This window comes from Streptomyces fulvoviolaceus, assembly GCF_000718165.1.
Lineage (GTDB): Bacteria > Actinomycetota > Actinomycetes > Streptomycetales > Streptomycetaceae > Streptomyces > Streptomyces fulvoviolaceus.
In genome coordinates this window covers 1-113,217 of sequence record NZ_JOEY01000011.1, presented here as the reverse complement: position 1 = coordinate 113,217, position 113,217 = coordinate 1, and the positions used below count along the sequence as shown (strand labels likewise).

105 protein-coding genes, 1 pseudogene and 1 riboswitch (1 of these 107 only partly in view) are annotated in these 113,217 nt (G+C 70.7%); of the genes and pseudogenes, 33 read left to right on the top strand and 73 right to left on the bottom strand.

Features of this window, described 5'->3' with window-relative positions; genetic code table 11:
* The 9 genes from IG08_RS0113685 to IG08_RS0113645 form a co-directional block, all read right to left on the bottom strand.
* Positions 1–34: the beginning of an MmcQ/YjbR family DNA-binding protein gene (locus IG08_RS0113685; RefSeq protein ID WP_030600583.1), read on the bottom strand. 326 nt of this gene lie to the left of the window's left edge; the window shows 34 of its 360 coding nt (coding positions 1–34); it begins with the start codon at positions 32–34; its stop codon lies off the left edge, out of view.
* 53 nt (positions 35–87) lie between these two features.
* Positions 88–570: a GNAT family N-acetyltransferase gene (locus tag IG08_RS0113680; protein WP_234342870.1), complete on the bottom strand. Its 483-nt coding sequence runs from the start codon at positions 568–570 to the stop codon at positions 88–90.
* Positions 571–617: 47 nt separating this feature from the next.
* A complete protein-coding gene (locus IG08_RS0113675) occupies positions 618–1,202 on the bottom strand; it encodes a helix-turn-helix domain-containing protein (RefSeq protein WP_030600580.1) in 585 nt (194 codons plus the stop codon).
* A 48-nt stretch (positions 1,203–1,250) separates the two neighbouring features.
* A complete protein-coding gene (locus IG08_RS0113670) occupies positions 1,251–2,624 on the bottom strand; it encodes a B12-binding domain-containing radical SAM protein (protein ID WP_030600578.1) in 1,374 nt (457 codons plus the stop codon).
* A gap of 59 nt (positions 2,625–2,683) precedes the next feature.
* Complete coding sequence (locus IG08_RS0113665) at positions 2,684–3,586, bottom strand: LysR family transcriptional regulator (protein WP_030600576.1); 903 nt, start codon at positions 3,584–3,586, stop codon at positions 2,684–2,686.
* Positions 3,587–3,623: 37 nt separating this feature from the next.
* Positions 3,624–4,817, bottom strand: coding sequence for a glycine C-acetyltransferase (locus IG08_RS0113660; protein ID WP_030600574.1), 1,194 nt, complete (start codon positions 4,815–4,817; stop codon positions 3,624–3,626).
* A gap of 28 nt (positions 4,818–4,845) precedes the next feature.
* Positions 4,846–5,874: an L-threonine 3-dehydrogenase gene (tdh, locus tag IG08_RS0113655; RefSeq protein WP_030600572.1), complete on the bottom strand. Its 1,029-nt coding sequence runs from the start codon at positions 5,872–5,874 to the stop codon at positions 4,846–4,848.
* A 179-nt stretch (positions 5,875–6,053) separates the two neighbouring features.
* Positions 6,054–7,235, bottom strand: coding sequence for a Gfo/Idh/MocA family protein (locus tag IG08_RS0113650; RefSeq protein ID WP_030600569.1), 1,182 nt, complete (start codon positions 7,233–7,235; stop codon positions 6,054–6,056).
* A 97-nt stretch (positions 7,236–7,332) separates the two neighbouring features.
* On the bottom strand, positions 7,333–8,262 hold the full coding sequence (locus IG08_RS0113645; RefSeq protein WP_106980927.1) for a LysR family transcriptional regulator: 930 nt from the start codon (positions 8,260–8,262) through the stop codon (positions 7,333–7,335).
* A 116-nt stretch (positions 8,263–8,378) separates the two neighbouring features.
* On the opposite strand from IG08_RS0113645, the gene IG08_RS0113640 reads away from it, so the two are divergent.
* The 3 genes from IG08_RS0113640 to IG08_RS0113630 are packed head-to-tail and all read left to right on the top strand — an operon-like array spanning position 8,379 to position 10,424.
* A complete protein-coding gene (locus IG08_RS0113640) occupies positions 8,379–8,579 on the top strand; it encodes a hypothetical protein (RefSeq protein ID WP_030600565.1) in 201 nt (66 codons plus the stop codon).
* A complete protein-coding gene (locus IG08_RS0113635) occupies positions 8,576–9,805 on the top strand; it encodes a YbfB/YjiJ family MFS transporter (RefSeq protein WP_030600563.1) in 1,230 nt (409 codons plus the stop codon). The genes IG08_RS0113640 and IG08_RS0113635 overlap by 4 nt, the downstream gene beginning before the upstream one ends.
* A 13-nt stretch (positions 9,806–9,818) precedes the next feature.
* On the top strand, positions 9,819–10,424 hold the full coding sequence (locus IG08_RS0113630) for a GOLPH3/VPS74 family protein (RefSeq protein ID WP_030600561.1): 606 nt from the start codon (positions 9,819–9,821) through the stop codon (positions 10,422–10,424).
* Between the two features lie 278 nt (positions 10,425–10,702).
* Here the strand turns inward: IG08_RS0113630 and IG08_RS0113625 are convergent, their stop codons facing one another.
* From IG08_RS0113625 to IG08_RS0113600, 6 genes are all read right to left on the bottom strand, one after another.
* Entirely contained in the window at positions 10,703–11,281 is a 579-nt protein-coding gene (locus tag IG08_RS0113625; protein ID WP_030600559.1) for a GAF domain-containing protein, read from the bottom strand.
* Positions 11,282–11,342: 61 nt separating this feature from the next.
* Positions 11,343–11,936 (bottom strand): GTP-binding protein, encoded by a 594-nt coding sequence (locus tag IG08_RS0113620; protein ID WP_030600557.1) that lies wholly within the window; start codon positions 11,934–11,936, stop codon positions 11,343–11,345.
* On the bottom strand, positions 11,914–12,285 hold the full coding sequence (locus IG08_RS0113615) for a DUF742 domain-containing protein (RefSeq protein ID WP_030600555.1): 372 nt from the start codon (positions 12,283–12,285) through the stop codon (positions 11,914–11,916). The genes IG08_RS0113620 and IG08_RS0113615 overlap by 23 nt, the downstream gene beginning before the upstream one ends.
* 2 nt (positions 12,286–12,287) lie before the next feature.
* Positions 12,288–12,722 (bottom strand): roadblock/LC7 domain-containing protein, encoded by a 435-nt coding sequence (locus IG08_RS0113610; RefSeq protein ID WP_030600553.1) that lies wholly within the window; start codon positions 12,720–12,722, stop codon positions 12,288–12,290.
* Positions 12,723–12,790: 68 nt separating this feature from the next.
* Positions 12,791–14,857 (bottom strand): sensor histidine kinase, encoded by a 2,067-nt coding sequence (locus IG08_RS0113605; protein WP_030600551.1) that lies wholly within the window; start codon positions 14,855–14,857, stop codon positions 12,791–12,793.
* A gap of 430 nt (positions 14,858–15,287) precedes the next feature.
* On the bottom strand, positions 15,288–16,460 hold the full coding sequence (locus IG08_RS0113600) for an MBL fold metallo-hydrolase (RefSeq protein ID WP_030600549.1): 1,173 nt from the start codon (positions 16,458–16,460) through the stop codon (positions 15,288–15,290).
* 125 nt (positions 16,461–16,585) lie between these two features.
* On the opposite strand from IG08_RS0113600, the gene IG08_RS0113595 reads away from it, so the two are divergent.
* Together IG08_RS0113595 and IG08_RS0113590 are read left to right on the top strand one after the other, a co-directional pair.
* Positions 16,586–17,764 (top strand): glutamate dehydrogenase, encoded by a 1,179-nt coding sequence (locus IG08_RS0113595; RefSeq protein ID WP_030600547.1) that lies wholly within the window; start codon positions 16,586–16,588, stop codon positions 17,762–17,764.
* Between the two features lie 56 nt (positions 17,765–17,820).
* Positions 17,821–18,435: a TetR/AcrR family transcriptional regulator gene (locus IG08_RS0113590; RefSeq protein ID WP_043454191.1), complete on the top strand. Its 615-nt coding sequence runs from the start codon at positions 17,821–17,823 to the stop codon at positions 18,433–18,435.
* A 135-nt stretch (positions 18,436–18,570) separates the two neighbouring features.
* Here the strand turns inward: IG08_RS0113590 and IG08_RS0113585 are convergent, their stop codons facing one another.
* The 8 genes from IG08_RS0113585 to IG08_RS0113550 all read right to left on the bottom strand — a co-directional run bounded on the left by IG08_RS0113585 (position 18,571) and on the right by IG08_RS0113550 (position 30,560).
* A complete protein-coding gene (locus IG08_RS0113585; RefSeq protein WP_030600544.1) occupies positions 18,571–19,338 on the bottom strand; it encodes an SIMPL domain-containing protein in 768 nt (255 codons plus the stop codon).
* 165 nt (positions 19,339–19,503) lie between these two features.
* Positions 19,504–20,289: an SGNH/GDSL hydrolase family protein gene (locus IG08_RS0113580; protein ID WP_030600541.1), complete on the bottom strand. Its 786-nt coding sequence runs from the start codon at positions 20,287–20,289 to the stop codon at positions 19,504–19,506.
* Between the two features lie 145 nt (positions 20,290–20,434).
* Complete coding sequence (locus tag IG08_RS0113575) at positions 20,435–21,151, bottom strand: DUF6250 domain-containing protein (RefSeq protein WP_030600539.1); 717 nt, start codon at positions 21,149–21,151, stop codon at positions 20,435–20,437.
* Complete coding sequence (locus IG08_RS0113570) at positions 21,135–23,066, bottom strand: rhamnogalacturonan lyase family protein (protein WP_234342869.1); 1,932 nt, start codon at positions 23,064–23,066, stop codon at positions 21,135–21,137. The genes IG08_RS0113575 and IG08_RS0113570 overlap by 17 nt, the downstream gene beginning before the upstream one ends.
* On the bottom strand, positions 23,066–23,599 hold the full coding sequence (locus tag IG08_RS63015; protein WP_158812231.1) for a GDSL-type esterase/lipase family protein: 534 nt from the start codon (positions 23,597–23,599) through the stop codon (positions 23,066–23,068). Before IG08_RS63015 ends, IG08_RS0113570 begins: the two co-directional genes overlap by 1 nt.
* Positions 23,600–24,107: 508 nt before the next feature.
* Complete coding sequence (locus tag IG08_RS0113560) at positions 24,108–26,828, bottom strand: exo-rhamnogalacturonan lyase family protein (protein ID WP_030600533.1); 2,721 nt, start codon at positions 26,826–26,828, stop codon at positions 24,108–24,110.
* Between the two features lie 223 nt (positions 26,829–27,051).
* On the bottom strand, positions 27,052–28,014 hold the full coding sequence (locus IG08_RS0113555) for a M23 family metallopeptidase (RefSeq protein ID WP_030600531.1): 963 nt from the start codon (positions 28,012–28,014) through the stop codon (positions 27,052–27,054).
* Between the two features lie 4 nt (positions 28,015–28,018).
* A riboswitch (cyclic di-AMP (ydaO/yuaA leader) is annotated at positions 28,019–28,185 on the bottom strand.
* Positions 28,186–28,481: 296 nt separating this feature from the next.
* Positions 28,482–30,560, bottom strand: a complete 2,079-nt coding sequence (locus IG08_RS0113550; RefSeq protein WP_030600529.1) for an alpha-galactosidase — start codon at positions 30,558–30,560, stop codon at positions 28,482–28,484.
* A 194-nt stretch (positions 30,561–30,754) separates the two neighbouring features.
* Between IG08_RS0113550 and IG08_RS0113545 the strand changes: the two genes are divergently transcribed.
* On the top strand, positions 30,755–31,552 hold the full coding sequence (locus IG08_RS0113545) for a tyrosine-protein phosphatase (protein ID WP_030600527.1): 798 nt from the start codon (positions 30,755–30,757) through the stop codon (positions 31,550–31,552).
* A 16-nt stretch (positions 31,553–31,568) separates the two neighbouring features.
* On the opposite strand, the gene IG08_RS54150 is transcribed toward IG08_RS0113545, so the two are convergent.
* The 20 genes from IG08_RS54150 to IG08_RS0113450 all read right to left on the bottom strand — a co-directional run bounded on the left by IG08_RS54150 (position 31,569) and on the right by IG08_RS0113450 (position 52,636).
* Positions 31,569–31,688, bottom strand: coding sequence for a DUF6126 family protein (locus IG08_RS54150; protein WP_043454186.1), 120 nt, complete (start codon positions 31,686–31,688; stop codon positions 31,569–31,571).
* Positions 31,685–32,296 (bottom strand): helix-turn-helix domain-containing protein, encoded by a 612-nt coding sequence (locus tag IG08_RS0113535; RefSeq protein WP_030600522.1) that lies wholly within the window; start codon positions 32,294–32,296, stop codon positions 31,685–31,687. Before IG08_RS0113535 ends, IG08_RS54150 begins: the two co-directional genes overlap by 4 nt.
* A 68-nt stretch (positions 32,297–32,364) precedes the next feature.
* On the bottom strand, positions 32,365–33,750 hold the full coding sequence (locus tag IG08_RS0113530) for an aspartate aminotransferase family protein (RefSeq protein WP_030600520.1): 1,386 nt from the start codon (positions 33,748–33,750) through the stop codon (positions 32,365–32,367).
* Entirely contained in the window at positions 33,747–35,699 is a 1,953-nt protein-coding gene (gene dxs / locus IG08_RS0113525) for a 1-deoxy-D-xylulose-5-phosphate synthase (protein ID WP_030600518.1), read from the bottom strand. The genes IG08_RS0113530 and dxs overlap by 4 nt, the downstream gene beginning before the upstream one ends.
* 27 nt (positions 35,700–35,726) lie before the next feature.
* Positions 35,727–36,884 (bottom strand): flavodoxin-dependent (E)-4-hydroxy-3-methylbut-2-enyl-diphosphate synthase, encoded by a 1,158-nt coding sequence (gene ispG / locus IG08_RS0113520; protein WP_030600516.1) that lies wholly within the window; start codon positions 36,882–36,884, stop codon positions 35,727–35,729.
* Between the two features lie 4 nt (positions 36,885–36,888).
* Positions 36,889–37,911, bottom strand: a complete 1,023-nt coding sequence (gene hpnH / locus IG08_RS0113515; protein ID WP_030600514.1) for an adenosyl-hopene transferase HpnH — start codon at positions 37,909–37,911, stop codon at positions 36,889–36,891.
* Positions 37,912–37,916: 5 nt separating this feature from the next.
* Positions 37,917–38,558 carry a phosphorylase family protein gene (locus IG08_RS0113510; protein ID WP_030600513.1) on the bottom strand — a complete coding sequence of 214 codons (642 nt, stop codon included), beginning with the start codon at positions 38,556–38,558 and terminating at the stop codon, positions 37,917–37,919.
* A complete protein-coding gene (gene shc / locus IG08_RS0113505; RefSeq protein ID WP_030600511.1) occupies positions 38,558–40,558 on the bottom strand; it encodes a squalene--hopene cyclase in 2,001 nt (666 codons plus the stop codon). Before shc ends, IG08_RS0113510 begins: the two co-directional genes overlap by 1 nt.
* A 119-nt stretch (positions 40,559–40,677) precedes the next feature.
* Positions 40,678–41,745 (bottom strand): polyprenyl synthetase family protein, encoded by a 1,068-nt coding sequence (locus tag IG08_RS0113500; RefSeq protein ID WP_043454183.1) that lies wholly within the window; start codon positions 41,743–41,745, stop codon positions 40,678–40,680.
* 62 nt (positions 41,746–41,807) lie between these two features.
* The gene (hpnE, locus tag IG08_RS0113495; protein WP_030600507.1) at positions 41,808–43,235 is read right to left on the bottom strand and encodes a hydroxysqualene dehydroxylase HpnE; all 1,428 of its coding nucleotides are present in this window, start codon (positions 43,233–43,235) and stop codon (positions 41,808–41,810) included.
* Positions 43,232–43,372: a DUF6380 family protein gene (locus IG08_RS61280; RefSeq protein ID WP_234342867.1), complete on the bottom strand. Its 141-nt coding sequence runs from the start codon at positions 43,370–43,372 to the stop codon at positions 43,232–43,234. Before IG08_RS61280 ends, hpnE begins: the two co-directional genes overlap by 4 nt.
* Positions 43,372–44,322, bottom strand: coding sequence for a presqualene diphosphate synthase HpnD (gene hpnD / locus IG08_RS0113490; protein WP_030600505.1), 951 nt, complete (start codon positions 44,320–44,322; stop codon positions 43,372–43,374). The genes IG08_RS61280 and hpnD overlap by 1 nt, the downstream gene beginning before the upstream one ends.
* On the bottom strand, positions 44,319–45,221 hold the full coding sequence (gene hpnC, locus IG08_RS0113485; protein WP_030600502.1) for a squalene synthase HpnC: 903 nt from the start codon (positions 45,219–45,221) through the stop codon (positions 44,319–44,321). Before hpnC ends, hpnD begins: the two co-directional genes overlap by 4 nt.
* A gap of 399 nt (positions 45,222–45,620) precedes the next feature.
* Positions 45,621–46,388, bottom strand: a complete 768-nt coding sequence (locus IG08_RS0113480; protein ID WP_106980932.1) for an ABC transporter ATP-binding protein — start codon at positions 46,386–46,388, stop codon at positions 45,621–45,623.
* A gap of 4 nt (positions 46,389–46,392) precedes the next feature.
* Complete coding sequence (locus IG08_RS0113475; protein WP_030600499.1) at positions 46,393–47,322, bottom strand: ABC transporter permease; 930 nt, start codon at positions 47,320–47,322, stop codon at positions 46,393–46,395.
* A gap of 96 nt (positions 47,323–47,418) precedes the next feature.
* On the bottom strand, positions 47,419–48,291 hold the full coding sequence (locus tag IG08_RS0113470; protein ID WP_030600497.1) for a glycosyltransferase family 2 protein: 873 nt from the start codon (positions 48,289–48,291) through the stop codon (positions 47,419–47,421).
* A gap of 5 nt (positions 48,292–48,296) precedes the next feature.
* The gene (locus tag IG08_RS0113465) at positions 48,297–49,076 is read right to left on the bottom strand and encodes a CDP-alcohol phosphatidyltransferase family protein (protein ID WP_063757773.1); all 780 of its coding nucleotides are present in this window, start codon (positions 49,074–49,076) and stop codon (positions 48,297–48,299) included.
* Entirely contained in the window at positions 49,054–50,115 is a 1,062-nt protein-coding gene (locus IG08_RS0113460) for an iron-containing alcohol dehydrogenase family protein (RefSeq protein WP_030600492.1), read from the bottom strand. The genes IG08_RS0113465 and IG08_RS0113460 overlap by 23 nt, the downstream gene beginning before the upstream one ends.
* Complete coding sequence (locus IG08_RS0113455; RefSeq protein WP_030600488.1) at positions 50,103–50,855, bottom strand: phosphocholine cytidylyltransferase family protein; 753 nt, start codon at positions 50,853–50,855, stop codon at positions 50,103–50,105. The genes IG08_RS0113460 and IG08_RS0113455 overlap by 13 nt, the downstream gene beginning before the upstream one ends.
* Entirely contained in the window at positions 50,852–52,636 is a 1,785-nt protein-coding gene (locus IG08_RS0113450) for a DUF5941 domain-containing protein (protein ID WP_030600486.1), read from the bottom strand. Before IG08_RS0113450 ends, IG08_RS0113455 begins: the two co-directional genes overlap by 4 nt.
* A gap of 288 nt (positions 52,637–52,924) precedes the next feature.
* Here IG08_RS0113450 and galE point away from each other — a divergent pair, with 288 nt between their 5' ends.
* From galE to idi, 3 genes are all read left to right on the top strand, one after another.
* A complete protein-coding gene (galE, locus tag IG08_RS0113445; protein WP_030600484.1) occupies positions 52,925–53,896 on the top strand; it encodes a UDP-glucose 4-epimerase GalE in 972 nt (323 codons plus the stop codon).
* Positions 53,897–54,044: 148 nt separating this feature from the next.
* Positions 54,045–54,980: a cation diffusion facilitator family transporter gene (locus tag IG08_RS0113440; RefSeq protein WP_030600481.1), complete on the top strand. Its 936-nt coding sequence runs from the start codon at positions 54,045–54,047 to the stop codon at positions 54,978–54,980.
* 186 nt (positions 54,981–55,166) lie between these two features.
* Positions 55,167–55,760 carry an isopentenyl-diphosphate Delta-isomerase gene (gene idi / locus IG08_RS0113435; RefSeq protein WP_030600479.1) on the top strand — a complete coding sequence of 198 codons (594 nt, stop codon included), beginning with the start codon at positions 55,167–55,169 and terminating at the stop codon, positions 55,758–55,760.
* A 6-nt stretch (positions 55,761–55,766) separates the two neighbouring features.
* On the opposite strand, the gene IG08_RS0113430 is transcribed toward idi, so the two are convergent.
* Positions 55,767–56,276, bottom strand: a complete 510-nt coding sequence (locus IG08_RS0113430) for an ATP-binding protein (protein ID WP_030600477.1) — start codon at positions 56,274–56,276, stop codon at positions 55,767–55,769.
* A gap of 393 nt (positions 56,277–56,669) precedes the next feature.
* On the opposite strand from IG08_RS0113430, the gene IG08_RS0113420 reads away from it, so the two are divergent.
* Complete coding sequence (locus IG08_RS0113420; RefSeq protein ID WP_030600475.1) at positions 56,670–57,419, top strand: enoyl-CoA hydratase/isomerase family protein; 750 nt, start codon at positions 56,670–56,672, stop codon at positions 57,417–57,419.
* Here IG08_RS0113420 and IG08_RS0113415 read toward each other — a convergent pair.
* A complete protein-coding gene (locus IG08_RS0113415) occupies positions 57,406–58,041 on the bottom strand; it encodes a DJ-1/PfpI family protein (protein WP_030600473.1) in 636 nt (211 codons plus the stop codon). The genes IG08_RS0113420 and IG08_RS0113415 overlap by 14 nt on opposite strands.
* Before the next feature lie 50 nt (positions 58,042–58,091).
* Positions 58,092–59,051: a GlxA family transcriptional regulator gene (locus IG08_RS0113410; protein ID WP_030600472.1), complete on the bottom strand. Its 960-nt coding sequence runs from the start codon at positions 59,049–59,051 to the stop codon at positions 58,092–58,094.
* Between the two features lie 115 nt (positions 59,052–59,166).
* Between IG08_RS0113410 and IG08_RS0113405 the strand changes: the two genes are divergently transcribed.
* From IG08_RS0113405 to IG08_RS0113395, 3 genes are all read left to right on the top strand, one after another.
* Complete coding sequence (locus IG08_RS0113405; protein WP_030600470.1) at positions 59,167–60,036, top strand: SCO6745 family protein; 870 nt, start codon at positions 59,167–59,169, stop codon at positions 60,034–60,036.
* A 96-nt stretch (positions 60,037–60,132) separates the two neighbouring features.
* On the top strand, positions 60,133–60,264 hold the full coding sequence (locus tag IG08_RS62450) for an LPFR motif small protein (RefSeq protein ID WP_261724130.1): 132 nt from the start codon (positions 60,133–60,135) through the stop codon (positions 60,262–60,264).
* An 80-nt stretch (positions 60,265–60,344) separates the two neighbouring features.
* A complete protein-coding gene (locus IG08_RS0113395; RefSeq protein WP_030600468.1) occupies positions 60,345–62,714 on the top strand; it encodes a Tex family protein in 2,370 nt (789 codons plus the stop codon).
* A gap of 83 nt (positions 62,715–62,797) precedes the next feature.
* Here the strand turns inward: IG08_RS0113395 and IG08_RS0113390 are convergent, their stop codons facing one another.
* Entirely contained in the window at positions 62,798–64,438 is a 1,641-nt protein-coding gene (locus IG08_RS0113390) for an ABC-F family ATP-binding cassette domain-containing protein (RefSeq protein ID WP_030600467.1), read from the bottom strand.
* A gap of 73 nt (positions 64,439–64,511) precedes the next feature.
* Positions 64,512–65,534, bottom strand: coding sequence for a hypothetical protein (locus IG08_RS0113385; protein ID WP_030600464.1), 1,023 nt, complete (start codon positions 65,532–65,534; stop codon positions 64,512–64,514).
* Between the two features lie 66 nt (positions 65,535–65,600).
* On the opposite strand from IG08_RS0113385, the gene IG08_RS0113380 reads away from it, so the two are divergent.
* Entirely contained in the window at positions 65,601–66,551 is a 951-nt protein-coding gene (locus tag IG08_RS0113380) for an FAD-dependent oxidoreductase (RefSeq protein ID WP_030600462.1), read from the top strand.
* A gap of 10 nt (positions 66,552–66,561) precedes the next feature.
* Here the strand turns inward: IG08_RS0113380 and IG08_RS0113375 are convergent, their stop codons facing one another.
* The 3 genes from IG08_RS0113375 to IG08_RS0113365 all read right to left on the bottom strand — a co-directional run bounded on the left by IG08_RS0113375 (position 66,562) and on the right by IG08_RS0113365 (position 71,547).
* Positions 66,562–68,262: a BCCT family transporter gene (locus tag IG08_RS0113375; protein WP_030600460.1), complete on the bottom strand. Its 1,701-nt coding sequence runs from the start codon at positions 68,260–68,262 to the stop codon at positions 66,562–66,564.
* Positions 68,263–68,350: 88 nt separating this feature from the next.
* Positions 68,351–69,595 (bottom strand): M14 family metallopeptidase, encoded by a 1,245-nt coding sequence (locus tag IG08_RS0113370; RefSeq protein ID WP_030600458.1) that lies wholly within the window; start codon positions 69,593–69,595, stop codon positions 68,351–68,353.
* Positions 69,592–71,547, bottom strand: a complete 1,956-nt coding sequence (locus tag IG08_RS0113365; protein ID WP_030600456.1) for a Xaa-Pro dipeptidyl-peptidase — start codon at positions 71,545–71,547, stop codon at positions 69,592–69,594. The genes IG08_RS0113370 and IG08_RS0113365 overlap by 4 nt, the downstream gene beginning before the upstream one ends.
* Positions 71,548–71,752: 205 nt before the next feature.
* On the opposite strand from IG08_RS0113365, the gene IG08_RS0113360 reads away from it, so the two are divergent.
* Positions 71,753–73,249, top strand: a complete 1,497-nt coding sequence (locus tag IG08_RS0113360) for a M1 family metallopeptidase (protein WP_030600454.1) — start codon at positions 71,753–71,755, stop codon at positions 73,247–73,249.
* 80 nt (positions 73,250–73,329) lie between these two features.
* Here the strand turns inward: IG08_RS0113360 and IG08_RS0113355 are convergent, their stop codons facing one another.
* Positions 73,330–74,232: an adenosine kinase gene (locus IG08_RS0113355; protein ID WP_030600452.1), complete on the bottom strand. Its 903-nt coding sequence runs from the start codon at positions 74,230–74,232 to the stop codon at positions 73,330–73,332.
* On the bottom strand, positions 74,229–74,717 hold the full coding sequence (locus tag IG08_RS0113350; RefSeq protein ID WP_030600450.1) for a macro domain-containing protein: 489 nt from the start codon (positions 74,715–74,717) through the stop codon (positions 74,229–74,231). Before IG08_RS0113350 ends, IG08_RS0113355 begins: the two co-directional genes overlap by 4 nt.
* Positions 74,718–74,792: 75 nt before the next feature.
* Between IG08_RS0113350 and IG08_RS0113345 the strand changes: the two genes are divergently transcribed.
* Entirely contained in the window at positions 74,793–75,503 is a 711-nt protein-coding gene (locus IG08_RS0113345; protein ID WP_030600447.1) for a MerR family transcriptional regulator, read from the top strand.
* Here IG08_RS0113345 and IG08_RS0113340 read toward each other — a convergent pair.
* Positions 75,494–76,219 (bottom strand): SDR family NAD(P)-dependent oxidoreductase, encoded by a 726-nt coding sequence (locus tag IG08_RS0113340; RefSeq protein ID WP_030600445.1) that lies wholly within the window; start codon positions 76,217–76,219, stop codon positions 75,494–75,496. The genes IG08_RS0113345 and IG08_RS0113340 overlap by 10 nt on opposite strands.
* Before the next feature lie 146 nt (positions 76,220–76,365).
* Between IG08_RS0113340 and IG08_RS0113335 the strand changes: the two genes are divergently transcribed.
* From IG08_RS0113335 to IG08_RS0113325, 3 genes are all read left to right on the top strand, one after another.
* Positions 76,366–77,397: an ABC transporter permease gene (locus IG08_RS0113335; RefSeq protein ID WP_030600443.1), complete on the top strand. Its 1,032-nt coding sequence runs from the start codon at positions 76,366–76,368 to the stop codon at positions 77,395–77,397.
* Between the two features lie 91 nt (positions 77,398–77,488).
* Positions 77,489–78,547 (top strand): sugar ABC transporter substrate-binding protein, encoded by a 1,059-nt coding sequence (locus IG08_RS0113330; RefSeq protein ID WP_030600441.1) that lies wholly within the window; start codon positions 77,489–77,491, stop codon positions 78,545–78,547.
* Between the two features lies 1 nt (position 78,548).
* Positions 78,549–80,018: a sugar ABC transporter ATP-binding protein gene (locus IG08_RS0113325; RefSeq protein WP_030600439.1), complete on the top strand. Its 1,470-nt coding sequence runs from the start codon at positions 78,549–78,551 to the stop codon at positions 80,016–80,018.
* Here the strand turns inward: IG08_RS0113325 and IG08_RS0113320 are convergent.
* From IG08_RS0113320 to IG08_RS0113290, 7 genes are all read right to left on the bottom strand, one after another.
* Positions 80,015–80,755, bottom strand: coding sequence for an IclR family transcriptional regulator (locus tag IG08_RS0113320; protein WP_030600437.1), 741 nt, complete (start codon positions 80,753–80,755; stop codon positions 80,015–80,017). The genes IG08_RS0113325 and IG08_RS0113320 overlap by 4 nt on opposite strands.
* An 80-nt stretch (positions 80,756–80,835) precedes the next feature.
* The gene (locus IG08_RS0113315; RefSeq protein WP_043454171.1) at positions 80,836–82,464 is read right to left on the bottom strand and encodes a thiamine pyrophosphate-binding protein; all 1,629 of its coding nucleotides are present in this window, start codon (positions 82,462–82,464) and stop codon (positions 80,836–80,838) included.
* 319 nt (positions 82,465–82,783) lie between these two features.
* Positions 82,784–84,958, bottom strand: coding sequence for a 3-hydroxyacyl-CoA dehydrogenase NAD-binding domain-containing protein (locus IG08_RS0113310; protein WP_030600433.1), 2,175 nt, complete (start codon positions 84,956–84,958; stop codon positions 82,784–82,786).
* A gap of 41 nt (positions 84,959–84,999) precedes the next feature.
* A complete protein-coding gene (locus IG08_RS0113305) occupies positions 85,000–86,214 on the bottom strand; it encodes an acetyl-CoA C-acetyltransferase (RefSeq protein ID WP_030600431.1) in 1,215 nt (404 codons plus the stop codon).
* A 23-nt stretch (positions 86,215–86,237) separates the two neighbouring features.
* Positions 86,238–87,380, bottom strand: coding sequence for an acyl-CoA dehydrogenase family protein (locus tag IG08_RS0113300; protein ID WP_030600429.1), 1,143 nt, complete (start codon positions 87,378–87,380; stop codon positions 86,238–86,240).
* A complete protein-coding gene (locus IG08_RS0113295; RefSeq protein WP_030600428.1) occupies positions 87,377–88,528 on the bottom strand; it encodes a CaiB/BaiF CoA transferase family protein in 1,152 nt (383 codons plus the stop codon). Before IG08_RS0113295 ends, IG08_RS0113300 begins: the two co-directional genes overlap by 4 nt.
* Positions 88,529–88,644: 116 nt before the next feature.
* Entirely contained in the window at positions 88,645–89,025 is a 381-nt protein-coding gene (locus tag IG08_RS0113290) for an MmcQ/YjbR family DNA-binding protein (RefSeq protein WP_030600426.1), read from the bottom strand.
* A 92-nt stretch (positions 89,026–89,117) separates the two neighbouring features.
* On the opposite strand from IG08_RS0113290, the gene IG08_RS0113285 reads away from it, so the two are divergent.
* Positions 89,118–90,296: a saccharopine dehydrogenase family protein gene (locus IG08_RS0113285; RefSeq protein ID WP_030600424.1), complete on the top strand. Its 1,179-nt coding sequence runs from the start codon at positions 89,118–89,120 to the stop codon at positions 90,294–90,296.
* A gap of 28 nt (positions 90,297–90,324) precedes the next feature.
* On the opposite strand, the gene mmpA is transcribed toward IG08_RS0113285, so the two are convergent.
* Together mmpA and IG08_RS0113275 are read right to left on the bottom strand one after the other, a co-directional pair.
* A complete protein-coding gene (gene mmpA, locus IG08_RS54145) occupies positions 90,325–90,483 on the bottom strand; it encodes a morphogenic membrane protein MmpA (protein WP_199820862.1) in 159 nt (52 codons plus the stop codon).
* Between the two features lie 71 nt (positions 90,484–90,554).
* Positions 90,555–91,244, bottom strand: coding sequence for an endonuclease V (locus IG08_RS0113275; protein ID WP_030600423.1), 690 nt, complete (start codon positions 91,242–91,244; stop codon positions 90,555–90,557).
* A 38-nt stretch (positions 91,245–91,282) separates the two neighbouring features.
* Here IG08_RS0113275 and IG08_RS0113270 point away from each other — a divergent pair, with 38 nt between their 5' ends.
* The gene (locus tag IG08_RS0113270) at positions 91,283–91,579 is read left to right on the top strand and encodes a YciI family protein (protein WP_030600422.1); all 297 of its coding nucleotides are present in this window, start codon (positions 91,283–91,285) and stop codon (positions 91,577–91,579) included.
* A 4-nt stretch (positions 91,580–91,583) separates the two neighbouring features.
* On the opposite strand, the gene IG08_RS0113265 is transcribed toward IG08_RS0113270, so the two are convergent.
* Together IG08_RS0113265 and IG08_RS0113260 are read right to left on the bottom strand one after the other, a co-directional pair.
* Entirely contained in the window at positions 91,584–91,910 is a 327-nt protein-coding gene (locus IG08_RS0113265; RefSeq protein WP_030600421.1) for a hypothetical protein, read from the bottom strand.
* A gap of 50 nt (positions 91,911–91,960) precedes the next feature.
* On the bottom strand, positions 91,961–93,037 hold the full coding sequence (locus IG08_RS0113260; protein WP_030600420.1) for a WD40/YVTN/BNR-like repeat-containing protein: 1,077 nt from the start codon (positions 93,035–93,037) through the stop codon (positions 91,961–91,963).
* 271 nt (positions 93,038–93,308) lie between these two features.
* On the opposite strand from IG08_RS0113260, the gene ssgD reads away from it, so the two are divergent.
* Positions 93,309–93,725, top strand: coding sequence for a spore wall synthesis regulator SsgD (gene ssgD, locus IG08_RS0113255; protein WP_030600419.1), 417 nt, complete (start codon positions 93,309–93,311; stop codon positions 93,723–93,725).
* Here ssgD and IG08_RS54140 read toward each other — a convergent pair.
* Both IG08_RS54140 and IG08_RS0113245 read right to left on the bottom strand, forming a co-directional pair.
* Positions 93,722–94,595 (bottom strand): annotated as a pseudogene (locus IG08_RS54140) (isocitrate lyase/PEP mutase family protein). The gene ssgD and the pseudogene IG08_RS54140 overlap by 4 nt on opposite strands.
* A gap of 63 nt (positions 94,596–94,658) precedes the next feature.
* Positions 94,659–95,330 (bottom strand): GOLPH3/VPS74 family protein, encoded by a 672-nt coding sequence (locus IG08_RS0113245; RefSeq protein WP_030600417.1) that lies wholly within the window; start codon positions 95,328–95,330, stop codon positions 94,659–94,661.
* 298 nt (positions 95,331–95,628) lie between these two features.
* On the opposite strand from IG08_RS0113245, the gene IG08_RS0113240 reads away from it, so the two are divergent.
* The 4 genes from IG08_RS0113240 (at position 95,629) to IG08_RS58980 (ending at position 99,698) form a co-directional block, all read left to right on the top strand.
* Positions 95,629–97,242: an ABC-F family ATP-binding cassette domain-containing protein gene (locus tag IG08_RS0113240; RefSeq protein WP_030600415.1), complete on the top strand. Its 1,614-nt coding sequence runs from the start codon at positions 95,629–95,631 to the stop codon at positions 97,240–97,242.
* 132 nt (positions 97,243–97,374) lie between these two features.
* Positions 97,375–98,151 (top strand): dimethylargininase, encoded by a 777-nt coding sequence (gene ddaH / locus IG08_RS0113235; RefSeq protein WP_030600413.1) that lies wholly within the window; start codon positions 97,375–97,377, stop codon positions 98,149–98,151.
* Positions 98,152–98,362: 211 nt separating this feature from the next.
* Positions 98,363–99,337 carry an acyl-ACP desaturase gene (locus IG08_RS0113230; RefSeq protein ID WP_030600411.1) on the top strand — a complete coding sequence of 325 codons (975 nt, stop codon included), beginning with the start codon at positions 98,363–98,365 and terminating at the stop codon, positions 99,335–99,337.
* 181 nt (positions 99,338–99,518) lie between these two features.
* A complete protein-coding gene (locus IG08_RS58980) occupies positions 99,519–99,698 on the top strand; it encodes a hypothetical protein (RefSeq protein WP_030600409.1) in 180 nt (59 codons plus the stop codon).
* Positions 99,699–99,720: 22 nt separating this feature from the next.
* On the opposite strand, the gene IG08_RS0113220 is transcribed toward IG08_RS58980, so the two are convergent.
* Complete coding sequence (locus IG08_RS0113220) at positions 99,721–99,966, bottom strand: WhiB family transcriptional regulator (RefSeq protein WP_199820861.1); 246 nt, start codon at positions 99,964–99,966, stop codon at positions 99,721–99,723.
* A 203-nt stretch (positions 99,967–100,169) separates the two neighbouring features.
* On the opposite strand from IG08_RS0113220, the gene IG08_RS0113215 reads away from it, so the two are divergent.
* Entirely contained in the window at positions 100,170–100,961 is a 792-nt protein-coding gene (locus IG08_RS0113215; protein ID WP_030600405.1) for a VOC family protein, read from the top strand.
* A 28-nt stretch (positions 100,962–100,989) separates the two neighbouring features.
* Here the strand turns inward: IG08_RS0113215 and IG08_RS0113210 are convergent, their stop codons facing one another.
* Positions 100,990–102,033, bottom strand: coding sequence for a LacI family DNA-binding transcriptional regulator (locus IG08_RS0113210; protein WP_030600403.1), 1,044 nt, complete (start codon positions 102,031–102,033; stop codon positions 100,990–100,992).
* Positions 102,034–102,220: 187 nt separating this feature from the next.
* Between IG08_RS0113210 and IG08_RS55800 the strand changes: the two genes are divergently transcribed.
* A complete protein-coding gene (locus IG08_RS55800; RefSeq protein WP_158812230.1) occupies positions 102,221–102,730 on the top strand; it encodes a hypothetical protein in 510 nt (169 codons plus the stop codon).
* A gap of 20 nt (positions 102,731–102,750) precedes the next feature.
* Here IG08_RS55800 and IG08_RS0113200 read toward each other — a convergent pair whose 3' ends face one another.
* Positions 102,751–103,722 carry a multicopper oxidase domain-containing protein gene (locus IG08_RS0113200; RefSeq protein ID WP_030600398.1) on the bottom strand — a complete coding sequence of 324 codons (972 nt, stop codon included), beginning with the start codon at positions 103,720–103,722 and terminating at the stop codon, positions 102,751–102,753.
* Positions 103,723–103,911: 189 nt separating this feature from the next.
* Here IG08_RS0113200 and IG08_RS0113195 point away from each other — a divergent pair, with 189 nt between their 5' ends.
* Both IG08_RS0113195 and IG08_RS0113190 read left to right on the top strand, forming a co-directional pair.
* Complete coding sequence (locus IG08_RS0113195) at positions 103,912–106,407, top strand: ThuA domain-containing protein (protein ID WP_199820860.1); 2,496 nt, start codon at positions 103,912–103,914, stop codon at positions 106,405–106,407.
* Between the two features lie 49 nt (positions 106,408–106,456).
* A complete protein-coding gene (locus IG08_RS0113190; protein WP_052424677.1) occupies positions 106,457–108,607 on the top strand; it encodes an OmpL47-type beta-barrel domain-containing protein in 2,151 nt (716 codons plus the stop codon).
* 15 nt (positions 108,608–108,622) lie between these two features.
* Here IG08_RS0113190 and ligD read toward each other — a convergent pair whose 3' ends face one another.
* Together ligD and IG08_RS0113180 are read right to left on the bottom strand one after the other, a co-directional pair.
* The gene (ligD, locus tag IG08_RS0113185) at positions 108,623–109,639 is read right to left on the bottom strand and encodes a non-homologous end-joining DNA ligase (RefSeq protein WP_030600392.1); all 1,017 of its coding nucleotides are present in this window, start codon (positions 109,637–109,639) and stop codon (positions 108,623–108,625) included.
* Between the two features lie 62 nt (positions 109,640–109,701).
* On the bottom strand, positions 109,702–110,070 hold the full coding sequence (locus IG08_RS0113180) for a VOC family protein (RefSeq protein ID WP_030600391.1): 369 nt from the start codon (positions 110,068–110,070) through the stop codon (positions 109,702–109,704).
* A 165-nt stretch (positions 110,071–110,235) separates the two neighbouring features.
* Between IG08_RS0113180 and IG08_RS0113175 the strand changes: the two genes are divergently transcribed.
* Together IG08_RS0113175 and IG08_RS0113170 are read left to right on the top strand one after the other, a co-directional pair.
* On the top strand, positions 110,236–111,303 hold the full coding sequence (locus tag IG08_RS0113175) for an ATP-dependent DNA ligase (RefSeq protein ID WP_030600389.1): 1,068 nt from the start codon (positions 110,236–110,238) through the stop codon (positions 111,301–111,303).
* A gap of 105 nt (positions 111,304–111,408) precedes the next feature.
* The gene (locus IG08_RS0113170) at positions 111,409–112,398 is read left to right on the top strand and encodes a DUF3048 domain-containing protein (RefSeq protein ID WP_030600387.1); all 990 of its coding nucleotides are present in this window, start codon (positions 111,409–111,411) and stop codon (positions 112,396–112,398) included.
* 7 nt (positions 112,399–112,405) lie between these two features.
* On the opposite strand, the gene IG08_RS0113165 is transcribed toward IG08_RS0113170, so the two are convergent.
* The gene (locus IG08_RS0113165) at positions 112,406–112,870 is read right to left on the bottom strand and encodes a MarR family winged helix-turn-helix transcriptional regulator (protein WP_030600385.1); all 465 of its coding nucleotides are present in this window, start codon (positions 112,868–112,870) and stop codon (positions 112,406–112,408) included.
* A 224-nt stretch (positions 112,871–113,094) separates the two neighbouring features.
* On the opposite strand from IG08_RS0113165, the gene IG08_RS58975 reads away from it, so the two are divergent.
* Positions 113,095–113,217: CoA-transferase (locus IG08_RS58975; protein ID WP_275937270.1), on the top strand; the 123-nt coding region annotated here is incomplete at its 3' end.

Sequence of the window (113,217 nt, the reverse complement as noted above, 5' to 3'; positions counted from 1 at the left end):
GGGCGACACGGCGTACGTCTTCGGCGTCCGGCATGACAGGCACCGTAGCGGCTCGCACTGACAATCAGCTGGTGAGAGCGCCTGCCCTCATGCCTGCCCCACGTCTGCCCCCACTTGCTTGTAGTACAGCGTCGTCGGCCGCAGCACCCCGGCCGGATCCTCCGCGTAGTCGGGGATCACCCCCGCCCGGGTCCACCCGGCGGTGCTGTAGAGGTGCTCGGCGGGGCTGTCGGTCTCGGTGTCGAGGTGCAGGAGCGTGATGCCCGTCGCGGCGGCCGCCTCCTCCGCAGTGGCCAGGAGTCGGCGGCCGAGGCCGCGTCCACGGGCGTCGCGGTGCACCATCAGTTTGACCAGCTCGGCGCGGTGCCGACTGTTGGGCTTGTCGGGGAAGGCCAGGCTGACGGTGCCGACGATCCGTCCCCCGTCGTACGCCGCCCACACGGCGAGCCGCCTGGCGGCCGCACGCTCCTTCCACCAGGCGACGGCCGCCGCCCGGTCGAGCGGCGCGAGGAAACCGATGGAGGCGCCGCTGTCGACGGTGTCGACCAGCAGATCCGCCAACTCCTCCACACATGACGAGAGTTGAGACTCATCCAGGCGGGACAGGCGCGACACGATCACGGCAGCACCACCGCCAGCACGTACCGCACCGCGTCGGAACCCACGCACCGGAACCGCGTCGGCCCCCACACACGCAGCCGCAGACAGTCCCCGGCATCGAGCTGGTGCCCGACCTCCTGCGCCGTCACCTCAAGCACCCCCTCCAGCACCCAGATGTGCTGCTCCAGGCCGGGCACGGGCGGCCGGTCGTACGCGATGTCGGCGCCGGCCGCGAGCCGTCCCTCGACGAGTTCGCCGCGCAGCCCGGCGTGCGGCGGGGACACGGACCGCCGTACGAACCCGGAGGCCCGGTCCTCCCACACCGGTTGCTCGGCGGCCCGCACCAGCAGCGCAGGCTCGGCCTCGACCTCGCTGAGCAGCTGGGACATGGTCCGGCCGTACACACCGCACAGCCGGTTCAAGAGTGAGGCGGTGGGGCTGATCTCCGCCCGCTCGGCCCGGGACAGGGTGGAGCGGCTCACCCCGCTGCGCTCCGCCAACTCCCCCAGCGACCAACCGCGTTCGGCCCGCAGCTCGGCCAGGCGGGCACCGAGCCGGGTGTCGACCGGATCCGGTCCGGCCTCGACAACGCCCTGTTTCATATTCGGGATGTTATCCCGGATCAGAGACAGTCAGGACTGTGGCTCGCGTCACTCCCGCCCGCCGAACGCCGCCAGCGTCCGCTCCAGAGCCGGCAACGCCCGCACGACCCGCTTCGACCGGATCAGCAGGTCCCACGCGGGCTCGAACTTCTTCCAGCCGCCCGCGTAGGCGAGGTGCCGCAGCCGCTCGGGCCGGCCCGGCTGGGCCGCCGAGCCCCGCCAGATGTTCGACCAACGGTAGAAGTCTCGGTACGCCCGCCAGTACCCCTCCTCCAGCTGACGCGGCGTCATACCCTTGGGCCGGTAGACGACATGGCGGGTGTCGTAGAGATCCCAGTCGCGGTGGACGATCCGGTCCTCGGACTCCAGTTGCTTCCACAGCCCCGTCGACGGATACGGCGTCATGATGTGGAAGGTCGCCGTCTCGATGCCCTGCTCGACCGCCCAGGCGACGGTGCGGTCGAAGACGTCGGGACCGTCCTGGTCCAGCCCGAAGACGAAACTGGCGTTGACCATGACCCCGGTGTCGTGGAGCCGCCGTACCGCGGCCCCGTAGTCGGTGCCGATGTTCTGGTTCTTGCGGCGCTCGGCGAGGTTCGCGTCGTTGACGGTCTCGAAACCGACGAACAGGCTGCGCAGCCCCGCCTCCACCGCTCGCTCCAACAGGTCCGGTTTCAGTACGGAGTTGACGGTGCCCGCCGCCTGCCACAGACGGCCCATTCCCTTCATGCCGTCGAACAGGGCTTCCGCGAAACGCCGGTTGCCCAGCAGATGGTCGTCCAGGAAGTAGAGGTGACGGCCGGGCAGCCGGTCGATCTCCGCCAGAGCGTCGTCCACGGCCTGCGTGTAGAAGGACTTGCCGCCCTCGAAGAAGGCGTCCTTGTAGCAGAAGTCGCAGTGGTGCGGGCAACCCCGGGACACCACGATCGAGTTGGGGACGAGATACAGGTGACGCTTGATCAGGTCCCGTCGTATCGGCGGCAGTCCGGCCAGTGTGCGCCGGTCCGAGTCGTAGCGGCGGGCGGGGACGCCGTCGCGGAAGTCCTTCAGGAACAGTGGCCAGGTGTCCTCGCCGGGGCCGGTGAAGACCGTGTCGGCGTGGGCCGCCGCCTCGTCGGGGAGCGAGGTGACGTGCAGGCCGCCCATGGCGACGTGGACACCGCGGGCGCGGAAGTGGTCGGCGATCTCGTAGCTGCGCCGGGCGGAGGTGATGTACGGCTGGACGACCAGCAGGTCCGGGGTGTCCAGCGATTCCAGGTCGATCCGCTCGACGTGCTCGTCGTACAGGGTGACCTCGTCGTCGGGGTCGAGGTAGCCCGCGAGGGTCGCGAGGCCGAGGGGCGGGAACAGCGAGTACTTGATGGGCCGGAACAGCGGGCTCGTCGCCTCGGTCAGGGCCGGGAGGATCATCGTCACACGCATGACAGCCCAGACAGCTTTCGGCCGGTGGCCGGTTCCCGACCGCCGAGCCAGGAGCCGGGCTACGGCTGGGACGCCTCCCCCAGCGCGTCCAGCACCGGGCGGATCAACGGGTGCTCCTCGGCGCCCCGCCGTACGGCCGCGAACACCCGCCGCGTGGGCGCGACCCCGTCCACGGGCCGTACGACCACACCGGTGAGGTCCATGCCGATCAGCGCCGAGCGCGGTACGAGCGCGACGCCCGCGTCGGCCGAGGCCAGGGCGACGACCGCGCGGAAGTCGTCCGAGGAGTGTTCGAGGCGGGGCTGGAAGCCGGCGTTCTCGCAGGCGAGGACCACCACGTCGTGGCAGGGGTTGCCCGGGTAGGGACCGATCCACGGATCCTTGGCCAGGTCCGCCAACGGCACCTCGCTCGCGCCGGCCAGCCGATGGCTCACCGGGACGACCGCGTCGAAGGGCTCGGCATACAGCGGGACATGGGTCAGCCGGGGGTCGTCGGCGGGCGGAGCCCCGCGGTACTCGACGGCGACCGCGACGTCGACCAGCCGGTCCAGCACCATCGGCAGACTGGCGTCGCCCTCGGCGTCCTGGACGCGGATCCTGATCCCCGGGGCGGTGCCGGCGAGCCGGGCCACCGCGGGCGCCACGACCAGCGCGATGCCGGTCGCGAAGGAGGCGACGGTGACCGTCCCCGCCGCGCCCGAGCTGTACGCCGCCAGCTCGGCCTCCGCCCGCTCCAGCTGGGCGAGGACGGCGTTGGTGTGGCCGAGCAGGATCTCGCCGGCCGGAGTCAGTCGTACGCCCTTCGCACTGCGCTCGACCAGCCGGTGCCCCGTCTCCTGCTCCAGCGCCGTGAGCTGCTGGGAGACCGCGGAGGGCGTGAGATACAGCGCGGCGGCAGCCGCCGTCACCGTGCGGTGGTCGGCCACCGCACGGAGGATGTGGAGCCGCCGCGCTTCGATCATGAGATCGATTGTCTCAAATGCCCCCGTGTGCTCCGGCTCATGCCTCCAGTTCCGCCCGCGCCGCCACGAAAGCGTCCACCGCGCGGTTCACGTCCTCCGTGGAGTGCGCGGCCGAGAGCTGGACGCGGATGCGGGCCTGGCCCTGCGGCACCACCGGGTAGGAGAAGCCGATCACGTACACGCCCCGCTCCAGCAGCAGCTCCGCGAGGCGGCCCGCCTTGGATGCGTCGCCGATCATCACGGGCGCGATGGCATGGTCGCCGGGGAGGACGTCGAAGCCCTGCTCGGTCATGCGGCGGCGGAAGAGCGCGGTGTTCTCGCGGAGCCGGACGCGCAGGTCGTCCGCCGACTCCAGGAGGTCGAGCACCTTCAGGGAGGCCGCGGCGATCACCGGGGCGAGCGTGTTCGAGAAGAGGTACGGCCGGGAGCGCTGGCGCAGCAGGGCGACGATCTCGGCGCGAGCGGCCACGTAGCCACCGGACGCACCGCCCAGCGCCTTGCCCAGCGTGCCGGTGACGATGTCGACGCGGTCCATGACGCCGTGCAGCTCGGGGGTGCCGCGGCCGCCGGGGCCGACGAAGCCGACGGCGTGCGAGTCGTCGACCATGACCATGGCGTCGTAGCGGTCGGCGAGGTCGCAGATCTCGCGGAGCGGGGCCACATAGCCGTCCATGGAGAAGACGCCGTCGGTGACGATCAGCTTCCGTCGCGCACCCTCAGCTTCCTTCAACTGCCGTTCCAGATCGGCCAGATCACGGTTGGCGTACCGGAACCGGCGGGCCTTGGACAGCCGGATGCCGTCGATGATCGACGCGTGGTTCAGGGCGTCGGAGATCACCGCGTCCTCCGGGCCCAGCAGCGTCTCGAAGACACCGCCGTTGGCGTCGAAGCAGGAGGAGTACAGGATCGTGTCCTCCTGGCCGAGGAAGGCCGACAGCCGCGCCTCCAGCTCCTTGTGCACCTCCTGGGTGCCGCAGATGAAGCGGACCGACGCCATGCCGTAGCCCCAGCGGTCGAGGGCCTCGTGGGCGGCGGCGACGACCTCGGGGTGGTCGGCGAGGCCGAGGTAGTTGTTGGCGCAGAAGTTGAGGACCTCGCCGGGGCGGCCGCCCGCCGTGACGGCGACGGTCGCGGACTGCGGGGTGCCGATGACGCGCTCCGGCTTGTGCAGACCGGCGGCGCGGATCTCGTCGAGGGTGGCGCGCAGGTCATCGCGCACGGAGTCGAACATGACAGAAGCTCCTGAAGCTGTAAGGGAGTTAAGCAGTCCAGTCGAGGATGACCTTGCCGCCGCGGCCGCTCGCCGCGTCGGCGAACGCGGCCTCGAAGTCGCGGTAGCCGTACCGGCCGGTGATCACGGGGGCGAGGTCGAGGCCACCCTCCAGGAGGACCGACATCGCGTACCAGGTCTCGAACATCTCCCGGCCGTAGATGCCCTTGATGGTGATCATCGAGGTGACGATCCGGGCCCAGTCGACCGGGAACTCCTGGGACGGCAGGCCGAGCATCGCGATCCGGCCGCCGTGCGTCATGTTGGCGATCATGTCGCGCATGGCCTCGGGGCGGCCGGACATCTCCAGGCCGATGTCGAAGCCCTCACGCAGCCCCAACTCCCGCTGCCCGTCGGCTATCTGATGCTCCGACACATTCAGTGCCAGGCTCACGCCGATCTTGCGCGCCAGCTCCAGCCGTTCCTCGCTGACGTCGGTGACGACGACGTTCCGGGCGCCCGCGTGCCGGGCCACAGCGGCGGCCATCAGGCCGATCGGGCCGGCGCCGGTGATCAGCACGTCCTCGCCGACCAGAGGGAAGGAGAGGGCAGTGTGCACGGCGTTGCCGAACGGGTCGAAGATCGCGGCGATGTCGAGGTCGACCGGGACGCGGTGCACCCACACATTGGCGGCGGGCAGGGCGACGTATTCCGCGAAGGCCCCGTCCCGTCCGACGCCCAGCCCGACCGTGGCCCGGCACAGGTGCCGCCGCCCGGCCAGGCAGTTGCGGCACCTGCCGCACACCAGGTGGCCCTCGCCGCTGACCCGGTCGCCGACCGCGATGTCGGTGACGTCCCGGCCGGTCCCGACGACCTCGCCGACGAACTCGTGCCCGAGCACGAGCGGGGTGCGGATGGCCTGCTGCGCCCAGCCGTCCCAGGACCGGATGTGCAGGTCGGTGCCGCAGATGCCGGTGCGCAGCACCTTGATCAGTGCGTCGCCGGGGCCGACGGCCGGCTCCGGGACGTCCGCGAGCCACAGCCCCGGCTCCGCCTTCTCCTTGACCAGCGCCTTCAACGCAACGGCTCCTGTGGGTGAGATCCCGGACGCGAGCATGCCGAAGGAGCCCGCGGCCGGGGAGAGGGGTGGAAACGCGTAGCAATCTGCCGTACGGCACCGCCCCCGGTCCATCGAGGTTTTCTTAAGCCGCGCCGCAGCTGCGCTTCACACCTGCCTGCTTCGCACCTGCCCGCGCTTCACACCTGCCCGCGCTCGAAGTACGCGGCCAGCTCCGGATCCAGCGGCGGCACCTCGCATACGACGCCCCCGTCCCGCAGCGACCGCGTCGCCCCGTACCCCGCCGCGACCGCCATCCGCGCGGCCACCGGCGAGGTGTCGGTGCGCCCTCCCTCCCGTACGAACCGCAGGAACTCGTCGACGATCAGCGGATCCGCACCCCCGTGCTCGGTGTCCTCCGCCACCTCCGGCACCGGGTACTCCGCGTCGGCCCGCTCCCGGTGGGCCGAGCGCCGCGAGTTCCACACCCGCACCACTCCCCCGGGCCCGTCCCCGAAGTTCTCCAGGCGGCCCGCGTCACCGATGACGGTGTAGTTGCGCCAGTAGTCGGGGGTGAAATGGCACTGCTGGTAGGCGGCCAACACCCCGTTGTCCAGGCGCAGATTGACCAACGACACGTCCTCGACGTCGATCACCGGGTTGAGCGCCCGCTGGGTGTGCGGCGGCCAATGGCCGTCCTCCGAGTACCAGTCGGCGGCCTTCGGCTCGCCGGGTGCCCGGCGGTGCGGGTTGTCGCCGTAGACCATGAGGTCGCCGAACGCCTGCACCTGCCGCGCGTATCCGCCGGCCAGCCAGTGCAGTACGTCGATGTCGTGGGCGCCCTTCTGCAGCAACAGGCCCGTGGTGTACCGGCGTTCGGCGTGCCAGTCCTTGAAGTACCAGTCGCCGCCGTAGCCGACGAAGTGGCGGATCCAGACCGTTTTCACCGTGCCGATGTCGCCGCGCTCGATGATGTCGCGCATCAGCCGGATCACCGGCATGTGGCGCATGTTGTGGCCGACGTAGAGGCGGGTGCCGGTCTCGCGCGCGGTGCGCAGGATGCGGTCGCAGCGCTCGACGGTGATGTCGAGGGGCTTCTCGACGAAGACGGGCTTGCCCGCCCGGAGGGCCTCGCAGGCGAGGTCGGCATGGGTGTGGTCGGGGGTGAGGACGAGGACGGCGTCGACGTCCGGAGCCTCGGTCACCTCGCGGTGGTCGTCGACCGTGCGCACGCCGGGGATGCCGGTGGCGGCGCGGTCCCGGCGTACCGGATCCGGGTCGGCGACGACGGTCACGCGCGCGCCCCGCCCTGGACGGTGGGCCGTGACGGCGAGCGAGCCGCGCAGTCCGAAACCGAGGGCACCGAGACGCAGGTCGGCCATGGTGTGTGCCTTTCCGTTGGAGTCGTCTGGAGTCGCCTGGAGTCGTCGACGGGAGGGTGCTCGTGCGCGAGGCGGCGACGACGGCGCGCCCGACCGGTCAGCCCGGGAGTGCGTACGGATCGTCGGCCGGCAGCCAGGCGTCCGGGGCGTGGATGCCGAGGTCGCAGACGCCGCCGCAGAGGGCGTCGACGATGGCGTGGACTCCGGCGCGCTCCTCGTTCCCGCGCCATACCAGGGACCAGGTCCAGTGGACCTTCGGCGCGACGACCTGGCGGCGCACCAGGTCGGACGGCAGTGGGGTGGTCTGCCCCTTGGGGCAGTTGACGATGGGACGGCGACTGCGGCGGACGTGGTCGAAGAAGGCGGGGCCGGTGACGCCGCCGTCGGCGATCTGCACGGCGCGGGCCCCGGTGGTACTCGCCAGCTCCTCGGCGTACACGTTCCAGGACGCCCAGGAGATGACGTCGTCGTCGATGAGGACGTCGGTGTCCCGGGCCGCCACGTCACTGGTGTCAGCACCCTTGGCGACGGCGTAGAGCCGATCGGCGCCGATGAGCCGGGCCTTCAGCCCGAGCCGCTTCAGGTCCTCGGTCCGCACCCAGCACACGGCGAGGGCCAGACTGCCGTCGGCGACCCGGGCGGCCTGCGTGTGGGAGGGCGCGACCCAGGCGTCGATGTGCACCTGCGCCACCGCGGCCGTACGCGAACTCAGGTCCGGGGGAAGCCAGTTGACGTGGCCGAGCCGCAGCGACTCCGAGCCCGAGAGCCGGCCGGCACGGCGCCGGAGGTCGTCGGCCCGGTTCAGCAGGGCGCGGGTGTGCGGGAGCAGCGCGGCGCCGGCCGGAGTGAGGGAGACCGAGCGGCGGTCACGGTCGAAGAGCCGTACGCCCAGGTCGCGTTCGAGCGCCTTGATCTGCTGGGAGAGCGAGGGACCCGCGATCAGGAGTCGCTCGGCGGCCCGGCCGAAGTTCAGCTCCTCGGCGACCGCGACGAAGTACCGCAACTGGCGCAGCTCCACCTCGGTGATGTTACGCGCGCTGGGAGGCTGCGCCTATCAACAGCGAGGAAGCCGGTCGTGGCAGCCGAGCCGGTGACGGGCCCACGATGAGAACACCGCAGCAGGCGCCCGAACGGAGAAGAGCCATGCGAGAGTTCCTGGTCGAGATCACCACCACGGTCCCCGGGGGCACGAGCCAGGACGAGGTCGACCGGCGGCGCGTCGCCGAGGAGGAACTCCACAAGAGGGCGCTCGGCACGCTCCCGCTGCACCCGTGTCCGCCCCTCGCCGACACCCCTCTCGCGTCCCACCCCGACCACCCGGCCCGGGTCGACGCCACCCGATGACCACTCCGTCCCCCTGGACCCATGTCACCCAGGCCGCCGCGGCGCTCGCGGCGGGCATGGGAGTCGGCCGCTTCGTCTACACCCCGATCCTGCCCCTGATGCACACCCAGGCGGGACTGTCCGCCGGCGCCGGGGCGAACCTGGCGACCGCCAACTACGTCGGCTATCTCGTCGGCGCGCTCGCGGGCATCCTCGCCCCCGCGCTGGTCCGTTCGCGGGCCGTCCTGCGCGGCTCCCTGATCGTGCTGGCCGGGACACTCGCCGCGATGCCCGCCACCCACAGCACGGCGGTGTGGGCCGTACTGCGGCTGACGGCCGGGACGGCGAGCGCGCTGATCTTCGTCGTCGCGGCCGGCTCCCTCCTGCACCATCTGCGGGAACACCCGCCGCATCTGTCCGGCTGGGCCTTCGGCGGGGTGGGGGCCGGCATCGCGCTGTCCGGCCTGCTGGTTCTCGTCCTGCGGTCCGTCTCCGACTGGCGGACCGCCTGGTGGGCCTCGGCGGCCCTCGCCACGGTTCTGACCGCCGCCGCGTGGAACCTACGGCCGGAGGATCCGGCGTCCACCCTGATGCCCGGCAGCACGGCCAAGGCCCGCACGCACCGCTGGTTCAGCGCCCTGTTCATCGCCTACACCCTGGAAGGCGTCGGCTACATCGTCGCCGGAACCTTCCTGGTCGCGGCCATCGGACAGGGCTCTCCCGGCTGGGTCGGCAGCGGCGCCTGGGTGCTCGTGGGGCTGGCCGCCGTACCGTCCGCGGCGCTGTGGGCCCGGCTCGGGCGCCGCCGGCCCCGCACCGACCTGCTGCTCGCCGCGCTGCTGGTCCAGGCGGTCGGCATCGCCCTGCCCGCGCTGGTCGGCGGGGTGGCGACGGCGCTCGTCTCCGCGGTGCTGTTCGGCGCCACCTTCCTCGGTATCAGCACCCTCGCGCTGGCCACCGGAGCCCAGCTGCGATTCCCCCGCTCGGTCGCCCTGCTGACCGCCGGGTACTCGGTCGGCCAGATCATCGGCCCGCTGGTCGTCGCCCCGCTGCTGCGCCACGGCTACCAGCAGGCGCTGCTCCTGGCCGCCCTCGTGGTGCTCGCGGCGGCCGTGGCCGCGGGGGTCCTGCGGATCGGATTCCCGCACCACATGGTCGTAGTGCGACCCACGGCTCCCGGAAGGCGGCGAGAATCGACCGAGGACGCAGGGGCCCGGGATCCGCTCGCCCCGCACTCGGCCGACTGATGTGGAGCCGCTCATGACCACCGCACGGGACCTCTCGATCGTCGCCCTGGACGTGGCGTCCGACCGCCCGGTGGAGCAGGGCGATCTGTCGCTCGCGCTCGCGGGCGCCGAGGTGCTCGACCTCATCGCGGCCGGGGCGCTCACTCTCGACGGCGACCGCATCACCCCCGGCACGCAGTCGTCCACGGGCGACCGCCTGCTGGACGAGGCCGCCGCCTCGCTCGTACGGCAGGAGCCGTTCGAGTCGGTCGAGGACTGGGTGTGGCGCCGGGGCCGCGGACTGTCCTCGGCCTACGTCGCCGACCTGGAGCGGGACGGTCTGACGGCTCGCGCGCGGGGCCGCGTCATTCCGCTTTGGACCGGGCAGACGGTCCTCGTCGACTCACCGGACCGGCACCGCGCCGGGGAACGCCGGGCATCGGGCGAGCCGGTCCTCGCCGCCCTGGCGGCCGCCGCCGGGATCGACGACGCGGCGGCCGAGGACCGCCAGGAACTCACCGATGACGCGGTCACGACCGTGCTGGCCGCCGTCGGCGACGCGGTGATGGAACTGGAGGCCGTACGACAGCGCAAGTCGATCGAGGACGCCGCGTTCGACAACGTCTGGCGGGGCTTCTAGGCGGCGGCCAAGGTCAGCGGTCGCCGGGCAGGGCAAGGCAGTTGTCCCACGGGGGGCTCATCCGCTGTGTGCAGCCCGACACGCTGCCGCATCCCTCCCGGACGGCGCGGTGACCGGCCTTTCCTCGAACACTGACCGACCTTTCCTCGAACATCGGCACCCCGACCGCCCTGCAGATCTCGGCCACGCCCAGCGCAGACTAGCCGCCCCCCTCGATCAGGGACCGCGCCGCTCCGCCCTCAGAGCGGAAGCTCGGATCGGAAGCTCGGATCGGAAGCTCAGATCGGGAGCCCGTCGGCCTCCCGTCGCTCCAGGCGGACGACCAGTTCCGCCGCCGACGACTTGATGGTCTCCAGGCCGGCCCTCCCCCAGGGCCGCGGCTCCACGTCGACGACGCACACCGTGCCGAGCACCATCCCCGTCCCGTCGATGAGCGGTGCGCCGAGATAGGAACGGATGCCGAACTCGTCGACGACCGGGTTGCCCGCGAACCGTGGGTAGTCGCACACGTCCTCCAGGACCAGCGCCTTGCGGCGGACGACCACATGGGGGCAGAACCCATGGTCGCGTGCCAGGTGCCGGCCCAGTTCCGGCTTGGTGCCGTCCGCCTTCACGACGGGCGGCCCCGTCTCCGGGACATGCAGGCCCGCGAAGAACTGCCGGTTCTCGTCGATGAAGTTGACCATGGCGTACGGCGCCCCGGTGCACTCGGCGAGGCGGTCCGCGTAGGCGTCGAGGACGGGGTCCGGGTGTTCGCCCAGGCCGAGTTGGCTCAGGCGCCGGGTCCGGGCCGGGGCCTCCTTGTCCTCGGGCGTGAGCAGCAGACGACCGGCCGGGCGCGGCGGGTCGTAGCTCATGGGCGGGTCCCGTCGCTGTGGACGTGGGTCATATGCGGCTCCGTGGCGGTGTGTGCGGGGGTCACATGTGGGCGCTGGGCGCGGTGGCCGGCGTGTGGGCGATGAGGTGCCGTACGAGGGTGAGCAGGGTCTGGACGCCGGAACTGGAGATCCTGGCGTCGCAGCGCACGACGGGGACCTCCGGGGCCAGGTCGATGGCGGCACGGACCTCCTCGGGGTCATAGCGGAACCCGCCGTCGAACTCGTTGATCGCGACGATGAAACCGAGGCCGCGTTGTTCGAAGAAGTCGACGGCCGCGAAGCAGTCCTCCAGGCGCCGGGTGTCGGCGAGGATCACCGCCCCGAGCGCTCCCTCCGAGAGCTCGTCCCACATGAACCAGAACCGTTCCTGTCCGGGCGTACCGAACAGGTACAGGACATGTTCCGGATCGAGGGTGATGCGGCCGAAGTCCATGGCCACCGTCGTCTCGACCTTGTTCTCGATCCCTTCGAGGCTGTCGGTCGCGGCGCTGACCGTGGTGAGCAGTTCCTCCGTGCTGAGCGGGGCGATCTCGCTGACCGCGCCCACGAAGGTCGTCTTGCCTACTCCGAACCCGCCCGCCACAAGGATCTTGAGTGCGGTGGGGAAGGGGTCAGAGCTGTCGTCGTAGTCCATCGAGCACTGCCTCCAGAAGGGCCCGGTCAGTCGGGTTGTGGGTGAACTCGGGGGGCTTGGTGGTCAGCGCCCCGCAGTCGACGAGGTCGGCCAGCAACACCTTGCTGACCACCGCCGGCAGCTTCAGATGGGCGGCGACCTCGGCGACCGAGACGGGCGCGCGGCACAGGTCGAGCGCCTGCGCGTGCTCGGGGCCGAGATAGCCGAGGGGGGTGGCTCCGGTGGCCATCACGTGCGACAGGAGGTCGAGCGCGATGGTCGGGCGGGTACGGCCGTTACTGACCGTGAAAGGGCGCACCAGCCGTCCCGCCGCGTCGTCGAGCCAGGGCCCGTCGCCGGCCGCCGCCACGCTCAAGGCCTCATCGCCGAGGGTTCGACGGCGTGCTGCCGGGGTGCGGTCACCAGGTAGGGGCGGACGCTCTTGACGAGCATCGCCATCTCGTAGCCGAGCACCGCCGCGTCGGCCTCGCGGCCGGCGAGCACGGCGAGACAGGTGCCCGAGCCCGCGGTGGTCACGAACAGCAGGGTCGAGTCGAGTTCGACGACGACCTGGCGGACGTCTCCGCCGTCGCCGAAGCGGACGCCGGCGCTGCGACCGAGGGAGTAGAGGCCGGAGGCCAGGGCGGCCATGTGGTCGGCGCTGTCCGCGTCGAGCCCGTGGACCGACTTCACGAGGCCGTCGCAGGACAGGAGGACCGCGCTGCTGGTGTGCGGCACGCGCTGCACGAGGCCGCTCATCAGCCAGTCGAGATCGGATACATGGCCGGTCGGCGCTTCGCTCGCCATGGTGGATCGACTCCTTGAGGTACGAAGGTCTACGGGAGCGCTGGGGGTGGGGGTGGACGCGGGGGTGGTCATCCGGCCGGTGCGCTCCCGTCGTGCCGAGTGGTGCGGTCGAGGTCCAGTTCGAGGTCGAGACCGGGGGCGTGCGCGGGGTGCGGCTCGGTTATGCGGGACCGGTTCATGGGGGTGACGTCCACCGATGTGACGTCTATGGGTGTTGCGTCCATGGGTGTTACGTCCATGGCGGCGGGTGTGGTGGTGGTTGCCGCACCTGTGGGTGCCGACCCCATGTCCGCGGAGTCCAGGTCTGCGGAGTCCAGGTACGCCGACGCGGTGGGCGTGGTCGGTTCGCCGTGCGTCGACTCCAGGTGCTGCTGGGCCTCGGCGAGGCCGACGCCCCGCTGGAAGGCCGCCATCAGGCCGGGGTCGTGACCGGCCGGGTGTTCGCCGTCCGCGCGCGGCGCGGGACCGTCGCGCAGCTGGGGCGCGATGTGCTCCTGGGCGCGGCGCCGGGGCAGTTGGGGTTTGCCCATGGTGCCGCGCACGGTGCCGGCGCGGGGGGTGGTCGGGGCGGCCACGTTCTCCGCGACCAGCGGACGGTGGTCGGGCCTGATACCGGGGACGGCTTCGGCGGGGTTGGGCCGCTCCTCACGGGTGCCGCGTACCGGCAACGGGGTCGGCCCGCTGCCGTTCGGCGCGCTGCCGTTCGACACCGGTGCCGCGCTCCGCACGGTCTCGCCGTGCGGCACCCGCGCGGTGTCCCGCTGGTGGCTCGACTGCCCCGATTCCTGTGGGTACGGCGCGGGCGCGGCCCGGTGCCGCGGCTCGTGCCCCGGCCGCATCGGCGCCGGCATCGGAACCTGTACCGGTGCCTGCGGCGGCGCGGACAGCCCCGCCGTCCCCGTGCCGTCGTGCGCCCCGGGAACACCCGGAACCGCCCCCAGCAGCGCCTGCGGCACGACGAGCACCGCCTGCACTCCGCCGTAGATGTTGGTCTGCAGCCGGACGTGGATGCCGTGCCGTTTGGCGAGCTGCGAGACCACGAACAGGCCGATGCGGCCGTCCGCCAGCAGGCTGGCCACGTTGACCTGGTCGGGGTCGGCCAGCAGGGCGTTCATCCGTTGCTGTTCGGCGACGGGCATGCCGAGTCCGCGGTCCTCGACCTCGACCGCGAGCCCGGAGGTGACGAGGTTGGCGCGCATCAGGACCTGGGTGTGCGGGGCGGAGAACACCGTGGCGTTCTCGACGAGTTCGGCCAGCAGGTGGATGACGTCGGCGACGGCGTGGCCGCGCAGGGTGCCGTCGATGGGCGGGACGAGCTTGACCCGCGAGTACTGCTCGACCTCGGCGATGGCGGAGCGCAGCACCTCGGTCATGTCGACCGGGTTGCTCCACTGCCGGCGGGAGACGGCGCCGCCGAGCACGGCGAGGTTCTCGGCGTGGCGGCGGATGCGGGTGGCGAGGTGGTCGACGTGGAAGAGGCCCTTGAGCAGGTCGGGGTCCTCGATCTCGTTCTCCAGCTCGTCGAGGATGGAGATCTCGCGGTGCACCAGCGACTGCAGGCGCCGGGCGAGGTTGACGAAGACCTCCAGCTTCTGTTCGCTGCCCGCCTGGCTGGAGAGCTGCGCGGCCTGGACGACGGCGGTGACGGCCCGGTCATGGGCCCGGGACAGGTCGGCGGCGAGCAGTTCGAAGTCGTCGGCGTCGCCGGGGGGACTGCTGCGCGGCTTGCGCGGGGGCGGGCCCTCGCCGCGCCGGAGCGACTCGACGAGGGCCCGCAGATCGGCTTCGCCGCGCGCGCTGCTGCGCCGCAGGGTGCCGATGCGGTCGCTCACGGACTTGGCGGCGCGGTCGGCGGCCACGGCGGCGACCGCGATGCCCACGAGCGCGACCGAGACCGCCCCGGCCAGCACACCCCACAGCGTGAGACTCGGCCGTGCCCCGGTGGCGCGGACGGTGAACAGGACGGCGGCGCAGCCGCTGAGGGCGACCGCGATCGGCGGGAGCACGGCCAGGCGCAGGAGCTGCGGCCGTATGTGCGTCTCCGGCAGCGAGGGAACGGGGCGGGCGACCGGCCGCCCGTGCCGCCCGCCCTCACGGCGGTCTGCGCGTGCGGCCGGTGCACGGAGGTGAGACATCGGTGTCCTTGTACTGGTCCGTCGGGCCTGGTGGCTCGCGCGTGGTGCGCGACTCGGGCATGCGCCATCGCGGTGTCGGTCGAGAGAGCCGAAAAAATCGGCTCTACGTCGCCCGGCGGACACTCACAGTAGTCGGCAACGCATCATGTGCGGTGGGCAGTTGACAAAGTCCCACGGCGAGCGTCCCGCTCTGGTATGAGCGCTCGTACGACAGACCGATAACCCTTCGCCGCACTCCATATCGAAGCGCAAGGAAGCGATCAGGCCTGGTCGGAAGCGGTCATGAACAGACGGCGCGGGCCGGAGAGTCGTATGACTCCCCGGCCCGCGCCGGTTCCCTCGGACTGATCGAGAAGGTGGCCCGGGACGACGGCGGAAGCCCGCGCCCGCACCAGCGGGACGGTTACCCACCGTCCCGCTCCGCAGCTCGCTACTCGGCCACCAGCACCTGCTCCGGCCCCGACGCCACCGGCGGCCACGCGTCCCACTGCCCGCCCGGCGGCCGGCTCACCTCGCGCCACCACGGCACCACTTGCGGCGTACGGGCCGGTTCGAAGGGCTCACCCGGACGGGGTGCCGCCATGGTCGCCCCAGCCTTGTGGGTCGCCCACATGGTCCGCTCCCCCGGTTCCGCCCACGGGTGCGGTGCCAGGTTGAACGTGGCCCAGTGGATGGGCAGCAGCACGCCCTCGGTGGCGTCACCGCCCTGCAGGTCCAGGTGCGCCTGCACGGCCTCGTCCGGCGTCATGTGGATGTCCGGCCAGAAGTCGGAGTAGGCGCCGAGCTGGATCATCGTGGCGTCGAAGGGGCCGTGCTCGGCGCCGATGTCCTTGAAGCCCTCGAAGTACCCGGTGTCGCCGCTGTGGTAGATCCGGTGCTCGTCGCCGGCGACGGCCCAGGAGGCCCAGAGCGTGTGCTGGGTGTTGCGCAGGCCGCGGCCGCAGAAGTGGCGGGCCGGGGTGGCGGTCAGGGTGAGCCCGGCGACCTTCGTCGACTCGTGCCAGTCCAGCTCGCGCAGCCGGTCGGCGGACACGCCCCAGTGCTCGAGGTGGGCGCCGACGCCGAGCGGGACGGCGAACACGGTGTCCGTGCCGGCCAGCGCCTTGATCGTGGGCATGTCCAGGTGGTCGTAATGGTCGTGCGAGATGACGATCACGTCGACCGGGCCGAGCGCTGCCAGCGGCAGGGGCACCGGGTGCAGCCGCTTGGGCCCGGCGAAGGCGAAGGGGGAGCAGCGCTCGCCCCAGACGGGGTCGAAGAGCACCCGGTGCCCGTCGATCTCCGCGAGCACGCTGGAGTGCCCCATCCAGGTCAGCCGCAGCCCGGTGGCGGGCGGCTTGGCGATGTCGGCGAGGGTGGTGGCGTGCACCGGGATCGTGCCGTTCGGGGCCCGGCGGGTCCGCTCGTCCTTGTCGAAGTACGACTTCGCGAAGTGGAGCGCGGCCCCGGAGGGGCGGGGGGTTCCGGGGGGATTCTGGAAGACCCCGTCCCTGAAGTGGGGCGATCTGCGGATGCGCGCCATGCGCTCACCGCTCGGGTCCGCGCCGAAGGCCGCGGGCTGCAGCGCGCGGAGCCCGGAGCTCAGGGGACGGAAGCCGGTCACGGTACCTCCAGGTGGAGTCGGTGAGACATTCCATTATGGTCGGCCCCCCGGATTGCGTTGACACGGCACTGACAAAGTTCCGATACTGACCCACCGTTCAGTAAAGCTCGTACCGAGGAGTCCCCGTGCCCCCGCCCCTGCTGTCGCTCACCTGGACCGACCACGTCACCGGCCGCCTGGGCTTCCTGGTCGTCGACCGCCTGGTGCGCGGTGTCGCCAGCGGCGGCCTGCGGATGCGGGCGGGCTGCACGCCGGACGAGGTCGCCGGGCTGGCCCGCGGCATGACCATGAAGGAGGCCCTGCACTACAACCCGGAGGGCCGCTACATCCCCCTGGGCGGCGCGAAGGGCGGCATCGACTGCGACCCCCGGGACCCCGAGGCGTACGCACTGCTCGTGCGCTACCTGCGCGCCATGCGGCCGTACATCGAGAGCTTCTGGACCACGGGCGAGGACCTCGGCCTCACCCAGGACCTGGTGGACCGCGCGGCCACGGAGGCCGGGCTCGTCTCGTCCATCCAGGCGGTCTATCCGCTGCTCGACGACGAGGCCACGGCCCGGCGGCGGCTCGCGGACGCCTTCCGGGTCGAGGTGGACGGCATCGGGCTCGACGAACTGGTCGGCGGCTGCGGGGTCGCCGAGGCGACGCTCGCCGCGCTGGACCGGGCCGGTGTGCCGCACGCGGGCACGCGTGTCGCCGTGCAGGGTCTGGGCACCATGGGCGGGGCCACCGCACGCTTCCTCACGCGCGCGGGGCTCTCGGTCGTGGCCGTCGCCGACATCAAGGGCACGATCAGCAACCCGGCGGGGCTCGACGTGGAGGCACTGCTCGCCGCGCGGGACGCCTACGGCACCGTGGACCGTGCCGCACTGCGCCCCGGCGACCGTGAACTGCCCGGTGACGCCTGGCTGTCCGCCGAAGCGGAGGTGCTGGTGCCCGCCGCGGTCTCCTACACGATCGACACCGCGAACCAGGAGCGCATCACCGCCCGCTGGATCGTCGAGGCGGCCAACATGCCGGTCCTGCCGGAGGCGGAGTCGCCGCTGGCCGCGCGCGGGATCACCGTCCTGCCGGATGTCGTCGTCAACTCCGGGACGAACGCCTGGTGGTGGTGGACGCTGTTCGGCGACATCGAGGCCGACGCGGACGAGGCCTTCGCGTATCTACGGCGGTCCATGCGTGCGCTCGTCGAGCAGATGCTGGCCCGCGCGGATGCCGACGGGATCACGCCGCGGGCCGCCGCGCACGCCCTCGTCGCCGACCGGCTGCCGGTGATCGCCGAGCGGTTCGGCTGGTACCGGTGACCTCGGACGACGGCCTCCCTACGGCACCTCACAGGGGCACGGATTAGGGTGACCGCGTGGCGAGAGTACGGTTGAGCGTGGCCGAGCGGCGCGAGGAGCTGCTGCGGGCCGCCATCGAGCAGATCGAGGCGCGGGGCGTGGCGGCCGTCAGGATCGCCGACGTGGCCGCCGCGCTCGGGGTGAGCAACGCTCTGGTGCTCTATCACTTCTCCACGAAGGAGAAGCTGGTCGCCGCCGCGTTCACCTACGCCTCGGAGGGCGACCTCGCCCAGCTGCGCAAGGTGCTCGCCCGCCGTACGACCGCGTTGCGCCGGCTGCGGGCGGCCGTGCGCTGGTACGCCCCCACCGGTCAGGCCAAGGGCTGGCGGCTGTGGATCGAGGGATGGGCGGTGTCGCTGCGCGAGCCCGCGCTCCAGCAGGTCACCCGGGATCTCGACCGGCAGTGGAAGGCGGCGCTCGCCGAGCTGATCGCCGAGGGCGTGGCCGCGGGCGAGTTCCGCTGCCCGGACCCGGCCGGGACGGCCCTGCGCCTCACGGCCCTCCTCGACGGACTCGCCGTACAGCTGACGTCCTACGCGGGTGCCGTGTCACGGGCGCGGGCGCAGGAGTGGGTGGACGAGGCGCTGGCCCGGGAACTCGGGCTGGAGCGCGAGGCGTTGACGACGCAGTAGGCGGGTCCGGCGAAGCGCCCTGAAGGGGCGCGGGGAACTGCGCGACCAGCCACGACGGCGCAGCAGACGAACGACCGCACAGCGCGGCACCTCCAGCGGAGCGCTCACGCGGCGGACGCCGCCCCACCCCACGTCTCAGACCAGTTCGTGGACCGCCGTGACGGTGACCGTCGTCCGGACCTCCCCCGGGGCGAGCGGCACGCCCGCTCCCGCACCGGGGGGTGCGTCCGCGGACCACGGCGGGGAGACGGGCCCGCTGGTCGTGACGTCGGTGAGCGAGACCAGCCGGCCGAGTCGGTGTCCGCTCAGGCGCGCGTACTGCAGGGCCTTGGTGTGCGCGTCGTCGTGCGCGGCCTTGCGGGCCCGGGCGCGCACGGGGGCCGGGTCGGCGACGTCGAAGGTGACCGAGTTGATGCGGCCGGCGGTGCCGGTGGCGTCCGTGATCGCCTGCAGCACCATCCCCGTACGGCCGACCTCGCGGACCTTGACGGAGAAGGACTGCGCGGCCTGGTAGCCCGTCAGCTGGGAGGTGCCGTCGTCGTAGTCGTACACGGGACTGAGCGACAGGTTCTCGGTGCTGATGTCCCGCTCGGCGACACCCTGCCCGCGTACGGCCTTCAACAGCGCGCTCGCCGCCTTGTTCTGCGCGTTCAGCGCCGCCTGCGGAGTCTTGGCCTGCGCCTCGACTCCGGCGCCGATCACGGCGAGGTCCGGGGTGGCCGTGGCGCTGCCCTCGCCGGTCACGGTGACGGTGGCGGGGCTCGGGGCGCTGGGGGCGGCGGTGCGGAGAGCCGGCCCCGGCAGGGCGGCCGCCGTGGGGGCGGCGAGGCCGAGGGTGAGGAGGGCGACGGCGAGCGTGGTGGTGGCGCGGGGCAGCGCCGCGGGCGTGCGCGGGAAGGGCATGCGGGAGGTCCTCACGGCGTCGGGGGCGGTTCGCCGTCATCCCAGCACCGTGGTCGGCCCACGCGGACACACCACTCCCGTGTGATCACCTCACTGGTCGAGCCGGTCGGGCCCGTCCCTGAACCCGAGGCGCCCGGCCATGGCGGCCGGGCACCCCGAGCGGGCTCAGGCCACCGAAGCGATCCGGGACTTGATGTCGTCCGGCGACAGCGCGCCCTTGGCCGTCACGTGGTCGCCCGAGGACTCCCCGCGCAGCCGGCGGCCGATCCACGGCACCAGGTACTCGCGCGCCCAGTGGACGTCGTCCCGCCGGACCTCGAGGGTGCCGCGCGGCGGGAGCAGCGGCCAGGGCTGGTCCGGGTCGGCCGGGACCTCCAGGCCGAGGACCTGGCCCGCGCGCAGCGCCACACGCGTGTGCCCCTCGGGCGAGAGGTGGAGCCGGTCGCCGTCCCAGGCCCGGCGGTCCTGGATGGTCTTGAGGGACCACAGGTCGAGCACGGGACAGCCGTAACGGTCGGCGATGGCCCGCACATGTCCGTTGTAGGTCGCGATCTTGCCGCGCAGGTGCTTGAGGACGGGTACGCCACGGGTGTCGAAGCCGGTCGTCACCATCACCGTGCCCGCGACGGCGGTGAGTTGCGCCACCCCTCGCTCGAAGCGCTCGGCGACCTCGTCGGGGTCGGTGCCGGGCCGCAGGATGTCGTTGCCGCCGGCACAGAAGGACACCAGGTCCGGCGCCAGCTCGACGGCCTGCCGAAGCTGGTCGTCCACCACCTGGTCGAGAAGTTTCCCGCGCACGGCGAGGTTCGTGTACTCGAAGTCGCCCTCGGGCCGCCGGTCCGCGAGAAGTACCGCGAACCGGTCGGCCCAACCGACGAGCGCCCCGTCGGGGCCGGGGTCGCCGACGCCCTCGGTGAAGCTGTCCCCCACCGCCACGTACGACCCGATCACTGATCTTTCGTCACTCTTCGAATCGTCTGCCACATCGGCCCATGATTCCCCTGCGGATGTGACCTACGCGACCGTAGGAAGGGCTTGACGAGCGGTGAGATAAGCCACTCTTCAAGGATTGGTCAAACTCGGAATAGGTGTCTCATCAGCGGTGTTGACGCTGCGACTGCCGCACCCGGAAGTTGCCGATACGGAAGTGGCTCCAGGTGGTCCGGAACGCGAAGTGCCCACCCGTGTACGGCTCCGGGTCGGTGTAGTCGAAGACGAGCCGCCCGTTGTTCCACCACTGCACGGTCGAGCCGTCGGAGACAATCCGCACCCGGTTGGGCTCGTTCGCCACGAGCAGCGGCTCGGTGTAGTCGAAGACGAGCGGGCGGACGCCTGCCTCGCCGACGTAGCGGCGCAGCCGGGTCGTCGTGTTCGTGTTGGCGCCGTAGCCGACGTAGTACGTCTTGAGGTAGTCGTACTCCGCCAGCGCCCCGCCCCGCGCGGTGGCGAAGAGGTCGTCCGGGGAGCGGACGTCGACGGCGTTCCAGAAGTTGTTGAGGTCGGAGACCCGGTCGTTGACCCCGCCCTCCGACACGGGTGTGGCGGTGTACTCGATGACGTACGGCCCTTCGAGCCGCTTCCTGAACCAGACCGTCGCGCCGGCCGGTACGTCGACCTCCAGGGTCCCGCGGGAGGCGGTGACGGTGCCGCCCTTCTCTAGTTCCACAGCCCACTGGCCGAGGCCGTGACGGAAGTCGTCGTGGGCGATCAGCCGGCGGTGTCGGGGTGAGGCACTCGCGCCGGTCGCGGGGGCCAGGGCCGCAAGGGCGGCACCGGCGGCCAGGGCTCCGAAGGCTCTACGCGTGGTCGTCACGGGAGACGGCTCCTTCCGGGAGGGTGATCGAGGGCTTCGGCACACGACGGGTCTCGGTGCCGAGGTAGTAGTCCGTGTACGTCGACTGCAGATAGCCACGCACGGTCCAGCCGAGGCGGTACTCGGGGTTCTGGGCGAGCGTGTAGAGGCGCGTCCGCGTCGGCTCGGTGGTGGTGCAGAGGCGCAGGGCGGTGTGGTCGGCGGTCTCGGCGAGGATCTCCTCGCGCCAGTCGCCGAGGAGATCGCCGTAGAACGGGGTGGCGTTGCGGGCGCCGGAGACGATCCCGGACGGCTCGAAGATCTTCGCGCTGGTCTCGGTCGCCGGGTCCCACTTCTCGACGTGGGTGGAGTCGAGGAGCTCGGACGCCTTGTCGCCGTCCCACCAGATACGGAAGTTGACGCTGGGCGTGGTCGTGGAGACCTTGCCGTCCTGGACGTTGAAGACGCCCGCGCCGGGCCGGGTGACATCGGCGGTGGAGGTCCAGTACTCGTAGCCGGGGTGGTCCGGGTCGATGTCGGCGGCGTTGCCGCGGCCGACGTCGAGGTCGGCGTCGCTCACCGGGGTCGCGGGGTGTGCGCCGGTCGTCAGGCGTTCGCCGGTGTCGGCGTCGTAGTAGTACCAGGGGAAGTTCGACACGACGCCCAGCTCGGACTGCTGGATCGCGAAGCCCTCCAGGCCGGGCCGGTCGGGGTCGAGGTCGGCGATGTCGAAGCGGTCGCCGTGGATGGCCTGGTCGACGACGTAGCGCAGGGTGCCGTCGCTGTTCACGACGTAGTTGCCGTCGGCGATCTCGTCCTTGCCGTCCTGGTCGACGTCGACGGTGCGGATCTGGTGGAAGCTGGTCGCTCCGGTGGCCGGGTCCACGACGTGCTTCCAACGGCGGTTCAGGTCCGTGCCGTTGAAGTCCCACGTCTGGAACAGGACCCGGAAGGAGCCGCGCTTGGCGCCGACCCGCGTGACCAACTTGGTGACCAGGCTGGGGTGTTCGCCGTCCAGGTAGGCGATGCCGAAGTGGCCGCCGGAGGGGCCATCGGCGACGAAGTCGTCGGGCACGGGCTGCCGGGTGCGTTCGGTCCCGGTCGCGCCGTCGATCACCGAGACGAACTGGTTCGCCGGCGAGTCGGCGGTGACCTGGGAGCCGTCCGCGAAGGTCGTCCCGGCGGCCGTGTGCACCAGCACCTCGGCCCTGCCGTCGCTGTCGAGGTCGTAGACGGTGACGTTGTCGTCGTTGCGGTAGCCGCCGATCGCCGTGGAGCCGCTGATCGCGGCGGGCGCCGGGTCGTTGGCGCCGTTGCCGCCGACCTGCGTGTACGAGCCGGGGCCGAGGTCGACGCGCCAGAGCCGCTCGCCGGTGAGCGTGTACGCCTCCAGCAGGTCGGGCCTGTCGCGGGTCTGGGAGAGGCGGCTGACGACCAGCTCGTACTGCCCGTCGCCGTCGAGGTCACCGGGCCAGGCGTGCTGCACGGTGTAGCCGTCGGCGGCGGCGAGGGGAATCTCGGCGTAGCCCTTCGAGAAGTCGAGGGCGCCTGAACTCCCCTTCCGCTCACGCCCGTTGATGACGGCACGCACGGTGTACGTGCCCGTGCCCGGGGTGTTGTCCTGGTACGTCGTGGACTTGGCGACCGGCTGGCGATTCAGTCGCCGCCCATCCTTGTACACGTTGAAGGAGAGGGCGTTGCCGTGGCCGGCGTACTCGGTGCCGAGCAGGCGCCAGCTGAGGAAGGTGCCTTCGCCGGAGGGTACGGCGACCAGGCCGCGGTCGAGGTTCTCCACGATCCGGCGGGGTTCCGGGGCGGCGGCGTGGCCGGTCGGTGCGGAGAACAGCCCGGCCAACAGGGCGGCGGCGGTGACGGCGACGGTTCTTCGGCGCCGGTTGGCGTGCAGTCGATTGGCGTGCAGTCGGTGGGCGTGCACTAGCGCTCCTTCGATTCCTTCGAGATGAGGCTGATCAGTCGGTCGGCCGCCTTGCGGTGGCCCTGGGCACTCGGGTGGACGGTGCCGTGGAAGTCGCCCTCCGCCGCGTCGAGCCAGCCGGTCGTGTCGACGAACTCGGTGCGTGGGTCGGCGAGTTCACCGACCACGGCCGCGATGTCGGCGGCATGGGTGCCGTCGAACGGGCGCAGGGCGAGGATGCGGGCGTGCGGTGCGGCGGCCCGGAGCTTTTCGAGGTAGGCGCGGTAGGCGGTGCGGAACTCCGCCGAGCCGAACGCGGCATCGTTGGTGCCTGGTTCACCACGATCACGTCGGCACGGCGGTCCGAATCCGCCCTGGAACCGGCGCAGTTCCAGCCGTAGGCGTCCGAGGCGGCCGGCACTCCCCCATTGCCGGTCTGGATCACGCCCTGCCGCCCGAACCCGACCTGGGTGAGGGAGACATGCAGGGCGTCGGCGACCAGCGTGGGGTAGGCGGCCGTACCGTCGGCGCAGTCGGAGGTGTTGACGTCGCACAGGGCCATCACGCCCTGGGTGACGGAGTCCCCGTAGAACGCCAACTCCGGTGCGTGCCGGACTCGTTGGTCCAGGACATGACCGCGGATCCCGGTCAGCACGACCCCGGTCTCCAGCGGTGGCGTCCACCGGTTGACCCGCGAGAAGACGTCCTTGACGGAGATCTCGACCGTGTGAGGACCGCGGCCGCCGGCTGTGATCTCCAGATCGTCCTGGTCGACGGTGTGCAGCTGCTTCGGGCCGCCGTCGACCGACACGTAGATCTGCGCGGGCACGGTGATCGACGAGACGTCGAACAGGGCGTGGACGCTGCCGCCCACGAACCGGAACCGCAGCCGGGAGCCGGAGTTGACGGTGACGGCGGCTTCGGCGGTGCGGCCCCAGTGGCCCTCGTAGGTGAGACGCCTGTCATCAGGGCGCACAACGTACGGGTCACCGGACGCGGCAGCAGGCTGCACCGCACCCACGACCATCCCCGCGGCCATCGCCGCACTCACAAGGCCACGCCTCATGACGGGATCCGATCCCCGATGAGGGCCAGGTTCTGGATCGCCGCGAGCGCCCACTGCGCCGAGGAGTTGGTGGAGATCCAGGGAATCTCCTCGGTGGTGCGCAGGACCGCCGGGGCCTTGATCGTGACGGGAGACCAGTCGTTGGAGGGGAAGTAGGTGTCGCTGCCGGTGAAGAACTCGTTCCACGCGCGCGTGGCGAGCGTCGGGTCGTCCTTGCGGTGGGCCGCGTAGGCCGTGACGCGGGAGTGCGCGGCGGGCAGCGCCGACTTCCAGGTGGAGCCGGTGAGTTGCTTCTTCTGGGCGTCGGTGGCGTTGTAGTACTGCGCGTAGTTCAGCCAGGCCGTGCGGAACTCCGGCTCCTCGTCGCCGAACAGGGAGACGAGCTCACTGTTGGTCTCGACGAGACCGAAGACGGCACTCAGGTGGGACACGCTGACGGCCGTGTCCGTCGTGACCGCGAACTTGCCCGTGTCCGCGTCCAGCAAGCCCGTGCCGGTGAAGAAGCCGTTGGGCTGGGCGGCGATCGTCCGCAGCGAGTTGACCAGCTTGGCCTTCGCCTTCTCCGCGTTCGGCCCGCGTCGCTCCCACTCGGTGAGCCAGGCCGCCGAGATCCCACCCCAGTCGGTGCCGAAGCCGACCGACAGGGCATGCCGGTCGCCGGGCGTGTAGCCGTCCGTGCGGACCTTGCGCTGCGGGTCGACCTCCAGGAACGTCAGCTCCACGTCGACGAGTTCGCGCAGCAGGTCACCGGTGCGCTCGTCGCCGGTGAGGAAGTAGTAGAAGCGCCGGTTGGCCGCCGTCGAGATACGGACCTGCTTGGCGCTGTCCGCGTAGTGCTGCACGCCGTGCCGAGTGCCGAGGCCCGCCCACTTGCCGAGATGGTAGACGTCGACCTCGCCGGTGTGCCGGGTCATCGCCTCCGCGAACCGGAAGACCTCGGCGGAGCCGGTGCGCAGGAAGTGGTACCAGAGCCAGAGGTCGGTGCCGAGTTCGGAGTTGTCCCAGGCGTAGCCGCCGACGTCGTAGCGCCAGACGTGCCGGTCGTTGTCGTAGGTGTGCTGGACGTCGCCATAGTCGAGGAAGCCGTACCAGCGGTGCTGCTCCCGCTGGTCGCGGTAGTAGGCGAAGAGGTCGTCGAGGCGGTCCTCGATCGTGGTCCGCGCCTTGTTCGAGCGGTCTACGGGCGCCCAGTCCCCGAACACCCCTGCCGCGTCCAGCCGTTGGGGCGTGGCAGTGAGCAGCGGCGGGGTCGCGGTGGCGGCTGCCTGCGCGGCGAGAACCGCGGCCGACGGGGTCTTCTCCAGTGCCCAGAAGGTCAGTTCACTGGTGCGGGCGATGCCGTACGGCGTCCCGAACCCCGGCTCGTAGTCCTCGTACGTGATCTCCAGGCCCTCGACCTGCTTCTCGTACGTGTCCTGACCCAGGCCGTCATGGTAGAAGCGCAGGTCCAGCGGGGGCGCCTCGGGCGAGTAGAGCCATACGGTGGCCTCGGCGGCATCGGTCTGGGCGTCCCGGACGTCGAGTTGGGTCGGGTGCCGCTGCCAGAAGTCCCGGAGCCCGAAGGAGAGTCCGCCGCTCACGCCGCCGACGTATCCGAAGCCCCCGGCGCGCTGCCCGGCACCGGCCTGGACCCAGCCGTGCCCCGCCTTGGTGCGCTTGCGCACGAGGTAGCCGTCGGCCGTCGGCTGGGTGAGGGTGAAGTCTCCCCACTGCGGGATGTAGCCGAGGCGACTGGACACCCGGGTGTCCCAGGTCGAGGTGTCGGGCAGCTTCTCGCCGGCGATCTGGGCGTCGCGCACCGCCGCCCCGGGGTCGCGGCGCAGTCCGGTGATGCCCTGGACGGCCTCGCCGAACAGGCCTCCGCCCGAGTCGGCGAACCGCACATGGCGGTCGTACGGCTGGTCGCTCAGCGGCACGGTGAAGCGGACGCCGAGCCCGCGCAGGAAGTCGCCGTCGTCGGAGCCGGGCTCCTGCTTGCCGTCCCAGACGAAGGTGTGGGTCAGACGGAAGGAGTCGCCGCCCGCGGAGAAGGCGAAGCGGAGCACGAAGGGGAGCAGGCCGTGGCTGCCGTGGCGGTGGCGGCCCTCGACGCGGATCACGGCCCGGACGGGGCCGTCCTGCTCGACGGCGATCTTCTCGATCCGGCCGGTGAAGGTCTCGGCTGCCGTCCCCTCGCGCACGGACTTCTGTCGCAGGAGCACGAGTTGACCGTCGCGGGCGATCTCGGCGCTCCCGCGCCGGATGCTGCGGACGACGGTGTCGGTGCCCTTGGCGCCGAAGACGGCCGTGATGGCACCGGTCGACACCTCGATGCGGCCGGCCTTGCGGGTGACGGTGACCCGCTCGGCCGGGGCGGCGGGCGTCCCCGTGGTGAGCCGGTAGGCCGAGGCCTTCGGCGCGTCCGGCGCGATCGCGTGAGCGGTCCACTTCACCGAGCCGTCGGGCCAGTGGCCCGTGACCCAGGTCTGGACGGGGACGTCGTCGCCGGCGGCGGTCGTCAGCCGGAAGCTCTGGTCCGGCCGGTATGTGCCGCGCTTCCACGGCAGGCCCCAGGTGGCACCGGCGTGGACGTCGGGCGCCGGGCCCTCCAGCCAGTGGAGCTCGGTGTCGTCGCCGTCCGCCGCGGCGGCGGTGCGGGACAGGGCCCAGGAGAACTGGGCGGCGGCCGCCGCGGCTGCGGCGCCCTTGATGACGGTGCGTCGGTCGACGCGGGGCACGGTGACCTCCGAAGGCCGAAGAGGCGCAGAAAGCGCTTACATCGCTACGGAGTTCACTGTGTCCCCACCGTCCTCTCACTGTCGACGCTCTGAACACCCCTGCCACAAGACCGCAATACAGTGATCATGAACGAGCAGCGGCGGGACCCAGAGAGCCGCAGACACACCGAAGGCCGGACCCGGGGATCGGGATCCGGCCTTCGGTGTGTCTGGGGGGCAGGCGTCAGCCGACGGCGACGCCCTTCGAGCGGAGGTAGGCGACCGGGTCCACGTCCGAGCCGTAGTCCGGCGTGGTACGGATCTCGAAGTGCAGGTGCGGACCGGTCACATTGCCGGTCGCACCCGAGAGGCCGACCTGCTGGCCCTCGGTCACGGTCTGACCGCTCGACACGGAGAGCGAGGACAGGTGGGCGTACTGGGCGTAGTAGCCGTCGGCGAGCTTGATGACGACCTGGTTGCCGTACGCGCCGCCCCAGCCGGCGGAGACGACCGTGCCCGCGCCGACGGCCTTGAGCGCGGTGCCGGTCGGGACCACGAAGTCGACGCCGGTGTGGTAGCCGCTGGACCACATGCTGCCCGCCACGCGGTAGCCGGTGCCGACGCCGGCGCCGCTCACCGGGAGGGTGAAGCCGCTGGAGCTGGAGCTGCTGGTGTCGGCGCTCTGGGTGGTGGCCGTCGAGTTCGACGAGGAGGATTCCGTCTTCGACGAGGAGGATTCCGGCTTGGACGAGGAGGAAGAGGACGACGACTCGCTCTTCTTCGTACCCGTCGTGCTCGTCGTGGCCTTCTTGCCGATCGAGAGCTTCAGGCCCGGGTGAATCAACGACGGGTCGTCGCCCACGGCCTGGCGGTTGTCGGAGTAGAGCTTCTTCCAGCCACCGCTGACGTTCTGCTCGTCCGCGATCTTCGAGAGATAGTCGCCGGTCCTCACGGAATAGGTCCGCACACCCGAGGTCTTCGCGGCATCCTTCTTCGCGGCCGTCTTTTCGGCGGCCTTCTCGGCAGTCTTCTGCGTGATCGGAAGGGACTGAACGGCCTTTTCCGAAACGGACTGCGAGGTGGCCGCGTGGGCGCCGGTGGCCCCCATGAGCGGGAGGGCGAGTGCGGCGCCGCCGGTTCCGGCGACGGCGATCGAGCGGGTGAAGCGCTGGGGCTTCGGGCGGCGGTGCTTACCCTTCGCGGGCATGGCGAATTCCTCTCCGGCGCCTACGAGGTGAGCTGTCGGGTGCGGACTGGAGATGCCCGGCCGCGCCGAAACGCGGCTTTACCCCTAGCCGTTCCGGAGACCGGAACAGGCGGTTGTACCTGTGGGTCCCCCGCTCCTGCCGTTCACGGGTGAGTTGAGCGGTCTCCGGGCGGCGGCAGGATTGGGCGTCCGTCCGGATTGGTGGCGAACGTAAGCGAGCAAGACGCAAAGGGACAAGTGAGAGGTTCCCTGTGAATGCATTTCTGTTGATCCCGTATGTGAATTCCCAGTCACCCTGCGTGAATCGCGGGCTGCCCCTCAGCTCAAATCCCCTTGAAAAGCATGTGAATTACGTGAACATGACGGGCGACACACGGTCACGAATATGACGCTCCTCACGTGCCACTCACCCAGGACCCCTCATTCCAGCCGGAGTTGGAATGAAGGTGCTAATTCGGACAGAAGCCCTAGATGCGGCGCAGGCGGAGAACTGCCGCATCAAGGTCGCCACGCAAGCCGGTGCGCAGTCCGTGATGCAGCAATACGGCACCTCGGTGAATTTCGCCCGTTTCACGGCATTCATACGACGCTGTCGGGTCGAGTCCGCGCAGCCGCAGCGCCGGCACGGGCTCTCCGTAGTGCTGCGCCTGAAGCCAGGCGAGGACGACCGTCTCGCCATCGAGCACGTACTGCACCGCACTCAGTCCGCCCCGCGGAGGCCGCAGCCGGTGGAGGTCGCCACGCTGCACGAGGGGCCGGATCTCCTTGTAGAGGTCCACCCAGTCGCGGGCCTCGGCGAGCTCCTCCTCGGTCCAGTCGGCGAGGTCGCCGCCGACCCCGAGGACGCCGGCCATCGCGCTCACGAACCGGAAGCGCAGCGAGCTGAACCGGCCGTTGAGCTGGGCGTTGGGGCTGTCGGTGACCCAGGAGGCCATGACGCGCGCAGGGTGGATCTGGCTGAAGCCGTGCTGGATGTCGAGCCGGTCGAGGGGGTCGGTGTTGTCCGAGGTCCACACCTGGTCGGTCCGGCCCATCACGCCGAGGTCGATCCGGCCGCCGCCGCCCGAGCAGGACTCGAAGGCGACACCCGGGTGAGCTGCCCGCAGCCGGTCCAACAGGCTGTAGAAGGCGTGCACATGGTCGACCCAGAGACGCTGCGGGTAGGCCTCTCCCGGCCAGCCCGCGTCGGTGAAGCAGCGGTTGAAGTCCCACTTCACATAGTCGACCGGGGCGCTGGAGAGGAGTCCGTGGAGCTGCCCCCAGAGGTACTCCTGGACGTCCTCGCGCGCGAGGTTCAATACGAGTTGATTGCGGAGCTCCGTCCGCTTTCGTCCCGTCTGGTACTGCACCCAGTCCGGGTGGGCCCGGTACAGGTCGCTGTCCGGGTTGACCATCTCCGGCTCAACCCAGATGCCGAACTGCATGCCGAGCGCGTGCACGTAGTCGCCGAGCGGCTTGAGGCCGCCGGGGAAGCGGTCGGGGTTGGGTGCCCAGTCACCGAGCCCGGCCCGGTCGCTGGTGCGGGCCCCGAACCAACCGTCGTCGACCACGAACAGCTCGACCCCGATAGCCGCGGCCCGCCGGGCGAGCGCGCTCTGCTGCTCCTCGGAGATGTCGAACTGCGTGGCCTCCCAGGAGTTGAAGAGCACGGGCCGGTCCTGGTCCGCGTCCGGGATGACGTACGTCCGCTGGTAGTCGTGCCAGGCCCGGCTCGCCCCGCCGTAGCCGCCGTCGCTCCACAGGCCGGCGAAGACGGGCGTGGTGAAGGACTCCCCCGCTTCCAGGCGCAGGAGGCCGGAGTCGTCGTATCCCGCGCCACCGGTGATCTGCACGCGCGCGTCGGGGAGTTGGGCCACCGCGATCCGCCAGGACCCGGACCAGCCGAGGGTGCAGCCGTAGACCTCGCCGCGCTCCTCGGTCGCGTCCGTGTCGAGCGCGACCCACGGCAGGTGCTGGTGTCCGGTGTGGCCGCGACGGCTGCCGATGACCTTCTCACCGTAGGTGAGGGAGGACCGCACGAGGCGCGACTCCGCGGCCCAGCGGCCGTGCAGCTGGGACAGCCGCCAGCCCTCGCGGTCGGGCAGGGTCCAGGCGGCGGAGTCGGCCCGCAGCAGTTCCACGGCGGGCCCCTGGTTGTCCAGGGTCACCCAGCGCTCGACGACGTCACCGCGCATCCGGTAGTGCAGCGTGACCGCCAGCCCGCCGTCGCGGAAGCGGAGCCGCAGCTCGCCGTCGTCCCCGGCCTCGGCCTCGTACGCCTCGAAGCTCCACTCGGTGCCGCGCCGCTCGTCCGTGCGTACCGACAGGGCGGGGCGTACGAAGCGGGGGCCGCCCTCAACCGGGTACTCCTCGCGCCCGTCGAGCGGGGACTCGAAGGCCCAGTAGTCCGGGAGGGGGCGTACGGCGAGGGCCTCGGCGTCGGCGAGCGCGATCCGTGGGCCCCAGTGCAGGTGCAGGAGCTCGTCGCTGTCGGTGAGGTGGACGGCGTAACTGCTGGTCGGCCCGGACAGAATCCACGTGCGGCCGTTCTCGGCGATCTCCGGCATGCAGTCCCTCACAGCGACGAAACAGATTCGAACAGGCACGAACAGGTGCGCTCAAGCACCAACATCATCAAGGGATCCGAGCCCCGGCTGCAACGCCTGTGGACAACTCATTGCCTCAGGAATCCATGTCGTATGGTCGAGAGCGTGCCCCGTCGTCGAGCCGCGCCGACGGAGCCCGACCGGGAGGAGCCCCCGTGACGCAGCAGATCCCGTCGACCGAGCCGGAGCTGGCCGGAGTCCGCAACTTCCGGGACGTGGGCGGACTGCCGACCGTGGACGGACGACGGGTGCGGTACGGCGTGCTGTTCCGCAGCGGCCATCTCGCCCACGCGACCGCGGAGGACGCCGCCTTCCTGGACTCCCTGGGCCTGCACACGATCTTCGACTTCCGCAACGCCGCGGACCAGAAGCTGGAGGGGCCCGACGTCGAGCTGCCGGGCGTCACCAATGTGAACCTCCCGCTGTCCGATCCGGCGGACGGCTCGGAGTTCTGGAAGATGGTCCGCGACGGCGAGATCGACCAGCTGCGCGGGATCCTCGGCGACGGCAAGGGCGCCGACCGGATGATCAACTCGTACCGCACGATCATCAAGGAGCGCACCGCCGAGCACTCCAAGGTGCTGCGCTCGCTCGCCGAGGACAGTGCCCCGGCCCTGATGCACTGCGCGGCGGGCAAGGACCGCGCGGGCCTTTCCATAGCGGTGACGCTGCTCGCCCTGGGCGTCGAGCAGGAGGCGATCGTCGCCGACTACCTGGAGTCGAACGCCAAGCACCGCCGCTACAAGGTGCGCCGCAGCGGCAGCGACGCCTCGGCCTACTCCCCCGAGGTCATGGAGCTGCTCAGCCCCCTCTTCGACGCGCGCGCCGAGTATCTGACGGCGGCCTTCGAGACCATCGAGGAGACGTGGGGCAGCGTCGACAGCTACCTGGAGCAGGGCCTCGGGGTCACCCCGGAGATCCGTGAGCGGCTCCGCGAGCGACTGCTCGACTGAGACCCCACCCCGGTCCCTACTTCGCCCCCACCTCGAACAGCAGGAAGAGGAAGGCCGCGAACACGTGTCCCGCCGCGATGTAGATGAACAACCGCACCCACAGGGCGCGGGGGAGCTTCTCCTCCATGTCGGTCATGGCATCTCTCCGTTGGTGGGGCCCAGGCACAGGGCGGCCGTGGGGCTCTGCAGCAGGGTGTGGACGAAGAGCAGTTCGACACCGTCGTGGTCGACGGCGGCGATGCGGTGCGGCGTGAGCGAGTCGAAGTGCGCGCTGTCGCCCGGCGCGAGCCGGTGCGTGGTGTCACCGAGGCGCAGACGCAGCCGTCCCTCGAGGACGTAGAGCCACTCCTCGCCGGGGTGCACGCGCACGATGTCGCCCTGCGCGCCGTAGGGGACATGGACCCGCAGGGCCTGCATGCCGCGGCCGGACGCGCCGGCCGGCCAGTAGGTCCAGCCGCCCGCCGCGGTCGGCTCCATGTCGGCGGCGCGCACCACGGCGTCCCGCTCGGCGACCGTCTCGCCGAGCAGCTCCGATACGGTAGTGGCGTAGATACGGGCCAGCGCGAGCAGCATCGGCAGCGAGGGCTGGCGGTGCCCGGTCTCCAGGCGGGAGAGATGGGCCGGTGACAGCCCCGCGGCGCGGGCCGCGGCCTCCAGGGTGAGGGAGGCACGGCGGCGCAGTGCGCGGAGCTGGGGTGCCACGGCGGGCAGGTCCGTCGTAGACTCGGCTTCCGAAGAGCTCATGCTCTCCATTCAGCCGGAGCTTTGCCTCTGCGGCAAATTTCTTGCCTCAGAGGCAAAAACCACGGCTCTCAGCGGTTCGCGACCGCCTGCTTCACCAGTGTCTTGCTGAAGTCCCACATCAGCCCGCTGCCGCTGTGCGCGTCGTCCATCACGGCGGTGAAGGCGTCGACGAACCGGTCCACGTCCTGCTCCCCGATGATCAGCGGCGGGATCAGCTTGATCACTTCCAGGTGGTCGCCGGAGACCTGAGTGAGGATCCGGTGCCGCTGCAGCAGCGGCACGACCACCATCTGCGCGAACAGGCCCTTGCGCGCGGCCTGCAGCATGGTCCAACGGCTGCGCAGCTTCAGCGACTTGGGCCTGCCGAACTCGATGCCGATCATCAGTCCCCGGCCGCGCACGTCGGCGAGCAGCTCGTACTTGTCGATCAGCGCCGCGAGCCGGGACTTCAGCTGCTCCCCGGTCGCCCGGGCGTTCGCCACGATCTGCTCGTTCTCCATGACGGACAGCACGGCAAGCCCGGCCGCCATGGCCTGTGCGTTGGATCCGAAGCTCGCCGAGTGCACGAGGACCCGGTCCATCGACGAGTAGACCTTCTTGAAGATCCAGTCCTTGCCGAGGGTGGCGCCGACCGGCACATAGCCGCCGGAGAGCGCCTTGGCCACGCAGACCAGGTCGGGCTCGACCCCGTCCTCGTGCTGGTAGGCGTAGAAGTCCCCGGTGCGGCCGAGCCCGGTCTGCACCTCGTCGGCGATGAGCAGCGCCTTGTGCTTGTGCAGCAGCTCCTGCGCGGCACGCAGATGGCCGGGCGGGGCCTCGTGCACACCCTTGCCCTGGATGGGCTCGACGATCAGGGCGGCGACGTCACCCTTCTTCAACTCCCGTGCCAGGGCGTCGAGATCGCCGAGGGGTACGGCGGTGTCGGGCAGCAGCGGGGCGAAGCCGTCCCGGAAGCCGCCTTCGCCGTTGACCGACAGGGATCCGGTGGTCAGTCCGTGGAAGGCGTGGTCGCAGTACAGGATCCGCGGCTTCCCGGTGGCGTACCGGGCGAACTTCAGCGCGGTCTCCACGGCTTCCGTGCCGCTGTTGCCGAAGAACACCCGGTCCAGGTGCGGGCTGTGCGCGAGCAGCTTCTCGGCCAGCAGTCCGGGCAGCGGCTGGCAGTCGAAGCGGGTGAGGTCGGCGAGCTGGGCGTCGAGAACGTCGTGCAGTGCCCGGCGGACGACGGGGTGGTGGCGCCCGAGGCCCATCACCCCGAACCCGGCGAGCATGTCCAGGTAGTCGTTGCCGTCCGCGTCCCAGAAGTGGGCGCCCTCGGCGCGCTCGTAGACCTTGTCGAAGCCGATCGTGTGCAGCATGCGCGGGAGCTGGTGGTTCAGGTACTTCGTGTGCAGCTCGTAGCGCTCGGCTCCGCGCTCGGCCAGCAGCGCGCCGAGGTCGAACTCCTTGGTCATTCGGCTTTCTCCTTGACTGAGCCGTCGACCTGGCTGTCGACGGCCTTGGCCTCCTCGTCGGCCAGGCTGCCCTGGACCTCCTTGACGGCCAGGCTGGCGCTGATCCGTCCGGCGACCTCGACCGGCGTGAGACCGATGTCGGCGAGCACCTCGCCCCGTTTGGCGTGCGCGAGGAACTGCTCCGGGATCCCGAACCGCCGTACGGGTACGTCGACTTCGGCGTCGCCCAGCGCCAGCGCCACCGCGGCGCCGACCCCGGAGGCGCGGCTGTTGTCCTCGACGACGGCCACCAGCCGGTGTTCGGCGGCCAGGCCCGGCAGCGCCGGGTCGACGGGTTTGACCCAACGGGGGTCCACGACCGTGCAGTTGATGCCCCGGGCCTCCAGCAGCTCGGCGGCCTGCAGGCACACCGGCGCCATGACACCGACGGCGACCAGGAGGACGTCCGGCGCATCGGAAGAGCGGTGCAGGACGTCCAGTCCGCCCACCCGGTCGATCGCCGGGATCTCCGGACCCACGGACTCCTTCGGGAAGCGCACCAGCGTCGGCGCGTCGTCCACCGCCACCGCCTCCCTGAGCTGCGCCCGCAGCTGGTCGGCGTCGCGCGGTGCGGCGATCCTGAGGCCGGGGACCACCTGGAGGATCGACATGTCCCACATGCCGTTGTGGGAGGCCCCGTCGACGCCGGTCACGCCGGCCCGGTCCAGGACGAAGGTCACCCCGCAGCGGTGCAGTGCGACATCCATCAGGAGCTGGTCGAAGGCTCGGTTCAGGAAGGTCGCGTACACGGCGACGACCGGGTGCAGCCCGCCCGTCGCGAGGCCGGCCGCGGACACCGCCGCGTGCTGCTCGGCGATGCCGACGTCCCACACCCGGTCCGGGAAGCGAGCCGCGAACTTGCCAAGGCCCACCGGGTGCAGCATGGCCGCCGTGATCGCCACGACGTCCTCGCGCTCCTCCCCGATCCGGACGATCTCGTCCCCGAACACGGAGGTCCAGGAAGGCCCGTTGGAAGGCGTGAGCGGCTCGCAGGTGAGCGGGTCCATCACACCGACCGTGTGGAAGTGGTCCTCCTCGTGGGCGAGGGCGGGTTCGTAGCCGCGCCCCTTCTCGGTCAGACAGTGGATCAGCACCGGCCCGTGGAAGCGTTTCGCGCGCCGCAGCGCGGACTCGACGGCCCCGATGTCATGTCCGTCGATCGGGCCGACGTACTTCAGCCCCAGATCCTCGAACATGCCCTGCGGCGCGAACGCGTCCTTGAAACCCTTCTTCGCGCCATGCAGCGATTCGTAGAGGGTGTGGCCGACTACGGGCGTGCGCAGCAGCACGTCCTTGCCCCAGGCGAGCACCTTCTCGTAGCTGTCGGTGGTCCGCAGGGTGGCCAGGTGGTTGGCGAGGCCGCCGATGGTGGGCGAGTAGGACCGCTCGTTGTCGTTGACGACGATGATCAGCGGCCGGTCCTTGGCGGCCGCGATGTTGTTCAGTGCCTCCCAGGCCATGCCGCCGGTGAGCGCGCCATCGCCGATGACCGCGACCACATGGCCCTTCTCACCTTGCACCTGACGGGCCTTGGCGAGCCCGTCGGCCCAGCCGAGCGCGGTGGAGGCGTGGCTGTTCTCGACTATGTCGTGCTCGGACTCCTCGCGCGACGGGTAGCCGGACAGGCCGCCCTTGCCGCGCAGCTTGGAGAAGTCCTGACGACCGGTCAGGAGCTTGTGTACGTAGCTCTGGTGGCCGGTGTCCCACACAATGCGGTCGACCGGTGACTCGAAGACCCGGTGGAGCGCGATGGAGAGTTCCACCACCCCCAGGTTGGGCCCGAGGTGTCCGCCGGTCCTGGCGACCGCGTGCACCAGGAACTCTCTGATTTCTTCGGACAGTTCACCGAGTTCCGCCTCGGACAGCGCCTTAAGGTCGCGTGGTCCCCGGACAGTCTCCAGAATCGTCACGCTCGGGCCCCCTTCGGTCCGTGCTGTTCAACTCACGGTGACGGCCGGCTCCCCCGACGCGACGCCGTCCTGCTCCATCTGTTCGGCGATCTTCATCGCCTCGTCGATGAGGGTCTCCACGATCTTCGACTCGGGCACGGTCTTGATGACCTCGCCCTTGACGAAGATCTGTCCCTTGCCGTTGCCGGAGGCGACCCCCAGGTCCGCCTCCCGCGCCTCGCCGGGACCGTTGACCACACACCCCATCACCGCGACGCGCAAGGGCACTTCCATGCCCTCCAGGCCCGCCGTGACCTCGTCGGCCAGCTTGTAGACGTCGACCTGGGCACGCCCGCACGACGGACACGACACGATCTCCAGCCGCCGCTGCCTCAGGTTCAGCGACTCCAGGATCTGGATGCCGACCTTGACCTCCTCGGCGGGCGGGGCGCTCAGGGACACCCGGATGGTGTCGCCGATCCCGCGCGACAACAGGGCCCCGAAGGCGACCGCCGACTTGATCGTGCCCTGGAAGGCGGGCCCGGCCTCCGTCACACCCAGGTGCAACGGGTAGTCGCACTGCTCCGCCAGCAGCTGATAGGCGTTGACCATCACCACGGGATCGTTGTGCTTCACCGAGATCTTGATGTCCCGGAAGTCGTGCTCCTCGAAGAGCGAGGCCTCCCACAAGGCACTCTCCACGAGCGCCTCCGGAGTGGCCTTCCCGTACTTCTGGAGCAGCCGCCGGTCCAGCGATCCCGCGTTGACCCCGATCCGGATCGGCGTGCCGTGCTCCTTCGCGGCCCGCGCGATCTCCTTGACCTTGTCGTCGAACTGCTTGATGTTGCCGGGATTGACGCGTACGGCCGCACAGCCCGCCTCGATCGCGGCGAACACGTACTTCGGCTGGAAGTGGATGTCCGCGATCACCGGGATCTGCGACTTGCGCGCGATGGTCGCGAGGGCGTCCGCGTCGTCCTGCGTGGGACAGGCCACGCGCACGATCTGGCAGCCGGAGGCCGTCAGCTCGGCGATCTGCTGGAGCGTGGCGCCGATGTCGGACGTACGGGTCGTCGTCATCGACTGCACCGACACCGGAGCCCCGCCCCCGACCGCCACCGGCCCGACCTGGATCTGCCGCGACACGCGCCGCTCGGCGATCGGCCGGACCGGTACCTCGGGGACACCCAAGGAAATGGCGGTCATCGCGCTACTCGCGGTTTCCGGAGACCGTCTCGCGCATGGCGCGGAGCGACTCCTTGAGCGAGCCCATGGTGGCGAGGACGGCGGTGGGCTCGTAGCCGCAGTGCGCCATGCAGTTGGCGCAGCGCGGGTCCTTGCCGCGGCCGTACTTGTCCCAGTCGGTTTCCTCGATCAGCTCGCGGTACGTCGGGACGTAGCCGTCGCTCATCAGGTAGCAGGGGCGCTGCCAGCCGAAGAGCGAGTAGTTCGGGATCGCCCACGCGGTGCACGGGAAGTCGACCTTGCCCTCCAGGAAGTCCAGGAAGAGCGGGGAGTGGTTGAGCCGCCACTTCTTGCGGTTGCCGCCCGCGAAGGCCTTCTTGAACAGCTCCCGGGTCTGCTCCACGCCCAGGAAGTGCTCCTGGTCGGGCGCCTTCTCGTAGGCGTAGGCGGGCGAGATCATCATCTCGTCGACGTGCAGATCGTCGTTGAGGTAGTTGAGCACCTCGATGATGGTCTGCGGGGTGTCCGTGTTGAAGAAGGTCGAGTTGGTGGTGACCCGGAAGCCGCGCTTCTTGGCCTCCTTGATCGCCTCGACCGCCTCGTCGAACACGCCCTCCTTCGCCACCGACTCGTCGTGCCGCTCGCGCAGCCCGTCGATGTGCACCGCGAAGGCGAAGTACGGGGAGGGCTTGAACTTGTCCATCTTCTTGCGCAGCAGCATGGCGTTGGTGCAGAGGAAGACGTACTTCCTCTTCGCCACCAACTGCCGCACGATCTCGTCGATCTGGGGGTGCATCAGCGGCTCACCGCCGGCGATGGACACCATCGGCGCACCGGACTCCAGCACCGCCCCGACGGCCTGCGCCACCGGCATGCGCTGCTTGAGCACCCCGGCGGGGTGCTGGATCTTGCCACAGCCCTCGCATGCGAGGTTGCACGCGAAGAGGGGTTCCAGCTCCACGATGAGCGGGAACTTGTCCCGCTTGCGGATCTTCTGTTCGGCCAAGTATGTAGCGACCTTGATGGTCTGACGCAGCGGCATGGCCATCTGGCTCACCTCCTGGGGAGCAGCAAGGAACGGTGCCATTCGTAGAAAGCGGGAAGTACGGAACGAAGGACGCGGAAGGCTGATATTCCACCGCGGACCGTGCCGATCCGGACGAGTTCATGTTGTGGAGCGTCCACGACCACCCGGACGGCCGCAACCGGGCGCTTGCCCGCGCGTACGGCGCTCAGGAGCGTGGCCGCGGATTCCATGTCGACCGCGATCGCGCCGGTCGCCAGCAGTTCCGCCCGTTCGTGACCACGGACGACGTGATCGGAGCCGGTGAGCGGTCCGGTGTGGACCGTGCGCCCGGGTACGGCCCGGACCAGCTCCTCAACCAGTAGGTCGGTCCCGACGCACCGAACGGTTCCCCGCGGATGCCGGGTTTCTTCCGCTACGACCAGATCTCCGGGGTGCATGCCGGGGGCGAGCCCCGCGCAGAAGCCCGTGGCCAGCACGGCGGCCCCGGCGAGCTCAGGGTGAGCCAGGACCCTGGTGGTGGAGACCTCGGCCGCCTCGGGCCCCATGCCCGTCCTCAGCACGGTCACCGGCCCGCCGGCACCGTTGCGGTCGCCACTGCGCAGGGCGAGGCGCTCGATGCCGAGCGCGCAGGCGATCAGCAGCGGGGCCGGGGCGGGCGGTGTGCTCATCAGCCCTCCCTGGCCGCGAACGGCTCGGAGAACGGCTCTCCGTGCACGAACCGGCCGAGTGCGGTCAGCGGGAAGACCTGCCGGTAGAGGTGGTAGTTGATGGAGAAGTCCCACGGGAAGCCGGTGCCGGTGAAGTACGGCTCGTCCCAGGAACCGTCCTCGCGCTGGGTACTCGCGAGCCACTCGATGCCGCGCGCGACGGCCTTGGAGTCCTTCTCTCCGGCAGCCAGCAGCGCCATCAGCGCCCAGCCGGTCTGCGAGGCCGTGGAGGCACCGCGACCGCTCCACTTCTTGACGTCCTTGTACGAGCGCAGGTCCTCGCCCCAGCCGCCGTCGTCGTTCTGCACGGACTCCAGCCAGGCCGCCGCGCGCCGGATCGCCGGGTGCGCGGCGGGCAGGCCTGCGGCGATGAGCGCGGGCACCACGGACCCCGTCCCGTAGACGTAGTTGACGCCCCAGCGCCCGAACCACGAGCCGTCCGGCTCCTGTTCGGCGAGCAGCCACTCGATCCCGCGCCGGGTGCGCGGGTCGTGGGAGAGCCCCTCCACGGCCAGCATCTCCACCACGTGGGCCGTCACATCGGCCGACGGCGGGTCGATGACCTCGCCGAAGTCGCAGAACGGCAGCCGGTTGGGGAACGGGCTGGTGTTGTCGACGTCGAAGGCACCCCACGCCCCGTTCTTCGACTGCATCCCGAGGTTCCAGCGCACCCCGCGCCCGATCGCCTTCTCGACCCGCTCGGGATCGTGGTGCCGGACCCGGCGCAGTGCGAGGACGACCTCGGCGGTGTCGTCGATGTCGGGGTAGTTGTCGTTGTGGAACTCGAACGCCCAGCCGCCCGGCGGGAGTTGGGGCCTCTTCACGGCCCAGTCACCGGGCCGGACGATCTCCTCGCCGAGCATCCAGTCCGCGGCCTTGACGAGCTGCGGGTGGTCGGCGGGCAGGCCCGCGTCGGCGAGCGCGATGGTCGCGAGGCACGTGTCCCACACCGGCGACTGGCAGGCCTCGATCATCCGGGCCCCGTCCTCGCGCCAGACGGCGAAACGGTCCAGGGACGCCAACCCCTCGCGCATCACGGGGTGTTCGAGGTCGTAGCCGAGCAGGTGCAGGGCGATGACCGAGTACACGGCCGGGGGCTGGATGCCGCCCCAGCAGCCGTCGTTCTCCTGCCGCTCGATGATCCAGCGGGCGGCGCTGTTCATGGCCGCCCTGCGCAGCCGGCGCGGGGCGACCTTGCGCAGCTGGTGCAGCGCCTTGTCGAGCCGCTGGAAGGCGCCATCCCAACTCGCCACGGGGGCAAGGGGCTTGAGCGGATTGGGGTGGTCCGGATCGACGTGCAGTTCGTCGAGCGGGAAGGGCGCGGGCCGTACCGGACGCTTTGCGGAGACGATCGTCAGCGGGACGATGGTCTGCCGGGCCCAGCACCCGAAGTCGTAGATGTTGAGCGGCATCCACTTGGGGAAGTAGATGAGTTCCGGCGGGAGTTCGGGCAGGTCCTCCCACTTCCACCAGCCGAACAGGGCGAGCCAGATCCGGGTGAACACCCGGGCGGCAGCGACCCCGCCCTGCTCGCGGATCCAGGCTGAGGCCCTCGCCATATGAGGTGCGTCGGGCGCGTCGCCGTCCAGCCGGAGGGCGACGTACGCCTCAATGGTGGTGGAGAGTTCGCCCGGTCCGCCGTAGAAACTCGCCCAGGCGCCGTCCTCGCGCTGCTCGCCACGGATGAAGAGCGCGGCGGCGCGGGTGGTGGCCTCGTCGCGGATGCCCAGGAACTGGCGCAGCAGCAGGTCCTCTGCGTCCATCGTGACGTTGGTCTCGAGGTCGCCCTTCCACCAGCCCTCGGCGTCCTGACGGGACAGCAGGTAGTCGGTGGCGCGTTGCGCGGCGCGTGCGGCGGCTTCTTGTACCCCGGTCGCCACGGGGGTCTCGATGTCGGTTTCGCTGGCCGCGGCAGCGCGGGGCGGCAGGGCCCCGGTGCTTCCGTCGGTCGTCGCTGTCATGGCTTCCCCTTCGTGCAGTGTGCATACGGTGCGTCTGCTGTGGGTCCGCCGTCGGCCGGTGCCGTGCTTCCTCGCAACACCGGCCGGCGACTACGCGAGGGCTATTCGACCGATAGTGATCATCTCTTTCGTACGACGACGAAGTCGGCGAGCGCCGTGAACTGCGCCCGTACCCGGTCCGGCATGTCGATGGCGTCGAGGGCCTCGACGGCGATGGTGTGCTGTCGGCGTGCTTCCCCGGCGGTCCACTCACGGCCGCCCGCCTGCTCGATGAGGGCGGCGCGGGCCGCGAACTCCTCCTCCGAGAAGTTCTCGAAGTCGCTGCTCTTGGCGTCGGCGGCGAGGAGCTCGCCGAGCCGGTCGGAGGCGGCACCGCCCGCCGCGAGCGCGGCCACGACAGGCAGGGACTTCTTGCGCTGGCGCAGGTCGCTCCAGGTCTGCTTGCCGGTGGAGACCGGGTCGCCCCAGATGCCGAGCAGGTCGTCGACCGCCTGGAAGGCGAGCCCCAGGTGGTAGCCGTACTTCTCCAGGGTGTCGGCGGTGCGGTCGTCCGCGCCGCCGAGCACGGCGCCGATGGAGCTGGCGCAGGCGAGCAGGGCGCCGGTCTTGTTGCCCTCCATGTCCAGGCACTCCTCGACGCTGACGCGGTCGCGGTGCTCGTAGGAGATGTCCTGCGCCTGGCCGTCGATCAGCGCACGGGTGGCGGTGGTCAGCCGGCGGGTCGCGCGGCCCGCTTCCACGGTGCCGAGCTCCAGCAGGACCTCGTTGGCGAGGGCGAACAGGGCGTCGCCGACCAGGATGGCCTGGGCGGGGCCGTGCACCTTCCAGACGGTGTCGCGGTGGCGGCGCTGTTCGTCGCCGTCCATCAGGTCGTCGTGCAGCAGCGAGAAGTTGTGGACCAGCTCCACGGCGACGGCGCCGGGGATGCCGACCTCGGGTTCGGCGCCGGTGACCTCGGCGGAGAGCACCGCGAGAGCAGGACGTACGGCCTTGCCGCCGTCGCCGGTCGCCGGGTTGCCCTGAGCGTCGATCCAGCCGAAGTGGTAGGCGGAAACGGTGTCCATGGGAGGTGCCAGGCGGTTGATGGCCGCCCTCAGTACCGGTGTGGCCAGGGTCCGGCCGCGCTCCAGGAGCGCGGTCACGTCCACCGCGTCGGCAGCCGTCGAGGCCGGGGGCACAGTGGGCACAGTCTCTCCTCTTGTTGCGGTACCGGAGGTGCGGGGGCCTGACGCGCCGTGCTGATCGAGCATCACGCCGCCTCCTCGAAGTCGAAGAGGTGCGCGGGGCGGGGCCGGCCCAGGGCGGCGAGGGCGGCGTCCGCCGCACTCACACCACTGCGGACCGCACTCTCCATGGTCGCGGGCCACCCTGTGGCGGTCCACGCTCCGGCCAGGTAGAGGCCGGGGGCTTTCGTACGGGCGCCGGGCCGCAGCCGTCCGACGCCGGGGGTCGGAGCGAACGTCGCCGTGCGCTCCCGGGTCACGAAGAAGTCCTTCACCTCGGCACCGCGCGCGGCGGGCAGCAGCCGCTCCAGTTCGGGCAGGTAGCGCTCGCGCAGGGCGGCGACCGGCTCGTCGATCTCGTCGTGGGCGGCCGACTGGGACAGCGCGAGGTACTGGCCCTCGCGGAGTCCCGAGGCGTCGGTGCGGTCGAAGACCCACTGCACGGAGGTGCCGAGGGCCGCGAAGAACGGCCGGCTCAGCACCTTCCGGTCGTAGACGACGTGCACGTTGAGGATGGGCGCGGTGCCGATCTCCCGCAGTTTTTCCGGGGCGTCGAGAGCCCCGTCGGGCAGCAGGTCACAGGCCTCGTTCTGGGGTACGGCGAGGACGACCGCGTCCGCCCGGAGCGTCTCGCCGGGAACCTGAACGCTCCAACGCCCGTTCTCGTCAGTAGAGATGGAGGTGACGCGTGTACGGACCTCGGTACGCACGCCCGCGGACTCGAGCGCCTTGCGGGCGAGCCGGTCATGCAGTTCACCCAGCGGGACATGCGCCCAGCCGATGTCGGCCGCGCCCGGGTCGGACAGCAGACCGGTCTTGAACACCATCGCGGCGAGCCCCAGCGAGGAGTCGCCCGCGACCGCGTTGAGGGTGGCGACCCCGACCAGGTCCCACAGGGCCTCGACGGCACGCGCCGACTGACCGTGCGCGGTCAGCCAGCTGCCGAAGTTCTGTGCGTCCAGGTTCGGATCGGCGAGGTCGAGCCCTTTGAGCGCGAGCGCGGCACGTCCCACCTTGGCCCGCTCGGCGAGCGAGAGATGCGGATAGGTCGCGAGGCTGCGCCCCAGATGCAGGGGCACGGGCAGCGCGTCGCGCCGCAGCCTGCCGAGCCGCCGGCCTTCGGGCTTGTCGACGTCGACCACGGGCACGTCGAGACGTTCCTGCAGCGGAGCCAGCGCCGCTCCCTCGATGCGGTCGAGGAACCAGCGGTAGGCGGTGCAGCAGCGCAGGTACACGTGCTGTCCGTTGTCGACGGTCAGTTCGCCGCGCTGGAAGGAGAAGGCGAGCCCGCCCAGACGCGGCCGGCCTTCGAGCAGGGTGACGCGCACTCCGGCGTCGGCGAGCGCGAGCGCGGCGGTGATGCCGGCGAGCCCGCCGCCGACCACCACGGCGTCTCGCCCGGGCCGTTCCGAAGTGTCGGTGAGCGACTCCTCGGATGGTGAGCCGTCGGTCATCGTGCACCCTCCCCTGCGTGGCCGCCGCGGTGATCGAACGGTCCACGGCCGGCCGTTGCAGTCAGGGACGCGGTGCCCCGGCGGAGGGTTGCGTGCCACTTTTCGTCAGTGGCATCACCTTGGACCGAATTGTCCATCAGGCACGCCTCCTGACGGTCCGCCGGGTCACATGCCGGGCGTCCAGGCCGGACAGACCGCGCACGGCAACGTACGCCTTCTCGCGCCCGGGCAGGGAGACCCGGCCGCGCAGCACGGCCTCGGGGTCGCGCTCGATGCGGTCGAGCAGGCGGCGGTAGATGCCGGCCATGGCGGCGACGCAGGCGCCGCTGCGCCGGTCGAGCATGGGGAGCAGCCGGTAGCCCTCGGCGAAAAGAGCGCGGGCCCGTCGCACTTCGAAGTGCACGAGGCCCGCGAAGTCGGCGCCCTCCGGCGGTTTCGGCCCGCTGAAGCCGGCCGAGCAGCCGAACTTGGCGAGGTCGTCGGCGGGCAGATAGGTGCGCCCGCCCTCGGCGTCCTCGCGGACGTCCCGCAGGATGTTGGTGAGCTGGAGCGCGAGCCCGAGCGTGTCGGCGTACTCCGGCGCACGCTCGACGCCACGCGCCCCCGGTTCGGTGCCGAACACACCGAGCGAGAGCCGTCCGATGGCCCCGGCCACGCAGCGGCAGTAGACCTTCAGGTCGTCCCAGGTCTCGTAGGTCTCGCCGCGTACGTCCATCAGCACGCCGTCGATCAGCTCGTCCAGGCCATCGAGCGGGATCGGGAAGGTCTCGGCGGCGTGGGCGAGGGCGACGGCGACCGGGTCGGTGTCGTCCTCGTCGACGGAGCCGTCGCGCACCCGGGTCAGCATCGCCCGGGTGTCCTCGAGTCTCGCGGCCTTGACGTCGTCCGCCAGCGCTCCGTCGCCGATGTCGTCGACGCGCCGCGAGAACGCGTACAGCGCCGACATCGCACGGCGCTTGGACATCGGCAGCAGCCGGATGCCGTACGCGAAGTTACGGGCCTGCTGTCCGGTGACGGCCTCGCAGTAGCTGTAGGCAGCGAGTACCGGTGCGGACACGTGCGGTGAAGACTCCACGGTCCGGATCACCCCTCTCCTCGCAGAGTCACGCCCACCGCACGCAGCAACTGGATCTTGCCGGGCTTGGGCGGGCCGGGAAGTACGTCGTATTCGGCGGCGGCGATCGCTTGGATTGCCGCCCTTCCCCCCGCCACGAACCCTGCAAGCAGCAGCTTCAACCTGCCGTGGACGCTACCCACCAGGGGGGCGCCTTCATTCAGGAGATCGCGGGCGCGTTGTGCTTCGTATGCAACCAGTGCGCGCACCGACGCGCCCGCGGTTTTCGTGGCGAGATCCGCTTCCTGGACATGGAAGTGCTTCATGTCCTCGGCGGGCAGGTAGATACGGTCGCGGCCGAGGTCCTCGGCGACGTCCTGGAGGTGTTCGACGATCTGGAGCGCTGTGCAGATCGCGTCCGACAGGCGGATGCGTTCAGGGGTGGAGGTGCCCGTGACGGCGAGCACCAGGCGGCCGACGGGATTGGCCGACAGCTCGCAATAGGCGACCAGGTCGTCGTAGGTCTCGTAGCGCGTGACCAGCTGGTCCTGGCGGTTGGCGGCGATCAGGCCGAGGAAGGGCTCGGGGGTCAGCGAGCGTCGGCGGACCGTCGGCTGGAGGCGGCGCAACAAAGGGTGCCGCGGGGTCGAGGTGAAGACCCGGTCCAGGTCGGCCTCGAAGGCGTCCAGCAGGAGCAGCCGGTCCTCGGCCTCCTCGGGCGACACTCCGAGCAGACGGGCGTCGGCGCCGCCGGGGGCCAGGTCGCCGTCGCCGATGTCGTCGACGAGGCGGGCGAAGCCGTAGACGGCCATGAGGTCGGTGCGCCAGGCCCTGGGCAGGAAGAAAGGCGCCACGGGGAAGTTCTCACCCGCGGCCTTGTCGAGCGTGCCGCGCTCCGGATCACCGGCGCGCGTCGTGCCGGTTCCCGTCACCGCTCACTGCCCGGGGCGGGGACGGCACGTGCTGCGTGGAGCTGGGAAGTTTCCGTCGCCATTGCCGTCACATCTCCCGTTCTACACCGCCGACCCAATACACACTATTTCGGACACGCCGCCCGACCGTCGCGCGGCGGCCCAGGTAGTGAGTGTCGCGCGCGGGTGTCGCGCATTATCGCCCCACTTGCCGCGATTCAGCACCGGTACAGCTTACGTTGTACAACGCGGTAAGGATCGTCGGGGTGTCCTGCACATCACAACAACACACCGATTGGCCCCAAGATTCCTAAGGGGGGCGGAAGTTGACGTTTCCTTTGCAGACGCGGAGCCTCGCCGCGGCAGTTCCGGCGAGGCCCTGGGAAACGGGACGGTCCCTTTCGTCCGGGTCCGGGTGGACTACTTGCCCGTGAACTTCTCGTACTCCTTGAGGACCTCTTCGGTCGGCCCGTCCATGCGCAGCTCGCCGCGTTCCAGCCAGAGCACGCGGTTGCAGGTGTCACGGATCGACTTGTTGTTGTGACTGACGAGAAACACCGTGCCGGCCTCCTTGCGCAACTCGCGGATGCGCTCCTCGGAGCGCTTCTGGAACTTGCGGTCACCGGTGGCCAGAGCCTCGTCGATCATCAGGACGTCGTGGTCCTTGGCGGCGGCGATGGAGAAGCGGAGGCGGGCCGCCATGCCGGAGGAGTAGGTGCGCATCGGGAGGGTGATGAAGTCGCCCTTCTCGTTGATTCCCGAGAAGTCGACGATCTCCTGGTAGCGCTCCTTGATCTGCTCGCGGGTCATGCCCATGGCGAGCCCGCCCAATATGACGTTCCGCTCGCCGGTGAGGTCGTTCATCAGGGCCGCGTTGACGCCGAGCAGGGAGGGCTGGCCGTCGGTGTAGACGCTGCCGCTCTCGGCGGGCAGGAGGCCGGCGATGGCACGCAGGAGGGTCGACTTGCCGGAGCCGTTGGAGCCGATCAGGCCGATGGCCTCGCCGCGGTAGGAGGTGAAGGAGACGCCCCGGACGGCGTGCACCTTGCGCACACCCCGCTCCTCACCGCGCCTCAGGATGCGGCTGAGGGCCGCGGTGGCGCTGCCCTTGCCGGTCTTGGCGCCGTTGACGCGGTAGACGATGTGCAGCTCGTCCGCGATGACGGTGGGGATCAGCTTGTCGGCGATCGGTTCAGCCACGGCCGTACCTCTCCTCCGCCTTCCAGAAGTACACGAAGCCGCCGACGGCGACGAGCACGGCCCAGCCGCCCGCGGCCGCCCAGACGTGGTCGGGCAGGTTCTCGGTGCCGTAGCCGTCGATGAGCGCGAAGCGCATCAGGTCCATGTAGATGGCCGCCGGGTTCCACTGCAGGACGGTGGCGATCCAGTCCGGCTTGTCCTTCAGCATGATCGGGATGGAGAACATCACGCCGGAGGCGTACATCCACGTACGCATCACGAACGGCATGAGCTGCGCGAGGTCCGGGGTGTGGGCGCCCGCGCGGGCCATGATCAGGGCGAGGCCGGTGTTGAAGAGGAACTGCAGAGCCAGCACCGGGAGGATCAGTGCCCAGGACAGGTCCGGGTAGCTGCCGAAGCCGATGGTCACGGCGAACAGCACGAGCATCGAGGCGAGCAGCTGCTGGAGCTGCTGCAGCGCGAAGGAGACCGGCAGCGAGGCGCGTGGGAAGTGCAGGGCACGCACCAGGCCGAGGTTGCCGGAGATCGCGCGCACGCCCGCCATCACCGAGCTCTGCGTGAAGGTGAACACGAACACGCCCGTGACCAGGAAGGGGATGTACACCTCCTTCGACATGCCGCGGCTGGCGTTGAGGATCACGCCGAAGATGAAGAAGTACACGGCCGCGTTCAGCAGCGGGGTGGCAACCTGCCACAGCTGGCCGAGCTTGGCCTGGCTGTACTGGGCGGTCAGCTTCGCCCGCGAGAAGGCGAGGATGAAGTGACGCCGCTCCCAGAGCTGACGGACGTACTCGACGAGCGACGGCCGGGCGCCGCTCACGGACAGTCCGTACTTGGCGGCCAGCTGCGCCGCCGTGAGGCCTTCGTCGGGCGACGCGGCCGCGCTCACCGCGACCGTGCCGTCATGCGTTGTCTCACTCACTGGTGGAAACTTTCGTCTTCGAGATGCGCAGCCTGTGCGGGCCTGGCATGAGCGTCGGGCCTCGGTACGGCCCGGGTGCTCTCAGGAACGAGCTTGTCAGATGACAGGGGGGCGGCCCAGTCGAGTCAGGCGCCACACCGTACGCCACTTCATCGGCCTGCGCGGTCCGCACGGTGTGCTCCAGCCTTCCCGGAACCCGCCGAACCACGCCTTCAGGGCCGGGCGCGAGGGGCGGCGCAGCAGGGTGAGGAGCAGCCAGACACCGAGGTAGACCGGCACGAGGAGCGTGGGCAGGTTGCGGCGGGCGAGCCACACCCGGTTGCGGGCGACCATGCGGTGGTAGACCGCGTGCCGCGAGGGCGCGGTCGTGGGGTGGTACAGCACCATGTCGGACCGGTAGTCGATCATCCAGCCCGCGTCGAGGGCCCGCCATGCCAGGTCGGTTTCCTCGTGTGCGTAGAAGAATTCGTCCGGGAGCCCGCCGACTTCGGCGAAGACCTGCGTCCGTACGGCGTTGGCGCCGCCGAGGAAGGTGGTGACCCGGGAGGAGCGCATCGGGTCGGCGGCGCGCAGCCGGGGGACGTGCCGGCGCTGGGTGACCCCGGTCTCGGGGTCGGCGATGCGGAAGCTGATGATGCCGAGCTTGTGGTCGGCCTCGAAGGCCTGGCGGCACAGCTCGGCGGTGTCGTGGTTCGCGAGCAGGCCGTCGTCGTCCAGGAAGAGCAATATGTCGACGTCGCGGCCGCTGGGGCCGAACGCCTCGATGCCGACGTTGCGGCCGCCGGGGATGCCGAGGTTCTCGGGCAGCTCGATGGTCCGGACGCCCTCGGGGACGTCCGGGACGGGCGAGCCGTTGCCCACCACCACGGCCTGGACGGTGTCGCCGTCCTGCTTGGCGACCGAGTCGAGCAGGGCACGGAGCTCGTCGGGGCGGTTGCCCATGGTGATGATCACCGCGCCGACCTTCATGCCGCTCACTTCAGCCTGCTCGACGCGAGGATGGACACGAGGTGCAGAAGCGTCTGCAGGAGCGCGATACCGGCCAGCACCGCGACCCCGAGCCGCGAGAAGAACAGATCGCCCCGCATCTGGTCCACGATCGCCAGGACCACGATCAGCAGGGACGCCTCGATGCCGAGGACCAGCCGGTGGAACTTGAAGGCGGCAGCGGCTCGGCGCGCCAGCGCCATGCCGGAGGAGCGCATCTCGGAGGCGGCCTCCTTGACCGGCGGGAGTCCACCCTGATGGCGGGCCACACCGACCAGGTCGGTCTCGGCCTTGATCAGGATGGCGCCGAGGGCGGCCAGCGTGCCCAGGAAGGCCCACAGCCAGTCGATACGACCGCTGCCCCACGGGTCGGCGGCGCGCAGGCCGAAGCCGACGAGCACCGCGGCGTCGGTCAGATAGGCGCCGACGCGGTCCAGGTAGACCCCGCCGAGCGAGTACTGCTTCTTCCAGCGGGCGATCTCGCCGTCGACACAGTCCAGCAGCAGGTACATCTGGACACACACGACGCCGAGCACGGCGCCCGGGATCCCCGGCACGAGAAGTGCCGGGGCCGCGAGCACGCCGAAGACGGTCATCAGGTACGTGAGCTGGTTGGGCGTGACCTTGGTGTTCACCAGGTAGCGGTCGACCCGCAGGGACACCTCACGCATGTAGAGGCGCCCCATCCAGTGCTCACCGCTGCGCCGGTCCTTCACCCCTGCGGGATGGACGACCGGACGGAGTTCAGCTACCGATGGCCTTGACATAGTCGGCGTAGATGTCCTTGATCTGTTCGGTCTTGAGGTCGAGGTGTTCGAGGATGGTGTAGCGGCCGGGCCGGGTCTGAGGGGCGTACTCCACCGCACGGACGAACTCCGCCACCGTGAAGCCGATCTCCTCCGGCAGCACCGGCAGCCCGTGCCGGCGCAGCACCTCGGCCATGTACGCCGACTCCTCGTGCGCGCCCCGCAGGTACATCGCGAAGGCCGCACCCAGTCCGCACTGCTCTCCGTGGGCGGCGGCGCGCTTGGGGAAGAGCAGGTCGAAGGCGTGGTTGATCTCGTGGCAGGCGCCGGAGGAGGGTCGGGAGTCACCCGACACCGACATGGCGATACCGCTGAGGACGAGCGCCTCGGCGAGCACCTGGAGGAAGTCGGTGTCCCCGATGCCGCCCGGGTGCCGGAGCACCGCCTCCCCCGCCTGCCGGGCGATCGCGGCGGCGAGGCCGTCGATCTTCTCGCCCTTGACGCGGTTGGCGAGTTCCCAGTCCGCGATCGCGGAGATGTTGGAGATCGCGTCGCCGATGCCCGCGCGCACGAAGCGCACCGGGGCCTCACGGATGACGTCCAGGTCGATGACGACGGCGATCGGGTTGGGCACGCCGTAGGAGCCGCGGCCCGCGTCGTTGTCGAGGGTCGCGACCGGCGAACACAGGCCGTCGTGCGCGAGGTTCGTCGGTACGGCGACCAGCGGGAGGCCGACCCGTGCCGCGGCGAACTTGGCGCAGTCGATGATCTTGCCGCCGCCGAGGCCCACGACCGCGTCGTAGTGGCCGGCCTTTATGTCACCGGCCAGCTGTACGGCGTCGTCGAGGGTGCCGCCCCCGACCTCGTACCAGGTGGCGCCGGGGAGAGTCGGTTCGAGCCGCTCGCGCAGCTTCGCACCCGAGCCGCCGCTGACGGCGATCGCGAGCTTGCCGGAGTGCGAGATCCGCTCGTCGGCGAGCACGCAGGCCAGGTCGTCGATGGCACCCGAGCGGATGTCGACGACGAGCGGGGAGGGGATCAGCCGGGTCAGTACTGGCACGCGATCTCCCGTCCCTTGGCGAGATCGTCGTGGTTGTCGATCTCGACCCACTTGACGTCGCCGATCGGCGCCACATCGATCTGGAAGCCGCGGTTCACGAGCTCCTGGTAGCCGTGCTCGTAGAACTGCTGCGGGTCGGTCTCCCACACCGTCTTGAGCGCGTCGGCCAGTTCGGGGGCGGCGTCGCCCTCGATGAGGGTGACACCGATGTACTCGCCGGTGGCCTCGGCCGGGTCCATCAGCTTGGTGATCTTCCGGACGCCCTTGGCGGGGTCCACGACGACCTTCATCTCCTCGTCCGCGAGGGACTTCACGGTGTCGAGGGCGAGGATGATCCGCTTGCCCTCGCCGCGGGCGGCGAGGAGCGTCTTCTCGACGGAGACCGGGTGGACGGTGTCGCCGTTGGCGAGGATCACGCCGTCCTTGAGGGCGTCACGGCCGCACCAGAGGGAGTAGGCGTTGTTCCACTCCTCGGCCTTGTCGTTGTCGATGAGGGTGAGCTTGAGGCCGTACTTCGCCTCCAGCGCCGCCTTGCGCTCGTACACGGCTTCCTTGCGGTAGCCGACGATGATCGCGACCTCGGTCAGGCCGATCTCGGCGAAGTTGCCGAGCGTCAGGTCGAGAACCGTGGGTTCGCCCTCTATACCCGCGGGCCCCACCGGCACCAGCGCCTTGGGCAGGCTGTCGGTGTAGGGGCGCAGACGCCGTCCGGCGCCGGCCGCGAGCACGAGGCCGATCATGCGGGTTCTCCTTCATCGTGTACGGCGGGTGCCCCGGAGGACACCCAGAAGCGGATGCTCTCGACGAGCACCACCAGGGCGACGGCCACGGCGAGAACCGTGAGCGCGACCTTGAACTGCGAAGCGGTGAGCGCGGCGGCCAGGACGGTGACGAGCAGCGTCCGCCCTTCGTGCCCCCCGATGGCGCGCACCAGCCAGGCCGGGGGCGCTCCGGCGTTGCCGCGGATGCGGTACACCGTGTCGTAGTGATGGTAGGCGACGGCCGCCACCAGCCCGAAAGCCGCAGGAAGGGCTCCGTTCACGTCCGCTTGGGCCGCCAGGACCAGGACGGTGCCGTATTCGGCGACGCGGAAGAGCGGGGGGACGAGCCAGTCGAGGGCGCCCTTGAGGGGGCGGTACAGCGCCTGACCGGCGGTGACCGTGTAGACGACGGCACCCGCGACGGGCGCCCAGGCCGCCCCGGAGAAGAGGGACACGGCGAGGACGGCGGTCCCGGCCGCCGCCACCAGCAACGGGGTGCCCAGGCGGGCGCGGGTGGCACGCGCCACGAGCGAGGCCAGCGGCCCGTTGTCCGCGAGATCCGCCAGCGCCTGCGCCGCCCGGTCCGTGCGCTGCGCCTTGCGCGTCAGCGACCGGAGCACCCGGCCCGCCGTGGTGTACGTCGCCGCGAAGGCACAGCCGACGAGAAGGACGTAGAAGGTGATACGCGGAGTCGTGACCGCCGTGAGCACCGCGATCATCGCCCAGCGCTCGCCGATCGGCAGCACGATCATGCGCCGCACCCACACCGTCCAGCCGACGCTGTCGAGCTTGCCGGAGAGGGCGGCGGTGGGGCTGGTGTTGGCGGTGGCGTCGTGGTTCGCCTCGTTGAAGGAGAAGTCGACGACGTGCCGGCAGGTCTGCAGGACCATCGCGCCGAGCGCCAGCGCCCATACGTCGTCGCCGCCGCGGGCCGCTCCGAGCGCGAGGCCCGCGTAGTAGGCGTACTCCTTGGCCCGGTCGAAGGTGGCGTCGAGCCAGGCGCCGAGCGTGGAGTACTGCAGGGAGTAGCGGGCGATCTGGCCGTCGACGCAGTCCAGGACGAAGGACGCGATCAGCAGGACGCCCGCCGCGATGAAGCCGACCCGGGTACCGGTGGCCGCGCAGCCCGCCGCGATCAGCGCGGTGAGCAGGGAGACGGTGGTGACCTGGTTCGGGGTCAGGCCCCGGCGGGCGCACCAGCGCGCGATGTAGCGGGAGTACGGGCTGATGCAGAAGGTGGTGAAGAAGCCGTCGCGGGACTTCACGGCCGACTTCAGGCGTACGGCCTCGTCGTCGACGTTCGCCACGGCCTGCCGTGCCTCGTTGCGGGCCTGCGGGTCGGCGGGGACCGCGGCGACCAGGCTGCCGAGCTCGGGGCGGTGGACGTCGGCGCCGTCGGTGTCGAGCGCGGTGACTATGCGGTCCGCGAGGCTGTCCACGAGCGTCGTTCCATTGCCCGCCGAGCTCTCCCGGGCCATCGCCCGCGTCAGGGCCTGGCGGCCGGCCGGCTGGGCCGTCACAGCGCCCGGGATCGCGGCGAGCGGGAAGCGGGGGTCGGTGAGCCCGAGGCGCAGGGCGTGCAGGTGGCCCACGAAGCGGGCGTCGACCACGGCGGCCCGCTGGTCGCCGGGGACCTGGGCGAGCAGCGTCTCGGTGTCGGAGGCGTCGGAGGCGATCCGTACGTCGTATCCGAGGGCCCGCAGATCACCCTCGATCGACGATCCGGGGACCGGCTGACCGGTGAGGATGGCGGTCGACAACCGAACTCACTCCCTGGGTGCCGACGCGCGGGCGCCGGTCGTGTTCACGGTGGGGGCGCCCCTTGGCGTGGTCGGGCTGCACCAGGCGGGCGGCATGTCGGCAGAGGCTATCGGATACGAGGAAGGCTGCGTTCACCGCCCGTTCACGGGCCGATCAGCGCTGCCTCCCCCGGCCTTTGCCGCGATCATCATCGGTGATCACGGGCCTCGCCCACAAACCGCGCTCACAGACCGGGCATCCGGGACATCGGGGTCGGCCGCCGTCGGGTCGGCATAGGGTGGGCGACCATGACATGGCTGATCACCGGCGGTGCCGGATACATCGGGGCCCATGTGGCGCGGGCCATGACCGACGCCGGAGAGCGGGTCCTCGTACTGGACGATCTCTCCGCCGGCTTCCCCGCGCGACTGCCGGCCGAGGTCCCGCTCGTGCAGGGCTCGTCGCTCGACGGCGACCTGCTGAAGCGGGTGCTGGCCGAGCACGCGGTGACGGGTGTGGTGCACCTGGCGGCGCGCAAACAGGTCGCCGAGTCCGTGGCGCAGCCGACCCGGTACTACCAGGAGAACCTGGGCGGTCTCGGCACGCTCCTGGAGGCGGTCGCCGAGGCCGGGGTCAAGCGCTTCCTCTTCTCCTCGTCGGCGGCCGTCTACGGCAACCCGGATGTGGCACTGATCACGGAGGACACTCCGTGCGCGCCCGTGAACCCGTACGGCGAGACGAAGCTCGCCGGGGAGTGGCTGGTGCGGGCGGCTGGCCGGGCGCACGGCATCTCGACCGTGTGCCTGCGCTACTTCAACGTGGCGGGCGCGGCCGCACCCGAACTGGCCGACACCGGCGTCTTCAACATAGTTCCGATGGTCTTCGACCGGCTCACCCGTGACGAGGCCCCGCGGATCTTCGGCGACGACTATCCGACGCCGGACGGCACGTGCATCCGTGACTACATTCACGTCGCCGATCTCGCGGAGGCGCATCTGGCGGCGGCCCGACGGCTGGCCGAAGGGGACCTGCAGGGCGACCTCACGGTCAACATCGGTCGCGGCGAAGGCGTCTCCGTGCGCGAGCTGATCACGGTCATCGGCGAGGTGAGCGGTGACCGACGACCGCCCCTCGTGGAGGCCCGGCGCCCCGGCGACGCACCGGTCTCGGTGGCCTCGGCCGTCCGGGCCGCCGAGACGCTCGGCTGGAGTGCCCGGCGCGGGGTGCGCGAGATGGTCGAGTCGGCCTGGCGGGGCTGGCTGCTGCACCACGGCAAGTGAACTGAGGGCGCCCTGACCTGCAAATCGTTTGCGCAGGTCAGGGCACATGACAACGGTGTTCAGTGCCGCGTTGCCCGATACCCCCTACCCGTAGTTCACTGTGATCCCGGACAGGCTGTTCCGGATCAACGCGTAGGAGGCGGCTTCCATGGGGGCTGGGCACGACCACGGACACACGCACGCGCCCGCCGGCGGTACGGCGACCGCCGCCTACCGGGGCAGGCTGCGGGTCGCGCTGTCGATCACGCTCACCGTCATGGTGGTCGAGATCGTCGGCGGTGTGGTCGCCGACTCGCTCGCGCTGGTCGCGGACTCGGCGCACATGGCGACGGACGCGCTGGGCCTGGGCATGGCCCTTCTCGCGATCCACTTCGCGAACCTCCCGCCGAGCGGGAACCGCACCTTCGGCCTCGCCCGCGCCGAGATCCTCGCCGCCCTCGCGAACTGTCTGCTGCTGCTCGGGGTCGGCGGTTATGTCCTGTACGAGGCGATCCATCGGTTCGTCACGCCGGCCGACACCGAGGGCGGGCTGACCATCGTGTTCGGCGCGATCGGTCTGGTCGCGAACATGATCTCTCTCACGCTGCTCATGCGCGGTCAGAAGGAGAGCCTGAACGTACGCGGCGCGTTCCTGGAGGTCGCGGCGGACGCGCTGGGCTCGGTCGCGGTGCTGATCTCGGCGACGGTGATCCTCACCACCGGCTGGCAGACCGCCGACCCGATCGCCTCGCTCGTGATCGGCCTGATGATCGTGCCGCGCACCTTCAAGCTGCTGCGCGAGACCCTGGACGTCCTGCTGGAGGCGGCCCCCAAGGACGTCGACATCTCCGAGGTACGGGCCCACATACTGGCTCTCGACGGCGTCGAGGACATCCACGACCTGCACGCCTGGACGATCACCTCCGGGATGCCGGTCCTGTCCGCGCACGTGGTCGTGCGCTCCGACGTCCTCAGCGCGATCGGCCACGAGAAGATGCTGCACGAGCTCCAGGGCTGCCTGGGCGACCACTTCGACGTGGAGCACTGCACCTTCCAGCTGGAACCCAGCGGGCACGCGGAGCACGAGGCGCGGCTGTGCCACTGAGAGTCCGGTAAGGCCGGAAAATCCGGTACTGGCGGAATGCAGCGATCCGGCTCGCCGTTGCGTCCTCAACCTCACAGCGCCGCCCCGGACGGTTCCCCGTCCGCCGCGCCGGGCACGATCAACTGCCGGGAGCGCCGTATTTGTGCGGCAGACTTGAGGCGCGAAAAACCGATGCGAAGGATGGGTATGCCGATCACACCTGCCACCGCGACGCACAGCGCGTCGAACGGCACCGCAGACGCGATCCTGCTGGAACTGGTCGACGAGAACGGCGTCACGATCGGCACCGCGGAGAAGCTCGCCGCCCACCAGGCGCCGGGCCAGCTGCACCGCGCCTTCTCCGTGTTCCTCTTCGACGAGCAGGGCCGGCTGCTGCTCCAGCAGCGGGCGCTGGGCAAGTACCACTCCCCCGGTGTGTGGTCCAACACCTGCTGCGGCCACCCCTACCCGGGCGAGGCGCCCTTCGCGGCGGCGGCCCGGCGCACGTACGAGGAGCTCGGCGTCTCCCCGTCGCTGCTCGCCGAGGCGGGCACCGTCCGCTACAACCATCCGGACCCGGACTCGGGCCTGGTCGAGCAGGAGTACAACCACCTCTTCGTCGGGCTCGTGCAGTCCAAGCTCGGGCCGGACCCGGAGGAGGTCGGCGCGACGGCCTTCGTGACGCCCGCCGAGCTGGCGGAGCGGCATGCGAAGGACACCTTCTCCTCGTGGTTCATGACCGTCCTGGACGCGGCCCGTCCCGCCGTCAGGGAGCTGACGGGCCCGTCGGCCGGCTGGTGAGAGGCGTCACGACACCCGCACGGGTTTGAGCGGCAGGGCGGCCCAGATCACCTTGCCGCCGCTCGACGTGTGCTCGACGTCGCACACCCCGCCCGCCTCCCGGGTGACCTCGCGCACCAGGAGCAGGCCCCGTCCGCCGGTCTGGCCGTGGTCGGCCTCCAGGGCGGTGGGGCGGTAGGGGTGGTTGTCCTCGACGGACACCCGCACCCACTCGGCGCCGACGGCGACCTCCACCGCGAGCATCGGCGACAGCAGCGCCGCGTGCCGGACGGCGTTCGTGACCAGTTCCGAGACGATCAGCAGGAGGCCCTGGACCAGATCGTCCGAGACCGGCACACCCTGGCGGAACAGCAGGTCCCGTACGGCATGCCGCGCCTGCGGGACCGACGCGTCGACGGCGGTGGCGGTGAACCGCCACACACCCTCGTACGGCAGCGGATCCGGTGTGCTCGGTTCGAGGGGCTCTTCTCCGCCGCCCGCTGGGCGTGGGCCGGACCCGCGCCCGTGGTTCTCCATCGTCCGGTCGCCACCCTTGCGCTCGATTGTCACCACACAGTCGAGTGTTGGGAGTGCGCCGCTTCGCCCCGGAGAACTGAACAGAAGTCAGCAAGTATCGAGCACTTCTGACCGTTGGCGTATGACGCGGTCAGTTGTGGGACTGTTCCTGTCCCCCTTGTGCCGTCTTTGCGAACTATTCGGGTTGTACGGGTTTGACCGCGGAGCCGTTCGATTCGTTCCGCCCGTTCGGCTTGTTCGTGAGCGTGGCCACGGTCTCGCTCTTGTCTGCGGCCATGCGGGGCTCCTGGAGCCCGGCCCTGCGGGGCTCCTGGAGCCCGGCCCTGCGGGGCTCCTGGAGCTACGACCCCCTTCTTGATCGTGCGGCCGAGGGGTGCGGCTAGCATCCGACTCATGGAGCCGCAGCTGTTGCACACCGTCGCCGACTCGGTCGCCACTGTCGTGGTCCACCATCCGGCCAAGCGCAATGCCATGACGGCCGCGATGTGGCGAGCGCTGCCGCCGCTCCTCGACACCCTGGCCGCGGATGCGGACGTACGGGCTCTCGTGCTGACCGGTGAGGGCGGCACGTTCTGTGCGGGCGCCGACATCTCCACGCTGCGGGAGTCGCCGGAGGAGGCGCAGGGGCTCGCAGTGCTCGCCGAGGAGGCCCTCGCGGCGTTTCCGAAGCCCACGCTGGCCGCGGTCCGGGGCCACTGCGTGGGCGGTGGGTCGCAGCTCGCGGCGGCCTGTGATCTGCGGTTCGCCGCGGAGGGCTCGCTGTTCGGGGTGACGCCGGCGAAGCTCGGGATCGTCTATCCGGCCTCCTCCACCCGGCGGTTGGTGTCGCTGGTGGGTCCCTCGGCCGCCAAGTACCTGCTGTTCTCGGGCGAGTTGATCGACGCGGAGCGCGCGCTGCACACGGGACTGGTCGACGAGGTACTGCCGGAGGGCGAACTCGACAAGCGGGTCGGGGAGTTCACCCGGATCCTGGTCTCCCGCTCGCAGCTGACGCAGGCCGCGGCGAAGGAGTTCGCGAACGGGCTCACGGACCGGGACGCCTACTGGAGCGAGCAGGCGCGCGACAGCGGCGACACCGCGGAGGGCGTCGCCGCGTTCCTGGAGCGCAGGCGGCCGAGCTTCACCTGGACTACGCGAGGGTGAAGCGGCTGTTCGTGCGGAACTCCTCGACGAGGTGCGCGGGTGCCTTCCCGGGGGATCCGGCGTCGTAGGGCGGCTGCGGGTCGTACTCGGTCAACAGCTGTACGGCCTGGGCGTGTTCGTCGCCGGCGATCCTGCCGACCAGGGTGAGGGCCATGTCGATGCCCGAGGAGACGCCGGCCGCCGTGACGTACTTGCCCTGGGTCACGACCCGCTCGCCCGTCGGCTCGGCACCGAACTCCTTCAGCAGGTCGAGAGCCACCCAGTGGGAGGTCGCCCGGCGTCCCTCCAGGAGGCCCGCGGCGGCGAGCAACAGCGACCCCGAGCAGACGGAGGTCGTCCAGGTGCTGGTCGCGTCGGCGGCCCGGAGCCACTGCAGGAGGACCTCGTTCTCGAGCTGGGCGAAGGTGCCGGGTCCCCCCGACACCACGACGACGTCGGGATGCGGGACCTCGTCGAAGGCCTTGTCCGCCGTCAGTGCGAGGAATCCCGTCTCGGTGCGGACCGGGCCCGTCTGCTCGGCGACGAAGTCGACCCGTACGTCCGGGAGGCGGCTGAGGATCTCGTAGGGCCCCACGACGTCGAGGGCGGTGAAGCGGTCGTAGACGACCATCGCGATCTGCATCGGATTCCTTTCAGCTCGGTTCGGATCGGTTCAGTCCAGTTCTGTTCAGTTCAGTGAACGGGCGTGGAGCGGAAGCGGCGGCGGTACTCGGCCGGGGCTGTTCCGAGGGTTCTGACGAAGGCCCGGCGCATGGCCTCGGGGGTGCCGTAGCCGCTGGTGCGGGAGATCTCCTCGATGCCGCCGCCGGTGTCCTCCAGGAGACGGCGGGCGTGTTCGAGGCGGACCCGGTCGACGAACCGGCCGGGGGGCATGCCGGTCTCGGCCTGGAAGGCGCGGGCGAAGTGGCGAGGCGAGAGGTTGGCCCGGGCGGCGAGGGACTCGACGGTCAGGTCGTCGGCGGGGTGCTCGGTGATCCACTGCTGGACCTCCCGGAGCGGGTCGCGCTGGGCGGTCTGGGCGGCGAGCTGGGCGCTGAACTGGGCCTGGTTGCCCGGCCTGCGCAGGAAGACGACCAGGTGACGGGCGATCGCGAGGGCCACGTCCCGGCCCAGGTCCTCCTCGACCAGCGCGAGGGCGAGGTCGATGCCCGAGGTGACGCCGGCGGAGGTGGCGATCCGGCCGTCGCGGATGTAGATGGGGTCGGGGTCGACCTCGACGGCCGGGTGGGCACGGGCGAGCGTGTCGCAGTACGCCCAGTGGGTCGTGGCACGGCGGCCGTCCAGGAGGCCCGCCCCGGCGAGCAGGAACGCACCGGTGCACACGGAGACCAGGCGCTCGGCGCGCGAGCCGTTCTCACGCAGCCAGTCGATCAGGCGCGGGTCGGGGTGGCGGGTGCCCTCGCCGCCCGGGACCAGCAAGGTGTGCGGTTCACGGGCCTCTGCCGACGATTCGTCCGGTACGAGGGTCAGGCCGCTGGAGGTCCGCACGGGAGCCCCGTCCAGGGACGCCGTACGGATGCGGTACGTACCCGGGGTGTGCTGCTCGGCGCCCGCGAAGACCTCCAGAGGGCCGGTGACATCGAGGCTCTGCACGTCGTCGAAGAGGAGGACGAGAACGGTTCGCTGGGCCATGCGGTCGATTCTTTGCGGGCGGCGGGACAGCCGCAATGACGATGTCCCCACCTTTTCCGCCATCGGCCGGGACCGCCCACCGCCCGAGTACCGACCGGTCGGTAGCGTGTGGTCCATGACTACCGCCGTCCTGGACCCTCGCGCGGGCCGCCACTGCCAGAACACGCTCAACACCCTGCACGCCACGCACTACTTCTCGCCCGACCTGGACCGTGAGCTGGGCTCGGTCGGCGTCACCCATCCCCGGGCCGTGAACTTCGCGGTGCGCGCGGCCGCGATGGGGCCGGTCGGGGCCGGCACGGTGACGGCGACGTTCTACAACTACAAGCACGAGCTGGTGGCCGAGCACGTGCCCGCGGTCTGGTCGGTCGCCACGCCCGAGCAGGTTCTCGCCGCACGCGCGCGTGCCGTCGACTCGACGCTGCGTCGTCTGCTGGGCGAGGAGGCGTTGGCCTCGGCGGAGATGGCGGAGGCCGCGCGGCTCGCCCTGCGTGCCGCCGGGGCCTGTTCGCGCAGCGCCCGGCCGCTGTACTCCGCGCACGCCGACCTGCCGGTGCCCGAGGAGCCGCACCTGGCCTACTGGCACGCGGCCACGCTGCTGCGCGAGCACCGGGGCGACGGGCACCTCGCCGCGCTGATGGCCGCCGGGCTCGACGGTCTGGAAGCCCTGGTGACCCATGCCGCGACCGGCAGGGGAATGACACCGAAGTGGGTGTCCGTCACGCGCGGCTGGACCCGGGAGGAATGGGAAGCGGCGGCCGGACGGCTGCGGGAGCGCGGACTGCTGGACGCGGACGGCGAGCTGACGGAGCAGGGCGCCGCGCTGCGCGAGGAGATCGAACGGGAGACCGACACGCTGGACCGGGCTCCCTACGAGCACCTGGGCGCGGACGGCGTCGCCCGCCTGACCGAGCTCGGCAGGAAGTTCGCGGGCGCCGTACTCACCGCCGGCGCCTACCCGGCGGGCCTGTTCGGCAAGCGCTGATCGGAGGTGCCGCGGGGCGATGGCGCATGCCGGGCCGCGGGCGAGGTACTCGGTCCTCCTCCGGTCGTGGTGGCCGGGAGAGGAAAGGGGATTCTCGTGTTCCGTGCAATCGCTGACGTACTGCGCCAGATCGGTGGGGCCATCGCCACCGTCGTGACGCTGCCCTTCCGGGCGCTGGCCCGGCTTTTCGGTGGTGCCTCGGGCTCCACCCGGCGCCGCAGGGCCTGATGACCGCGCCCTGATCCCCGAGTGTCCGTGCCACCTGCCACAATTGCCGCGCAACCTCAGTGAGAAGGCGGTACGGGATCGTGACGACACGCACGCCCATCGACGTTGGGTCCATCGAAGGCAGGATCGCCGAGGAGCTCGGCGTACGGGAGCGGCAGGTCAAGGCTGCCGTGGAACTGCTCGACGGCGGTTCAACGGTTCCCTTCATCGCCCGCTACCGCAAGGAAGCGACCGAGATGCTCGACGACGCGCAGCTGCGCACGCTCGAGGAGCGGCTGCGCTATCTGCGGGAGTTGGAGGAGCGGCGGACGGCGATCCTCGACTCGGTGCGCGAGCAGGGCAAGCTCACCGACGAGCTGGAGGCGCAGATCCGGGGCGCGGAGACCAAGGCGCGCCTGGAGGACATCTACCTGCCGTACAAGCCCAAGCGGCGTACGAAGGCGCAGATCGCGCGCGAGGCCGGTCTGGAGCCGCTGGCCGAGGGCCTGCTCGGCGACCCGACCGTCGCGCCGCTCGCCGCTGCCACCGCGTTCGTCGACGCCGACAAGGGCGTGGCCGATCCGCAGGCCGCCCTCGACGGCGCCCGCGCGATCCTCACCGAGCGGTTCTCGGAGGATGCCGACCTGATCGGTGAGCTGCGCGAGCGCATGTGGGTCCGCGGACGGCTGGCCGCCAAGGTGCGGGACGGCAAGGAGGAGGCGGGCGCCAAGTTCTCCGACTACTTCGACTCCGCCGAGCCGTTCACCGAGCTGCCCTCGCACCGCATCCTCGCGATGCTGCGCGGCGAGAAGGAGGAGGTCCTCGACCTCGTCCTGGAGCCGGAGGAGGCGACCGAGGGTCCTTCGTCCTACGAGGGGATCGTCGCCCACAAGTTCGCGATCGCCGACCGCGGCCGTCCCGGCGACAAGTGGCTGACGGACACGGTCCGTTGGGCCTGGCGCACCCGGATTCTCGTGCACCTCGGCATCGACCTGCGGCTGCGGCTGCGCACCGCCGCCGAGGACGAGGCGGTCAACGTCTTCGCGGCGAACCTCCGCGACCTGCTGCTCGCCTCCCCGGCCGGCACGCGCGCGACCCTGGGCCTGGACCCCGGGTTCCGTACGGGCGTGAAGGTCGCCGTCGTCGACGCGACCGGCAAGGTGGTGGCGACCGACGTCATCTACCCGCACGTCCCGGCCAACAAATGGGACGAGGCGATCGCCAAGCTGGCCCGGCTGGCCAAGCAGCACGAGGTCGAGCTGGTCGCGATCGGCAACGGCACGGCGTCCCGCGAGACCGACAAGCTCGCCGGTGAACTCATCACCAAGCACCCGGAGTTGAAGCTCACCAAGGTCATGGTGTCCGAGGCGGGCGCCTCCGTGTACTCGGCCTCGGCCTTCGCCTCGCAGGAGCTGCCCGACATGGACGTGTCGCTGCGCGGCGCGGTGTCGATCGCGCGCCGGCTGCAGGACCCCCTCGCGGAGCTGGTGAAGATCGACCCGAAGTCGATCGGTGTCGGCCAGTACCAGCACGACCTGTCCGAGGTGAAGCTGTCGCGTTCGCTGGACGCGGTGGTGGAGGACTGTGTGAACGGCGTGGGTGTCGACGTCAACACCGCGTCGGCCCCGCTGCTCGCCCGGGTCTCCGGCATCACCTCCGGGCTCGCCGAGAACATCGTGTCGCACCGGGACACCAACGGCCCGTTCAAGTCGCGCACCCAGCTGAAGGGCGTGGCCCGGCTCGGCCCGAAGGCGTACGAGCAGTGCGCGGGCTTCCTGCGGATCCGTGGCGGCGACGACCCGCTGGACTCGTCCAGCGTGCACCCCGAGGCGTACCCGGTCGTCCGGCGCATGGTGAAGACCGCCGGCCAGGAGGTGGCCGCGCTCGTCGGCAACACGGGTGTGCTGCGCTCGCTCAAGCCGCAGGACTTCGTGGACGAGACGTTCGGTCTGCCGACCGTGACGGACATCCTCAAGGAGTTGGAGAAGCCCGGGCGCGACCCGCGGCCCGCCTTCAAAACGGCCACCTTCAAGGAGGGCGTGGAGAAGATCTCCGACCTGTCGTCCGGGATGGTCCTGGAAGGGGTCGTGACGAACGTGGCGGCCTTCGGGGCGTTCATCGACATCGGTGTGCACCAGGACGGTCTGGCGCACGTGTCCGCGCTGTCGAAGACGTTCGTCAAGGATCCTCGGGACGTGGTGAAGCCCGGCGACATCGTCAAGGTGAAGGTCCTCGATGTCGACATCCCGCGCAAGCGGATCTCGCTGACGCTCCGGCTGGACGACGAGGCGGAGGCCTCCGGCGGTGAGCGGCGACAGCAGCGGGGTGAGCGTCCGCCTCAGCAGCGGCGGCAGCCCCAGCGGCAGGGCGGTGGTGGTTCGCGGCAGGCTGCGCCGCCGCCGGCCAACAGTGCGATGGCCGATGCTCTGCGCAAGGCCGGGTTGCTCAATCCCAAGAACAAGGGGCGGTAGAGGTTGTGGGGAACTGCGGGTCCGGTTGTGGCTGGTCGCGCAGTTCCCCGCGCCCCTGAGGGGCGCTCCCAGTCAGGGCGATATCAACGTTCCGTTACTTTGCCGTCCGCTACCTCCAGGCGGCGGGTCACGTGGACCGCGTCCAGCATGCGGCGGTCGTGGGTGACCAGGAGGAGCGTGCCCTCGTAGGCGTCCAGTGCGGACTCCAGCTGCTCGATGGCCGGTAGGTCCAGGTGGTTGGTCGGCTCGTCCAGTACGAGGAGGTTGACGCCCCTCCCCTGCAGCAGCGCCAGTCCGGCCCTCGTGCGCTCGCCCGGGGAGAGGCCGGCTGCCGGGCGCAGGACGTGGTGGGACTTCAGGCCGAACTTGGCCAGGAGGGTGCGGACCTCGGCCGGTTCGGTGTCCGGAACCGCCGCGCAGAACGCGTCGAGCAGGGCCTCCGGGCCGTGGAAGAGCTTGCGGGCCTGGTCGACCTCGCCGATCAGGACGCCGGAGCCGAGCGAGGCGTTGCCCGAGTCGAGCGGGACCCGGCCGAGCAGGGCGCCCAGCAGCGTGGACTTGCCGGCACCGTTGGCTCCCGTCACCGCGATCCGGTCCGCCCAGTCGATCTGGAGCGAGACCGGCCCGAGGGCGAAGTCGCCCCGCCGTACCTCGGCGTCCCGGAGCGTGGCGACCACGGACCCCGAGCGCGGTGCCGACGCGATCTCCATGCGCAGTTCCCACTCCTTGCGCGGCTCCTCGACGACGTCGAGGCGTTCGATCATGCGCTGGGTCTGGCGGGCCTTGGCGGCCTGCTTCTCGCTGGCCTCGGAGCGGAACTTGCGGCCGATCTTGTCGTTGTCGTTGTTCGCCTTGCGGCGGGCGTTCTTCACGCCCTTGTCCATCCAGGAGCGCTGCATCTGCGCCCGGTCCTGGAGTGCGGACCGCTTGTCGGCGTACTCCTCGAAGTCGTCGCGGGCGTGCCGGCGGGACACCTCCCGCTCCTCCAGGTAGGCCTCGTAGCCGCCGCCGTAGAGGGTGATCTGCTGCTGTGCGAGATCGAGTTCGAGGACCTTGGTGACGGTGCGGGTGAGGAACTCGCGGTCGTGGCTGACGACGACGGTGCCGGCGCGGAGGCCTTTCACAAACCGCTCCAGACGCTCCAGACCGTCCAGATCCAGGTCGTTGGTCGGCTCGTCGAGCAGGAAGACGTCGTAGCGGGAGAGGAGGAGGGAGGCGAGACCGGCCCTCGCCGCCTGGCCGCCGGACAGGGACGTCATCGGCAGGTCCAGGTCGACCGCCAGGCCCAGCGAGTCGGCGACCTCCTCGGCCCGCTCGTCGAGGTCGGCGCCGCCGAGGTCGAGCCAGCGCTCCAGGCTCGTCGCGTACGCGTCGTCCGCGCCCGGCGCCCCGTCCACCAGCGCCTGTGTCGCCTCGTCCATCACCCGCTGGGCCTCGGCGACGCCTGTGCGGCGGGCCAGGAAATCCCGTACGGTCTCGCCCGGCCGGCGTTCCGGCTCCTGGGGCAGATGGCCGACGCTCGCCGTCGGCGGGGACAGCCTGAGCTCGCCCTCCTCCGGCGTGGTGAGCCCGGCGAGCATCCTGAGCAGCGTGGACTTGCCCGCGCCGTTGGCTCCGACCAGGCCGATCACGTCTCCGGGCGCGACGACGAGGTCGAGCCCGGCGAACAGGGTGCGGTCGCCGTGGCCGGCGGCGAGGTTCTTGGCGACGAGGGTGGCAGTCATCAGGAGGTCGATCCTAATCGCCCGCCGAGGCCGGACGCGCCCCGGTTTCCGCGCACCACCCCGTGCCCCGCCGTCAGCGCTCCATCGCCTCCACCAGCACACTCCCCGAGCTCCGCGCCACCACGAAGGACTCCCCCTTCACCGCTTTCGCATCCAGGGAAATGCGATGGCGGCCGGCTTCCAGTACGCCGTCGAAGACCTCCTGGGCGTGGGTGCGGTAAAGGCGGTCGAGCCGGTACGCCGTGAGACGCACCCGGCACGGTGAGGTGACCTCGACGCCCGCCTCGCCGTCGGCGGTCACCAGGCGGGTGAGGCGGCGCTGTTCCACCGGCCTGCGGTCCAGGGCGTGCTCTATCTGCGCCACGAGGAGCGGGACGATCGGAGCGAGGCCGTCGACGTAGGCCACGTCGACGCCGGCGCGGTCGAAGGAGCGGCGTACGGCGGCACGTTCCTCCTCGGTGATCGCGCGGCCGAAGGCGACGGCGCCGTAGGCGCGCAGTTCGTCGGCGGGGACGTCGCCCACCTCCCGGGTGATGTCGGCGCCGATGCCGATGATGCGCAGGGCGGCGGCCAGTTTGGCCAGGACGGCTACACGGGCGCCGATCAGCAGGACCCTGCGGCGCGGGCTGTCGGCCTCCTCACCGAGAAGGGAGATGAGGGCCTCGCGGTACTCGGAGCCGTGGAAACGGAAGGGGCCGATGCCGTGGTAGCCGTTGAGCTCCAGATCGGCGTGTTCGTCGGTCTGCCAGGCGAAGTCCCGCCAGATGTAGTCGTCGCCGTCCCGCTCGATGGCGGCGGTGACGGCACCGCAGGCCAGGTCCTCGCACTCGGGGCAGCCGTAGATGACGTAACGGCCGCCCGGAAGCGGGGCGTCCGTCTCCATCAGCAGGCTGCGGACCTGCGCGGTGAAGATGGCGGGTGGGACGTCTGAGGCCAGTGGGGATACTGCGTCGAGGTCTGAGAGCTGGAAGAGCAACGGTCGTTCGTCGACGATGAAGTCCACGAAGTCCCGGTGTACCCGGAAGTCACCGTTGGCGAGGACTCCACCGGCACGCATCGCCGGTGCCAGGCCGAAGGTCGCGTATTCGGCAGACATGATGTGAGTATCCCCAGAGTGGGAGCGGTCTGAGCACGGCATGGCTCATTCCGCTAACGTCCCCGCGTGGACAGTGAGCTGAGCGGCGACGTCGTCGTGGTCGGGGGCGGGGTCATCGGGCTGACGACGGCCGTCGTTCTGGCCGAGCGGGGCCGGCGGGTACGGCTGTGGACACGGGATCCCGTCGAGCGGACCACCTCGTGGGTTGCGGGGGCGCTGTGGTGGCCGCACCGGATCGATCCGGTGGCGTCGGCCCGTGCGTGGGCGCTGCGGTCCCTTGACGTGTACGAGGAGTTGGCGGCGCAGCCCGACGTCACCGGCGTACGCATGGTCGAAGGGGTACTGGGCGAGGCCGATCTGGACGGCGCGATCGCGTGGGCGGGCGCCCGGGTGCCGGGGCTGCGGGCGGCGACGGCCGAGGAGTACGGAGGGACGGGCGTGTGGGCCCGGCTGCCGCTCATCGACATGTCGACCCATCTGCCGTGGCTGCGGGAGCGGTTCCTCGAGGCGGGCGGGTCGATCGAGGTGCGCACGGTGTCCGACCTCGCTCTGGTCGAGGCGCCGGTCGTGGTCAACTGCACGGGGCTCGGCGCCCGCGAGCTCGTGCCGGACGCGTCCGTGCGTCCGGTGCGCGGGCAGTTGGTCGTGGTGGAGAACCCCGGGATCCGTACGTGGCTCGTTTCGGCGGACGCCGACGGCAGGACGGCTTACTTCTTCCCGCAGCCGGGGCGGCTCCTGCTGGGCGGCACGGAGGATGAAGGCGAGTGGTCACGGGAGCCGGATCCGGCCGTGGCCGAGGCGATCGTACGGCGGTGTGCGGCGCTGCGGCCCGAGATCGCGGGGGCGCGGGTGCTGGAGCACCGGGTGGGGCTGCGGCCGGTGCGGGACTCGGTGCGGCTCGAGCGTGCACCGCTGCCGGACGGGCGGGTGTTGGTGCACAACTACGGTCACGGCGGTGGGGGCGTGACGGTGGCCTGGGGCTGTGCGGAGGAGGCGGCCGGGCTCGCCTCCCCCTGAACTCAGCTGCTCAGCCGTGGTCGTGGCCCAGCGGATCGCCTTCCGTCTCCGTACCGGCGCCCGGGCCGACCTTGATCTCGAAGTCGCCCTCGTACTTCTTGTGGCCCTCGATCACGGCGAGTCCGACGGCCTCGGAGCCCATCTCGCCGCGCACGATGACCGGGTCCTTGCGCAGGTCGCGCATGAGGGCGACGCACATGCCGATCATCACCAGGACGAAGGGCGCGGCGGCCAGGATCGTGAGGTTCTGCAGGCCGGTGAGCGCGTCGCCCTGGCCACTGCCGACGAGCAGCATGATGGCGGCGACGGCTCCGGTCACGATGCCCCAGAACACGACGACGAAGCGGCCGGGTTCGAGCGCGCCCTTCTGGGAGAGCGTGCCCATCACGATGGAGGCGGCGTCGGCTCCCGAGACGAAGAAGATGCCGACCAGGATCATCACGAGCAGGCTGGTGGCGGTGGCGACGGGAAACTCCTGGAGGACGCCGAAGAGTTGGCCCTCGGGGGTGTCCTCGCCGCCGAGCGCGCCGCCCTCCTTCAGCTTCATCGCGGTACCGCCGAAGACCGCGAACCAGACGAGGCTGACGGTGCTGGGTACGAGGATGACGCCGCCGACGAACTGCCGGATGGTGCGGCCGCGGCTGATGCGGGCGATGAACATGCCGACGAAGGGCGTCCAGGAGATCCACCAGGCCCAGTAGAAGACGGTCCAGCTGCCGAGCCAGGCCGCGACGCCCTCACCGCCGCTGGCCTCGGTGCGGCCGGCGAGCTGGGGCAGGTCGCCGAGGTAGGAGAAGATCGAGGTGGGCAGCAGGTCGAGGACGATGATCGTGGGGCCCGCGATGAACACGAACAGCGCGAGGATCAGCGCCAGCACCATGTTGATGTTGGACAGCCACTGGATGCCCCGCTCGATACCCGACACCGCCGAGGCGACGAAGGCCAGGGTCAGGACGGCGATGATGCTGACGAGCAGGCCGGTGCTCACGTCGTCCATCCAGTCCAGCTCCTGAAAGCCGGAGCCGATCTGGAGGGCACCGAGGCCCAGCGAGGCGGCGGAACCGAAGACGGTGGCGATGATCGCGAGGATGTCGATCACCCGGCCCGCGTTGCCGTTCGCGTGCTTCTCCCCGATGAGCGGGGTGAAGACCGCGCTGATGGTCTGGCGCCGGCGCTTGCGGAAGGTGCTGTAGGCGATGGCGAGGCCGACCACCGCGTAGATCGCCCAGGGGTGCAGCGTCCAGTGGAAGAGGGTGGTGGCCATCGCCGTTTCCATGCGTTCGGCGGAGTCGGCGGGGGTCGTGCCCGGGGGCGGGGTCGTGTAGTGCGAGAGCGGCTCGCTGACGCCGTAGAACATCAGGCCGATGCCCATGCCCGCGCTGAACATCATCGCGACCCAGGACACGGTCTTGAACTCGGGTTCCTCGCCCTCGGCTCCGAGGTGGATGCGGCCGTAGCGGCTGATCGCGAGCCACAGGGCGAAGACCACGAAACACGAGGCGGCCAGCATGAAGGCCCAGCCGCCGTTGTGGATCAGCCCGTTGAGCATCTTCGTGGAGACGTCCTCCAGCGAGTCCGTCGCCGCCCAGCCCCAGATCACGAAGGCCACGGTGATGGCGGCGGTGACGCCGAACACCACCCGGTCGGTCTCGTGGCCGAGAACGCCCGACGGGCCTTCCCGGCCGCCTCTCTTCTTCAGGTCTTCAGTCATCTGCGGCACCTTCCCCAGGGGCGGTGGATACGCCGGGTTTCACACAGTTCCCCAGGACCTACCACAGGTGCCGCAGATCTAGACCGATTCAACAGCCGGTGTCGGGCTCCCCGACCGTGAGGTGGTACGGAGCGCGTTCGTCGAGGAGCAGGGGGACGAGGGCGCGCAGGGGCTGACGGAGCGGGACGTACGTGCCCTTCGTCTTCACGCCGTGCAGGGCGAGCTCGTCCTTGACCTCCGTGTACTGGTCGGCGGTGAGCCGGTAGCCGCAGGGCGGGTCCTGGATCACCTCGGTCGGTTCGGCGGGGTCGTTGTCGGCGCCGCCGAGGTAGACGGGGCCGGTGTCGGCGTAGCCCTCGTGCCGGGCGGCGGTCGTCGCGGCCTCGACCTGGCCGCGACGCTCGTCGGCGAACCCGAACAGGCCTTTCAGCGCTGCCAGTTGGGAGTTCACCCGGCGCAGGTTGTTGGTTGCCTCGTCCGTGTCCGTCAGAGGATCGACGCGGCTCTCGATCAGCAGGCCCAGTGCGTGCTTCACGCCGGACATGTTCCGCAGGATGCGTTCCTGGCCGTCGCCGGCGACCTGTTTGATCGGGTCGCCGGTGACGGGGTCGGTCCAGATGCCGTACGTGCCGGTCGTGTACCCGGCGCTCTGCGCTGCGGGCCGTACGTACGCCTCGGACAGGGTCTCGGCCTCGTCGTGGACGGCCTCGTCCGTGTTGAGGTTGCGGGGCCAGAGGTCGAAGAGGTCCTTGTCGTAGTACAGGGGCGTGGGCGTGTATTCGTGCAAGTCGTAGATGACGTCGGGCTGTTGGTCGCGGATGACCGCCGCCATGGCCCGCGCCTCGGCCGTCTGCAGCGCGAGGTGGTCGCGGTTGATGTCGACGCCGTCGCTGTTGCCCCGTGTGTCGGCGGCGCGTCCGTCGGGGTTGGCGGTGGGCACGACGAGGACAGTGGTGCGGTCCAGGAAGCGCCGGGTCTGCGTGTCGTTCGCATACGCCAGGTCGCGGACCCTGGTGAGGCAGGCCTCGCGGCCGGAGGGTTCGTCGCCGTGCTGGCTGCACACGAGCAGCACCTTGTTCGGGGCGTTCCGCGTGCCGACCCGGACGAGTTGAAGCGGGCGGCCCTGCTTCGTCGTACCGATGCGGGCGACGGAGACGCGGTCGCTCGCCTCGTCGACGGCGGTCAGGAAGCCCTGCTCCTCCGTCTCACCGGTCCAGCGGGCGCCGTTCGACTCCTCGAAGCCGGTGCGGGGCGGGGCGTCGGCCGCCTGGGCCGGTACGGCGACCAGGGATGCGGCCAGGGCCGCCGTGGTCAGGGTGAGGGCTCGGATCACTCGGCTCCTCCCGGAACGCGCTGGACGGTCCGCGGTGCCGTCACGCCTTCGAGTGGCGTGGCCTCCGGTACGGCGGTCGCGGCGCCCTCGGTGGCGTACGCGAACGCCGACGCGCCACCGACCAGCGGGACGCGCGCGGACGTACGGGACAGGTCGATCTTCAGCGTGGGTGTGGTGGACGGCGGGTCGATCAGGTCCTTGTCCGTGCCCGCGACGATCAGGGCGAGGCGGTGACCGGCGGGGACGACGTGGTCGGTGGCGCCCAGGTCGAGGGTGATCGTGTACGCCTTGCCCGGGGTGAGCGGGACGCCCTTTCCGGGGTTGGCGTGGTTGCCGAGGTCGGCCCAACCGCGGCTGACGACCGTGTAGTCGACGGCGGCGGTCTTCGCCTGCGTCTCCTTGAAGCAGGCGCTGTCGCCCGTCGTGCTGACGCCCCAGCAGGTGCGGTCGGTGAGCGTGCTGATGCCCTCGCCGCTCGCGCCGTAGTCGCGGATGGTGTCGGGGCCGAGGTCCACGAGGACGGCGGACAGGTGGGCCGTCGAGGTGGTCGGGGTCGCGGTGACGGTGACCTTCGAGGAGCCGGACAGGCGCAGGTCCTTGGTGAGCGGGCCGGTGGCGAAGCCCGCCTTGTCGGGCGTGGAGGTGTCGATCTGCGCGGCCCAGTCGGTCTCGCTCAGCGCCGGGTTGTCGGTGAAGGTCTCGGTACCGGTGCCCTTGGCCAGGCCGAGGGTGCCGACGCCCTCCTGGGTGCCCTCGGCGGGGCGCAGGGTCGTGGTGGCCGTGCCGCGCGGCGGCCAGGACTTCGAGGTGACCCACTGGTCGGGGTGGCGCTCGATGTCGGCCATGGGCTCGCGGTCGATGCCGTTGTCGTAGCCGAGGAGTTCGTGATCGAACCAGCGGTGCAGGGTGTCGACCCAGGTGGCACGGCGGAAGTCGAAGGGGTCGACGTGGCCGGTCTGGGAGAGCCAGACCTTGCGCTCGACGCCGTTCCTGGCGAGCGCGTCCCACCACGGACCGACGTGCTGCATACGGACGTTGAGGTCCTGCATGCCGTGGATCAGGAAGACGCTCGCCTTGACCTTGCTCGCGTCCTTCACGTAGTCGCGCTCGGTCCACAGCGGGGTCCAGTCGCCGGTGCGGGGCGCCTGGTCGACGAGTTTCTGCTGGACGGCGGCGCACTTGGCGCGGGCGTCGGGGCTGTCGACGTAGTCGGAGAGCCAGTCGGGGCCGGAGTCGTAGAGCGGGGCGCCCTTGGAGAAGTAGTAGTCGTACCAGGTGGAGATGGCACTGATCGGGACGATGGTCTTCAGGCCCTTCACGCCGGTGGCGGCGACGCCGTTGGCTATGGTGCCGTCCCAGCTCTTGCCGATCATGCCGGTCTTGCCGTTGGTCCAGGTGGCTTTGGATCGTGTCGTGCCGCTGCGGGTCGTGTAGGCAGTGGCTCGGCCATTCAGCCAGTCGACCACTGCCTTCGCGGACTGGATGTCGGAGCGGCCGCCGACGTCCACGCAGCCGTCGGAGCGGTTGGTGCCGGCGAGGTCGACGCCGACGAAGGCGTAGCCGCGAGGCACGAAGTAGTTGTCGTAGAACAGCGGCATCTGGACGACGTTGCCGTTCGCGTCGTACGTCTTCAGTTGGCTCTCGTTGCCGCGGCCGCAGCACGAGTAGTACGGGCTGGCGTCCATGATGACCGGGACTTTGCGGCCCTGTTGGGCGGGTTCGCGGGGCCGGACGATGTCGACGGCGACGCGGTCTGTCTTTCCGTCGCTGTCGCCGTCGAGTCCGGTGTCCACCCAGACGGCTTCGCGGACGGCGTTCTCGTACGAGTAGACGGGTTGGCTCTCGCGCGGGGCGGCCTGTGCGGCCGCGGGCGTGAGGAACGTGGCCAGCAGGGCGGCTGTGGCCGCCGTCGCGAGTGGTCTCCAGATCGTGAAGCGCGTGCGTATCGACATGCGCGGACGGTAACGCGGTCAACTCCCGTACAAAAGAGGGCCGCTTGGGGCAGAGGGAGTGTGGCTGGAAAGGTGCGTGGGGCGCCTGATCGCCCATGACGGCCGAATGGCGATCGTGTGACAGGGGCGGCCGTGGACACGTGCGGGCTCACAGGGACTGAATAGGGTTCGAACAGACTTCGTGCCCCTACGACTTGGAGCTTTCGTGCACCGCAGAATCCTGGCACCCGGCGCACTCGCCGCCGCGTCCGTCCTGCTGGCGATCCCGGCGTCGGCCGCGAGCTACTCCCCCGGCGCACCGGGCATCGGCGACCCCTATTACCCGGCCTACGGCAATGGCGGATACGACGTCTCCCACTATGACCTGCGGCTGAAGTACCAGCCGGCCACGGACGAGTTGGAGGGCACGGCGACTCTGCTGGCCCGCACCACGCAGGACCTGTCCCGGTTCAACCTGGACTTCCTGCTGGACGTGAGCGAGGTGCGGGTGAACGGCGTGAAGGCGTCCTTCGCGACCTCGGGCGAGCACGAGCTGGAGATCACGCCGAAGACGCCGCTGGCCAAGGGTTCGGCCGTCACCGTCGTGGTGCGCTACAGCGGGGTGCCCTCGTCCGAGCAGGCGTACGGCTTCACGAGCTGGCACCGGACTCCGGACGGCGGTGTCGGGGCGAACGAGCCGGAGTCGGCCTGGTGGTGGTTCCCGAGCAACGACCATCCGCTCGACAAGGCGACGTACGACGTGTCCGTCCTTGTCCCGGACGGCAGTCAGGCCATCTCCAACGGCACGCTCCAGTCGACGAGTTCACGGCTGGGCTGGACCCGCTACAACTGGCGGTCCAACAAGCCGCAGGCCACGTACCTCGCGACGTTGGCCGTCGGCAAGTTCGACATCACCACCGGGACGACCGAGAGCGGGATTCCGGTCATCAACGCCTACAGCAAGGATCTCGGCGACAACGACGGTGCGGCGCGGGCGAGCGTCGAGCGGACCGGGGAGATCGCGGACTGGCTGAGCGGGTACTTCGGGCCGTATCCGTACAACGCGCTGGGCGGGTATGTGCCGAACACCGACACGGGGTACGCGCTGGAGACGCAGACCCGGCCCTTCTACAGCCCGCGGCAGTTCGCCAACGGGTCCAACGTCTCCGTCGTCGTGCACGAGCTGGCCCACCAGTGGTACGGAGACCTCGTGTCCGTCGCCGGATGGAAGGACATCTGGATCAACGAGGGCTTCGCGCGGTACGCGCAGTGGCTGTGGTCCGAGCACGAGGGTGAGGGTACGGCGCAGGAACTCGCCGACTACGTGTACGCCGCGCATCCGGCCGACGACGCGTTCTGGACGGTCGAGCCCGGGGATCCGGGGCCGGAGAACCAGTTCGACATCGCCGTCTACGACCGGGGTGCGCTGGCTCTGCAGGCGCTGCGGAACGAGATCGGGGACGCGGCGTTCTTCGCTGTTCTGAAGGGGTGGCCGGAGAAGTACGCGTACGGGAACGCGTCGGTGGCCGACTTCCAGAAGTACGCCGATGAGGTGTCGGGGCAGTCGCTGTCGGCGGTGTTCGACACGTGGCTGTTCCAGCCGTCGAAGCCGGCGGCTCCCGCGGCGCGGGGTGCGTCCATCGCGAAGGGGGTGGTTGCGCCGCCCGTGCAGCCGAGGTCGTGGAAGAAGATCGCCGCGACGAATGACGTGCACGAGCGCTGAGCGCGCCGCGGGTTGTGCCGCCTTGTGTTGTCGGGCGGCTGCGGGTGCGTCGTGGCTTGTCGCGCAGTTCCCCGCGCCCCTTAGGGGGTGGCAGTGCGCGTTAGTAGTTCGTTCAGGTCTATTGCGTCCGTCTCTGTCGACGGGATCGTGCAGGCGTGGGCGCCGGCCACCGCGCCGTACAGGGCGCACCGGTGCGGTGGTTCGCCGGTCAGCCGGCCGTAGAGGAATGCGGCCGCGAAGGCGTCGCCGGCGCCGTTGGTGTCCACCACGGGCTTCGGCGGCGCCACCGCCGGGACGCGGGTCAGCTCGCCGTCGGCCAGCAGGTACGCGCCCTTGGCTCCGTCGGTGGCGACGACCACCTCGGCTCTGCCCCGCTCGGTGATGTGGCGCATGGTCCGCTCGGGGTCGGTCAGGGCGGTCGCGGAGAGGAAGACGACGTCGGCTGTGTACGCGAAGGGCTCGTGGTACGGGTTCTCGCCGTCCCAGTCGTGCAGGTCGGTGGAGATGGTGACACCCGTCTCGCGCAGGGTGGGCAGGGCGTGGGCGCACGGGTGAGTGATCGAGACGTGGACGTGACGGCTCGCCTCGGCCAGGGTCCAGACGGTCTGCTCCGGCAGTCTGTCCTCGGCGTGGGCGCGGCTGGTGTCGTACAGGGACAGGCGCCGGCCGTCGGGGCCTACGAGGTTCACCGCGCGCTTGGTCCCCGCGGGCTGGGGCACGGCAGTGAGCTCGATGCCCCGGTCCCGGTGCAGGGCGCGGACCAGGTCGCCCTCGGGGTCATCGCCGAGCAGGTCGAGGTGGTGGGTGCGCAGGCCAAGGGCGCTCAGGCCTACGGCGACGAAGTCCCCGGTCTGTCCGGCGCGGGTGCGGATGCCGGAGTCGATCATGTAGCTGTCGGCGTACGGCAGCGGCAACTCAGGCACGTACACGATGGTGTCGACGCCTGCGCCGCCCAGTACCAGGACATCGGTGTCCTTGCTCAACTCCGGGCCTCCCCGTGGTCGTAGACCGTGACGGCGATGCCCTGCTTCGCCAACCGCTCGATGATCAACGGCTCGACGCGGGACCACTTGCCCCCGGCCAGACCGCACCCTATCCGCGGCAGGTGCACGGACGCGTCGAGTTCGACCGCTTTCTCCGCCAGCCCTCCCAGTGCTGTGTCGATCGCCTCATAGCGAACCGGGACGCCCCTGCTCCCGGTCCGGATGCCGCGCTGGCCGACCATGTTGGCCACCCACACGTAGGGCTCGACCTGGACGAACTGGACCGCGCCCAGCCCGAAGTCGTTCGACGCGCGGGCGCGGTGCCAGGCGCGGTACGCCTTCTCCGGCTCCGGCCAGCGCCGCGATATCGCCAGGACGAAGCCCTTCCCCCACCCCCCGATGTCGTTGCAGACATGGGCGATCAGCTTGACGCCCTTCACCGACGGAACGGTGGCGTCACCCCGGATGTACAAGATCCCCGACATGACACCACCGTAGAGGCCCCCACTGACAGTGGCCCCTGGTGTCACACCACCGGTGTGACAGCGATACTGCTGCACATGACGACCGAACCCACCGACATCGGGGAGCCGACCCTCACGATCGACGAGCTGGCCGCGCGGGCGGGGGTCACGGTCCGTACGGTCCGTTTCTACGGGACCAGGGGGCTGCTGCCGCCGCCGGTGATCGGTGCGCGGCGCGTGGGGCACTACGGCGGGGAGCACCTGGCGCGGCTGGCGCTGATCGAGGAGCTGCAGCACCAGGGGATGACGCTGGCGGCGATCGAGCGGTACATGCAGCAGCTGCCGGCGGATCTGAGCGCGCACGGCCTCGCCATCCACCAGGCCGTGGTGGCCTCCTGGGCGCCCGACGTTGTGGAGACGGTGTCGCGGGAGGAGCTCGGGCGGCGGGCGGGGCGGGTCCTGAGCGACGACGAGATCGAGCGGCTCGCCGCGATGACCGTGGTCACGGGGGACGGGGATGCGTATCGCGTCGACCTGGGGCTGCTCCGGCTGGGCGTGCGGCTGCTCGACGTACCGCTGTCGCAGGAGGCGATCCTCGCCTCGCGGAAGGTCCTCATCGAGCACTCGCGGGCCGCCGCCCACGAGTTGGCGGAGCTCTTCCGGGGCGAGGTCTCCGAACGCGACGCTCAGGACGTGAAGTCCCTGTCCGCGCACATGGAACCCCTGGTCGTGCAGGCCCTGTTGACGACCTTTCAGCGGTCGCTCAAGGAAGAACTGCGGGAGTGGACCTCAGACCCTCAGAGGTAGGCGGATCCGCCTGACACGTTGAGGGTCTGGCCGGTCAGGAAGCCGCTTGCCTCGTCCACCACATAGAGGAGCGTCGAGACCAGGTCGGCCGGCTCCTGGATCCTCGCCACGGCCTGCCCGTCGCGTACGGCCTCGAAGCCGCCGTCCGCGCCGACCGTCCGCTCGGCCGTGGCGGTGCGGACCATGCTGGGCGCGATCGCGTTGACCGTGATGTCGTACGGGGCCAGCGCCGAGGCCAGGGCGCGGGTGAAGCCGATCAGGCCCATCTTCGAGGCGACGTACGGGACCATCGTGGGGGGCGCGGTGAACACGGCCGCCGAGGCGATGTTGACGATCCGGCCCCAGCCGGCCGCCTTCAGATACGGCAGGGCAGCCCGGGTCACCAGGAACGGCGCCTCCAGGTTGACGCGCATGACCCGGCGCCAGTCCTCAACTGTCGTCTCCTCGAAGGGTTTCGCGGGGTACACGCCCGCGTTGTTCACGACGACGTGCAGCGCGCCGAACTGGTCGATGACGCGCTCCAACCCCTCCTCGACGGTGGCGGCGTCGCTGACGTCTCCGACCAACTCCACGTAGTCCAGGATCATTCCGGCGGTCCCCGGCTGGGGGATGAGATCGAGGCCGGCGACCCGGTAGCCGCGCCCGGCGAGCGCGACGGCGAACTCCTGCCCGAGGCCCTGTGCCGCTCCGGTCACCAGGGCGGTACGCGTCTCCATGCGCCGAGTGTGCTGACCGGTCAGCCGCTCGGCAAGGGCCCATTTCACTCGCTGGAACGCCCTTGTTGCTGTCCGGGGCCGTGGGGCCGACGCTGCGGGCGACCCCAAGTCAGGTCCCAGCTGCTGTCGTACCGGAGCCGTGCCCGATGACCGAGACCGAGCGTGCCGTGGACGACGCCGAGCGCGCCCGCGATCAGGGTGGCGGGCCGCGCCGGTGGCGGCCGTTGCCGCGCCGGCTGGTACGGGACGAGCTCGGCGTACTGATCGTGCTGGGGCTGCTGATCGCCGGGATCGGCATCCCGTACCCGGACTTCCTCGACACCGACAACCTGCTGTCCACCGCCCACAACTCCGTCTACATCTCGCTGATGGCCTGCGGGATGGTCTTCGCGCTCGCCATGCGCGAGGTCGATCTGTCGGTGGGCGGCACGTACGCGATGTGTCTGGTCGTCGGGGCGTTGGTGGTCCGGGACGGGACGACGCCCTGGCTGGCGGTGCCGGTGATGCTGGTCACCGGCATCGCCCTGGGGGTGTTCAACGCGCTGGTCACGACGCTGCTCGCGCTGCCGTCGTTCATCGTGACGCTGGGCACGCTGATGCTCTACCGGGGTGTCGGGCTCGCGCTCGCGGACGGCAAGCAGATCACGGACCTGCCGCTGAACGACTCGTTCTTCACCTTCGCGGGCGGGGATCCCGGCGGCGTGCCGTTCGCGCTGTGGGTGCTGCTCACGGTGGTGGCCGTGCTGGCGGTGGTGCTCGCCCGCACCCGTTTCGGCGCTCGGGTGCGGGCGATCGGCTCCAATCCGGACGCCGCCGCCTTCAGCGGCATCCCGGTGGTCCGCACCCGCATCCAGGCCCTGGGCCTGTCCGGGCTGACCACGGCGTGCGCCGCCGCGCTGGCCCTCGCCTTCTACGGCGCCGGCGACCCGACGCTGGGACAGGGCTACGAACTCCAGGCCATCGCCGCCTGCATCATCGGCGGCACCCCGCTGGCCGGGGGACGCGGCTCGGTCGTCGGCGCGGTGGCCGGGGCAATGATCCTTTCGGTCGTCGCCGCCGGGCTCGTGTTCTTCGAAATACCCATCAACTGGACGTCGTTCGCGACCGGCGGGGTCATCCTCGTCGCCGTCGCGGCCGACAGCGTGCTGCGGCGGACCGGACGCCGCCGTGACAAGTGAACGCCCCGACAAGCCTGAGCAGTGACCCAGCCCAACCCCCCGCGCGCGAAGCCCCCGATCCACCCCCGTGAGCCGCTCCTTGGAGGCCGTGATGCACCGCCGAATGCTGACGCTGCCCGCCGCGCTGGTCCTGCTGACCGCCGTCGCGTGCGGGGAGAGCGCCTCCAGTGGCAAGGGCGGCGGTGAGCTCAACATGGGCATCGCCGTGGCCAACATCTCGCTCAACTTCGCCCACGAGATGGTGCTCGGTGCCGAGAGCGCCGCGAGCCACGCGGGAGACGTGAACTTCAAGGCCGTCGGCCCGCCCAACACGGACGGGCCCGCCGAGGTGCAGCTCTTCCAGAACCTCACCACCCGCGCCAAGGACGGCATCGTCCTGGAGAACCTCGACCCGCCGATCTTCACCCGCCCCGCCGCCCAGGCCGTGGACAAGGGCATCCCGATCGTCGCCCTGGACACCTCCCCCACCGACGGCAGCAAGGTCACCTTCTACGTCGGCAACGACAACTACGCGCTGGGCGAGTTGATGGCGAAGGAGGCACTGAAGAAGCTGGGCGACGACCCGAAGGGCGAGGTCGCCATCGGGGTGCCCAACCCCGGGACGCCGGTGCTGGACAACCGGGCGAAGGGCATCGCCGACACGTTCGAGAAGGAGGCGCCGAACGTCAAGATCGTCGGCCCCTTCCAGACGTACAGCGATCCCGGTCAGAACTACAGCTCCTGGTCCTCACAGGTCAACGCGCACCCGAACGCGCTCGCCTTCCTCGGTGTCGGCGACGCCGACAGCTACAACCTCGCCAAGATCAAGAAGGCGAAGAACGGCAAGTGGCTGACCGCCGGCTTCGACGTCGACCCGAAGACGCTCGACGCGGTCAAGGACGGCTCGAACTTCGTCACCATCGACCCGCAGCACTTCCTCAAGGGCTATTTGTCCACGGCGATGCTGATCGAGTCGGTGCGCGAGAAGGACGGCAAGCTGCCCGACGGGTGGTTCCTGTCTCCCGGCGGGGTCGTCGACTCCTCCAACATCGACGAGATCATCACCCGGCAGAAGTCCGCGAAGGCGGCGTACGACTGGTACAAGCCGACGATCGACAAGCTCCTCGGCGACCAGGAAGGGCAGATGCATCCCCTGAAGGACGCGCGCTGAGATGACGTACGGCGACATCCTCGTGGCACAGGGCCTGGTCAAGTCGTACGGCGGCGTCCGGGCTCTGGACGGGGCGGGTATCCGGCTGCGCGGCGGTGAGGTGCACGCCCTGGTCGGCGAGAACGGCGCGGGCAAGTCGACGCTGGTGAGGATCCTGTCCGGGGCGCTGGCGGCCGACGAGGGGGCGGTGCGGCTGGCCAAGGACACCCGGATCGCCGCCGTGTCCCAGGAGTTGAGCCTGTTCCCCGACCTCACCGTGCGGGAGAACCTCTTCCCGCACCAGCCGCCGCGCCGCCTCGGCCTGCTCGACCGGGGCGCCATGGATCGAGCGGCCCGGCCGGTCCTCGCCGAACTGGGCCTGGACGCCGACCTCGGTATGGAGCTCGGTGAACTCACCCTCGCCGACCAGCAGTTGACCGAGATCGCCCGGGCCGTGCTGCGCCGGCCCCGGCTGCTGATCCTCGACGAGCCCACCTCGGCGCTCCCGGCCGCCGCCGTGGACCGTCTCGAACGGGTCCTGCACACCCTCACCGGGCGGGGCATCGCCGTCCTGTACGTCACCCACTTCCTGGAGGAGGTGATGCGCTTCGCGCAGCGCGTGACCGTCCTGCGGGACGGGCAGGTCGCGCTGGCCGGGGTGCGCCGACAGGAGGTCGACGTGCCCGAGCTGGTGTCGGCGATGCTGGGCGGCCGCCCCGAGCAGCCGCCACGTCGGTCGCGCACCGTGGTCGATCTGCCGCCGCCGGTGGTGCTGTCCGAGGTGAGCGTGCCGGGGAAGCTCGCGGACGTGACCTTCACCGTACGGGCCGGTGAGGTCGTCGGGGTCGCCGGACTCCAAGGGGCCGGGCATCTCAGCGCGTTGGAGGTGGTGTGCGGGCGTACGGCGGTCTCGGCGGGCCGGGTGGACATCGGCGGCCACGGCCGGCCGCACTCGCTGCGGGACGCGGTCCGGGCGGGCGTCGCCTTCGTGCCGAGCGACCGGAAACGGTACGGGCTGATGGTGGACCGTACGGTGTGGGAGAACACCACCGCGGTGAGCTGGCTGGCGCTGGGGCGGGGCGGGTTCGTGCCCTCGCGGTCCGAACTTGTGCGGCGCACCGTCGATCTGACGGAGCGTCTGCGGCTGCGCGGAGGGCCGTACGACCTGGTGGCCCGGCTGTCCGGCGGCAACCAGCAGAAGGTCGTCTTCGCGAAGTGGCTCGCGACCGAGCCGAGGATCGTGGTCCTGGACGATCCGACGCGGGGCGTCGACGTCGGCGTGCGAGGCGAAATGCACCGTATCGTCGGGGAGTTGGCGGCGGGCGGTGCGGCCGTGCTGATCGCGTCGACCGACCTCGCCGAGCTGACGGAGGTGTGCGACCGGGTGCTGGTGTTCGTCCGCGGGCGGCTCACCGGTGAGGTGCACGGGGAGCGGCTCACGGAGCATGCGCTGGCCGTGGCGATGCAGCAGGGAACATCCGCATCGGGTTAGGCCGACAGCGTCCGGGTCAGTGCCCTCGCCACCGCGCACAACCGCGCCCCGATCCGGTCCACGTCGAGGCGGCGGGTGCCGCCGGTGACGGAGATCGCGGCGATCGGGCGGGAGTCGCGGCCGTGGGCGTAGATGGGCGCGGCGACGGCCGAGACGCCGATCTCGGCCTCCTCCAGGTTGACTCCGTAGCCACGGGCCCGGGTCAGGGCGAGATCGCGGGCGAGCTGGCCGGGCAGGACCATGGTGCGCGGGGTCAGCCGGGGCAGCGCGCGGCGCGGGAGGCAGGGGTCCAGGGCCAGGAAGACCTTGCCGGTCGCGGTGCAGTGGGCGGGCAGCCGGCCGCCGGTGCGGGAGACGATCGGGGTGGCGCGGCGACCGGTGACCTTCTCCAGGAAGAGGGTGTCGGTGCCGTCCGGGACGGCCAGGTGCACGTTCTCGTGCGTCGCCTCGTGCAGGTCGCCGAGGTACGGCAGTGCGGCGTCCCGCAGTTCGCGCACGGCGGGCGCCGACTGGCCCAGCACGAACAGCCCGAGCCCTATGCGGTAGCTGCCCTCCGGGGTGCGCTCGACCAGGCCGAGACGGACCAGTTCGCCGATCAGGCGGTGTGCGGTGGGTTTGGGCAGCCCGGTGCGCAGGGCCAGTTCGGCAAGGCTGAGCGTCGTCTCGGCGTCGCCGCAGACGCGCAGCAGCGCCACCCCGCGGGCGAGCACCGACTTCGGCAGCGGACCGTCCTTCATGGACCGATGGTCGGGGTCGACGGGTGGGGGTGACAAGATGCGCGTTGCTGTGAGTCTGCGATGCCGGATCGGTGCGTCGCCTATGCGCGAACGGGTACGTCGACCAGCAGCGGCCCTGTCAATTGCCCTGCCCCGGCCACCAGTTCGCGCAAGTGGTCCGCGCTCTCGGCCCGAACCGCGTCGACCCCGAAGAACCGGGCCGCCTGTGTGAAGTCCAGCGGCCCCAGTTCGGTGCCGGGGCACACACCCAGGCCGCCCATCGTCTCGTAGGTGTCCTGGAGCGTGCGGTAGACGCCGTTGTTCATCACCACGAACAGCACGGGGGCCGACTGCCGTGCGGCGCTCCACAGTCCCTGCAGGCCGAACAGCGTGCAGCCGTCGCCCAGGACGGCGACGACCGGCCGCCCCGGTTCGGCGAGCGCGCGTCCGACGGCCGCGCCGATCCCCCAGCCCAGGCCGCCGCCGACGGTGTGGGTGTAGCTGCCGGGGCGGTCGAGCCGAACGAGACGGCGCAGCAACAGGCCCACGGTGATGGCCTCTTCGACGACCACGGTGTTCGGCGGGAGGCCGCGGGCCACGGCGTGTGCGGCGGCCCAGGGGGCGAGGGGTGCCGGGGAGTAGGCGGCGCGGGCCGCGGACTCGGCGCGGTCGCGCTCGGCCGCGTGGTGTTCACCGGCACGCAGGATGCGGCCCTTGGCGGTGTGGGCGGGGACCTGTTCGCGCAGCAGGTCGGCGAGGCGGTGCAGGGACGGGCCGAGCGCGCCCACGAGTCCGGCGTCGGCGGCGAAGTTACGGCCGATCTCGTCCGGGTCCGAGTCGAGCTGGACGACGGTGAGGCCGGGGGGCAGAGGGGGGCCGGGGCTGTAGTGGTGGGGGGTGAAGGCGTGCGCGCCGGCGATCAGCACGGTGTCGTACGGGCTGAGCGCGGCCCGGATGGCGTCGTGGCGCGGGGGCAGCGCCCCGGCGTACAGGGGGTGGGTGGTCGGGAAGTCGAGGCAGTCGGCCATCGGCTGGTGGTGGACGTGCGCACCGCAGGCCTCCGCCGCGCGCACTAGCGCGCCGAACGCGTCCTCGCGGCCCACGCCGTCACCGGCGACGATCGCGGGGCGGGCGGCGGCACCGAGGAGAACGGCCGCACGTTCCAGGCCCGGGGCCGGGCCGAGCGGGGGCGTGGAGGTGCGAGGCGGGACCTCCACCTCCGTGTCCTCCGTGAGCAGGTCCATGGGGACGGAGAGGAACACGGGGCCGGCGGGCGGCCGTAGCGCCAGGGCGAAGGCGCGGCGCAGGGCGAGCGGGAGGTCGCGGGCGTGCTGGATGTCGTACGTCGCCTTCACCGCGGACGCCGCGAGGCCGACGAGGTCGCCCGAGAGCATGGGGTCCTGCTGGAGGTGGCGGCGGTCCTGCTGCCCTGCCGTCACGACGAGCGGGGTGCGGGAGCGGCGGGCGTTGAGGAGGCCGATCAGGCCGTTGGCGAGGCCCGCGGCGACGTGCAGGCTGACGAAGGCGGGGCGGCCGGTGCCGCGGGCGTAGCCGTCGGCCATGGAGACGACGGCACCCTCGTGGACGCCGAGGACGTACTCGGGGGCGTCGTCGGCGTCCTGCAGCGCGGCCAGGAAGGGCAGTTCCGTGGTGCCGGGGTTGCCGAAGATCCGGTCCACGCCCTCGCCGCGGAGGATGTCCAGGACGGCGAGGGCGGGACGGTGACCCATGGGGGCTCCTCGGTGGGGCGGGGACCGGTTCGCGGGTCAGCGTCTGCGTTCCGTCCCCCGGGGAGCAAGCGCGTCGTGTCGCTCAGCGGTACGGGGCGCGTACGGCGGTTTTTCGCCCCCGCCGCCCCTTCCCGTCCCGTCCCTGGGGGCTGCCGCCCCCAGACCCCCCGCTTCGGCCTGAACGGCCTCGTCCTCAAACGCCGGACGGGCTGAAATCAGCCCCTCCGGCGTTTGAGGAGCGGGGGTTTGGGGGCGGAGCCCCCAAGGTCGGGAACGGGTAAGGGCGGCGGGGGCGAAACCCACCCCACCCGCACCCCCGTCACGCGTCCCCGAACCGCTCCCCCTTCTCCGCCTTCTCCACCAGCAGCGCGGGCGGCGTGAACCGCTCCCCGTACCGCTCGGCGAGCTCACGCGCGCGTGCCACGAATCCGGGCAGGCCACCCTCGTAGCCGTTGATGTACTGCAGCACGCCACCCGTCCAGCCCGGGAAGCCGATGCCGAAGATCGAGCCGATGTTGGCGTCGGCGACGGACGTCAGGACCCCCTCCTCGACGAGCTTGACCGTGTCGAGCGCCTCGGAGAAGAGCATGCGTTCCTGCATGTCCCGGAAGGGGATCTCCGCGCCCTCACGGGTGAAGTGCTCCCGCAGGCCCGGCCACAGCCTCGCCCGCTTGCCGTCCTCGCCGTACTCGTAGAAGCCCGCGCCTCCGCTGCGGCCCGGCCGGCCGAACTCGTCGACCATGCGGTCGATGACGGCCTCGGCGGGGTGGGACACCCAGGTGCCGCCCGATTCCTCCACCGCCCGCTTCGACTCGTTGCGGATCTTGCGCGGGAGCGTCAGCGTCAGTTCGTCCATCAGGGACAGCACCTTGGCCGGGTAGCCCGCCTGGGCCGCCGCCTGTTCGATCGACGCGGGCTCGATGCCCTCGCCGACCATCGCGACGCCCTCGTTGATGAAGTGGCCGATGACACGGGAGGTGAAGAAGCCGCGCGAGTCGTTCACCACGATCGGCGTCTTCTTGATCTGCCGCACCAGGTCGAAGGCGCGGGCCAGCGCCTCGTCCCCCGTCCGCTCGCCCTTGATGATCTCGACGAGCGGCATCTTGTCGACGGGCGAGAAGAAGTGCAGTCCGATGAAGTCGCCCTGGCGCTCCACGCCCTCGGCGAGCGCGGTGATCGGCAGCGTCGAGGTGTTCGAGCACAGCAGCGCGTCCGGCTCGACGATGTGCTGGATCTCCTGGAAGACCTTGTGCTTGAGCGACGTGTCCTCGAAGACGGCCTCGATGACCGCGTCACAGCCGGCCAGGTCCTGGGGGTCGGCCGTCGGCGTGATGCGGGCCAGCAGCGCGTCCGCCTTCTCCTGGGTCGTACGGCCCCGGGAGACGGCCTTCGCGCACAGCTTCTCGGAGTAGCCCTTGCCCTTGGCGGCCGCCTCCGCCGACACGTCCTTCAGGACGACCTCGATGCCCGCGCGGGCGCACGAGTACGCGATGCCCGCGCCCATCATCCCGGCACCGAGCACGGCGACCTTGCGGACCGGCCGCGGTTCGATGCCCTTGGGGCGGTTGGCACCGGAGTTGACGGCCTGGAGGTCGAAGAAGAACGCCTGGATCATGTTCTTCGAGGTCTGGCCCGCCGCCAGCTCCACGAAGTACCGCCCCTCGATGACCTGCGCGGTCTCGAAGTCGACCTGGGAGCCCTCGACGGCGGCCGCGAGGATGTTGCGCGGGGCCGGGTAGGGGGCGCCGCCCGTCTGCTTGCGCAGGGTGGCGGGGAAGGCGGGCAGGTTCGCCGCGAACTTCGGGTTGGCGGGCGTGCCGCCGGGGATCCGGTAGCCCGGCTTGTCCCAGGGCTGCTGGGACTCGGGGTTGGCCTCGATGAAGGCGCGGGCCTTGGCCAGCAACTCCTCCTGTGTGGCGGCCACTTCGTGGACGAGGCCGTTCTGCAGGGCGCGCTGCGGGGTGTACTGGGCGCCCTGGAGAAGCACCTTCAGCAGGGCGTCGGCGATGCCGAGCAGGCGTACGGTGCGGGCGACGCCGCCGCCTCCGGGGAGCAGGCCGAGGGTGACCTCGGGGCAGCCGATCTTGGAGCCGGGTGCGTCGAGGGCGATGCGGTGGTGGCAGGCGAGGGCGATCTCGTAACCGCCGCCCAGGGCCGCGCCGTTCATCGCCGCGACGACCGGCTTGCCCAGCGTCTCGATGCGGCGCAGGTTGCGCTTGATGGCCATGCCGCCGTCGAACAGCTCCTGGGCGGTCTCGGGGGTGACCCGGATGAGGTCGCGCAGGTCACCGCCGGCGAAGAAGGTCTTCTTGGCGGAGGTGAAGATGATGCCGCGGATGGAGTCCTTCTCGGCCTCCAGGCGGTCGGTGATCACGGCGAGGGAGTCGCGGAACGCCTGGTTCATGGTGTTCGCGGACTGGTTCGGGTCGTCGAGGACGAGGGTGACGACGCCGGTGCGGTCCTGTTCCCAGCGGATGGTGGTGCTCTGCGTCATGGCGGGGGTCTCCGTAGAAGTCTCTTGAAAGCCGCTGGAATTCAGATGCGTTCGACGATCGTGGCGATGCCCATGCCGCCACCGACGCACAGCGTGGCGAGGCCGTACCGCTTGTCCTGGCGCTCGAGTTCGTCGACGAGCGTGCCGAGGATCATCGCGCCGGTGGCGCCGAGCGGGTGGCCGAGGGCGATCGCGCCGCCGTTGACGTTGACCTTGTCCAGGGACAGGCCCATGTCCCGCACGAAGCGCAGGACGACCGCGGCGAAGGCCTCGTTGATCTCGACGAGGTCGATGTCGTCGATGGTCAGCCCGGCCTTGGCGAGCGCCTTGCGGGTGGCGGGCGCGGGACCGGTGAGCATGATGGTGGGCTCCGAGCCGGAGACGGCGGCCGACACGATCCGCGCGCGCGGGCGCAGGCCGTAGCGCTCACCGACCTCCTGCGAGCCGATCGCGACCAGCGAGGCGCCGTCCACGATGCCGGAGGAGTTGCCCGCGTGGTGGACGTGGTCGATCTTCTCGACCCAGTGGTACGTCTGCAGCGCGACGGCGTCGAAGCCGCCCAGGTCGCCGATGTCCGCGAAGGACGGCTTGAGCTTGGCCAGGGAGTCGGCCGTCGTGCCCGGGCGCATGTACTCGTCGTGGTCGAGGACCACGAGGCCGCTGCGGTCCTTCACCGGCACGAGGGACCGCTCGAAGCGGCCCTCCTTCCAGGCGGTGGCCGCCCGCTCCTGCGAGAGGGCCGCGTACTCGTCGACGTCACGCCGCGTGAAGCCCTCGATGGTGGCGATGAGGTCGGCGCCGATGCCCTGCGGCACGAAGTTGACCGCGAGGTTGGTCATCGGGTCGTTGAACCAGGCGCCGCCGTCCGAGGCCATCGGCACCCGGGACATGGACTCGACGCCGCCCGCGAGGACGAGGTCCTCCCAGCCCGAACGCACCTTGGCGGCAGCCATGTTGACGGCCTCCAGGCCCGAGGCACAGAAGCGGTTCTCCTGCACACCCGCGACCGTGTCGGGCAGCCCGGCGGCGACGGCCGCGGTGCGGGCGATGTCGGAGCCCTGGTCGCCGACCGGGCCGACGACGCCGAGCACGACGTCGTCGATCGCCGCCGGGTCGAGGTCGGGAAAGCGGGCGCGGATCTCGTGGAGGAGTCCGACGACCAGGTCGATGGGCTTGGTGCCGTGCAGGGCGCCGTTCGCCTTGCCGCGGCCGCGCGGGGTGCGGATCGCGTCGTACACATACGCTTCGGTGCTCACTGGAAAGCCTTTCGGGGTGAGGGTCAGCCCAACAGGGAACGGCCGATGATCTCCTTCATGATCTCGGTCGTCCCGCCGTAGATGGTCTGGATACGGCCGTCCGTGAAGGCCCGGGCGATGGGGTACTCGGTCATGTAGCCGTAGCCGCCGTGCAGTTGGAGGCAGCGGTCGGCGACCCGCTTCTGCAGCTCGGTGGCCCACCACTTGGCCATGGAGGCGTGCACGGCGTCGAGTTGCCCGTTCGAGTGATCCTCGATGCAGCGGTCGAGGAACGTACGGGTGACGGCGCACTCGGTGGCCATCTCGGCTATCTCGAACCGGATGTGCTGCTTGGTGGCCAGCGGCCGGCCGAAGGCCTCACGTTCCTTGACGTACTCCGTGGTGATCTCCAGGAGGTGTTCCGCGGCGGCGATCGCGGAGACGGCGATGCTCAGGCGCTCCTGGGCGAGGTTCGTCATCAGGTGGACGAAGGCGCCGTTGAGCTCGCCGAGGAGGTTCTCCTTGGGCACGCGGACGTCGTGGAAGAACAACTCTGCCGTGTCCTGGGCCTTCTGGCCGATCTTGTCGAGGTTACGGCCGCGCTCGAAACCGTCCGCGCCGCGCTCCACGACCAGCAGGGACAGTCCGCGGGCACCGCCCTCCGGAGTCGTCTTCGCCACCACGACCACCAGGTCGGCGAGGATGCCGTTGGAGATGAACGTCTTGGAGCCGTTCAGCAGCCAGTGGTCGCCCTTGTCCTCGGCGTGCGTCCGGATGCCCTGCAGGTCGGAGCCCGCGCCGGGTTCGGTCATCGCGATGGCGGTGATCAGCGTGCCGTCGCAGAAGCCGGGCAGCCAGCGCCGCTTCTGCTCCTCGGTGGCCAGGCCGGTCAGATACGGGCCGATGATGTCGTTGTGCAGGCCGAGCGCAAGCCCGGGGGCACCCGCGCGCGTGAACTCCTCGGCGAGTACGGCGCTGTAGCGGAAGTCGGGGGTGCCGCCCCCGCCGTACTCCTCGGGCACGGCGAGCCCGAGCAGGCCCTGCTTGCCGGCCGCGCGCCAGGCGTCGCGGGAGACGATGCCGTCCTTCTCCCACTGCTCGTAGTACGGCAGGACCTCCCTGGCCAGGAAGGCGCGGACCGTCTCGCGGAACGCGTCGTGCTCGGGGGCGAAGATCTGCCGCTTCATTCGTGGCCCTTCAGTTCGTGGCCCTTCAGGAGGTCGGGTACGTCCCAGTCGTGCGCGACGCCTTCGGTGTCCGCGCCGGGTCGGGCCGGGCCGGTGCGGATCTCCGTCGGCGTCCCGGAGAAGCGGGGCGCGGGGGCGGGCTGGGTGATGCCGCCGTGGTCGGTGAAGGTGCCGCGGGCGGCGAGGTGCGGGTGGTGCGGGGCCTCCCGCAGGGACAGCACGGGCGCCACGCACGCGTCGGTGCCCTCGAAGACCGTCGTCCACTCGTCCCTGGTGCGGGACTTGAAGCGGGCCGTCACCGCCTCACGCAGTTCGCCCCAGCGGGTCCAGTCCTTGCGGGACTCGGAGTGGTCCGGGACACCGAGAAGGGTCACGAACTCGTCGTAGAACTGCGGTTCCAGGGCGCCCACCGCCATGTACTTCCCGTCGGCGGTCTCGTATGTGCCGTAGTAGGGGCAGCCGCCGTCCAGGAGGTTGGCGCCGCGCCGGTCCTGCCAGCCGCCGGCGGCGACCATGCCGTGGATCATCGCGGTGAGGTGGGCGGTGCCGTCGACGATGGCGGTGTCGACGACCTGGCCGACGCCGGTCGCGCGCGCGTGGTGGAGGGCGGCGAGGACGCCGACGACCAGGTAGAGGGAGCCGCCCGCGTAGTCGCCGAGCAGGTTGGCGGGTACGCCGGGTGGCCGGTCAGGCTCGCCGATCATGCCGAGGGTGCCGGTGAGCGCGATGTAGGCGATGTCGTGCCCCGCACGGTCGGCCAGCGGCCCTTCCTGGCCCCAACCGGTCATCCGGCCGTAGACGAGCCGCGGGTTGCGCGCGTGGCAGTCCTCGGGGCCGACGCCCAGGCGTTCGGCGACTCCGGGGCGGTTGCCCTCGACGAGGATGTCGGCGCGGGCGGCGAGGTCGAGGACGCGGGCGGGACCGTCGGCGGCCTTCAGGTCGATGATCACCGAGCGCTTGTTGCGGTTGGTGACGTCGTAGGCGGGGTCGATCGAGAGTCCCGAGCCGCCGGGCCGGTCGACGCGGACCACGTCGGCGCCCAGGTCGGCGAGGAGCATGGCGGCGAACGGGCCGGGCCCGATGCCGGCCAGCTCGACCACGCGTACGCCGGCGAGCGGGCCGTGCCCTGGCGCCTTTGCCGTTGTCATCCAGCCCCCATTGGCGTGACACAACTGATGTAACACCAGCGATGCTAAGAACGTGGCGCAGCCGACACAAGGTCTGAGCGAGCAAGCGCTTAGCCAATTATCGGGACCCGAGGCGCTCAGCGCTCGTCCAGCTCCGCTATCAGCCGTTTCGGCGCGATCGTGCGGTAGCTCTCCTCCACCCAGTCGCACAGCAGCTCGGCGGCCGGGGCGCCCTGCTCCGCCAGCGGGATACTCACCCAGCCAGCCTTGCCCAATCCGTACCCGGCGGGCTCGGCGCCGGGGCAGGTCAGCGCGTGGGCGTGGACGGACTCGTCCTTGAGCTTCACGGTGACGCCCATCGGGTAGCTGCCGTCGGAGACACCGAGGAAGACGAACACCTTCTTGTTGACCTTGGCGACGGTCTCACCCCAGGGGAACTCCTCGGCGGCGCCCGGCAGCGCGAGCGCGAACTCGCGCACTTTCTCCCACTTCTTCAGGGCAATCTTGGGCACGGCCACCGTCCTACCTCCGGGCTCGTCGTCGGGCTCCGCACTCCTCACGCTAGCCTCGGCCACCGACAACGGCGCGTGCGGCGGGACCCAGGAGTGTCATGAGCAGGCTGAACAGGACGGACCGTCCCTACGACATCGTGCTCTTCGGAGCCACGGGTTTCGTCGGGACGCTCACCGCGGAGTACCTCGCCGCGCACGCGCCCGAGGGACTGCGCTGGGCGATCGCCGGCCGCAGCGAGGAGAAGCTGCGGGCGCTGCGCGAGCGGCTGCCCGGCGGCGAGGAGATCGGCGTACTGCATGCCGACGTGTCCGACCCGGCCTCGCTGCGGGAACTCTCCGAGCACGCGCGCGTGGTGGCCACGACGGTGGGTCCCTATGTCACGTACGGCGAGGAGCTCGTCGCCGCCTGCGCGGAGACCGGTGCGGACTATCTCGACCTCACCGGTGAGCCGGAGTTCGTGGACCTGATGTACGTCCGGCACGACGCACGCGCGCGTGAGACGGGCGCGCGGCTGGTGCACGCGTGCGGGTTCGACTCGATCCCGCACGACCTGGGGGCGTACTTCACGGTCCGGCAGCTCCCGGAGGGCGTGCCGCTCAGGGTCGACGGGTTCGTGACCGCGGACGCGACCTTCTCGGGCGGGACGTTCGCCTCGGCGCTGAACCAGTTCGCGCGCGGGCGGCAGATGATCGCCGCCGCACGGGAGCGCGGGCGGCACGAGCCGCGCCTGGTGGGACGCAGGGCCTCCGCGCCGACCGGTGCGCCGCGGTATGCCCAGGAGGTCGGCGCCTGGGCCCTGCCGCTGCCGACCATCGACGCGCAGATCGTGCAGCGGTCCGCGAAGGCCCTGAAGCGCTACGGTCCCGACTTCCGCTACCGCCACTACGCGGCCGTACGTCATCTGCCCGTCGCCGTGGGCGGGGTCGCGGCCGTGGGCGCGCTGTTCGCGGCGGCCCAACTGCCGCCCGCGCGGCGCTGGTTGTCCGACCGGCTCAAGCCCGGGGACGGGCCGGACGCGGACAAGCGCGCGAAGAGCTGGTTCTCCGTCCGCTTCGTCGGCGAGGGCGGCGGCAGGCAGGTGTTCACCGAGGTCGCGGGCGGCGACCCCGGGTACGACGAGACGGCGAAGATGTTCGCCGAGTCGGCACTGTCCCTTGCCCTCGACGAGCTGCCGCCGACCGCCGGGCAGGTCACGACGGCGGTGGCGATGGGGGATGCGCTGATCGAGCGGTTGCGGCGGGCGGGGATCACGTTCCGGGTGGCAGCGAGTCGGTAACCCCGCCTGGGGCTGGTCCCGTCCAGGCCTAGAGGGACCAGCCCGCCACCGTGTAGATCATCCCGGCGATCCAGCCGAGCCCCGCGAGCACGGCGAGGATCAGCGCGGTCGTCACGGCGCGCTCGACGGGGCGGTTCGGGTCGGCGAGGGGCTTCGGGGAGCGGTGGGTCATGCGGTGCGTCGTCATGCGGAACAGCCTGCCGATCACTCCGGGGCCCGCACATCCGTACAGGTACTCAGACGACGTACTCAGTCACCTCAGGCAGTCGCCTCCCGCAGCGCGCGCCGGCACAGGGCGTCCGCCTTCCTGGTCGTCTCCGGCAGGCGGTACGCCGGGGTGAGCGCGAGGGTGTGCGCACAGGCGTTGTCGAGGCTCACGCGGTGCCCGACGGAGACGAAGACCGGCTTCACCGCCTCCCTCGTGCGCAGGGCGCGGCCGACCTCCTCCTCACCCGCCATGAGCGACGCCCACGCGCCACGCCGGGCGTCCGGGTCGTCGTAGGTGAAGGTGAACGGGTTCTTGGCGACGCCGATCGTGGGCAGACCGGTGAGGACGCCGAGGTGGCTGGCGAGGCCGAAGCGGCGCGGGTGGGCCAGGCCGTAGCCGTCGCAGACGACGAGGCCCGGCGCACACGGCAGGGCGTCGAGGGCGGCGAGGACCGTGGGGATCTCACGGAAGGCGAGCAGGCCGGGCACGTACGGGAAGGAGATCCGCCCGACGGCCGTGGCCTCGGCGACGACGTCGAGGCTCGCCGCGTCCAGGACGACGGCGGCGGCCACGACGACGTCGCGTTCGTCGTCGTAGGCCACGTCGACGCCGGTGACATGGCCGGTGCCCGGCGGCGGGCCCGGCTCGTCGAGTGCCACCTTCTCGCGCAACTCGTCCTGGACGGCGCGGGCTTGTTCCTCGGTCGCGGGCCAGCCCGCGGGAATGCGTACGGTCGTCATGATGGGCACGAGGGTACGGGCCGCGTACGCTCGCGATCATGTTCGTACTGGAGCTGACCTACACCGCCCCGCTCGATCAGGTCGACGCCGTGCTGGAGGCGCACCGGGCGTGGCTGGACGAACGGTTCGCGGAGGGTGTCTTCCTGGCGGCCGGGCGCAAGAACCCCCGCGACGGCGGGGTGATCCTCGCCGTCGCGGAGGACCGCGAGCGGGTCGAGGAGATCGCCGCGGGCGACCCCTTCGTCACCGCGGACGTGTGCGTGTACCGCATCACCGAGTTCGTCGCCGTGATGACGGCGCCGGCCCTCGAGCAGTACCGCGAGACGCCGTCCTGAGGCCTCACTTGCCGCCCAGCGCACGCTTCAACTGGCTCTTGTTCATGTCCGAACGGCCGTGGACGTCATGGCGCTTGGCCTCCTCGTACAGCTGGTCGTAGGTCGGGCCCTGGGAGCCCTTGCCGGACCGCTGGCCGCCCCTCTTCCCGGACGACATGTCCTGGGTCGAGGTGCGGCTCGCGGTCTTGGACTCGCCGGCACGGGCGCGCTCCTTGTTGACCGTCCTCGCGGCGATCTCCTCGGCGCGTTCGGTGCTCTCGCCCCGGTCCTGCGCGCTCTTCTTGATGTGCTCGTACTGGCGTTCCCGCTTGGGACTCGAACCACGTGGCATGTGGGCTCACTCCTCTCGCCGTCGGCGACCGGGTACCCACATGCGCGCGGTCAGTTCTCCAGGCGTGCCACCCGCCCCTGCTCCCCCGCCGCCCAGCAGCCCAGGTCGGGGGTGCAGTCCACGGTGTCGTACGAGCCCGTGTCCACGGTCCGCCAGGTGCGGCCGCCGTCGGTCGTGAGGTCCGTGCCGGTGGGGCCGACGGCCAGGGCGGCCGTGCGGCTGCGCGGGAGCCAGGCGACGCCCGAGCGGTAGGCGGGCGGCGCGGTGGCGGCGGGCTGCCAGGTGCGGCCGCCGTCGGCGGTGCGGGCGCCCGCCTGCGGGGAGGCCTGGTCCGAGCGGTAGTCGCCACCGACGGCGAGTCCGTGCGCACGGTCGCGGAAGGCGAGCGCGAAGACGCCCTTGGCCGGGTCGCCCGCCGGGATCGGTGTGTCGGTGGCCGTCCAGGTCAGTCCGCGGTCGGCCGAGTGCAGGACACGCGCGCGTGCGGCCCCGCCGGTGGCCAGCCAGACGTCCTTCGGCCCGGAGCCGACCAGGCACTGGCCGCTCGCCGCGAAGCCGGCCTCGCCGTCCAGCGCGGCCGGCATGCCCTCGCTCGGCAGGACTTTCCAGGTGCGGCCGCCGTCGCCGGTCGACAGGATGCGGAACTTTCCGTCCACGGGGTCGCTCATGGCGAGGCCGTGGCGGCGGTCGAAGAAGGTGAGGCAGTCGTAGAAGGCCTTGGCGTCGGTGTTGCGGAAGGACTCGGTCCAGGTCTCGCCGCCGTCGTCGGTGCGGTACACGCGGGACGCCTCGCCCTCGCCGATGGCGAGCACCACGGCCCGGCGGGCGTCGAACGCCTCGATGTCCCTGAACTGCAGGTCGGCGGTGTCCGGCGGCGAGACGTTCCGCCAGCTCGCGCCGCCGTCGGTGGTGCGCAGCACGGTGCCCTGGGTGCCGGACACCCAGGCGGTTCCCCGGCTGACGGCCGAGAGGCCGCGGAAGCGCACGTCGGGGGTGCCGGTCTCCTTGAGCTCCCAGTGCGGCGCCCGGTGCTCCGGCTCCCGCGCCTGAGCGGGTACGGCGGTCAGGGCCGCCAGCGCGGCCGAGCACACCGCCCCCGCGGCCACCGTGCGAAACGTACGTCTCATTCGTCGCGTGTTCCCCAAGCGCCTCATGGCGGGCGAAGCTAGCCCACGCTCCGGGTGCCGTCCAGATGTCCTCGGCCACCGCCGGGTGGTACGCCGATCGCCACAAGTGCCCCTCGGGGCACAGGAGGTGGGCCTGATCACACCCGTGCATGAAACGCGGTGACGGAGGTCACTCGAATTTCATGTGCACGGATTGACTCATTCCGGCGTCTCTAGCAGTGCCCGGCCTCATCCCCGGAAGTCCAGCCCGCCGTCACAAGGGAGCAAGGCGTTGTCCACCGTCATAGAGCAGCCCGTCGAGGCCCGTCTCGTCGCAGCCGCACCGCGGATGCCGAGCATTCCAGCCACCCTGCGCTACGAGCGCACCGATCCGTTCGCCGTCCGCATGACCTTCCCCGCCCCGGCCACGCTGGAGGGTGTGGAGGTCTGCTGGACCTTCAGCCGCGAGCTTCTCGCCACCGGCCTGCTGGAGCCCGAGGGCCACGGCGACGTGCGGGTGCGGCCCTACGGCTACGACCGCACCGTTCTCGAGTTCCACGCCCCCGAGGGCACCGCCGTCGTGCACGTCCGCACGGGCGAGCTCCGCCGGTTCCTGGCGGCGACGGGCGAGCTGGTGCCCGTCGGCCTGGAGCATCTCCAGCTCGACCTCGACCACGACCTGGCGGAGCTGATGCGGGACGCGCGCTAACGGGTCCGTCCCATCAGCGTGTTGAGCTCTCCGTAGTCGAGCCCGCCCGCCAGTGACTGGTACGTCCCCGCGTCCAGCAGCTCCCGCGCCGCCCGGCGGACCAGGGCGTGTGCGGCCTGGGCGATGGCCGAGCCGACGCTCACGCGCTCCCCCACTCTCGGCTTCGCTCGAGCGGGAGGGACCCCCATCGCCGAGTGCGGCCAGTTCGGCGACGGTCGGGGCGCCGGGGCCGGCCATGACGTTCAGCGGTGCGTCGATTCCTTCGACGAGGAGTTTCACGGTTCCCGGGTCGACGGCCCCGGGGACGAAGATCCCGTCGGCGCCCGCGGCGAGGAAGGCGGCGGCCCGCTCCAGGGTGAGATCCACTCCCCCGGCGCCACGCAGGAAGGTGTCGATGCGGGCGTTCACGAACAGCGGCACGCCCTCCGCCGCGGCGGCCTCGCGGACGGCGGCGATGCGCTCGGCCTGCTCGGCGACCGGCCGCAGCGGATCGCCCCCGCCCTCGTACAGGGCGTCCTCGATGTTCACCCCGACCGCACCCGCCGCGAGCACCGCGCGGACGGTGTCCGCGATGCCCGCCGGGTCCTTCGCATAGCCGCTCTCGATGTCCGCGCTGACGGGTACGCCGACCACGGCGGCGATCCTGGCGACGGCACCGAGGGCCTCCTCGCGCTCCAACCGGTCGCCGTCCGCCGCACCCAGGCCCCAGGCGAGCCCGGCGCTCGTGGTCGCCACGGCGGCGGCACCGGCGTCCTCGACGATGCGGGCACTCGCGGTGTCCCAGACGTTCGGCAGGACGAGCGGCCGTCCCGGGACGTGCAGGGAACGGAAGGTGAGGGCGGCATCACGCAGGGTGTCGTGGTTCGTCATGACCTCCACCCAACCAGCCGCGGCAGACGGGCGCTGGCAGGAATCCGACACCGACGTGACGGCTCAGCCGCTCCCCGCGACCGACGTCGCCACCACCGCCGCGATCATCGCCGCGCGTACCTCGCCGACGATCCCCCGCAGCGCGGGAGCCGCCGCGCTGCTGCGCTCGGTCAGCTCCTCGATGCGCGCCTCGTGGCGCCCCCGGTCCTTGCGGGACACCAGTGTGCGCAGCTCGGCGGCGGCCGCGAGCACCACGGCGGCCGCGTCCCGGTCGGAGACCTCCCCGGCCGGTACCGACCCCTCCAGGACCTGCCGCGCCTCGTCCTGCAGCGCCTCCACCACGGCGACCCGCTCCAGGGCGTACTTCACCGTCGGAAAGATCCCGAGGGCCCGCTTCTGCTCCGCCCGCAGATATCCCGCCGCGGTCAGCTGCTCCCGTACGGCGTCCAGGGTGATCCGCGCCCGCAGCGTCACCCAGATCCGCCACCGGCGCGGCCGGGACTCGCGGACCAGTTCCAGGAGCCCGTCGAGGACGGCGTCCCCGGTGCTCGCGTCCATGTCGACCGGCGTGGCGATGCCGTCCTCGTCGACGAGCAGACCGCGCTGGGCCAGCTCGGTGAGGGCACCGGCCCGGATCAGGTGGGGCAGCTGGGCGGTGCCCGTGACCTCCGTCCTCCGGGTGTCCCAGGCCAGCAGGTAGAGCCGGGCCGGCAGCGAGAGCGAGCCGTTGGGCACGGGGCCTCCTTCGGGCGATGAGGGCGGGTCCCACGTTAATTCGTTGACAGCCGTTGAGGCCGCTCATACCGTTGATGACGGTCCTGTTGCCGCCGATTGGAGAAGGACGTTGCTCGTCTGAGGTCCTGAGACACCGCGTCACACACATGAGGTGTGTGCGCTGCGTGCGACCTCGGCATTCGAGCCGTCCTTGGGCACGGGGCTTTTCTCATGCCCCCCGGGGCCTCTCCCCGTTCGGTCGCAGGTGTCTCGATACGCGTTTGCCCCTGATCGCCTCGAGCAACCGCGGAGACCCCGTATGTCTACATCCATCACACTCACCTCCCTCGCCTTCTCCTGGCCCGACGGCACCCCCGTCTTCGAGGGCCTCGACGCCGCCTTCGGCCCCGGCAGAACCGGGCTCGTCGGCGTCAACGGGTCGGGGAAGTCAACCCTGTTGAAGCTGATCGCCGGTGAGCTCGCCCCGGCCGACGGCACCGTCCGGGTGGCGGGCGAGGTCGGCTACCTCCCGCAGAACGTCACGCTCGACACCGACCTCAAGGTCGACCAGGCCCTGGGCATCGCCGATCGACGCGCCGCGCTGCACGCCATCGAGGCGGGCGACGTGGCCGAGGAGCACTTCGAGACGGTCGGCGACGACTGGGACGTGGAAGAGCGAGCTCTCGCGACCCTCGGCGAACTCGGGCTCGGCCACATCGAGTTGGACCGCACCATCGGCGAGGTGTCGGGCGGCGAGTCGGTGCTGCTGCGACTGGCCGCACTACTGCTACGACGGCCGGAGGCCCTGCTCCTCGACGAACCCACCAACAACCTTGATCTGTACGCACGCAGGCGGCTGTACGCGGCGGTCGCGTCGTGGCCCGGGGTCATGGTCGTGGTCAGCCACGACCGCGAACTCCTCGAACTGGTCGACCAGATCGCGGACCTGCGCTCCGGGGAGGTGACTTGGCACGGCGGCAACTTCTCCTCATACGAGGAGGCGCTCGCCGTTGAGCAGGACGCGGCGGAGCGGATGGTGCGGGTCGCCGAGGCCGACTTCCGCAAGCAGAAACGCGAACTGGCGGACGCCCAGGTCAAGTTGGCCCGGCGCAAGCGGTACGGACAGAAGATGTTCGAGCAGAAGCGCGAACCGAAGATCGTCATGGGGGCACGCAAGCGCGCGGCTCAGGAGTCCGCGGGCAAGCACCGCATCATGCACGAGGAGAGGCTCTCCGAGGCCAAGGACCGGCTCGACGAGGCGGCGGAGGCCGTACGGGACGACGACGAGATCCGCGTCGACCTGCCGCACACGGCCGTACCGCCGGGTCGTACGGTCCTGACCCTGCTGGACCTGGAGCTGGCGTACGGCGCACGCGTGCGAGGCGGTTTCGATCTGCGGGGTCCGGAGCGGATCGCGCTGATCGGGCGCAACGGCGCGGGCAAGACGACGCTGCTGCGGACCATCGCCGGGGAGTTGGAGCCGGTGTCGGGTGAGGCGAAGGCGCACGTCCCGATGCGGTTCCTGCCGCAGCGGCTGGACGTGCTGGACGACGAGCGGACCGTGGCCGAGAACGTCGCCCGGTTCGCGCCGGCCGCCACCAACAACCGGATCCGGGCCCGTCTCGCCCGCTTCCTGTTCCGGGGCGCCCGGGCCGACCAGAAGGCGGCGACCCTGTCCGGCGGCGAACGTTTCCGGGCGGCGCTGGCCGCGCTGATGCTGGCCGAGCCCGCGCCACAGCTGCTGATGCTGGACGAGCCGACGAACAACCTCGACATGGCGAGCGTCCGGCAGCTGACGACCGCTCTGGAGTCGTACGAGGGAGCGTTGATCGTGGCCAGTCACGACCTGCCGTTCCTGGAGTCGATCGGCATCACGCGCTGGCTCCTCCTCGACGGCGAACTCCAGGAGACCACCCCGGAAGCGGTGGGTTAGTCCCGGTCTCGGATCTCAGGAGGGCCACAGCCTGACAACGAGGGTTTTGTCGACACGCACCCGCGCTGCATGATGGCTGTCCGGCGCCGCCCCACGGCGCCGGACCTGTCCCGCCGATACGGAGTTCCCCTCGTGCCCAGCAAGAAGGCCCTCGTCCGCCGCCCCAGCCCACGTCTCGCCGAAGGTCTGGTGACGCACGTCGAGCGGGAGAAGGCCGATGTCGATCTCGCGGTCGAACAGTGGGAGACGTACGTCGAGGCCCTGCGCACGCACGGCTGGGAGACCATCGAGGTGGACCCGGCCGACGACTGCCCGGACTCGGTGTTCGTCGAGGACACCGTGGTCATGTACAAGAACGTCGCGCTGATCGCCCGCTCCGGCGCCGAGTCCCGGCGGGACGAGACCGAGGGGGTCGAGGAGGCGGTGGCGCGCCTGGGCTGCTCGGTCAACTGGATCTGGGAGCCGGGCACACTGGACGGCGGCGACGTGCTCAAGATCGGCGACACGATCTACGTCGGCCGCGGCGGGCGCACCAACGCGGCCGGTGTCCAGCAGCTGCGGGCCGCCTTCGAGCCGCTGGGGGCGCAGGTCGTCGCCGTGCCGGTGAGCAGGGTGCTGCACCTGAAGTCGGCGGTGACCGCACTGCCCGACGGGACGGTGATCGGGAACATCCCCAAGGTGGACCGGCCCGCGCTGTTCCCGCGCTTCCTGTCGGTGCCCGAGGAGGCCGGCTCCCACGTCGTGCTGCTCGGCGGCGCCAAGCTGCTGATGGCGGCGAGCGCGCCGAAGACGGCGGAGCTGTTCGCCGACCTCGGCTTCGATCCGGTCGTGGTCGACATCAGCGAGTTCGAGAAGCTCGAAGGTTGTGTGACATGCCTCTCGGTCCGGCTGCGGGAGCTGTACGCCTGAACAGCCGACCGCACCACCCTTTCAGCCCCGGACCTGCGGTTCCCGGGGCCGATTGACATGCCCGGGGAACACCGCTGATCAGGGATCTTTACGCCACACTTAACCTACGGTCTCGTAACCTACGGATACGTAGCCTACGATGCCGTAGGTACCAGCACGGCGCCGCTCGCCGGCTGTCCCCCGCTGTTGTTCGCGTCCCTCTGGAGTACCCGTGACGATCACTTCCCCGCACCTCGGCAGCCCTTCCGTCTGGACCGACGCCAAGTTGCTGTACGCGCTGGAGGAAGTGGTCGAGACGGAACTCAACCGGCACCTCAAGGTCACCAAGGACTGGATGCCCCACGAGTACGTGCCGTGGGGCGACGGCCGCAACTTCCCCGGCTTCTTCGAGGACGGCGAGGCCTGGGACCCGAGCCAGTCCAAGGTCACCGAGATCGGCAAGATCGCGCTGGTCGTCAACCTCCTCACCGAGGACAACCTCCCCAGCTACCACCACGAGATCGCCGCGCTCTTCGGCCGCGACGGCGCCTGGGGCACCTGGGTGCACCGCTGGACCGCCGAGGAGAACCGCCACGGCATCGTGATGCGCGACTACCTCCTGGCCTCGCGCGCCGTGGACCCCGACAAGCTCGAGCGGTTCCGCATGGAGCACATGAGCGCCGGCTACGAGTCCGACAACCGGCACTCGATGCTGCACACCGTCGCGTACGTCTCCTTCCAGGAGCTCGCGACCCGCGTCTCGCACCGCAACACCGGCCACCAGTCCGGCGACCCGGTCTGCGACCGGATGCTGGCGCGCATCGCGACCGACGAGAACCTGCACATGGTCTTCTACCGCAACCTCCTGAAGGCCGCCTTCGACCTCGCCCCCGACCTGACCATGCAGTCGGTACGCGACGTCGTCGTGAACTTCCAGATGCCGGGTCACGGCATGCCCGGCTTCGAGCGGGCCGCCGCGCAGATGGCGATCGGCGAGGTCTACAACATGCGCATCCACCACGACGACGTGATCTCCCCCGTCCTTCGCTTCCTGAAGATCATGGAGATCGACGGGCTCAGCCCCGAGGGCCAGAAGGCTCAGGAGGAGCTCGGCCTGTACATGAACGGCCTGGACGCGGAGGCGTCGAAGTTCGACGAGAAGCTGGCGGCGCGCAAGGCGCGGATGGCGGCACGCGCCGCGGGCTGACCCTCCGTCCTGCAGTGGCGATGTCCTGCAGAGCGAATTGCGACCACCCCCTGCGGTGCAACGGCACCCGCAGGGGGTGTACTTCATGGCCTGGCGAGCGGCAGCACCGGGCGCCTGGAACGAGCAGCACGCGCCCCCTATGGCCTCCGACTCCCACGAAGTCCCGTACAGCCATTGGCATATGGGGACATCCCGCACGGCTGGGCGGCCGACGAGCACCGCGACCCGTTCGGCTGCCGGCTCACGCACGACGCTGCCGGGCAGTGCGGTCGGCGAGCCCGACGGGCAGGAACTGCCGGTGACCGGTCAGGACGTACAAGTACCGGCCGGGACGCGGAGCTTCACCGTGGAGTACGCCTGAGTCACCGTGGCGTACGTCCGGGTCACTGAGGTGTACGCCTGAGGTGCAGCCGCTCCTTCTCGGAGAGGCCGCCCCAGACGCCGAAGCGCTCGTCGTTGGCCAGGGCGTAGTCGAGACAGGCGGAGCGCATCTCGCACATGCCGCAGATGCGCTTCGCCTCCCGCACCGAGCTGCCCGGCTCGGGAAAGAAGAAGTCCGCCCCGGTCTCGGCGCACAGGGCCTGCGTCTGCCAGCCGAGGTCGGCCGGAGTGATGGTGTCGATGTGCATGAGCGAGATCGTGCCGGGCGGCGAAAAACGTTCGATCAACGCCGGATCAACGCCGCCGTTCGGAGCCCCCGGCCGACCTGATGGTCCCCCGCCCGGCAGCAGGGCGCACGGCGGCGCGCGGAACCGGCGAGAACAAGCGATTGTCAGTGGGCGGTGGAAGACTCGGCAGTGCAGGAAACGGGACCCCTCAGAGGAGCGCAGAGATGCTCACCACCCGTTATGTCACCGGCGCCCCGAACTGGATCGATCTCGGTACCCCCGACATCGACGGCGCCACTTCCTTCTACGGCGGTCTGTTCGGCTGGCAGTTCCAGTCGGGCGGGCCCGAGGCCGGCGGATACGGCTTCTTCCAGCTGGCCGGCCGGACCACCGCGGGCGGCATGCAGACCACACCGGACCAGGGCCCGCCCTCCTGGACCGTGTACTTCCAGACGCCGGACGCGGACGCCACGGCGAAGGCGGCCGAGCAGGCCCACGGCTCGGTGCTCGTGCAGCCCATGGACGTCATGGACCAGGGCCGCATGGCGATCCTCGGCGACAAGGCGGGCGTGTCCTTCGGTATCTGGCAGCCCCGGCAGAACAAGGGCCTGGACGTCGTGCAGGAGCCCGGCTCGCTGTGCTGGGTCGAGCTGTACACGGCGGACCTGCCCATGGCCGCCTTCTTCTACCACGCGGCGCTGGGCCTGGAGACCTTCGGCGTCGACTTCCCCGGCGGCACCTACACGACCGTCCTTCCGGCCGGTCAGAGCGAGGACGCCATGTTCGGCGGCATCGTCCCGCTGGCCGACGACCCTCTTGAGGCGGAGGCCGGGGCCTACTGGCTGCCGTACTTCGAGGTCGCCGACACGGACGCCGCGGTCGCCAAGGCACGGGAACTGGGCGGCAAGGTCCGCCTGCCCGCCATCGACGTGCCGGACGTCGGCCGCATCGCCAAGCTCGCCGACCCGTACGGTGCGCGCTTCGCGGTGATCAAGAGCGTGCCGCAGGAGTCGTAGGCGAGGTGGCCGGGCGGCGGGCCGGGGGTCACGCCGAGGCGCGGCGTACCAGTGTCGTCGGCAGGACGACACCGGCCGGCGCGGCTCCCGCGTCACCGCCGCTGCTGCTGCTGCTGCGGTCGAGGCCGCGCAGCAGCAGGCGGGCCATCAACCGGCCCATCTCCTCGATGTCCTGACGGACCGTCGTCAGCGGCGGATCGGTCTGTTCGGCGACGGGCAGCATGTCGTCGAAGCCGATCACGGCGACGTCCTCGGGCACCCGGCGCCCGTGTTCCCGCAGCACGCGCAGGGCGCCGGAGGCGGTGAGGTCGTTCGCGGCGAAGACGGCGTCCACGTCGGGGCAGTGGTCGAGGATCTCCCGCATCGCCCGCTCCCCGCCGGCCGGGGTGAAGTCGCCCTGCACGACGAGCTTCGGGTCGGCGTCACCCATCACGTCCCGGAAACCGTCGAGCCGGTCCACCGCCGACGTCTGGTCGAGGGCGCCGGTGATGTGCGCGACGCGGGTGCGGCCGAGGCCGACGAGATGCCGTACGGCCTCGCGGGCACCGCCGCGGTTGTCGCTGTCGACGTAGACGACGTCCTGTGAGCCGTCGCTCCAGCCTGGCCGGCCGCCGAACACGGTCGGGATTCCGGCGCGTTGGATCAGTCCGGGCAGCGGGTCCTCGAGGTGCAGCGAGAAGACGAGGGCGCCGTCGACGTGGCCTCCGGCCAGATACCGGCCGACGCGGGCGTGATCGTCACGGCCCTCGGTGAGCAGCAGCACGAGCTGGTTGTCGTGGGCCGTCAACTCCTTGCTGATCCCGCGAAGTTGCAGCGCGAAGAAGGGGTCGGCGAAGACCCGGGTCTCCGGTTCGGCGACGACGACGGCGATCGCGTCGTGCCGTCGCGTCACAAGGCTCCGGGCGGCCTGGTTGGGAACGTACCCGAGCTCCTCGACCGCCCGCCGCACCCGCTCGACGAGGGGCTCCCTGACTCCGTCCCCGCCGTTCACCACCCGGGACACGGTGGCCCGCGAGACCCCGGCCCGCGCGGCCACGGCCTCCAGGGTGGGGCGCGGGGCGGTGTCGGTCACTTCGGGGCTCCTTGTCCGGTGGGTCCGGATCAGGATAGCCCGGGGTGGGGGGGGCGCCATGAGAGCGCTCTCGCCGTGCACGCAGGGGCACGGCAGCAGCGCGAATATCGGGGTGCGTCCCGTGGTGTTCCTGGGGAGGTTCAGCATCCGCGCAGCCGTCCGGGCTCGTCGTGTTTACAGTGCCAGGGTGGACTGGACAACTCTCGTTGCCACGCTGTTAGGTGCGGCGATCGCGATGAGCACCTCGCTCGCGGTGGAGATCCGCAAGGCCCGGCACGACAACGAGTCCGAGTGGCGCAGAACCCGACGCGAGATATACGCCGAATACCTCACGGCGCTCACCCAGGCACGGTGGGAACTCTCCGGAGTCGCGGCCAACAGCCGGTTGTCGGATGCGGACCGGCGCGCCAAGGCCAATGAGATCTTCGCGCGCTGTTACCAGATTCGGCATCAGCTCGAGCTCTACGCCCCCAGCGCTGTCGTAGCTCCGGCGGTGACCTACTTTCGGACCCTGCGCGATTTCCGCAATGCCATCCGTGAGGGGCTGCGGGACGGTGCGCCCAACCCGGACCCGCAGAGCGAGTACAGCAGGCATGTGAGCGACGTCAAAACGAAGTTCGAGCGGTGCCGCGATGCGATGCGTGCCGACATCAACCCGCGTGGGTCACCTCCCGATCCGTCACCCGCTCCCGAATAGGGCCTGCCCCCCACGATTTCTCAGTGCTCGTGCGCAGTCCCCTGGACCCCGTGCTCATGCGGCTCGTACCCCGGGATCGTCCCGTCCGTCTTCTTCACCAGGAACAGCCCCACCATCCCCATGTCGGAATGGCTCTGCACATGGCAGTGGTACATCCACGCGCCCGCTCCGACTCCCTCCCCCGCGATCACCTGGAAGCCGAAGGAGTCCGCCGGGCCCACGATCTTGTTGTCGATGACCTGGCTGGGGTCGTCGGGGCCGGTGAGCATGCCCGTGCGGTTGTCGGCCCAGCGGTGACCGTGCAGATGGAAGGTGTGGTAGTACTCGCCGTGCGTGATCATCACGAACTCGACGCGATCGCCCACCGTGGCCTCGAAGTCGGGGCCGGAGTGCGCTGGTTGGTTGTTGATGAGCATGTCGTTGAAGACGATCGTGTGGGTCCGGTCGGGCAGTACGTCACCCTGCCGCCGGACGATGACCGGGCCGTACAGACCCTTCCGGATGCCGCCCGTCCCGTGCTCCGTGCCCACCACGTGGTCGTGGTAGTGCCAGTAGCCCGCGCTGCCCGCCCGCCATGTGCCGTCGCTCCGGCTTCCGGGGACGTGCGTGCGCCAGGTGTAGGTGCGGGTGCCGCCCGGCTCGACGTCGCTCTTGTTCAACTTCGTGCCGTCGCTGGAGATTTCGTAGTCCAGGCCGTGGACGTGCAGGCTCGCAGTGACGTCCATGGTGTTCTCGAACTCGATGTGCAGGGTGTCGCCCTCGTTGAGTTCGATGAGCGGTCCGGGGATCGTCGCCTTGCCCTTCTCGAAGCCGTAGCCCATCTGCCCGTCGGCGAGCTTCTCTGCGTACAGCTTGATGTGTCTGACCTCGCCGCCGGCCGGGGCCGTCTTCGCCGGTAAGTCGACGCTCGCGGCCTCCGGGGCCAGGGACAACGATGTCGCGACGGCCGCGCCGCCCAGCAGCACCCGCCGGTTGAACCCGCGTCTGTCCATGCGGAACTCCCCACCCTGATACGGAATTTGCGGAGACGCACCTGTGATGAACCTGTGAGACGGTAGCGGCCCCTCGCCCGTTTTTCCACACCCAGGACAAAGTTCGTGCCATTGCGGTCATAGGTATTGGCGAGTGACGCAAAGGCGTCTAGCTTCCATGGCGCTGTTGCCGTGACCGAGGAGGTGCCCATGCACTTACGAGGGTTGAGCGCGAGAAGCAGAGGGACCAGGAGAAGACGGGCCTGGGTGGCCACCGTGGCCGCGGGGGTCGTCGGGGCCGGACTGATGTCGGGGCCCGCCGCCGGCGCGCTGCCGGCTCCGGAACCGTCTTCGACAACGATGTCCGTCAAGTCGCCGCCGGGCGGCGCGGATGTGCGCGTGCTGATCTTCTACGGGTCCGCTGCGGCCGGGGACGAGTCGCCGCTCGTGAACGCCGCCATCGCGGCGATCGAGAAGATCGGCCTGTCGGGCCCGACGAACCAGCGCTTCGAGGTCGAGGCCACGGACGACGCCTCGGTCTTCACCGACGAGACCAGGCTGGGCCGTTACAACGCGATCGCGTTCCCGACCGGCGGCGGCGACGTCCTGGACCCGGAGCAGGAGGCCGGTCTGGAGGCGTACATGGAGGCGGGCGGCGGTTTCGTCGGCCTTCATGACGCGGCGCGCACCGAGCCGTACTCGGACTGGTTCACCGGTCTCGTCGGCGCCCGCCCGGCCGCGTCGAGTCCAACGGCCGTGCAGCGTGCGGTGGTTGAGGTGGGCGACCGTCAGCATCCGGCGACGAAGGACCTGCCGGTGCAGTGGAAGCGCCCGGACCAGTGGTTCAACTGGACGAAGAACCCGTCCGGTGACGTGCACACCGTCGCCCGGGTGCGCGAGTCGACGTACCAGCCCGGTGCGAGCGCCAACGGCTGGGATCATCCGGTGAGTTGGTGCCGCGACTACGACGGCGGCCGCTCCTTCTACACCGGCATGGGCGGCACGGTGTCGTCGTACGACGAGACCGACTTCCGTGCCCATCTGCGCGGCGCCCTGCTGTGGACCACCCGGCTGGTACAGGCCGACTGCAAGGCGACCATCAACGCCAACTACAAGGCGGAGCGCCTCACTCAGCCCAACCAGGCCGGTCAGAACGACCAGATAGGCGAGCCGCACGGTCTGGTCACCGCGCCCGACGGACGCGTCCTCTACATCGGCCGGGGCGGCGCCGACTCCTCCCAGCCCGTGATCACCGACTGGAACAACCCGGACATCGGCAAGGGCAAGGGCGAGATCCACGTCTACGACCCCGCGACCAAGAAGGTCACGTCGGCGGGAGCGTTGACCGTCTTCGGCAACAAGGGCGGCGGCGACGAGCTGGTCAAGGTCGAGGAAGGGCTCCTCGGCATCGAGCTCGATCCGCGCTTCGAGCAGAACGGCTGGGTGTATCTGCACTACACACCCCACTCGCAGCTCAACCGCGACACCCGGATCGCCGAGCGGCGCGTCTCCCGCTTCACGCTCGACCTCGCCACCAACAAGCTGGATCTGAGCAGCGAGAAGGTGCTCCTCAAGTGGCCGGTACAGGTGCACAGTTGCTGCCACGCGGGCGGCGGGATGACCTGGGACTCCCAGGGCAACCTGTACATCGCGACGGGTGACAACAACTCCAGTGGCTTCAGCGGCGGTTACTCCGGCAACAACCCGGAGCCGAGCTACAAGGGCGTCTCCTTCGCGGACGCCCGCCGCACCGCCGGCAACACCAACAACCTCAACGGCAAGATCCTGCGCATCCACCCGGAGCCCGACGGGACGTACACGCTCCCCGACGGCAACCTCTTCACCGGCGAGGAGACCGACGAGGGCGGCGGCAAGACGCGCGGCGAGATCTATGTGATGGGGGTCAGGAACCCCGCCCGCATCTTCGTCGACCAGAAGACCGACGTCCTGTACGCCGGGTGGGTCGGCCCCGACGCGAGCGCGCCGTCGACGACCTGGGGCCCCGCCAAGTACGACACCTTCGCCGTCATCACCAAGGCGAGCAACCGGGGTTGGCCGTACTGCATGGGCAACAAGCAGCCCTACCGGGACCGCAACCTGCCGGATCCCTCGCAGCCGCTGGGCTGGTACGACTGCGACCACCCGAAGAACGAGTCACCGAACAACGACGGCCTGGTCAACCTCCCGCCGGTCACCGGCAACAACATCTGGTACTCGCCCCAGGGCGGCGCACCGGACTACCCGCGGGACGCGAACGGCATCCCCTCCTACAAGCAGGAGGAGGCCAGCTACCTGCTGCCGTGGCTCAAGGGCGGCGGCCAGGCCGCGATGAACGGGCCGGTCTACCGGTACGACACCGTCTCGGCCACCAGTGACGTCAAGTGGCCCTCCTACTGGGACGGCAAGTGGTTCGTGGGCGACTTCTACGACGCCGACCAGCCGCGCAACGCCGTGCTCACCGACCCGAAGACGCAGGGTGACGGCGGCCTGCCGGTGCACTCGGAGTCGCTGAAGAAGATCGTGCCGATCGGCAACGACGGCATCAAGAACCTCATGGACTGGAAGTTCGGTCCGGACGGCGCGCTCTATGTCCTCGACTACGGCCGCGGCTTCTTCACCTCGGACTCCAAGTCGGCGCTGTGGCGGGTCACTTACAAGGGCGGCGGCCCCACACCGGCCGCCGACCAGCTGGCGAGGGGGTGGTGACGTGACACGGCAACGAAGAATCTGGACGGCCTTGTTGGCGGCCGTACTGATGATGCTCGGACTTCAGGCGGCACCCGGTGTCTCCGCGCAGCCCTCCGAAACCGAAGCCGCCCAAGTCCTCACCTGGACCGCCGGCGACGACATCACCAAGTACACCTCGGCACCGACGACGGCGGTGGCAGGGCAGGCGACGATCGTCTTCGAGAACAGCGTGGCTGCCGGCAACACCACGGGCATGCCCCACACGTTGACGTTCGTGACGTCGGACCCCGAGTTCAACAACGACGTCGAGCTGAACATCCTCGCCAACCCGAACGACGACATGGGCGGCCGCCACACCGCCGAGGTCACCCTGACCCCGGGCCGCTACTTCTACCACTGCACCATCCCGGGTCATGGTCAGATGCAGGGGATCCTCGTCGTGACCGAGGGCACCGGCGAGGACACGACTGCGCCCGAGACGGCGGCGCAGGTGACCGGCACACAGAACGCGCAGGGCGAGTACGTCGGCTCGGCGAGTGTCGCGATCAGCGCCACCGACGAAGAGGGCGGTTCCGGAGTCGACCGTGTCGAGTACGCGATCGGCGACACCGGCGCCTGGCAGCCTTACACCACCCCGGTCGTCGTCGACCAGGTCGGCAGCCACAAGATCCGCTACCGGGCGCTCGACAAGGCGGGCAACGTCTCCGCCGAGAAGAGCGCCGAGTTCACGGTCGTCGCCCCGTCCTCCGACGACACCGCACCGCCGGACACCTCGGCGACGGTGACGGGCGAGCAGAACGCGGACGGCGCGTACATCGACATGGCGACGGTGACGGTGTCCGCCTCCGACACCGGATCCGGGGTCAACAGCATCGAGTACGCCGTCAACGACGGTGCCTGGCAGCCGTACACCATGCCCGTGATGGTGCATCAGCTCGGCGCCCACACCGTGCGCTACCGGGCCACCGACAAGGCGGGCAACGTCGCGGCCGAGAAGAGCGTCCAGTTCACGGTGGTCGCGGCGGCACCGCAGGACACCACGCCGCCGGTGACCGGCGTGACCGTCGACGGGACGAAGAATTCCGACGGGGCCTACATCGGCAACGCCAAGGTGACCGTGAGCGCCACGGACGAGGGCGGTTCGGGCGTCGCGGGCGTCGAGTACTCCCTCGACGGCGGCCCCTACCTGGCGTACACCGCGCCTGTGGTCGTCGACCGCGCCGGCACGCACACCCTGGCGTACCGGGCGACCGACAAGGCGGGCAACACCTCCACGGCACGCACCGTGACCTTCACGGTGGTGTCCAGTCAGGTCCCGGCCCCCAACTGCCCCGAATACGACGAGCGGTTGACGGTCATCGTCGGCACGGTCGACTCGGGTGTGCCGAACCGGGTGACCAACAACCGTTGCCGGATCGGCGAGTTGATCGAGGACGAGAAGGAGTGGACCTCCCACGCGCTGTTCCTGAAGCACGTGAAGACGGTCCTGGACGGGCTGTTCAAGGAAGGGGTCATCGACGAGCGCGAGTACGACGTGATCCAGGAGGCCGCCCAGGAGTCCGGGATCGGCAAGCCCGGCCAGACCGAGGGCTACCGCACGATCCTCGACGGCAGCGCTGACTCCTTCGCCAAGTGGCAGCAGGTGGGCGGCGGTTCGTTCGCACCGAACGCCGACGGGTCCATCACCAGCGGCACCACCAAGGCCGGCCTGGGCATGCTCTGGTTCCCGGAGCGCAAGTACGGCGACTTCTCGCTCAAGCTCCAGTGGCGGGACGACGCGCCCGACACCGGGAACGCCAACTCCGGTGTGTTCGTGCGGTTCCCGTGGGTCCACGACCACCCGGAGGAGTCGCGGCCGGAGTGGGTCGCCATCAAGTACGGGCACGAGGTGCAGGTGCTCGACCGGCCCGACGGCGACATGTACAAGACGGGCTCGATCTACGGCTTCGACCGCGTGGGACTCGCCGGCGCGGGCGTCACGCAGAAGGGCACCTGGAACGACTACGAGATCCGCGTGGTCGACCAGCACTACTCGGTCTACCGCAACGGCGTGCTGATCAACGAGTTCGACAACATCGGCGGCCAGGACTTCCACCCGCCCCGCTCGGACGACCCGGGCACGGACGGGCGTCGGTTCGCCTCCGGCTACATCGGCCTCCAGGTGCACGGCACGACGGATGTGGTCTCGTACCGGGACATCAGGATCAAGGAGCTGTAGCACCCGCGAAATGCCTTACGACGGCTCCTTCTTGGCGCGGCTCGGCTGTACCCGCTTGGGCTCCCCCGGCATCTTCGGATACTCGGGCGGGTACGGCAGATCACCGAGCCCGTGGTCGTGCTCGTCACGGCGGGCCAGCTCCAGGAGGGCGTCAAGGGAGAACGCGTGATCGTCCATGTCCGCGTGCACGTCGCCGAGTTCGGCGAAGCGCGCGGGCATGGTCGCGAGGTCGAAGTCCCGGGGATGCGCGTCGCCCACCTCCTCCCAGCGCAGGGGTGCGGAGACAGGAGCGTGCGGGCTCGGCCGTACGGAATAGGCGGAGGCGATCGTGCGGTCGCGGGCCGTCTGGTTGTAGTCGACGAAGATGCGCTCGCCCCGTTCCTCCTTCCACCACTTGATGGTCACCCGGTCCGGCATCCGGCGTTCCATCTCGCGCCCGACGGCGATCGCGGCCCGCCGCACCTGGGTGAAGGTCCAGCGCGGTTCGATCGGTACGAAGACGTGCAGGCCCCGGCCGCCGGACGTCTTGGGCCAGCCCCGCAGCCCGCCGAACTCCTCCAGCACGGCCCGTAGTTCATACGCGGCGCGGACGGCGTCGTCGTAGTCCGTGCCGGGCTGCGGGTCGAGGTCGATGCGGAGTTCGTCGGGGCGGTCGACGTCGTCGCGGCGTACGGGCCAGGGGTGGAAGGTGAGCGTGCCGTACTGGGCGGCCCACAGGACGGCGGCCTCCTCGGTCGGGCACATCTCGTCCGCGCTGCGGCCGCTGGGGAAGGTGATGTGGGCGGTCGGGATCCAGTCGGGCATGTTCTTCGGCGCCCGCTTCTGGAAGAAGGACTCGCCGCTCACGCCGTCCGGATAGCGCTCCAGGGTGGTGGGGCGGCTGCGCAGGGCACGGAGGATGCCGGGGGCGACGGCCTGGTAGTAGCGGGCGAGGTCGAGCTTGGTGAATCCGCGCTCCGGGAAGAAGACCTTGTCCGGGCTGGACAGCCGGACCGTCCGCCCACCCACCTCCAGTTCCACCGCGTCACCCATGCGAGCCACGGTAGGCGTACCGCGCAAACCTCGCATACCGGGCGCCGCTGTCGCCCCACGGATTACTGGCCCTTGGGTGGCTGATGCAGCCCGAACCTGGAGCCTTGGTCGTCACGGCACAGCTTGAAGCGGCCGAACCGGGCGACCGACTCCGCGTCCTCGTCGCCCTCCTCGCCGAGGTCTTCGGTCGTGCCGCCCAGCTCGCGAACCTTGGCGACCGCCGTGTCCAGGTCGTCGACGCGGAAGAAGAGGTAGGGAGACGCGCCCTCGTCACCGCCGTGAATACCGCCCGGCAGGCCGTCGGTGGTGAGAGCGAAACCTCGGCCTCCCGGACCGGGTTCAAACTCCCATCCGAACAGGGCGCCGTAGAAGGCGCGACCGCGCCGGGCGTCGGCCACGCCGACCTCGAAGAAGGTCGGTTCGCCTGCCATGTCGTGCCTCCTCCGCCGTGGGGGCCTCGTCGGCTCCATCGTCCTCCCGGTCGGGCGGTGACGCAGCCGCTTCGTGCGATACGGCGGCCATCGGTACCCCTGACCTGGACTTTGTGGAGATGAGCTCAACAGGCGGACGCCACGTACGGCTCATAGAGTCGGGACATGGATCTGCCGGTGATGCCGCCCGTGAAACCCATGCTCGCCAAGTCGGTGGCGAAGATCCCGCCGGACATGCAGTACGAGGCGAAGTGGGACGGGTTCCGGGCGATCGTGTTCCGCGACGGGGACGAGGTCGAGCTCGGCAGCCGTACGGGCAAGTCGCTGACCAGGTACTTTCCCGAGCTGGTGGCGGCGCTCACCGCAAGACTCCCCGAGCGGTGCGTCATGGACGGGGAGATCGTCATCGCGCGGGACGGCCGGCTCGACTTCGACGCGCTGACCGAGCGCATCCACCCGGCGGCCTCCCGGGTGCGGACCCTCGCAGAGCGGACCCCGGCCTCCTTCGTGGCCTTCGACCTGCTGGCGCTGGCGGACGAATCCTTGCTGGACGTGCCGCTGACCGACCGGCGGGCCCTGCTGACCCGAGCCCTGTCCGGCAGCGCCCCGCCCGTCCATCTCGCCCCGGCGACGACCGACATCGACGTGGCCCGGCAGTGGTTCGAGCAGTACGAGGGGGCGGGCCTGGACGGGGTCATCGCCAAGCCGCTCACTCTGCGCTATCTCCAGGACGAGCGCGCCATGTTCAAGATCAAGCACGAACGCACGGCGGACGTCGTCGTCGCGGGCTACCGCCTCCACAAGAGCGGTCCGGTGGTCGGCTCGCTCCTGCTCGGGCTCCACGACGACCAGGGCGCCCTCCAGCATGCGGGCGTGTCCGCCGCCTTCCCCATGAAACGGCGCGCCGAGCTGATCGAGGAGCTGGAACCGCTGCGCATGGCGGACGCGACGGGGCATCCCTGGGCGGCCTGGTCCGACGAGGCGGCCCACGAGGGCGCCCGGCTGCCCGGCGCGCCAAGCCGCTGGTCGGGCAAGAAGGACCTGTCCTGGGTGCCGCTGCGTCCGGAGTGGGTGGCCGAGGTGGCGTACGACCACATGGAGAACGGCGTGCGGTTCCGGCACACGGCCCGCTTCCGCCGCTGGCGCCCGGACCGGACACCGGAGAGCTGCACGTACGCACAGCTGGAGGAGCCCGTCCGCTACGACCTCACGGAGATCCTCGGCACCACCTGAGCCGATCGGCGTACAGAACGCGGGCAATCAGATTCGCTCGGGTATGGCCACCAATGAACGCATAAGGACACAATCGAAGAAACTCGATGGGTGGCCACAGTGGGCATGGGACACAAGGCGCACACGCGGCGCGCCACGACGACGGTGGCGCTGCTGGCCGCCATGGTGACGGGCGGCCTGGCGGCGGGCTGCACGGGACAGCACGCCCCGATCGACGACGGGCGGGGACAGCTCCAGACCTCGCCCCCGGGCCAGGACGGCGACGGCAGCGACGACCTCTCCGCCCCCTCCGTACTGGCCGTGAAGATCGACAACGCGCCCGGGGCCCGACCACAGACCGGTATCAGATCCGCGGACATCGTCTACGCCGAGCAGGTCGAGGGTGGGCTGAGCCGGCTGATGGCGGTGTTCGCGACCAAGCTGCCGAAGGACGTCGGACCCGTGCGCAGTGCGCGCGAGTCGGACCTGGAACTGCTGCGGCAGTTCGACAAGCCGGTGCTCGCCTTCTCCGGCGCCCAGGGCAAGCTCATGCCGCTGATCAACAGGGCCCCGCTGACCCCCCAGACCCCCGGCAAGGTCTCCGGCGCCTACTACCGCGACAGCGCCAAGCCCGCTCCGCACAACCTCTACCTGCGCCCGGAGCGGCTGATCTCCTCCGCACCCGGCGCCGACGCCCTGACGACCGGCTTCCAGTACGGCGCCGCACCGTCGGGCGGCAAGGCGGAGACCTCGCGGACCGTGCGCTACCCGGCTGCCAGCTTCACCTTCACCTGGTCGGCGAACCGGGCCCGCTGGCTGGTCTCGATGGACGGGACGCCGACCGTGACGACCGACGGGAAGCGGGTGGTGCCGGCGACGGTCGTCGTGCAGTACGTGACGATCCGCCCGTCCGCCTTCCACGACTTCCTCGGCGCCAACACGCCGTACACCGAGACGGTCGGCTCGGGGAGGGCGCAGGTGCTGCGCGGCGGACGGGCCTACGACGTGAACTGGAAGCGCGAGAAGGCCACGGACGGCACGTCGTTCACGACGAAGGACGGCATGCCGGTGAACTTCGCGAAGGGCCAGGTATGGGTGGTGTTCGCGGAGAAGTGACCGCCGGTCACGACCGGACGGCGAGGGGTTCCACCGGGTTGCGGAGCCCCTCGGCCGCGTCTGAGACCCGCCGGATGAGGTCGAAGAACAGCGTCTGCTCGTCGGCGGAGAGCGGGGCCAGGAAGACCTGGTTCATCCGGGCCGTGCGCACGGTCAGCTTGCGGTGGGTGCGCACCCCCTCGTCGGTCAGCCGCAGCAGGAACCGACGGCCGTCCTGCGGGTCGCGTACCTTGTCGAGGAGCCCGCGGCGGCCCAGTCGGCTTATCACCTCGGCGATCGTGGACCGGTCGAGCCCCACCCGCTCCCCCACCGTGCGCTGGTCCAGGCCCGGCTCGGCGACGAGCGCGTTCAGGACCGCGAACTGCGGCGAGGTGATCTCCTCGGAGACCATCGTGTTCCACAGCAGGTAGTGGGCCTGCTGCAGCCGCCGGGCCAGGTGCCCGGGGTGGGTGGTGAGGTCCACCGCGGCCATGTGCGCTCCCGAGGTCGGATTCGTTGGTGCACTGAACAATACCCGGCGACCCTACGACTGTCTCCGACTCTGCAATGTGATCTGACCTCCTGTTTCTCCGGGGTCTTGACGCCCAGCGCCTCCGGTGGCAGCGTGAAGGACACCTCGCTGAAATAATCAGTGCCCTGACTAATTACTGGCCTTCTCGGCCACGACGGGTGCTCGGACTGGATGGGGCTTCACGGATGGACAAGGTGGTCGCCACGGCCCTGGAGGCCGTGGCCGATGTGCCGGACGGCGCGTCGCTCGCGGCGGGCGGCTTCGGGCTGAGCGGTGTGCCGAACGTACTGATCCAGGCACTGTACGAG

What these genes read in the sequence shown, in the direction of transcription:
- IG08_RS0113675 (WP_030600580.1), bottom strand. Translation starts at nt 1,202, where the DNA reads ATGAAACAGGGCGTTGTCGAGGCCGGACCGGATCCGGTCGACACCCGG.
- IG08_RS0113670 (WP_030600578.1), bottom strand. Translation starts at nt 2,624, where the DNA reads ATGCGTGTGACGATGATCCTCCCGGCCCTGACCGAGGCGACGAGCCCG.
- IG08_RS0113665 (WP_030600576.1), bottom strand. Translation starts at nt 3,586, where the DNA reads ATGATCGAAGCGCGGCGGCTCCACATCCTCCGTGCGGTGGCCGACCAC.
- IG08_RS0113660 (WP_030600574.1), bottom strand. Translation starts at nt 4,817, where the DNA reads ATGTTCGACTCCGTGCGCGATGACCTGCGCGCCACCCTCGACGAGATC.
- IG08_RS0113650 (WP_030600569.1), bottom strand. Translation starts at nt 7,235, where the DNA reads ATGGCCGACCTGCGTCTCGGTGCCCTCGGTTTCGGACTGCGCGGCTCG.
- IG08_RS0113640 (WP_030600565.1), top strand. Translation starts at nt 8,379, where the DNA reads ATGCGAGAGTTCCTGGTCGAGATCACCACCACGGTCCCCGGGGGCACG.
- IG08_RS0113635 (WP_030600563.1), top strand. Translation starts at nt 8,576, where the DNA reads ATGACCACTCCGTCCCCCTGGACCCATGTCACCCAGGCCGCCGCGGCG.
- IG08_RS0113630 (WP_030600561.1), top strand. Translation starts at nt 9,819, where the DNA reads ATGACCACCGCACGGGACCTCTCGATCGTCGCCCTGGACGTGGCGTCC.
- IG08_RS0113625 (WP_030600559.1), bottom strand. Translation starts at nt 11,281, where the DNA reads ATGAGCTACGACCCGCCGCGCCCGGCCGGTCGTCTGCTGCTCACGCCC.
- IG08_RS0113620 (WP_030600557.1), bottom strand. Translation starts at nt 11,936, where the DNA reads ATGGACTACGACGACAGCTCTGACCCCTTCCCCACCGCACTCAAGATC.
- IG08_RS0113610 (WP_030600553.1), bottom strand. Translation starts at nt 12,722, where the DNA reads ATGGCGAGCGAAGCGCCGACCGGCCATGTATCCGATCTCGACTGGCTG.
- IG08_RS0113605 (WP_030600551.1), bottom strand. Translation starts at nt 14,857, where the DNA reads ATGTCTCACCTCCGTGCACCGGCCGCACGCGCAGACCGCCGTGAGGGC.
- IG08_RS0113585 (WP_030600544.1), bottom strand. Translation starts at nt 19,338, where the DNA reads ATGCCCTTCCCGCGCACGCCCGCGGCGCTGCCCCGCGCCACCACCACG.
- IG08_RS0113555 (WP_030600531.1), bottom strand. Translation starts at nt 28,014, where the DNA reads ATGCCCGCGAAGGGTAAGCACCGCCGCCCGAAGCCCCAGCGCTTCACC.
- IG08_RS0113550 (WP_030600529.1), bottom strand. Translation starts at nt 30,560, where the DNA reads ATGCCGGAGATCGCCGAGAACGGCCGCACGTGGATTCTGTCCGGGCCG.
- IG08_RS54150 (WP_043454186.1), bottom strand. Translation starts at nt 31,688, where the DNA reads ATGACCGACATGGAGGAGAAGCTCCCCCGCGCCCTGTGGGTGCGGTTG.
- IG08_RS0113535 (WP_030600522.1), bottom strand. Translation starts at nt 32,296, where the DNA reads ATGAGCTCTTCGGAAGCCGAGTCTACGACGGACCTGCCCGCCGTGGCA.
- IG08_RS0113530 (WP_030600520.1), bottom strand. Translation starts at nt 33,750, where the DNA reads ATGACCAAGGAGTTCGACCTCGGCGCGCTGCTGGCCGAGCGCGGAGCC.
- ispG (WP_030600516.1), bottom strand. Translation starts at nt 36,884, where the DNA reads ATGACCGCCATTTCCTTGGGTGTCCCCGAGGTACCGGTCCGGCCGATC.
- hpnH (WP_030600514.1), bottom strand. Translation starts at nt 37,911, where the DNA reads ATGGCCATGCCGCTGCGTCAGACCATCAAGGTCGCTACATACTTGGCC.
- IG08_RS0113510 (WP_030600513.1), bottom strand. Translation starts at nt 38,558, where the DNA reads ATGAGCACACCGCCCGCCCCGGCCCCGCTGCTGATCGCCTGCGCGCTC.
- shc (WP_030600511.1), bottom strand. Translation starts at nt 40,558, where the DNA reads ATGACAGCGACGACCGACGGAAGCACCGGGGCCCTGCCGCCCCGCGCT.
- hpnE (WP_030600507.1), bottom strand. Translation starts at nt 43,235, where the DNA reads ATGACCGACGGCTCACCATCCGAGGAGTCGCTCACCGACACTTCGGAA.
- IG08_RS61280 (WP_234342867.1), bottom strand. Translation starts at nt 43,372, where the DNA reads ATGGACAATTCGGTCCAAGGTGATGCCACTGACGAAAAGTGGCACGCA.
- IG08_RS0113470 (WP_030600497.1), bottom strand. Translation starts at nt 48,291, where the DNA reads ATGAAGGTCGGCGCGGTGATCATCACCATGGGCAACCGCCCCGACGAG.
- IG08_RS0113465 (WP_063757773.1), bottom strand. Translation starts at nt 49,076, where the DNA reads ATGTCAAGGCCATCGGTAGCTGAACTCCGTCCGGTCGTCCATCCCGCA.
- IG08_RS0113455 (WP_030600488.1), bottom strand. Translation starts at nt 50,855, where the DNA reads ATGATCGGCCTCGTGCTCGCGGCCGGCGCCGGACGGCGTCTGCGCCCC.
- galE (WP_030600484.1), top strand. Translation starts at nt 52,925, where the DNA reads ATGACATGGCTGATCACCGGCGGTGCCGGATACATCGGGGCCCATGTG.
- IG08_RS0113440 (WP_030600481.1), top strand. Translation starts at nt 54,045, where the DNA reads ATGGGGGCTGGGCACGACCACGGACACACGCACGCGCCCGCCGGCGGT.
- idi (WP_030600479.1), top strand. Translation starts at nt 55,167, where the DNA reads ATGCCGATCACACCTGCCACCGCGACGCACAGCGCGTCGAACGGCACC.
- IG08_RS0113430 (WP_030600477.1), bottom strand. Translation starts at nt 56,276, where the DNA reads ATGGAGAACCACGGGCGCGGGTCCGGCCCACGCCCAGCGGGCGGCGGA.
- IG08_RS0113420 (WP_030600475.1), top strand. Translation starts at nt 56,670, where the DNA reads ATGGAGCCGCAGCTGTTGCACACCGTCGCCGACTCGGTCGCCACTGTC.
- IG08_RS0113415 (WP_030600473.1), bottom strand. Translation starts at nt 58,041, where the DNA reads ATGCAGATCGCGATGGTCGTCTACGACCGCTTCACCGCCCTCGACGTC.
- IG08_RS0113410 (WP_030600472.1), bottom strand. Translation starts at nt 59,051, where the DNA reads ATGGCCCAGCGAACCGTTCTCGTCCTCCTCTTCGACGACGTGCAGAGC.
- IG08_RS0113405 (WP_030600470.1), top strand. Translation starts at nt 59,167, where the DNA reads ATGACTACCGCCGTCCTGGACCCTCGCGCGGGCCGCCACTGCCAGAAC.
- IG08_RS0113390 (WP_030600467.1), bottom strand. Translation starts at nt 64,438, where the DNA reads ATGACTGCCACCCTCGTCGCCAAGAACCTCGCCGCCGGCCACGGCGAC.
- IG08_RS0113385 (WP_030600464.1), bottom strand. Translation starts at nt 65,534, where the DNA reads ATGTCTGCCGAATACGCGACCTTCGGCCTGGCACCGGCGATGCGTGCC.
- IG08_RS0113375 (WP_030600460.1), bottom strand. Translation starts at nt 68,262, where the DNA reads ATGACTGAAGACCTGAAGAAGAGAGGCGGCCGGGAAGGCCCGTCGGGC.
- IG08_RS0113365 (WP_030600456.1), bottom strand. Translation starts at nt 71,547, where the DNA reads ATGTCGATACGCACGCGCTTCACGATCTGGAGACCACTCGCGACGGCG.
- IG08_RS0113350 (WP_030600450.1), bottom strand. Translation starts at nt 74,717, where the DNA reads ATGTCGGGGATCTTGTACATCCGGGGTGACGCCACCGTTCCGTCGGTG.
- IG08_RS0113345 (WP_030600447.1), top strand. Translation starts at nt 74,793, where the DNA reads ATGACGACCGAACCCACCGACATCGGGGAGCCGACCCTCACGATCGAC.
- IG08_RS0113340 (WP_030600445.1), bottom strand. Translation starts at nt 76,219, where the DNA reads ATGGAGACGCGTACCGCCCTGGTGACCGGAGCGGCACAGGGCCTCGGG.
- IG08_RS0113335 (WP_030600443.1), top strand. Translation starts at nt 76,366, where the DNA reads ATGACCGAGACCGAGCGTGCCGTGGACGACGCCGAGCGCGCCCGCGAT.
- IG08_RS0113330 (WP_030600441.1), top strand. Translation starts at nt 77,489, where the DNA reads ATGCACCGCCGAATGCTGACGCTGCCCGCCGCGCTGGTCCTGCTGACC.
- IG08_RS0113325 (WP_030600439.1), top strand. Translation starts at nt 78,549, where the DNA reads ATGACGTACGGCGACATCCTCGTGGCACAGGGCCTGGTCAAGTCGTAC.
- IG08_RS0113320 (WP_030600437.1), bottom strand. Translation starts at nt 80,755, where the DNA reads ATGAAGGACGGTCCGCTGCCGAAGTCGGTGCTCGCCCGCGGGGTGGCG.
- IG08_RS0113315 (WP_043454171.1), bottom strand. Translation starts at nt 82,464, where the DNA reads ATGGGTCACCGTCCCGCCCTCGCCGTCCTGGACATCCTCCGCGGCGAG.
- IG08_RS0113310 (WP_030600433.1), bottom strand. Translation starts at nt 84,958, where the DNA reads ATGACGCAGAGCACCACCATCCGCTGGGAACAGGACCGCACCGGCGTC.
- IG08_RS0113300 (WP_030600429.1), bottom strand. Translation starts at nt 87,380, where the DNA reads ATGAAGCGGCAGATCTTCGCCCCCGAGCACGACGCGTTCCGCGAGACG.
- IG08_RS0113295 (WP_030600428.1), bottom strand. Translation starts at nt 88,528, where the DNA reads ATGACAACGGCAAAGGCGCCAGGGCACGGCCCGCTCGCCGGCGTACGC.
- IG08_RS0113285 (WP_030600424.1), top strand. Translation starts at nt 89,118, where the DNA reads ATGAGCAGGCTGAACAGGACGGACCGTCCCTACGACATCGTGCTCTTC.
- mmpA (WP_199820862.1), bottom strand. Translation starts at nt 90,483, where the DNA reads ATGACGACGCACCGCATGACCCACCGCTCCCCGAAGCCCCTCGCCGAC.
- IG08_RS0113275 (WP_030600423.1), bottom strand. Translation starts at nt 91,244, where the DNA reads ATGACGACCGTACGCATTCCCGCGGGCTGGCCCGCGACCGAGGAACAA.
- IG08_RS0113270 (WP_030600422.1), top strand. Translation starts at nt 91,283, where the DNA reads ATGTTCGTACTGGAGCTGACCTACACCGCCCCGCTCGATCAGGTCGAC.
- IG08_RS0113265 (WP_030600421.1), bottom strand. Translation starts at nt 91,910, where the DNA reads ATGCCACGTGGTTCGAGTCCCAAGCGGGAACGCCAGTACGAGCACATC.
- IG08_RS0113260 (WP_030600420.1), bottom strand. Translation starts at nt 93,037, where the DNA reads ATGAGACGTACGTTTCGCACGGTGGCCGCGGGGGCGGTGTGCTCGGCC.
- IG08_RS0113240 (WP_030600415.1), top strand. Translation starts at nt 95,629, where the DNA reads ATGTCTACATCCATCACACTCACCTCCCTCGCCTTCTCCTGGCCCGAC.
- IG08_RS58980 (WP_030600409.1), top strand. Translation starts at nt 99,519, where the DNA reads ATGGGGACATCCCGCACGGCTGGGCGGCCGACGAGCACCGCGACCCGT.
- IG08_RS0113220 (WP_199820861.1), bottom strand. Translation starts at nt 99,966, where the DNA reads ATGCACATCGACACCATCACTCCGGCCGACCTCGGCTGGCAGACGCAG.
- IG08_RS0113215 (WP_030600405.1), top strand. Translation starts at nt 100,170, where the DNA reads ATGCTCACCACCCGTTATGTCACCGGCGCCCCGAACTGGATCGATCTC.
- IG08_RS0113200 (WP_030600398.1), bottom strand. Translation starts at nt 103,722, where the DNA reads ATGGACAGACGCGGGTTCAACCGGCGGGTGCTGCTGGGCGGCGCGGCC.
- IG08_RS0113195 (WP_199820860.1), top strand. Translation starts at nt 103,912, where the DNA reads ATGCACTTACGAGGGTTGAGCGCGAGAAGCAGAGGGACCAGGAGAAGA.
- IG08_RS0113190 (WP_052424677.1), top strand. Translation starts at nt 106,457, where the DNA reads ATGATGCTCGGACTTCAGGCGGCACCCGGTGTCTCCGCGCAGCCCTCC.
- ligD (WP_030600392.1), bottom strand. Translation starts at nt 109,639, where the DNA reads ATGGGTGACGCGGTGGAACTGGAGGTGGGTGGGCGGACGGTCCGGCTG.
- IG08_RS0113180 (WP_030600391.1), bottom strand. Translation starts at nt 110,070, where the DNA reads ATGGCAGGCGAACCGACCTTCTTCGAGGTCGGCGTGGCCGACGCCCGG.
- IG08_RS0113175 (WP_030600389.1), top strand. Translation starts at nt 110,236, where the DNA reads ATGGATCTGCCGGTGATGCCGCCCGTGAAACCCATGCTCGCCAAGTCG.
- IG08_RS0113170 (WP_030600387.1), top strand. Translation starts at nt 111,409, where the DNA reads ATGGGACACAAGGCGCACACGCGGCGCGCCACGACGACGGTGGCGCTG.
- IG08_RS0113165 (WP_030600385.1), bottom strand. Translation starts at nt 112,870, where the DNA reads ATGGCCGCGGTGGACCTCACCACCCACCCCGGGCACCTGGCCCGGCGG.